Annotated in this window: 110 protein-coding genes, 3 tRNA genes and 2 pseudogenes (2 of these 115 only partly in view); 51 read left to right on the plus strand and 64 right to left on the minus strand. The window is 63.5% G+C overall.

What is annotated here, in order from left to right; all coding sequences use genetic code 11:
- The 4 genes from rplI to rpsF all read right to left on the minus strand — a co-directional run.
- On the minus strand, positions 1-149 hold the beginning of the coding sequence (gene rplI / locus J2S96_RS06405; protein WP_059388834.1) for a 50S ribosomal protein L9. 304 nt of this gene lie to the left of the window's left edge; only the first 149 of its 453 coding nucleotides appear in the window; it begins with the start codon at positions 147-149; its stop codon lies off the left edge, out of view.
- Between the two features lie 17 nt (positions 150-166).
- Positions 167-406, minus strand: a complete 240-nt coding sequence (gene rpsR / locus J2S96_RS06410) for a 30S ribosomal protein S18 (protein WP_003800144.1) — start codon at positions 404-406, stop codon at positions 167-169.
- Between the two features lie 125 nt (positions 407-531).
- Entirely contained in the window at positions 532-1,107 is a 576-nt protein-coding gene (locus J2S96_RS06415) for a single-stranded DNA-binding protein (protein ID WP_306861043.1), read from the minus strand.
- Between the two features lie 55 nt (positions 1,108-1,162).
- The gene (gene rpsF / locus J2S96_RS06420; protein WP_013602900.1) at positions 1,163-1,468 is read right to left on the minus strand and encodes a 30S ribosomal protein S6; all 306 of its coding nucleotides are present in this window, start codon (positions 1,466-1,468) and stop codon (positions 1,163-1,165) included.
- Positions 1,469-1,728: 260 nt separating this feature from the next.
- Between rpsF and J2S96_RS06425 the strand changes: the two genes are divergently transcribed.
- Both J2S96_RS06425 and J2S96_RS06430 read left to right on the plus strand, forming a co-directional pair.
- A complete protein-coding gene (locus J2S96_RS06425) occupies positions 1,729-2,067 on the plus strand; it encodes a YnfA family protein (protein WP_306861046.1) in 339 nt (112 codons plus the stop codon).
- A gap of 139 nt (positions 2,068-2,206) precedes the next feature.
- Positions 2,207-2,590, plus strand: a complete 384-nt coding sequence (locus tag J2S96_RS06430; protein WP_306861048.1) for a DUF1345 domain-containing protein — start codon at positions 2,207-2,209, stop codon at positions 2,588-2,590.
- A 1-nt stretch (position 2,591) separates the two neighbouring features.
- On the opposite strand, the gene J2S96_RS06435 is transcribed toward J2S96_RS06430, so the two are convergent.
- The 6 genes from J2S96_RS06435 to J2S96_RS06460 all read right to left on the minus strand — a co-directional run bounded on the left by J2S96_RS06435 (position 2,592) and on the right by J2S96_RS06460 (position 9,557).
- The gene (locus J2S96_RS06435) at positions 2,592-3,893 is read right to left on the minus strand and encodes a M18 family aminopeptidase (RefSeq protein ID WP_306861050.1); all 1,302 of its coding nucleotides are present in this window, start codon (positions 3,891-3,893) and stop codon (positions 2,592-2,594) included.
- A 55-nt stretch (positions 3,894-3,948) separates the two neighbouring features.
- Entirely contained in the window at positions 3,949-4,644 is a 696-nt protein-coding gene (locus tag J2S96_RS06440) for a response regulator (RefSeq protein ID WP_306861052.1), read from the minus strand.
- Entirely contained in the window at positions 4,641-5,927 is a 1,287-nt protein-coding gene (locus J2S96_RS06445; protein ID WP_306861054.1) for a sensor histidine kinase, read from the minus strand. The genes J2S96_RS06440 and J2S96_RS06445 overlap by 4 nt, the downstream gene beginning before the upstream one ends.
- A 64-nt stretch (positions 5,928-5,991) precedes the next feature.
- On the minus strand, positions 5,992-6,882 hold the full coding sequence (locus J2S96_RS06450) for an ABC transporter permease (protein ID WP_306861056.1): 891 nt from the start codon (positions 6,880-6,882) through the stop codon (positions 5,992-5,994).
- Positions 6,879-7,874 carry an ABC transporter ATP-binding protein gene (locus J2S96_RS06455; protein ID WP_306861058.1) on the minus strand — a complete coding sequence of 332 codons (996 nt, stop codon included), beginning with the start codon at positions 7,872-7,874 and terminating at the stop codon, positions 6,879-6,881. Before J2S96_RS06455 ends, J2S96_RS06450 begins: the two co-directional genes overlap by 4 nt.
- Before the next feature lie 186 nt (positions 7,875-8,060).
- Positions 8,061-9,557 carry a bifunctional phosphatase PAP2/diacylglycerol kinase family protein gene (locus tag J2S96_RS06460; protein ID WP_306861060.1) on the minus strand — a complete coding sequence of 499 codons (1,497 nt, stop codon included), beginning with the start codon at positions 9,555-9,557 and terminating at the stop codon, positions 8,061-8,063.
- 160 nt (positions 9,558-9,717) lie between these two features.
- On the opposite strand from J2S96_RS06460, the gene J2S96_RS06465 reads away from it, so the two are divergent.
- The 4 genes from J2S96_RS06465 to J2S96_RS06480 are packed head-to-tail and all read left to right on the plus strand — an operon-like array spanning position 9,718 to position 13,704.
- Complete coding sequence (locus J2S96_RS06465; RefSeq protein ID WP_306861062.1) at positions 9,718-11,262, plus strand: efflux RND transporter periplasmic adaptor subunit; 1,545 nt, start codon at positions 9,718-9,720, stop codon at positions 11,260-11,262.
- 6 nt (positions 11,263-11,268) lie between these two features.
- The gene (locus J2S96_RS06470) at positions 11,269-11,997 is read left to right on the plus strand and encodes an ABC transporter ATP-binding protein (RefSeq protein ID WP_306861064.1); all 729 of its coding nucleotides are present in this window, start codon (positions 11,269-11,271) and stop codon (positions 11,995-11,997) included.
- A complete protein-coding gene (locus J2S96_RS06475) occupies positions 11,994-13,241 on the plus strand; it encodes an ABC transporter permease (protein WP_306861066.1) in 1,248 nt (415 codons plus the stop codon). The genes J2S96_RS06470 and J2S96_RS06475 overlap by 4 nt, the downstream gene beginning before the upstream one ends.
- Positions 13,242-13,296: 55 nt before the next feature.
- Entirely contained in the window at positions 13,297-13,704 is a 408-nt protein-coding gene (locus J2S96_RS06480; protein WP_306861068.1) for a hypothetical protein, read from the plus strand.
- A 54-nt stretch (positions 13,705-13,758) separates the two neighbouring features.
- Here the strand turns inward: J2S96_RS06480 and J2S96_RS06485 are convergent, their stop codons facing one another.
- The 8 genes from J2S96_RS06485 to J2S96_RS06520 form a co-directional block, all read right to left on the minus strand.
- Positions 13,759-14,883, minus strand: coding sequence for an MFS transporter (locus J2S96_RS06485; protein ID WP_370873030.1), 1,125 nt, complete (start codon positions 14,881-14,883; stop codon positions 13,759-13,761).
- A gap of 94 nt (positions 14,884-14,977) precedes the next feature.
- Positions 14,978-15,565: a TetR/AcrR family transcriptional regulator gene (locus J2S96_RS06490; protein ID WP_306861072.1), complete on the minus strand. Its 588-nt coding sequence runs from the start codon at positions 15,563-15,565 to the stop codon at positions 14,978-14,980.
- A gap of 2 nt (positions 15,566-15,567) precedes the next feature.
- A complete protein-coding gene (locus J2S96_RS06495; RefSeq protein WP_306861074.1) occupies positions 15,568-16,146 on the minus strand; it encodes a sugar O-acetyltransferase in 579 nt (192 codons plus the stop codon).
- A gap of 80 nt (positions 16,147-16,226) precedes the next feature.
- Positions 16,227-17,909 (minus strand): ABC-F family ATP-binding cassette domain-containing protein, encoded by a 1,683-nt coding sequence (locus J2S96_RS06500; RefSeq protein ID WP_306861076.1) that lies wholly within the window; start codon positions 17,907-17,909, stop codon positions 16,227-16,229.
- A 145-nt stretch (positions 17,910-18,054) separates the two neighbouring features.
- A complete protein-coding gene (locus tag J2S96_RS06505; protein ID WP_306861302.1) occupies positions 18,055-19,368 on the minus strand; it encodes an FAD-dependent oxidoreductase in 1,314 nt (437 codons plus the stop codon).
- A 168-nt stretch (positions 19,369-19,536) separates the two neighbouring features.
- Positions 19,537-21,522, minus strand: a complete 1,986-nt coding sequence (locus J2S96_RS06510; RefSeq protein WP_306861078.1) for a penicillin-binding transpeptidase domain-containing protein — start codon at positions 21,520-21,522, stop codon at positions 19,537-19,539.
- Between the two features lie 86 nt (positions 21,523-21,608).
- Positions 21,609-22,295, minus strand: a complete 687-nt coding sequence (locus J2S96_RS06515) for a response regulator (RefSeq protein ID WP_306861080.1) — start codon at positions 22,293-22,295, stop codon at positions 21,609-21,611.
- A complete protein-coding gene (locus J2S96_RS06520) occupies positions 22,292-23,635 on the minus strand; it encodes a sensor histidine kinase (protein ID WP_306861082.1) in 1,344 nt (447 codons plus the stop codon). Before J2S96_RS06520 ends, J2S96_RS06515 begins: the two co-directional genes overlap by 4 nt.
- A gap of 194 nt (positions 23,636-23,829) precedes the next feature.
- Here J2S96_RS06520 and J2S96_RS06525 point away from each other — a divergent pair, with 194 nt between their 5' ends.
- Both J2S96_RS06525 and J2S96_RS06530 read left to right on the plus strand, forming a co-directional pair.
- Positions 23,830-24,921 carry an ABC transporter permease gene (locus J2S96_RS06525; protein WP_306861084.1) on the plus strand — a complete coding sequence of 364 codons (1,092 nt, stop codon included), beginning with the start codon at positions 23,830-23,832 and terminating at the stop codon, positions 24,919-24,921.
- Between the two features lie 43 nt (positions 24,922-24,964).
- Positions 24,965-25,657 carry an ABC transporter ATP-binding protein gene (locus J2S96_RS06530; RefSeq protein WP_306861086.1) on the plus strand — a complete coding sequence of 231 codons (693 nt, stop codon included), beginning with the start codon at positions 24,965-24,967 and terminating at the stop codon, positions 25,655-25,657.
- Positions 25,658-25,686: 29 nt separating this feature from the next.
- Here J2S96_RS06530 and J2S96_RS06535 read toward each other — a convergent pair whose 3' ends face one another.
- Positions 25,687-26,079: a winged helix-turn-helix transcriptional regulator gene (locus J2S96_RS06535; RefSeq protein ID WP_306861088.1), complete on the minus strand. Its 393-nt coding sequence runs from the start codon at positions 26,077-26,079 to the stop codon at positions 25,687-25,689.
- An 82-nt stretch (positions 26,080-26,161) separates the two neighbouring features.
- On the opposite strand from J2S96_RS06535, the gene J2S96_RS06540 reads away from it, so the two are divergent.
- A complete protein-coding gene (locus J2S96_RS06540) occupies positions 26,162-26,767 on the plus strand; it encodes an NAD(P)-dependent oxidoreductase (protein WP_306861090.1) in 606 nt (201 codons plus the stop codon).
- A 136-nt stretch (positions 26,768-26,903) separates the two neighbouring features.
- Here J2S96_RS06540 and J2S96_RS06545 read toward each other — a convergent pair whose 3' ends face one another.
- From J2S96_RS06545 to J2S96_RS06565, 5 genes are all read right to left on the minus strand, one after another.
- Positions 26,904-28,349: a phytoene desaturase family protein gene (locus J2S96_RS06545; RefSeq protein WP_306861092.1), complete on the minus strand. Its 1,446-nt coding sequence runs from the start codon at positions 28,347-28,349 to the stop codon at positions 26,904-26,906.
- Positions 28,342-29,913 (minus strand): glycosyltransferase family 87 protein, encoded by a 1,572-nt coding sequence (locus J2S96_RS06550; protein ID WP_306861094.1) that lies wholly within the window; start codon positions 29,911-29,913, stop codon positions 28,342-28,344. The genes J2S96_RS06545 and J2S96_RS06550 overlap by 8 nt, the downstream gene beginning before the upstream one ends.
- 130 nt (positions 29,914-30,043) lie before the next feature.
- Positions 30,044-30,232, minus strand: coding sequence for a hypothetical protein (locus tag J2S96_RS06555; RefSeq protein ID WP_306861095.1), 189 nt, complete (start codon positions 30,230-30,232; stop codon positions 30,044-30,046).
- 551 nt (positions 30,233-30,783) lie between these two features.
- The gene (locus J2S96_RS06560) at positions 30,784-31,326 is read right to left on the minus strand and encodes a histidine phosphatase family protein (protein ID WP_078107119.1); all 543 of its coding nucleotides are present in this window, start codon (positions 31,324-31,326) and stop codon (positions 30,784-30,786) included.
- Positions 31,327-31,368: 42 nt separating this feature from the next.
- Positions 31,369-32,865 carry a CCA tRNA nucleotidyltransferase gene (locus tag J2S96_RS06565; RefSeq protein WP_306861097.1) on the minus strand — a complete coding sequence of 499 codons (1,497 nt, stop codon included), beginning with the start codon at positions 32,863-32,865 and terminating at the stop codon, positions 31,369-31,371.
- Positions 32,866-33,081: 216 nt separating this feature from the next.
- Between J2S96_RS06565 and J2S96_RS06570 the strand changes: the two genes are divergently transcribed.
- The 5 genes from J2S96_RS06570 (at position 33,082) to trxA (ending at position 39,059) form a co-directional block, all read left to right on the plus strand.
- Complete coding sequence (locus J2S96_RS06570; RefSeq protein WP_306861305.1) at positions 33,082-33,582, plus strand: NUDIX hydrolase; 501 nt, start codon at positions 33,082-33,084, stop codon at positions 33,580-33,582.
- A gap of 70 nt (positions 33,583-33,652) precedes the next feature.
- On the plus strand, positions 33,653-35,734 hold the full coding sequence (murJ, locus tag J2S96_RS06575; protein ID WP_306861099.1) for a murein biosynthesis integral membrane protein MurJ: 2,082 nt from the start codon (positions 33,653-33,655) through the stop codon (positions 35,732-35,734).
- Between the two features lie 142 nt (positions 35,735-35,876).
- Positions 35,877-37,535, plus strand: coding sequence for an ABC transporter substrate-binding protein (locus J2S96_RS06580; RefSeq protein ID WP_306861101.1), 1,659 nt, complete (start codon positions 35,877-35,879; stop codon positions 37,533-37,535).
- Between the two features lie 204 nt (positions 37,536-37,739).
- Positions 37,740-38,696: a thioredoxin-disulfide reductase gene (trxB, locus tag J2S96_RS06585; protein WP_306861103.1), complete on the plus strand. Its 957-nt coding sequence runs from the start codon at positions 37,740-37,742 to the stop codon at positions 38,694-38,696.
- Between the two features lie 36 nt (positions 38,697-38,732).
- Positions 38,733-39,059: a thioredoxin gene (gene trxA, locus J2S96_RS06590; RefSeq protein WP_078107075.1), complete on the plus strand. Its 327-nt coding sequence runs from the start codon at positions 38,733-38,735 to the stop codon at positions 39,057-39,059.
- Between the two features lie 5,122 nt (positions 39,060-44,181).
- Here the strand turns inward: trxA and J2S96_RS06595 are convergent.
- The 8 genes from J2S96_RS06595 to rpmH all read right to left on the minus strand — a co-directional run bounded on the left by J2S96_RS06595 (position 44,182) and on the right by rpmH (position 49,806).
- Positions 44,182-45,396: a ParB/RepB/Spo0J family partition protein gene (locus tag J2S96_RS06595; protein ID WP_306861106.1), complete on the minus strand. Its 1,215-nt coding sequence runs from the start codon at positions 45,394-45,396 to the stop codon at positions 44,182-44,184.
- Positions 45,397-45,463: 67 nt separating this feature from the next.
- On the minus strand, positions 45,464-46,519 hold the full coding sequence (locus J2S96_RS06600) for a ParA family protein (RefSeq protein ID WP_306861307.1): 1,056 nt from the start codon (positions 46,517-46,519) through the stop codon (positions 45,464-45,466).
- Positions 46,520-46,605: 86 nt separating this feature from the next.
- A complete protein-coding gene (rsmG, locus tag J2S96_RS06605; RefSeq protein ID WP_306861107.1) occupies positions 46,606-47,256 on the minus strand; it encodes a 16S rRNA (guanine(527)-N(7))-methyltransferase RsmG in 651 nt (216 codons plus the stop codon).
- A 6-nt stretch (positions 47,257-47,262) separates the two neighbouring features.
- Positions 47,263-47,841 (minus strand): Jag family protein, encoded by a 579-nt coding sequence (locus J2S96_RS06610; RefSeq protein WP_306861110.1) that lies wholly within the window; start codon positions 47,839-47,841, stop codon positions 47,263-47,265.
- The gene (gene yidC / locus J2S96_RS06615) at positions 47,841-48,812 is read right to left on the minus strand and encodes a membrane protein insertase YidC (protein ID WP_306861112.1); all 972 of its coding nucleotides are present in this window, start codon (positions 48,810-48,812) and stop codon (positions 47,841-47,843) included. Before yidC ends, J2S96_RS06610 begins: the two co-directional genes overlap by 1 nt.
- Before the next feature lie 17 nt (positions 48,813-48,829).
- Positions 48,830-49,228 carry a membrane protein insertion efficiency factor YidD gene (gene yidD, locus J2S96_RS06620; protein WP_370873015.1) on the minus strand — a complete coding sequence of 133 codons (399 nt, stop codon included), beginning with the start codon at positions 49,226-49,228 and terminating at the stop codon, positions 48,830-48,832.
- Complete coding sequence (rnpA, locus tag J2S96_RS06625; RefSeq protein ID WP_084784496.1) at positions 49,221-49,628, minus strand: ribonuclease P protein component; 408 nt, start codon at positions 49,626-49,628, stop codon at positions 49,221-49,223. Before rnpA ends, yidD begins: the two co-directional genes overlap by 8 nt.
- Before the next feature lie 40 nt (positions 49,629-49,668).
- Positions 49,669-49,806, minus strand: a complete 138-nt coding sequence (rpmH, locus tag J2S96_RS06630; RefSeq protein WP_011776797.1) for a 50S ribosomal protein L34 — start codon at positions 49,804-49,806, stop codon at positions 49,669-49,671.
- A 456-nt stretch (positions 49,807-50,262) separates the two neighbouring features.
- Between rpmH and dnaA the strand changes: the two genes are divergently transcribed.
- The 11 genes and pseudogenes from dnaA (at position 50,263) to J2S96_RS06685 (ending at position 62,564) form a co-directional block, all read left to right on the plus strand.
- A complete protein-coding gene (dnaA, locus tag J2S96_RS06635; RefSeq protein ID WP_306861115.1) occupies positions 50,263-51,684 on the plus strand; it encodes a chromosomal replication initiator protein DnaA in 1,422 nt (473 codons plus the stop codon).
- A 536-nt stretch (positions 51,685-52,220) separates the two neighbouring features.
- Positions 52,221-53,345 (plus strand): DNA polymerase III subunit beta, encoded by a 1,125-nt coding sequence (dnaN, locus tag J2S96_RS06640; protein WP_306861117.1) that lies wholly within the window; start codon positions 52,221-52,223, stop codon positions 53,343-53,345.
- A gap of 75 nt (positions 53,346-53,420) precedes the next feature.
- A pseudogene (gene gnd, locus J2S96_RS06645) lies at positions 53,421-54,329 on the plus strand (phosphogluconate dehydrogenase (NAD(+)-dependent, decarboxylating)); the annotation flags it as partial.
- A 23-nt stretch (positions 54,330-54,352) separates the two neighbouring features.
- The gene (gene recF, locus J2S96_RS06650; RefSeq protein ID WP_306861118.1) at positions 54,353-55,546 is read left to right on the plus strand and encodes a DNA replication/repair protein RecF; all 1,194 of its coding nucleotides are present in this window, start codon (positions 54,353-54,355) and stop codon (positions 55,544-55,546) included.
- Positions 55,533-56,087, plus strand: a complete 555-nt coding sequence (locus tag J2S96_RS06655) for a DUF721 domain-containing protein (protein WP_306861120.1) — start codon at positions 55,533-55,535, stop codon at positions 56,085-56,087. Before recF ends, J2S96_RS06655 begins: the two co-directional genes overlap by 14 nt.
- A 396-nt stretch (positions 56,088-56,483) precedes the next feature.
- Positions 56,484-58,559 (plus strand): DNA topoisomerase (ATP-hydrolyzing) subunit B, encoded by a 2,076-nt coding sequence (gene gyrB, locus J2S96_RS06660; protein WP_306861123.1) that lies wholly within the window; start codon positions 56,484-56,486, stop codon positions 58,557-58,559.
- 60 nt (positions 58,560-58,619) lie between these two features.
- A complete protein-coding gene (gene gyrA, locus J2S96_RS06665) occupies positions 58,620-61,361 on the plus strand; it encodes a DNA gyrase subunit A (protein WP_306861125.1) in 2,742 nt (913 codons plus the stop codon).
- Positions 61,358-62,056, plus strand: coding sequence for a DUF3566 domain-containing protein (locus tag J2S96_RS06670; protein WP_306861126.1), 699 nt, complete (start codon positions 61,358-61,360; stop codon positions 62,054-62,056). Before gyrA ends, J2S96_RS06670 begins: the two co-directional genes overlap by 4 nt.
- A 112-nt stretch (positions 62,057-62,168) precedes the next feature.
- Positions 62,169-62,242, plus strand: a tRNA-Ile gene (locus tag J2S96_RS06675).
- A gap of 57 nt (positions 62,243-62,299) precedes the next feature.
- Positions 62,300-62,416, plus strand: a complete 117-nt coding sequence (locus J2S96_RS06680; RefSeq protein ID WP_306861128.1) for a DLW-39 family protein — start codon at positions 62,300-62,302, stop codon at positions 62,414-62,416.
- 72 nt (positions 62,417-62,488) lie between these two features.
- A tRNA-Ala gene (locus J2S96_RS06685) sits at positions 62,489-62,564 on the plus strand.
- Positions 62,565-62,698: 134 nt separating this feature from the next.
- Here the strand turns inward: J2S96_RS06685 and J2S96_RS06690 are convergent.
- Positions 62,699-63,007 (minus strand): MarR family winged helix-turn-helix transcriptional regulator, encoded by a 309-nt coding sequence (locus tag J2S96_RS06690; protein ID WP_306861130.1) that lies wholly within the window; start codon positions 63,005-63,007, stop codon positions 62,699-62,701.
- Between the two features lie 59 nt (positions 63,008-63,066).
- Between J2S96_RS06690 and J2S96_RS06695 the strand changes: the two genes are divergently transcribed.
- From J2S96_RS06695 to J2S96_RS06705, 3 genes are read left to right on the plus strand one after another with little or no spacing between them, the layout of a single operon-like run.
- The gene (locus tag J2S96_RS06695) at positions 63,067-63,351 is read left to right on the plus strand and encodes a hypothetical protein (RefSeq protein ID WP_306861132.1); all 285 of its coding nucleotides are present in this window, start codon (positions 63,067-63,069) and stop codon (positions 63,349-63,351) included.
- Between the two features lie 8 nt (positions 63,352-63,359).
- Entirely contained in the window at positions 63,360-63,515 is a 156-nt protein-coding gene (locus tag J2S96_RS06700; RefSeq protein ID WP_306861134.1) for a hypothetical protein, read from the plus strand.
- Entirely contained in the window at positions 63,512-64,420 is a 909-nt protein-coding gene (locus J2S96_RS06705) for a DMT family transporter (protein WP_306861136.1), read from the plus strand. Before J2S96_RS06700 ends, J2S96_RS06705 begins: the two co-directional genes overlap by 4 nt.
- Before the next feature lie 6 nt (positions 64,421-64,426).
- Here J2S96_RS06705 and J2S96_RS06710 read toward each other — a convergent pair whose 3' ends face one another.
- Positions 64,427-65,311 (minus strand): glycosyltransferase, encoded by an 885-nt coding sequence (locus J2S96_RS06710; RefSeq protein WP_306861138.1) that lies wholly within the window; start codon positions 65,309-65,311, stop codon positions 64,427-64,429.
- Positions 65,312-65,433: 122 nt separating this feature from the next.
- Positions 65,434-66,429 carry a hypothetical protein gene (locus tag J2S96_RS06715; protein ID WP_306861140.1) on the minus strand — a complete coding sequence of 332 codons (996 nt, stop codon included), beginning with the start codon at positions 66,427-66,429 and terminating at the stop codon, positions 65,434-65,436.
- 153 nt (positions 66,430-66,582) lie between these two features.
- Between J2S96_RS06715 and J2S96_RS06720 the strand changes: the two genes are divergently transcribed.
- Positions 66,583-67,125 (plus strand): peptidylprolyl isomerase, encoded by a 543-nt coding sequence (locus J2S96_RS06720; protein WP_306861142.1) that lies wholly within the window; start codon positions 66,583-66,585, stop codon positions 67,123-67,125.
- Positions 67,126-67,146: 21 nt separating this feature from the next.
- Positions 67,147-68,016: a rhomboid family intramembrane serine protease gene (locus J2S96_RS06725; protein ID WP_306861144.1), complete on the plus strand. Its 870-nt coding sequence runs from the start codon at positions 67,147-67,149 to the stop codon at positions 68,014-68,016.
- Between the two features lie 16 nt (positions 68,017-68,032).
- On the opposite strand, the gene J2S96_RS06730 is transcribed toward J2S96_RS06725, so the two are convergent.
- The 11 genes from J2S96_RS06730 to J2S96_RS06780 form a co-directional block, all read right to left on the minus strand.
- The gene (locus J2S96_RS06730; RefSeq protein ID WP_306861145.1) at positions 68,033-68,503 is read right to left on the minus strand and encodes an SRPBCC family protein; all 471 of its coding nucleotides are present in this window, start codon (positions 68,501-68,503) and stop codon (positions 68,033-68,035) included.
- Entirely contained in the window at positions 68,478-68,933 is a 456-nt protein-coding gene (locus J2S96_RS06735) for an ArsR/SmtB family transcription factor (protein WP_306861147.1), read from the minus strand. Before J2S96_RS06735 ends, J2S96_RS06730 begins: the two co-directional genes overlap by 26 nt.
- Positions 68,934-69,447: 514 nt before the next feature.
- Positions 69,448-70,806 carry an FtsW/RodA/SpoVE family cell cycle protein gene (locus tag J2S96_RS06740; RefSeq protein ID WP_306861149.1) on the minus strand — a complete coding sequence of 453 codons (1,359 nt, stop codon included), beginning with the start codon at positions 70,804-70,806 and terminating at the stop codon, positions 69,448-69,450.
- 161 nt (positions 70,807-70,967) lie between these two features.
- The gene (locus J2S96_RS06745) at positions 70,968-72,038 is read right to left on the minus strand and encodes a cation diffusion facilitator family transporter (protein ID WP_306861151.1); all 1,071 of its coding nucleotides are present in this window, start codon (positions 72,036-72,038) and stop codon (positions 70,968-70,970) included.
- A complete protein-coding gene (locus J2S96_RS06750; protein WP_306861153.1) occupies positions 72,035-72,397 on the minus strand; it encodes an ArsR/SmtB family transcription factor in 363 nt (120 codons plus the stop codon). Before J2S96_RS06750 ends, J2S96_RS06745 begins: the two co-directional genes overlap by 4 nt.
- A gap of 303 nt (positions 72,398-72,700) precedes the next feature.
- Positions 72,701-73,303 carry a DNA-3-methyladenine glycosylase I gene (locus J2S96_RS06755; protein ID WP_306861155.1) on the minus strand — a complete coding sequence of 201 codons (603 nt, stop codon included), beginning with the start codon at positions 73,301-73,303 and terminating at the stop codon, positions 72,701-72,703.
- Between the two features lie 70 nt (positions 73,304-73,373).
- Entirely contained in the window at positions 73,374-74,069 is a 696-nt protein-coding gene (locus J2S96_RS06760) for an alpha-ketoglutarate-dependent dioxygenase AlkB family protein (RefSeq protein WP_306861157.1), read from the minus strand.
- Positions 74,066-74,686 carry a methylated-DNA--[protein]-cysteine S-methyltransferase gene (locus J2S96_RS06765; protein WP_306861159.1) on the minus strand — a complete coding sequence of 207 codons (621 nt, stop codon included), beginning with the start codon at positions 74,684-74,686 and terminating at the stop codon, positions 74,066-74,068. Before J2S96_RS06765 ends, J2S96_RS06760 begins: the two co-directional genes overlap by 4 nt.
- A complete protein-coding gene (locus tag J2S96_RS06770; RefSeq protein WP_306861161.1) occupies positions 74,683-75,189 on the minus strand; it encodes an RNA polymerase sigma factor in 507 nt (168 codons plus the stop codon). The genes J2S96_RS06765 and J2S96_RS06770 overlap by 4 nt, the downstream gene beginning before the upstream one ends.
- A complete protein-coding gene (locus tag J2S96_RS06775; RefSeq protein WP_306861163.1) occupies positions 75,189-75,698 on the minus strand; it encodes a methylated-DNA--[protein]-cysteine S-methyltransferase in 510 nt (169 codons plus the stop codon). The genes J2S96_RS06770 and J2S96_RS06775 overlap by 1 nt, the downstream gene beginning before the upstream one ends.
- Before the next feature lie 42 nt (positions 75,699-75,740).
- Positions 75,741-75,992 (minus strand): cell division protein CrgA, encoded by a 252-nt coding sequence (locus J2S96_RS06780; protein WP_306861165.1) that lies wholly within the window; start codon positions 75,990-75,992, stop codon positions 75,741-75,743.
- A 178-nt stretch (positions 75,993-76,170) separates the two neighbouring features.
- On the opposite strand from J2S96_RS06780, the gene J2S96_RS06785 reads away from it, so the two are divergent.
- The 3 genes from J2S96_RS06785 to J2S96_RS06795 are packed head-to-tail and all read left to right on the plus strand — an operon-like array spanning position 76,171 to position 77,832.
- Entirely contained in the window at positions 76,171-77,019 is an 849-nt protein-coding gene (locus J2S96_RS06785) for a class E sortase (protein WP_370873016.1), read from the plus strand.
- Between the two features lie 4 nt (positions 77,020-77,023).
- Entirely contained in the window at positions 77,024-77,194 is a 171-nt protein-coding gene (locus tag J2S96_RS06790) for a hypothetical protein (protein ID WP_306861167.1), read from the plus strand.
- A complete protein-coding gene (locus J2S96_RS06795) occupies positions 77,191-77,832 on the plus strand; it encodes an aminodeoxychorismate/anthranilate synthase component II (RefSeq protein WP_306861169.1) in 642 nt (213 codons plus the stop codon). The genes J2S96_RS06790 and J2S96_RS06795 overlap by 4 nt, the downstream gene beginning before the upstream one ends.
- Here J2S96_RS06795 and pknB read toward each other — a convergent pair.
- Genes pknB through J2S96_RS06830 form a run of 7 tightly spaced genes read right to left on the minus strand, consistent with a single transcriptional unit; the run spans position 77,829 to position 87,424 of the window.
- A complete protein-coding gene (pknB, locus tag J2S96_RS06800; RefSeq protein ID WP_370873017.1) occupies positions 77,829-79,811 on the minus strand; it encodes a Stk1 family PASTA domain-containing Ser/Thr kinase in 1,983 nt (660 codons plus the stop codon). The genes J2S96_RS06795 and pknB overlap by 4 nt on opposite strands.
- 6 nt (positions 79,812-79,817) lie before the next feature.
- On the minus strand, positions 79,818-81,617 hold the full coding sequence (locus J2S96_RS06805; RefSeq protein ID WP_306861172.1) for a protein kinase domain-containing protein: 1,800 nt from the start codon (positions 81,615-81,617) through the stop codon (positions 79,818-79,820).
- Positions 81,614-83,071 (minus strand): peptidoglycan D,D-transpeptidase FtsI family protein, encoded by a 1,458-nt coding sequence (locus J2S96_RS06810; protein WP_306861174.1) that lies wholly within the window; start codon positions 83,069-83,071, stop codon positions 81,614-81,616. Before J2S96_RS06810 ends, J2S96_RS06805 begins: the two co-directional genes overlap by 4 nt.
- Positions 83,068-84,435, minus strand: a complete 1,368-nt coding sequence (locus tag J2S96_RS06815) for an FtsW/RodA/SpoVE family cell cycle protein (RefSeq protein WP_306861176.1) — start codon at positions 84,433-84,435, stop codon at positions 83,068-83,070. Before J2S96_RS06815 ends, J2S96_RS06810 begins: the two co-directional genes overlap by 4 nt.
- On the minus strand, positions 84,432-86,189 hold the full coding sequence (locus J2S96_RS06820; RefSeq protein ID WP_306861178.1) for a PP2C family protein-serine/threonine phosphatase: 1,758 nt from the start codon (positions 86,187-86,189) through the stop codon (positions 84,432-84,434). Before J2S96_RS06820 ends, J2S96_RS06815 begins: the two co-directional genes overlap by 4 nt.
- A 3-nt stretch (positions 86,190-86,192) precedes the next feature.
- Positions 86,193-86,675 carry an FHA domain-containing protein FhaB/FipA gene (locus tag J2S96_RS06825; RefSeq protein WP_306861313.1) on the minus strand — a complete coding sequence of 161 codons (483 nt, stop codon included), beginning with the start codon at positions 86,673-86,675 and terminating at the stop codon, positions 86,193-86,195.
- A 5-nt stretch (positions 86,676-86,680) separates the two neighbouring features.
- Entirely contained in the window at positions 86,681-87,424 is a 744-nt protein-coding gene (locus J2S96_RS06830) for an FhaA domain-containing protein (protein ID WP_306861180.1), read from the minus strand.
- A 362-nt stretch (positions 87,425-87,786) separates the two neighbouring features.
- Between J2S96_RS06830 and J2S96_RS06835 the strand changes: the two genes are divergently transcribed.
- Positions 87,787-87,869 (plus strand) — tRNA-Leu (locus J2S96_RS06835).
- A 73-nt stretch (positions 87,870-87,942) separates the two neighbouring features.
- On the opposite strand, the gene J2S96_RS06840 is transcribed toward J2S96_RS06835, so the two are convergent.
- Positions 87,943-88,629 (minus strand): TetR/AcrR family transcriptional regulator, encoded by a 687-nt coding sequence (locus J2S96_RS06840; protein ID WP_306861182.1) that lies wholly within the window; start codon positions 88,627-88,629, stop codon positions 87,943-87,945.
- Between the two features lie 139 nt (positions 88,630-88,768).
- Between J2S96_RS06840 and J2S96_RS06845 the strand changes: the two genes are divergently transcribed.
- Positions 88,769-90,160, plus strand: a complete 1,392-nt coding sequence (locus tag J2S96_RS06845) for a flavin monoamine oxidase family protein (RefSeq protein ID WP_306861184.1) — start codon at positions 88,769-88,771, stop codon at positions 90,158-90,160.
- Positions 90,161-90,248: 88 nt separating this feature from the next.
- On the opposite strand, the gene J2S96_RS06850 is transcribed toward J2S96_RS06845, so the two are convergent.
- Positions 90,249-90,866 (minus strand): hypothetical protein, encoded by a 618-nt coding sequence (locus J2S96_RS06850; RefSeq protein ID WP_306861185.1) that lies wholly within the window; start codon positions 90,864-90,866, stop codon positions 90,249-90,251.
- Between the two features lie 158 nt (positions 90,867-91,024).
- Complete coding sequence (locus J2S96_RS06855) at positions 91,025-91,474, minus strand: DUF5997 family protein (protein ID WP_306861186.1); 450 nt, start codon at positions 91,472-91,474, stop codon at positions 91,025-91,027.
- 133 nt (positions 91,475-91,607) lie between these two features.
- Here J2S96_RS06855 and J2S96_RS06860 point away from each other — a divergent pair, with 133 nt between their 5' ends.
- Genes J2S96_RS06860 through J2S96_RS06875 form a run of 4 tightly spaced genes read left to right on the plus strand, consistent with a single transcriptional unit; the run spans position 91,608 to position 94,909 of the window.
- Positions 91,608-92,411: an ABC transporter permease gene (locus J2S96_RS06860; protein ID WP_306861187.1), complete on the plus strand. Its 804-nt coding sequence runs from the start codon at positions 91,608-91,610 to the stop codon at positions 92,409-92,411.
- Positions 92,408-93,472 carry a sulfate/molybdate ABC transporter ATP-binding protein gene (locus tag J2S96_RS06865; RefSeq protein ID WP_306861188.1) on the plus strand — a complete coding sequence of 355 codons (1,065 nt, stop codon included), beginning with the start codon at positions 92,408-92,410 and terminating at the stop codon, positions 93,470-93,472. The genes J2S96_RS06860 and J2S96_RS06865 overlap by 4 nt, the downstream gene beginning before the upstream one ends.
- A 48-nt stretch (positions 93,473-93,520) precedes the next feature.
- Positions 93,521-94,276 carry a LysR family transcriptional regulator substrate-binding protein gene (locus tag J2S96_RS06870; RefSeq protein ID WP_306861190.1) on the plus strand — a complete coding sequence of 252 codons (756 nt, stop codon included), beginning with the start codon at positions 93,521-93,523 and terminating at the stop codon, positions 94,274-94,276.
- Positions 94,277-94,279: 3 nt separating this feature from the next.
- Positions 94,280-94,909 (plus strand): LacI family DNA-binding transcriptional regulator, encoded by a 630-nt coding sequence (locus tag J2S96_RS06875; protein WP_306861192.1) that lies wholly within the window; start codon positions 94,280-94,282, stop codon positions 94,907-94,909.
- A 20-nt stretch (positions 94,910-94,929) separates the two neighbouring features.
- Here J2S96_RS06875 and J2S96_RS06880 read toward each other — a convergent pair whose 3' ends face one another.
- Positions 94,930-96,033, minus strand: a complete 1,104-nt coding sequence (locus J2S96_RS06880; RefSeq protein WP_306861194.1) for a GTP pyrophosphokinase — start codon at positions 96,031-96,033, stop codon at positions 94,930-94,932.
- A gap of 153 nt (positions 96,034-96,186) precedes the next feature.
- Between J2S96_RS06880 and J2S96_RS06885 the strand changes: the two genes are divergently transcribed.
- The 4 genes from J2S96_RS06885 (at position 96,187) to J2S96_RS06900 (ending at position 99,418) form a co-directional block, all read left to right on the plus strand.
- The gene (locus J2S96_RS06885) at positions 96,187-96,999 is read left to right on the plus strand and encodes an alpha/beta hydrolase (protein ID WP_306861196.1); all 813 of its coding nucleotides are present in this window, start codon (positions 96,187-96,189) and stop codon (positions 96,997-96,999) included.
- Between the two features lie 69 nt (positions 97,000-97,068).
- Positions 97,069-98,043 carry a carbohydrate kinase family protein gene (locus tag J2S96_RS06890; RefSeq protein ID WP_306861198.1) on the plus strand — a complete coding sequence of 325 codons (975 nt, stop codon included), beginning with the start codon at positions 97,069-97,071 and terminating at the stop codon, positions 98,041-98,043.
- Complete coding sequence (locus J2S96_RS06895) at positions 98,040-98,564, plus strand: YbhB/YbcL family Raf kinase inhibitor-like protein (protein WP_306861200.1); 525 nt, start codon at positions 98,040-98,042, stop codon at positions 98,562-98,564. Before J2S96_RS06890 ends, J2S96_RS06895 begins: the two co-directional genes overlap by 4 nt.
- Before the next feature lie 44 nt (positions 98,565-98,608).
- Complete coding sequence (locus J2S96_RS06900) at positions 98,609-99,418, plus strand: HAD family hydrolase (RefSeq protein WP_306861202.1); 810 nt, start codon at positions 98,609-98,611, stop codon at positions 99,416-99,418.
- 29 nt (positions 99,419-99,447) lie between these two features.
- On the opposite strand, the gene J2S96_RS06905 is transcribed toward J2S96_RS06900, so the two are convergent.
- Entirely contained in the window at positions 99,448-100,752 is a 1,305-nt protein-coding gene (locus J2S96_RS06905; RefSeq protein WP_306861204.1) for a helix-turn-helix transcriptional regulator, read from the minus strand.
- Between the two features lie 137 nt (positions 100,753-100,889).
- Between J2S96_RS06905 and hxlB the strand changes: the two genes are divergently transcribed.
- The 4 genes from hxlB (at position 100,890) to J2S96_RS06925 (ending at position 103,452) form a co-directional block, all read left to right on the plus strand.
- Positions 100,890-101,525 (plus strand): 6-phospho-3-hexuloisomerase, encoded by a 636-nt coding sequence (gene hxlB, locus J2S96_RS06910; protein ID WP_306861206.1) that lies wholly within the window; start codon positions 100,890-100,892, stop codon positions 101,523-101,525.
- Between the two features lie 48 nt (positions 101,526-101,573).
- On the plus strand, positions 101,574-102,197 hold the full coding sequence (hxlA, locus tag J2S96_RS06915; protein ID WP_306861208.1) for a 3-hexulose-6-phosphate synthase: 624 nt from the start codon (positions 101,574-101,576) through the stop codon (positions 102,195-102,197).
- 183 nt (positions 102,198-102,380) lie between these two features.
- Positions 102,381-102,629 (plus strand): hypothetical protein, encoded by a 249-nt coding sequence (locus J2S96_RS06920; RefSeq protein ID WP_306861209.1) that lies wholly within the window; start codon positions 102,381-102,383, stop codon positions 102,627-102,629.
- Positions 102,630-102,666: 37 nt separating this feature from the next.
- Complete coding sequence (locus J2S96_RS06925) at positions 102,667-103,452, plus strand: glycerophosphodiester phosphodiesterase family protein (protein WP_306861211.1); 786 nt, start codon at positions 102,667-102,669, stop codon at positions 103,450-103,452.
- Here the strand turns inward: J2S96_RS06925 and J2S96_RS06930 are convergent.
- A complete protein-coding gene (locus J2S96_RS06930) occupies positions 103,394-104,683 on the minus strand; it encodes an RNA polymerase sigma factor (protein WP_306861213.1) in 1,290 nt (429 codons plus the stop codon). The two genes, J2S96_RS06925 and J2S96_RS06930, sit on opposite strands and share 59 nt — an antisense overlap.
- A gap of 7 nt (positions 104,684-104,690) precedes the next feature.
- Positions 104,691-105,041: a YciI family protein gene (locus tag J2S96_RS06935; RefSeq protein ID WP_306861215.1), complete on the minus strand. Its 351-nt coding sequence runs from the start codon at positions 105,039-105,041 to the stop codon at positions 104,691-104,693.
- Positions 105,042-105,173: 132 nt separating this feature from the next.
- Between J2S96_RS06935 and J2S96_RS06940 the strand changes: the two genes are divergently transcribed.
- Positions 105,174-106,316 (plus strand): glycerate kinase, encoded by a 1,143-nt coding sequence (locus J2S96_RS06940; RefSeq protein WP_306861217.1) that lies wholly within the window; start codon positions 105,174-105,176, stop codon positions 106,314-106,316.
- A 208-nt stretch (positions 106,317-106,524) separates the two neighbouring features.
- On the opposite strand, the pseudogene J2S96_RS06945 reads toward J2S96_RS06940, so the two are convergent.
- Positions 106,525-107,879 (minus strand): annotated as a pseudogene (locus J2S96_RS06945) (uracil-xanthine permease family protein).
- Positions 107,880-108,064: 185 nt separating this feature from the next.
- On the opposite strand from J2S96_RS06945, the gene J2S96_RS06950 reads away from it, so the two are divergent.
- Both J2S96_RS06950 and J2S96_RS06955 read left to right on the plus strand, forming a co-directional pair.
- Positions 108,065-108,670: a malonic semialdehyde reductase gene (locus tag J2S96_RS06950; RefSeq protein ID WP_306861219.1), complete on the plus strand. Its 606-nt coding sequence runs from the start codon at positions 108,065-108,067 to the stop codon at positions 108,668-108,670.
- A 281-nt stretch (positions 108,671-108,951) separates the two neighbouring features.
- On the plus strand, positions 108,952-109,452 hold the full coding sequence (locus tag J2S96_RS06955) for a 2'-5' RNA ligase family protein (RefSeq protein WP_306861221.1): 501 nt from the start codon (positions 108,952-108,954) through the stop codon (positions 109,450-109,452).
- Between the two features lie 7 nt (positions 109,453-109,459).
- On the opposite strand, the gene pgm is transcribed toward J2S96_RS06955, so the two are convergent.
- A complete protein-coding gene (gene pgm / locus J2S96_RS06960; RefSeq protein WP_306861223.1) occupies positions 109,460-111,118 on the minus strand; it encodes a phosphoglucomutase (alpha-D-glucose-1,6-bisphosphate-dependent) in 1,659 nt (552 codons plus the stop codon).
- 210 nt (positions 111,119-111,328) lie between these two features.
- Between pgm and J2S96_RS06965 the strand changes: the two genes are divergently transcribed.
- Complete coding sequence (locus J2S96_RS06965; RefSeq protein WP_306861225.1) at positions 111,329-111,919, plus strand: DUF4190 domain-containing protein; 591 nt, start codon at positions 111,329-111,331, stop codon at positions 111,917-111,919.
- Positions 111,920-112,000: 81 nt separating this feature from the next.
- Here J2S96_RS06965 and J2S96_RS06970 read toward each other — a convergent pair whose 3' ends face one another.
- Positions 112,001-113,479, minus strand: a complete 1,479-nt coding sequence (locus J2S96_RS06970; protein ID WP_370873032.1) for a peptide MFS transporter — start codon at positions 113,477-113,479, stop codon at positions 112,001-112,003.
- A gap of 50 nt (positions 113,480-113,529) precedes the next feature.
- On the minus strand, positions 113,530-113,667 hold the 3' end of the coding sequence (locus tag J2S96_RS06975) for an amidase (RefSeq protein ID WP_306861229.1). The gene runs 1,320 nt beyond the window's last position; only the last 138 of its 1,458 coding nucleotides appear in the window; its start codon lies off the right edge, out of view; its stop codon occupies positions 113,530-113,532.

The raw sequence follows: 113,667 nt of genomic DNA on the forward strand, positions 1-113,667 counted from the left end.
GATTCAACCTGCTTCTCGCCACCCTTGGTCCAGGTCAGAGCGAAGCCGCGGGGCAGCAGGAAGTTACGTGCGTAACCGTCCTTGACCTCGACAACATCGCCAGCAGCACCGAGACCGGTTACTTCGTGGGTCAGAATGAGCTTTGCCATGTTAGTTAATCCCTTCCTTAGCCGCGGCCAGCGCCGGAGTAAGGCAGCAGAGCAACTTCGCGGGCGTTCTTGATTGCCTGGGCGATTTTGCGCTGTTCCTGCACCGTGACGCCAGTGACGCGACGGGCGCGGATCTTTCCGCGGTCGGAGATGAACTTGCGCAGCAATGCTACGTCCTTGTAGTCGATGACGGTGATGTCAGCGGCCTTCAAGGGGTTGGACTTTGGTTTGGGCTTACGGAGTTCAGCCTTAGCCATCGTGGAGCTCCTTTTCTATGGAGCCCGTGGAATGGATCCACGGGATGGTGGTGCTCGACGGCGGTCGCCACCCGGGTGCCTCGCGGCACGTCCGGCGGGTTCCGGCGTCGAACTTTTATGAGTATTTAGAAGGGAGGTTCGGAATCCGGGCCGTTGCCCCATCCACCCGCATTGCTGACGCCCGGGGTAGCCCAGGGGTCTTCCTGCGGTGCGGACTGGCCGCCGCCCCACGATCCGCCGGAGTTGCCGCCCTGGTTTGCACCAGCGCCGCCACCTCCGAAGCCACCGCTGTTGTTGCCGCCGCCGAAGCCGCCCTGACCACCCTGACCGCCGGAGCGCTGGGTGCGGTTGACCTTGGCGTTGGCGTAACGCAGGCTCGGGCCGATTTCATCGACTTCGAGCTCGATAACGGTGCGCTTCTCGCCTTCCTTGGTTTCGTAGGAACGGCTCTTCAGGCGGCCGGAAACGATCACACGCATGCCCTTGGTAAGGGATTCGGCGACGTTTTCAGCTGCTTCGCGCCATACCGATGCGCGGAGGAACAGGGTTTCCCCGTCCTTCCATTCATTGGACTGACGGTCGAAGGTCCGGGGAGTAGAAGCGATGGTGAAGTTCGCTACTGCCGAACCTGACGGCGTGAACCGCAGTTCGGGGTCATTGGTGAGATTACCGATGACCGTAATAGTGGTTTCGCCTGCCATCTACTGCCTCCTTGTTCGTTCCTGCGGGGTAAAGAATGAAATGCCGGGAGCTGAATTACTCAGCAACGACCTTCTGCTCTTCGGGGCGGGTGATCTTGGTGCGCATGATGGTCTCGTTGAGACTCAGCTGGCGGTCAAGTTCCTTGGCGGTTTCCGGCTTGGCGGTGAAGTTCACCACGGCGTAGATACCTTCGGACTTCTTCTTGATTTCGTACGCGAGGCGACGGCGGCCCCAGATGTCAACCTTTTCGATGGTTCCACCATCGTTGGTGATGACATTGAGGAACTTCTGAAGCGACGGCTCTACGGTACGCTCTTCGACCTCGGGGTCGATGATTACCATCAATTCGTAAGGACGCATATGTGAACCCACCTCCTTTGGGCTAAGCGGTTACGGCATTTCCGTAACAGGAGGTTCATTTGCGATGAACAGCGCTGACGACCTCTTCCAGAAGCGGAAGGAGGGCGCAGCACAGACTTCAATATCTTAGTCCATTTCCCGGGTCTAAGCCTATTCGGCGTGTCCACAAGGCGGAATGGGCAGCGCAGCGTATGTGGATAACCCGGGTATGCGGGCAACCCGCGTGGAACCAGCGCGCCGGACTCGGGCAGACTGAGCCCATGACCATCTTCAAGTCCATCGCCCTCTTTGTCCTCGCGGCCATCGCCGAGATCGGCGGCGCGTGGCTCGTATGGCAATCTGTCAAGGAAGCCAAGCCCTGGTGGTGGGCAGGCCTTGGGATCGTGGCCTTGGGCATCTACGGGTTCGTGGCTGCGTTCCAGCCGGACGCGCATTTCGGCCGCGTTCTCGCCGCTTACGGCGGCGTGTTCATCGCCGGATCCTTGGCCTGGGGAATGCTCCTTGACGGATTCCGGCCGGACCGCTGGGACATCATCGGAGCCATGATCTGCCTGCTCGGGGTCGCGGTGATCATGTTCGCTCCGCGGTCGGCGACCTGACGGCAGGCCGGCTCGGCCTCGTGTGATGATCGGTCTATGAACGGAGTCGCTGCCGCGGTGGCGACCGGATATGGGGTGAGTGGATCTACGCACCCGCCGCGGGCTGGGCAGTGGCCGCGGCGGTCTACAACGTCTTCGTGTGGACCGTCATCACTCCGATGGAAGCCGATCAAACGGCCGGCCACGCCAGGGAAGAAGATCCACGCCGCTTGCCCTGCTGGCCCTCGTCGGAGCGGTGGCGTCGTGGCTCCTGGTACACACGCTCTTCACCTTGTGCTACGCCGAGGTGTACTACACGGAGGAGCCGCCCCGTGGAATCGAATTCAACCAAAAGGAACCGCCGCAGTACACGGATTTCGCCTACATGGCATTCAGCCTCGGAATGACCTACCAGGTCTCGGACACGTCGATCACCACCAGGGCAATGCGGTCTGCCGCCTTGCGGCACAGCCTGCTCGCCTATGTTTTCGGCGTCGGGATCCTGGCAACCACCATCAACCTCGTGGTGAGCCTCGCATCCTGAACTAGATTGCCGTGCGGAAGAACAACTCCGCCACCGCGGCCAGGTGGTGCGGGTCCTCAACGCCGCACAGCTCGCGTGCCGAGTGCATCGAGAGAAGGGGCACTCCGACGTCGACCGTCCGGATCCCCAGTCGGGTAGCCGTCAGCGGGCCGATGGTTGAGCCGCAAGGGACGTCGTTGTTGGAGACGAACTCCTGGTAGGGGATGGCCGCCTCGCCGCACAGTCGTGCCCAGAATGCCGCGCCGGTGGCGTCAGTGGCGTAGCGCTGGTTGGCGTTGATCTTGAGGAGCGGTCCGCCGTTGAGGATGGGCCGGTTGGCGGGATCGTGCCGTTCGGGGTAGTTGGGGTGGACGGCGTGGCCGGCATCCGCGGAAACACAGAACGACGCCGACAACGCTTGGCGCCGTTCACTCGCTGTGGCGCCGAGTCCGTCGGAGATCCGGGTGAGGATGTCCTCGAGGATGGGTCCGCAGGCACCGGAGCGTGAGGCAGAGCCGATTTCTTCGTGGTCGAAGGCGGCCAGGACCGCGATGGGGCCGCCGGCCGGAGCACCCACGGCCGCATGCGCAATGAGCGCCGCGAGCCCCGCGTGGGTTGAAGAGAGGTTGTCGAGCCGTCCTGAAGCGAAGAGCTCGCCCCTGGCACCGAACTGCTCAGGAGCCTGGGTGTCCGCGACGACGATGTCGTAGCCGCCGATGTGTGCTGGATCCACGGAAGCCCCGGCAACGGACTCCGCCAGTATTGCCAGGACATCCGCGGAATCGGGATCACCCAGGCCGAACACGGGGTTCATGTGCTGTTGCTTGTCGAGCGTGAGGCCGTCGTTGACGGCCCGGTCCAGGTGGATGGCCAATTGCGGAAAGCGCAGGAGCGGTCCGGTTGCGGTGAGGTGCTCGGTGCCGTCCAGCATTACGAGCCGGCCCGCGAGTCGAAGCTCACGGTCCAGCCAGGAGTTCAGGAGGGGACCGCCGTACACCTCCACGCCGGCCTGGAGCCATCCGAACTTGCCTGTGGTCGGTTTGGGCTTGAGTTTGAAGGACGGAGAGTCAGTGTGGGCGCCGAGGATGTTGAATCCCGTGGTCGGAGTTACGCCTTGGGGCGTCACCCAGGCGATGAGGGCGCCATCCCGGACCACATAGAAGCTGCCCGCGCCGCCTTCCCATGGCTGAAGTTCATCCAGGGCAGTGAAACCGGCCGCATCGAGCCGGCGAGCTGCCTCGTGGACGGCGTGGAAGCTCGACGGCGAGGCGGTCACATACGCGCCAAGGTCCTGGATGTGTTCTGCAGCGGAGTTCGAAGGCATGGCTCCGAGTCTAGCCCTGGCCTCCGACGACGCCTGCGAGGCAGTACCCGCGTTACTAGTAATCCGGGTTGCTCGGGACCACGAGTCCGGTTTCGTAGGCGTAGACCACCACTTGGACCCTGTCGCGCAAGTGCAGCTTGGTGAGGATCCGCCGGACGTGGGTCTTGACCGTGGCCTCCGAGAGAAAGAACTTGTGGGCGATTTCGGCATTGGACAGGCCTCCGGCGATAGCCTCGAGCATCTCGGTCTCGCGAGGCGTCAACTCTTCGAGCAGCGGATCGCGCTGCTGGGCTGCGGCCTGGCCGGGCACGCGGCCTCCGCGGACGTAGGTCTCCAGGAGCCGCTGGGTAACCCTCGGAGCCACCACTGCATCGCCGCTGGCCACAAGCCGGACGCCCTGGACCAACTCGGCGGGCGCAACATCCTTCAGCAGGAAGGCCGAGGCCCCTGCCTGCAGGCCGGAAAAGGCATATTCATCAAGGTCGAAAGTAGTCAGGATGATGATCCTGGCGCTGGAGTCCGAGGCCGTGATCCGCCGTGTGGCTTCGATTCCGTCCATCGCGGGCATCCGGACATCCATGAGAACCACGTCCGGTTCCAGCTCCCCGACCTTCCGCACGGCTTCGGCACCGTCGGAAGCTTCACCCACCACTTCGAAGTCTTCTTCGCCTTCCAGGATGAGCCGGAAGCCCATGCGCAGCAGGGGCTGGTCGTCCACCAGCAGGACCCTGGTGGGAGTGCCGTCCGTCATGATTTCCCCTTGTCGCCATTCCATTTCAGCTCCGCATGGACACGCCACCCGCCGTGGATCCAGGGCCCGGCATCCACGGTTCCAGCATAAATTCCCGCACGCTCACGCATCCCCGCGATACCCTGGCCCGTTCCCAAGGCCGCCTCCTCGGTTCCCGGGTCCAGGGACCCCCGGCCGTCGTCGAGCACTTCAACGGTGACCGAGTCGCCTTCGCGCACGATCCGCACATCGACGTGGCTCAACGAGCGCCCGTACCTGAGCACGTTGGTCAGGGATTCCTGCACGATCCGGTAGATGGTGAGCTGGAACGCCGGGTCTTCGGGCAGGGCCGGTCCGGTGTGCGAATAGTGCAACGGGAGCCCCGCCGTCCGGAATCCGTCCAAAAGCTTGCTCAGGTCGTGCCCGGAAACCAACGGCTCCAAAGGCGCCGAGCGGACGGAATCCACCCGCAACACGCCGAGCACGCGGCGCATGTCGGCCAGAGCAGCCCTGCCGGTGCGGGAAAGTTCGCCGAGCACCTCACCTGCGCGCTGCGGATCCTTCTTGACCACGACGGCGGCTCCGTCCGAGAGGCTGATCATGACCGTTAGCGAGTGGGCTACGACGTCGTGCATCTCCCGGGCGATCCGGTTGCGTTCGGTGACGGAACCCAGGCGGGCCGTGCGGGCAGCCCAGGCCCTGATTTCGTTCTCATGCTCTCGCCGCTGCCGCACCGAGATGCCGATGCCGGTGGCGATCAGGTTGGACAACATGATGCTGGCAGCCGCAGCGATGTTGCTGATGAGGTGGAAATTCTCCGGAAGCGGCTCACCGTTGGCAGGTGCCGCCGGTGCAGTCCACATGAAGAGATAGACAAGCGTCAGCGGCAGGCTCGCCGCGCCGAAGACAGTCAACGCAAAGGTCCGGGTCCTCGCCACGGCCACCGCATACAGCGCGAACCACAATCCCGCAGAGACGTTCGAACCCCAGGGATTCAACAGCGTCACCGCCACTTCGAGGACCGCAACGGCCGCCGTGACACTGAGCGGATTGCGGCGTCGAAGGAAGAGGACTCCGGCAATGGCAATGAGCAGTACGGCGGCGAGCCACTTGCCATCCAGGATGGAGCCGATGAACGTGGGCAAGGCCAACAGCGAATAGCACAGCACGACCACCGCGTCCATGACGCGCGGGTGCTCAAAAAGATAGCGGCGGATCCTGCCACGGCGGCGCAGCGTGATTTCAGCAAAGGACGCCTCGGCCACGTGGGCCGACGCGTCCTTTGCCGGCAACTCTTCACTCATGGCTTGAGCCTAGTGGCCTTGCCTGGAGTGGGCGTCCCTGGAACCGAATCCAAACGATCGCGAATCAGACGTCGCGCTTCTTGAGTGCAATGAGGGCCGGAACCATGAACAAGATGACGTAGCCAAGGAACACGAGGCCGCCCGCCCACGGATCCAGGGTGCCGTCTACGTGGCCGATCGACAAGAAGCGGCCACCGGCCTCACTGGGCAGGTACTGCGGGACGTACTTCCAAAATTCTCCCGGTGCCAAGCTGAGGAACTGCCCTGCGAACGGGAGGACGAACATGATGCCCACCAGGACGGTAATACCGCCCGCCGAGTTCTTCAGCAGCGTTCCGAGCGAGAGTCCGATCAGCGCGACGCCCGCGACGTACAGGCCGCCGGTGAAGACGCTGTAGAGGACACCATCCGTGTTCCAGCCGAGGTCAAGGCCGAAGTTGGCAAACATGGGCGAAGCCAAAAGGAAGGTCACGGTGCCGGCGACAACCGAAAGGACGTAGGACACCACAACCAGGACCACGGCTTTGGCACCGAAGGTGGAGAGCCGCCCCGGTGCCGCGTTCATGGTTGACCGGATCATGCCGGTGGCGTACTCGGAGGCAATGAAGAGTACGGCCAGGGAACCCAGGACGAGGATGCCGATGTTGAGTCCGGCGTTCGGCAGGTTGTAGAGGCTGAACCCCGAACCCGGCGGGAAGGAGTCGACGGCTTGCTGGACCGATTCCTTGTGGCCCTGCCGGCCGACTTCGACCATCTGGTTGATGAAGTTCCAGCGGACCAGGGCGGACAAGAGGCCGATGCCGACAATGGCCACGAAGGTCAGGACCAACAGGAGCTTGGTGCTCATGAGGGTCCGGAACTTGATGGCCTCGGAGTTCAGCACCCGGAGGAAAGTGACGCCACCGGTCCCGGCTGACGGGGTCGCATGTTTCGTGCTGATGGTTGGCGTGCTCATGACTGGATCCCTTCCATGGTGGCAGCGGATGTGGCGCCGACGGCGGGGCTTCCGTTCAGGGGCCCGCCCGGCGCTGCCGGTCCACCGGTGATGTGCGAGTGGTATTCCACCTCGTCCTTGGTCAGCTGGAAGTAGGCCTCTTCCAGCGAGGAGGTCAGCGGAGTGAGCTCGTAAACCAGCACCCGGTTGTCGAGGGCCAGCTCGGCGATGCGGAGCGGCTCGACCCCGTACACTTCGAGGGTTTCACGCTCGTTCTGCTCCACCCGGACACCGTCGCGGGCCAACAACTCGGACAAGCGCGTGGTCTCCGCGGTACGGACCAAAGTGCGCTTGCGGGACTGGCTCTCGATCAGCGCTTCCACCGTGGTGTCGGCAATGATCCTGCCGCGACCGATCACAATCAGGTGGTCCGCGGTCTGGGCCATCTCGGACATGAGGTGGCTGGAAATGAAGATCGTCTTGCCTTGGCTTGCCAGGTAGCGTGCGAGGTTCCTGACCCACTGGACACCCTCGGGATCCAGGCCGTTGACCGGTTCGTCGAGGATGAGCGTCTGGGGATCGCCCAGGAGCGCATTGGCGATGCCAAGCCGCTGGCCCATGCCCAGGGAGAACCCTCCGGCCTTCTTCTTGGCGACCGCGGTGAGGCCGGTCATCTCGATGACTTCCGCAACGCGCGAGTTCGGAATCCCATGGGTTGCGGCCATGGCGCGCAGGTGGTTGTAGGCGCTGCGGCTGGTGTGCACCGCCTTGGCATCGAGCAGCGCTCCGACTTGGTGGAGCGGGGCTTTGTGCTGGGAGTAATGCCGGCCGTTGACGATGACGTCTCCGGACGTCGGACGGTCAAGACCCATGATCATGCGCATGGTGGTGGACTTGCCGGCGCCGTTCGGGCCAAGGAAGCCCGTGACTTTCCCGGGCTGTACGGTGAAGCTGATTCCGTCCACGGCTGTCTTTGCGCCGTAGACCTTCCTCAAGCCTGTTGCCTCAATCATGGAAGCGTTCCCTCCGCTTGCTGCAGCTAGGTGGTGACTGTAGCTACAACGCTAGTCACCGACCCAGCAGAATTCGCCGGTCTCAGGGATGATTCAGGGGCCGCTCAGGGTAGTCCCTATGGATGATGCCGGCTGGTGCTTTCAACATGCACGGCTCCTCAACATTAGGAAAGCACTAGGAATGCACTAGGAAAGCGGCGAATACACCCGCAGCGCCCGGCGTTTCACGGTGAACTGCGCGTTCCGCACACCGGGCAACGGCTCGCCGTCGACCGCTATGACCAACGGTTCGCCGGACCCCTCGATGCTGAGTTCCGCCGCCTCCGCGAAGTGGGTCACCTTGGACGTACCCACCGTTCCGGTGAGGACCGCCCACAGCAGCCGCAACCGCGCAAAAGGCTCATCGGCAGTGACCATGCGGATGTCAAGCACCCCGTCGTCAAGAACGGGACGCATCAACGGCGCCAGATCGCGCGGGTAGTAGCGGCCACGGCCCAGGTAGAGGATCCACAACTTGTGGGGGACACCGTCGATCCGGAGGGTGGTGGGCCTTGCCGCGGCGAACGTGCGCAGGCCTGCGACGAGTCCAGCGAGGGGCTTCCCTAGGGCGGGCTGCAGCCGTTCGCGCCTCCGCACCAGGTTGGGATAGACACCCACGCTCGCCGTATTGAGCATCATGAGCTCTGTTGTCCCGGCCTGGCCGTCGATGCCGCGGGCCGCGCTCACATGCCCCAGGTCCGTCCATGCTGCCGTTCCCGTTTTGGCGGCTTTGAGTGCCCCTTCGAGGGATCGGGCGTCCACGTCGCGTGCGAAATGGTTGAGCGTTCCGCCCGGGAGCACCAGCAACGGCAAAGAGTGCTCGACGGCGGCGGCCGCCGCGGCGCCGACGGTTCCGTCACCGCCCCACACCCCCAAGGCCTTTGTCCCGGGCCGAGTTGCTGCGGCCCGGATTTCGGCAACCACATCGTCGCCGTCCGAAATCAGGCTTATATGCGAATTGGGGAATATTTCCCGGAGTTGCGTCTCGGTCTCGGGCGAGTAGGAACCGCCAAGGGCATTGACCGCAATACTGAGCCCCTCGCCGTCGCCGACTGCAGGCGCTTCCGCCGCAGAACGGTCCGTGGCCGGAATTGGAGGCCGGGCGGGCCACCATCTTCGCGTCAAGAGGGCCGCTCCGGCTCCTATCGCCGAGCCAAGCACCACGTCCGAGGGCCAGTGGGCGCCGGTATGAATCCGGGAGTACGCCACGCCAGCCGCAACGGGAGCCAAGGCTACGCCAAGTCGGGGATCCACCAGCGCGACGCCAAGCGTGAACGCCACGGCAGAAGCCGAATGACCCGAAGGCATGGAGGAACTTGTGGGCTGCGGATTGACAAAGCGGAAAGCCGGAAGCAGTTCGGGCAATGGCCGGGTCCGCGGAAGAAGCGTCTTGAATCCCAGGTTGGTGACGGCCGAGGCAACACCGAGGGCCAGGAGTCCGTGGATCGCCGCATTGCGGGGCTTGCCCGGAAATGCCGCGCAGACGCCTGCCACCGCGAACCAGAGCTTGCCCTTGGTTGCGGCCCTCGAGAGGCTTTTCAAGACGTCGTCATGCCGGCCTTCGGGCCACCGCGAGACCAGGCGGACGGCCGCCCGATCCAGTCGCCCTATCCGGCGCGACCCCCATTGCAGCGTGCTTCGCATCCCACCAGACTACCGGCGAGGGGGTTAGGATGTGGGGATGGCGGGGATCATTTACCCGCCTCGGGCACGGAGCAAGCGACCCGCAGGGCAGGGTGTCGCGTAGGGTAAACCATCAGGAAGCTCTCGGCATGCTCCAAGGCAACGACCATAGTCTTCGGGCATGCTCTCAAAGCCTCAACTCATCAACAGCGGCATCGGGGTGGCCGTAGTCGGCATTGCCGCCGGTGCCTTCTTCGTGTTGAACGGCGCGCCGCAAACCGCCTCCGACACCACCGCACGCACCGTCGCGGTCAGCACAGCGGACCTCACCGCGGTGTCCACCGCCAGCGGTAACGTTTCGCCCGCAAGCACCACGGTCATCAATGCACAGAACTGCACGGGGCCCATCGCCACGGTCTCCGCGGTGACCGGTCAGCAGGTCACCGCCGGGCAAGTGCTGGTCACCATTGATCCGACGAACGCCCAGAACGCCCTGGCAGTGGCACAGGCCCAGCTGGATTCCGCCGCGGCTCAGGCAAACCAACAGCAGGCCTCAGCCAGCAACCAGGTAGCATCTGCGAGCCAGAGCCTGGCCAATGCCCAACAGACGGCCGACTTGGACGCGAGCCAGCAAGCCAGTGCCGTGGCCGCCGCGCAAACAGCAGTAAACAACGACAACGCAGCTGTCTCTTCTGCGCAGGCCACCGCCACTGCCCAGCCGAAAAACCAGGCAGCCCAGTCCGCCCTCACCGCGGCGCAGGCTCAGCTGGCGAAGGACAACCAAGCGCTGACCCAGGCAGCCAACCAGCAAGCCAGCTCGACCCTCAAGGACAAAGAGCAACTTGCGTCGGCCGCAACCGCCCTCAATTCCGCCCAAAACGGTGGCGGCGCCACGTCCAACACGACATCTGCCCAGATCGCCGTTGACACCGCGACGAAGAACCTTGCGTCCTGCTCCCTCGCCGCCCCGGTTTCGGGTACGGTGACCGCCGTGAACGCGGTTGTCGGAGGCAACGCCGGGAGCAGCTCCAGCTCATCCGCTTCCGGATCCGCGGGTTCCGGTTCCTCAGGAGCCTCCGGTTCCTCCAGCAGCGCTTCCACAAGCGCCGCGAGCACATCGTCTTCCGGTCTCATCACGATCAGCGACACGGCGCACCTGCAGGTCATCGCCAACTTCGCCGAATCGGACATTGCCGCCATGAAGACCGGCGACTCAGCCACCTTCACCTTCCCGGCACTCAAGACCGACCCCTCCGCGGCACCGGTCACCGGGACCATCACCGCGATTGCCCAGAACGCCACAACCACTAACAATGTGGTCAGCTACCCGGTGACGATCTCCATCAAGAACCCTCCGGCTGCCCTGCGACTCGGGCAGAGCGCCAACATCACGGTTACCACGGCCACCGCCAAGAACGCGCTGACCGTGCCGTCGCTGGCCATCACCACCACCGGAACCAAACAGACCGTCAACGTGATGAAGAACGGGACCGCGACGCCGGTGACCATCACCACCGGGATCACGGACAACGGCCGCACCCAGGTGCTCACCGGACTTAGCGCGGGCGATCAGATCGAACTCCCAGCCATCTCCTCCACCCTGGACACCACCGGCGGCACTGGACGGACCGGGACGGGCGGATTTGGCGGTACGGGTGGATTCGGTGGCGCAGGCGGTTCCGGCTTTACTGGCGGCACCGGTGGCAACCGCGGAAATGGCGGGTAAGAAACCGTGAACGACGCCGTCATCCAACTGGACTCCGTGAGCAAGATCTACGGCAAAGGGGAGGCCGAAGTACGGGCACTTGATTCCGTCAGCATCTCCATCGACCGGGGCGACTTCGTGGCCATCATCGGTGCCTCGGGCTCCGGAAAGTCCACCATGATGAACATCATCGGTTGCCTCGACGGCGCCACCCAGGGGACTTATCGCCTGGACGGCATCGATACCGGCACCTTGGACGAATTCCAGCTCGCCCAGATCCGCAACCGGAAAATCGGCTTCGTCTTCCAGAACTTCAACCTGATACCTCGCACGCGGGCAGTGGACAACGTCGCCATGCCGCTCGCTTACGCCAAAGTGCACCGCAAGGAACGGCGCGAGCGGGCCTTGGAAGTGCTCGGCTCAGTGGGTTTGGCCGAACGGGCCGACCACAAGCCTTCACAGCTCTCCGGTGGACAGCAGCAGCGCGTTGCCATCGCCCGCGCACTCGTGACAAACCCGGTGCTGCTGCTGGCCGACGAGCCTACGGGAGCCCTGGATACCAAGTCCTCGCACGAAATCCTGGATCTCTTCGAGTCGTTGCACGCCAACGGCCGGACCATCGTCATGATCACCCACGAGGCCGACGTCGCGGCGCGGGCCAACCGGGTTGTGCGGTTCCAGGACGGGCGCATCATTGAGGACCACCGGCTTCGGGACGTCCACGCCCACCCGGTAGCGACGGCGGTCCCGGCATGATGATCGCCGAATCCATTCGCTTCGCCCTGACAGGGGTGATGGCCAACAAGATGCGCTCCATCCTCACCACCCTGGGCATCCTGATCGGCATCGCCTCCGTCATCATCCTGCTGGCCGTCGGCGCCGGAACCTCCAACGCCATCAAATCCCAGATCGGCAAACTGGGAACCAACGTGCTCACGGTGAGCCGCCAGACGACGGCGGGCGGCCGCGCCGCAGGCGGCGGACAAGCCGTCACAGGTCCACGGTCCCGTGGCACCAACCTCACGCTCCAGGACATGGCCGCGCTGACTGACCCCGTCATGGCCCCCGACGTCGCCGCAACGGCGCCGGTGGTCACGGCACAGAACGTCACGGGCACCTACCAGGACGCAACCCACGCGGTCGCAACATTCGTGGGGACCACGCCGTCGTACTTTTCCATTTCGAACGACACGCTCGCCGCAGGGTCCTACTTCAGCGAAGGTGACGCCAGCAACGGTACCGCCGTGGCCGTGATCGGAAACACCGTGGCGCAGGACCTCGTGGGGAGCTCGGTCACCTCGGCGGTGGGGCAGACAATCGCCCTCAACGGCCAGAACTTCGTGGTCTCCGGCGTCCTGGCTCAAAAGGGCTCCTCGGGCCTCAACGATCCGGATGACATTGTGGTGATCCCCTACAGTGCAGCCCAGGACAAGTTCACCGGATATTCGCCGTCCCTCGCATCCATCAGCGTCCAAGCGAAGTCAGCGGACGTGATGAACCAGGCCCAGAACGAGGTTCAGATGATCCTCGATGCCAGGCACAACGTCACCTCTGCAAACCGTGACTATCAAGTGCGGAACCAGGCGCAGATCCTCACTACGGCCACCAACACCACGGCCACGCTGACCGTCCTCCTGGGCGCCGTGGCCGGAATTTCGCTCCTGGTGGGCGGAATCGGCGTCATGAACATCATGCTTGTCACGGTCACGGAACGTACCCGCGAAATCGGTATCCGCAAGGCGATCGGAGCCTCGCGGGGCAGCATCGTGAGCCAGTTCCTGATCGAATCGCTCATCATTTCGCTTATCGGCGGGGTTCTGGGCATTGCCGCCGGCTACATCGGCAGCGCCTTTCCCCTGCTCGGAACCCAACCCGAAGTCCAGTGGTGGACCGTGTGGCTGTCCTTCCTGGTATCAGCCGCGATCGGCTTGATTTTCGGAATCTACCCGGCCAACAAAGCCGCGAAACTCCGGCCGATCGACGCCCTGCGGTACGAATAGCCGCCACAGTCCTACTCCCAGCACTTAAAAGAAACAGCCAACAGGAGATCGATAAATGTCCTATTCAGCACCGGAGCCCGGCCCCATGAACCAGCCGGAGCCCCAGCAGCCCTACACCCAATACCCCAACGCGGGACAGCCGACCGCGGTTCTCCAGGCCACCGGCCAGGAACCCCCCGCGCAGGGTTGGGGCCAGCCCCAGGCCTCGGAGCCGTTCGTGCCCAAGAAGCGTTTCCAGATGGGTCGACTGACGCAGATCCTCCTCGCCATCCTGCTGGTTGCCGTCGGGTTCTTTGCCGGCGTCGGCGTCACGAAGGCAATGGACGCGGGACAGACCCGTCCTGGCCGTGGCCAGTTCCAGAACTTCAACGGCGGCCAAGGCCGGAACCGGCAGAGCGGCGCTCCCAGCAACGGAGCGTCGCCGACTGCAATTCCGTCGGCGCCCGCCACGTCAGCTCCGTAGGCCTTTTGGTCACCGACTGGCTCGCAGTTGTCGCTTTGAGGCGACGGCTGCGGGTCAGTTCTCTTTAACGAGCGGCTTCGCGGCGCCGGCCAACCACAAGGCAATCAGGATCGGAACGCCTATGGCCAGCAAAGCCATGTGGATTCCGGTGTGGTCGCCCAAGTAGCCGAGGAGCGGAGGACCGGCGAGGAACGCGATGTAGCCGATTGTGGAGACTACCGAGACCCGTGCGGCAGCGTGCTTCGGGTCGTCGGCGGCGGCGGACATGCCCATCGGGAACGCCAAGGCAGCGCCGATACCCCACAGCGCGGCACCCGCCCCGGCAAGGATGAGGCTTCCCGCGAAGACGAAGAGTGCCAGCCCCACGGCAGCGGCAGCCATGCTTGCCCGAAGCACCGCAACCCGCCCGAAGCGGTCGATCGCGCGGCCGCCAAAAAACCGCATTAGGGTCATCGCGGCCACGAACAGCGCGAACAAGAGGGCGCCGGTCGATTCGGAAGCATCCAGGCCGTCCACCGTCGCCTTGGCGATCCAGTCGTTTCCGGCGCCTTCCGTGAGGGTCGCGCCGAGCACCACCACGCCGATCAACAGAGTGCGTGAGTCCCGCCAGGCCGAGGGACCGTTGACAGACGGCGCGCCGCCGTCGGGCACTGCCGTTGCGGATTCATGGGGCATGAAGTAACGCGGCGCGATCAGCATCAACACCACCACGACGCCGGCGATCACCAGCAGGTGCTCCGGCAGCCCGACCCCGATCTCCGAAAGCCACGCGCCGATCAAGGCGCCCACAAAGGCGCCGCCGCTGAAGGCCGCGTGGAACTGCGGCATGATGGTTCGCCCGAGCCGGTGTTCGACGTGGGCCCCCTCGATGTTCTGGGACACATCCCATAAACCGATCCCCACGCCGAAGAAGAACAGCGCCAAGGCGGTCCCCGCGACGGTACCGGCCATGAGCGAGAAGGCGACGGCAGTGCCTGCGACGGCAACGAGCATTCCGGCGGAACGAATGGTGTGCGCCGTACCGATCCTGCCGACCACCCAGCCCGCGGAAGGCAGCGCCACAAGGGACCCGACGGCGGTGCACAGCAACAGGGTGCCCATCTGCCCCGAGCCGAGGCTCAAGGCCTCCATCACGGCAGGAATGCGGGCTGCCCAACTGGCAAAGACCAGACCGTTCATGCCGAAGACCAGGAAAGTGGCGATTGCGGCGCCGTTCACGTTTTGGACGGTTTTGGTGCTGGTGGTCTTACGGTCACAACTTCCACAGAGATATTCACGTCGGGTTCGGTTCTTTGGTTTCCCGAGCGAGGTGGGCTTCGCTCGGGGTGGTAATGCGGGCAACGGCCTCGACGGCGATAGCCCGGTCATGCGGTTCGATGTCAAGGGCGGCGTGGATGAAGAGTCCCTCGATCAAGGCATCGAGCATCCTGCAGGTCTCGGGGTCGAAATGCAACCCCAGGGCCCTCCTGCTCCGGGCCATCCAGTCCCGCGTGATCCGGCGGAACACCGGCTTCCTGGCGGCGAGCGTATAGAGCTCGTGCGTCAGGACCAGGTCCCGCTGGGAATCCAGCAAGTCGAGGTGGATCAAGTCCACCACAGCCTGCCGGGCGCCGTCGACGTCCGCCGCTTCACCGAACTGCTGGTCGAAGCGGTCGGCGATCGAGTTTGCGAAACGCCTGAACGCCTCCGTCAGGAGCTCGTCCATGCTGACGAAGTGGTACGTCATCGAGCCCAGCGGAACTCCCGCGTGCTCGGCGATCTTGCGGTGCGAAGCGCCCGCAACGCCTTGGGTCGCGATCACGTCCAGGGCGGCGTCGATGATCCTATCCCTGCGTTCCGGATCAAAACGCCTGGAGGCCATGGTCAAATCTCCCGGATAACGCGGGCCGGATTCCCTACGGCAAGCGAGTTGGCGGGAATGTCCTTGGTCACCACGGCGCCCGCACCAATCACCGAGTTGTCCCCGATGCTCACTCCCGGAAGGACGATCGCTCCGCCGCCGAGCCAGACGTTGTCTCCGATGGTGATAGGTTCTGCCGCCTCCAGCCGGTCCCGGCGAGGCTGCGGTTCCACGGGATGGGTCGGCGTGAGGAGCTGGACGTTAGGCCCGATCTGGCAATCTTCCCCAATAGTGATCGGGGCAACGTCCAGGGCGGTCAGGTTGTAGTTAATGAAGGTCCGCGCGCCCACTGTGAGGTAGGTGCCGTAGTCAACGTAGAGCGGCGGCTTGATGTGGGCTTCATCGCCGAGGCTTCCCAGGAGCTCTTCGAGGATGGGCCGTGCGGCGTCCGGATCCTCGACGTAGGCGGCGGCGTACTTCGACTGGAGGACGACAGCTCGCTGCGATTCCTTGGCACTTTCGGGATCGTCGGAAATATAGAGGTCACCTGCGAGCATTCGTTCACGGTTCGTGCGGGGGTCGCCTGCGAAGTAATCGGCCATGCGTACGATCGTACACATCGTTGCGTCCGCACGGAAGTCGACCGCACGCGGGCGCCGTGGAACCCCACTAAGGGCCAGATTTAGCGCGCCCGCTCCACCCGGGACTCGTCCCAGACCGGCTCGGCGGATTCGTAGACCTTGCCGTCGGAACCGAAGACCAGGAAGCGGTCGAACGACTTGGCGCACCAGCGATCGTGCGTGACAGCCAGGACGGTACCTTCGAACGCGTCGATTGCACGCTCCAGGGCTTCGCCCGAGTGGAGGTCCAGGTTGTCCGTGGGTTCGTCCAGGAGCAGGAGCGTGGCACCTGACAGCTGGAGGAGCAGGATCTGGAAGCGGGCTTGCTGCCCTCCGGAGAGCGACTCGTACTTCTGCTCGGCGGAGCCCACCAGCCCGTAGGAGTCAAGCGCGCCGGAGGCGGCCTCGCGGCCCAGCCCGGAACGGTGTTCGTCGCCTCGGTGGAGGATGTCCAGGAGCGTCCGACCAAGGAGGTCCGGACGGGAATGGGTCTGCGCGAAGAATCCCGGACGGATCCTGGCACCCAGTTTCACGGTTCCTTCGTGCGGGACTTCAGCGATCTCGACGTCGGACACCGGCAGGTGCTCACGCTCGGGATCCGTGCCGCCGGCTGCCAAGAGCCGCAGGAAGTGGCTCTTGCCCGAGCCGTTGGAACCGAGGACGCCCACGCGGTCGCCGAACCAGATCTCGGTGGAGAACGGCCTCATGAGGCCCGTGAGTTCAAGCTTTTCAGCCACCACGGCACGTTTGGCTGTCCTGCCTCCCTTGAGGCGCATGTGCACGTTCTGCTCCAGCGGCAGCGCCTCGGGCGGACCGGCTTCCAGGAACTTGGCGAGGCGGGTCTGCGCGGCCTGGTACTTGTTGGCCATGTCCGAGCGGAACGCGGCCTTGGTCTTGTACATGTTCACGAGTTCCTTGAGCTTCAGGTGCTCCTCGTCCCAGCGCTTGCGCAGTTCCTCGAACCGCGCGTTGCGGTCGATACGCGCATCCACATAGGTGCCGAATCCGCCGCCGTGGACCCAGGCGCCGGCACCGTTGATGCCGGGCTCGAGCGTCACGATGCGGCCCGCGGCGTTGTTGAGCAGCTCGCGGTCGTGGCTGATGAAGAAGACCGTCTTCTTGGATTCGTTGAGTTTGCTTTCGAGCCAGCGCTTCCCGGGAACGTCTAGGTAGTTATCCGGTTCGTCCAGGAGCAGCAGCTGGTCCGGGCCGGAGAAGAGCGCCTCAAGCACCAGCCGCTTTTGCTCGCCGCCCGAAAGGCTCGACGCCGGGCGGTGCTGCGCGCGGTCAAACGGGATGCCCAGTGCGGCCATGCAGACCTCGTCCCACACGGTCTCGACGTCGTACCCTCCGGCGTCTCCCCAGTCCACGATCGCTTGCGCGTACTGCATCTGGGTGGGCTCGTCGTCGTGCTCCATCATGGCGAGCTCCGCCTCGTCGACTGCCTTGGCAGCCGCGGCGAGGGCCGGCGGCGCCGCTGAAACGAGCAGGTCACGAACGGTTGATTCATCGCGGACCTGGCCGACGAACTGGCGCATGATGCCCATGGTGCCGGAACGGCCCACCACTCCTTCGTCGGGCGTGAGGTCGCCGGCGATGATCTTGAACAGGGTGGTCTTGCCGGTTCCATTGGGCCCGATCAGGGCTGTTTTGCTGCCGTCCGGGACCTTGAAGGTCACGCCGTTGAGCAGCTGGGTGCCGTCGGAGAGGAAGTAGTCGATGCCTGAAACGTCAATATGGGCCACCGCCCAATCTTCCCACGGACCACGTGGGACTCCTCAGTTGCCCGTTTCGCCCGGCAAGACCGGCCGTTCGCCGGTAACGGCGCCAGTGAGGTAGCGCTGGATTGTTGGCCCCGGCGCTTGGACGACGACGGCGTGCGACCCCGGCTCATGCCGGTTTCCGGGTCGCGGCGGTTTTCCGGCGGGCAAAGTCCGGGGCGTGCTCCGGCCGGGGGCCGAAGGCGATCATGAGGGCCGGAAGTTTCCGGAACCAGGGCACGTGGCGTGCGATGAAGACCAGCGGACCCGGCGGTCCCGCCAACTGGCCTTTAACTGCGGGGCTGAAGACCGCCTTCTGGATGAGGAGCTGCATATTCTGGATCACCACCGTGGGGAACCAGCGCCGCTTCTGCACTGAAGCGAGCTCGGCCTCGCCGAGGGTGCCCTGAAGCAAGGGGCGGGCGATACGCTGGGCCGCGGCGACAGCGTCCTGGATGGCCAGGTTGATCCCTACGCCACCTGCGGGGGACATGGCGTGGGCGGCGTCGCCGATGAGGAGGAGGCCTGGTTTGTGCCACGGCTTGATCCGGTTGAGCTTCACATCAAGCAAATGGACATCGTCCATGGATCCGATTTCGTCCACGCGGTCCGCCAGGTCCGGGCGGATGCGGGCCACGCGGGCACGGAAACTCTCCACCCCTTCGGCACGTATTTGCGGATCCTTGCCCTTCTCCGCGATGTAGGCGATCTGGTAGAAGTCCTTGCGGGTCAGGCTGAGGAGCACATCGGAGCCAGAGAATCGGGGCATGATCGAGGCCAGCCGCTCCTGTTCGTCCGCGCGCCTGGAGAGCCTGAACCACCATGTGTCGAACGGCACGGGGAACTCCCGGGGGATAAGCCCTGCTTTATGCCGGATCACCGAACTGCGGCCGTCGCATGCCACTGTCAGCGTCGCGCGAAGCTCTCCCGTGCCGGTTTCGACGCCGGACGCGGCGTCCCAGGTGCGGTACGCCACCCCGGCGACCTTCCCGCCGTCGTCGTACAGCAGATCAGTGGCCTCGGTGTTCATCCGGATCGTGAACTGCGGCTCTTCCCGTGCGGCATCCACCAGGAAATTCAGGAGGTCCCACTGCGGAACCATGGCTACGTAATCGTAGGGTGGCTTGAGGCGATCGAAGTCGATCAGGGTCACCTCATTGCCGCCCGTGGGGAGCTTGAAATTGCCGAGTTTGCTTTGGGGCAGCGCGCGGAATCCCTCGCCGAGGCCGAGCTCATCCAAGAGCCGGATGGTGGAGGGGTGGACGGTATCGCCGCGGAAATCGCGAAGGAAGTCGGCATGCTTTTCGAGGACGGTGACCTCGAGGCCGGCCCGGGCCAGAAGGAGTCCGAGCATCACCCCGGCGGGACCCCCGCCCACGACGACGCAAGTGGTGCTTTCGAACTGGTCCATGGCCACCCCCAAGGATTCCCGCAAAGAATTCATCAAGCGTTGAATTAATTGTGCATCCGCCCGGATGGCCTGTCCAGAGGGTTTCCAGGTGCCGCCGGCGTCATCGACGCCCGCTCACGTATCTCCCGTTTTCCAACGACGCCCGCTCACATATAGCGCCTAAATGCCCGATCCTCCTGCGAGCGTCCTCCGGCGCGGCCGTCAGCCGGCCGCGGTCAGGAACGACTTGAGCAGGGGGCCGCTGGTTGTTGCTCCGAGGCCGCCGTCTTCAACGAACACTGCCACAGCCAGGTCTCCGTGCACCGCAACGATCCAGGCGTGCGTCTTGGGCGGGTTGTCGTTTCCGAATTCGGCCGTCCCGGTCTTGGCGCCCACCGGAGCACCCGGCACCGAGGCAAGGAAACCGGCGTGGCCGGAGGTCACCACGGCCCTCATCATGTCATTCAGCGCGGCCGCCTCCGCCGGGGTAACCGGCTTGTCGGGCTGCGAAGCGAGGGGGGACGCGGCAGGAGACGCGGACGACGACGGCGAGCCGGACGCCGTCGGAGTGGCACCCGCGGAGGGGGAGACCGAGCCCTGGTTCAGGACGAGCTGGGGCGAAACCGGCGCGCCGTGGGCCACGGAGGCGGCCATAACGGCCGCCGCCAGCGGAGAAAGCAGCACCTTGCCTTGGCCAATCATCGAAGCAGCGTGCTCGGTGCCGTCAGCGTTTCCGGGGATGGAGCCTAGGAAGGCGTCGGTCCCCAACTTGGGGGTTTGGACGGCCAATCCCAAGGAATGTGCCGCAGATTCGAGCTGGGCTTGGCTGACCTTGTCCCGTGAACTGATGAAGGCCGTGTTGCACGAATGGGCAAATGCGTCACGCAAAGTAACGGAGCCGAGCGACGACGCCGGATAGCCTTCGGCATTCTTGAAGGTCCGACCGTCCACGGTGATTGTCGGCGTGCAGTCAACTTTGGAATCCGGCGTCATCCCATTGCGGATCAAGGCGAGCGAGTCGACGATCTTGAACGTGGAGCCCGGCGCGTACTGGCCCAGCATTGCCGTGTTGTAGCCGTTGCTTCCGGGGCCGGAGGCCGCTGCGAGGACGGCGCCGGTGGAAGGGCGGAGCGCCACGATTGCCGAAGCCGGGCCAACGCCCGCCAGGGTGTCTTCAGCGAGTTGCTGCAAGCGCGGATCCAACGTGGTCTTCAGGGGATCGCCGGGCTTCGTGTCGACGGAAAAAAGGACCCGGCGGGGATCCGGTTTGGCTGCCTTGAGCTGGTCGTCGGTCATGCCTGGTGGCCGGACCTTGATGGAGACTCCATCCTGGCCACGGAGCTGGGCGTCGTACTGTTCCTCCAGGCCGCCGGTCCCGACGACGTCCCCCGCTTTGAGGGCCCCTCCGGCCTTTTGGATCTGTTCGGCGCTTGCCTCAGCCACGCTGCCCAACACTGCTCGGGCAAAAGTGCGCGTGGGCGCCAAAGGCAGGGAATCAGGAATGGCGCGGGCACCGGGAATCGCAGCAATCTGCTGGTCCGTGATCGGCCGGCCGTCCTGACGCAGGGTTATGGCGCTGACAAAAGCCTGCGGACCCGATGCCTGGACCTGTTTCACGTATGCGGCTTCGTCCACGCCGACAACTTGTGCGAGTTTCGCGGCCGAAGCAGCAGGATCCGCGGATCCGATCGTGGTTTTGTCGATGCCGACGTAGACCACGGGACGGTAGCTGATCAATTTGGCGTCCCCGGCGCCCAGGATTTCAGCCCTGGCCGGGGGAGTGATCGCTTTGTCGAGGACTTCGCCTTCCTTCAGGTCCGGCTCCAAGAGGGTCGTCGCCCATTGGACGGCCCATTTGTCGCCCGATTTCTTCAGCGCTGCCTGGGAGGTGTACTTCCACTCCGCGGTCCCGATCTTCCACGTGAAGTTGAGCGGGAAGGTCGCTTTGTCGCCGTCGAGCTTCACCGCGCCGCTTTCAACGGAAGGCTTGGCCGGATCGAGGGCCGCAAACACCGCCTTGAGCTGCTCGTTTGCCGCTGCGGCATCTTTGCCGTCCACGGCAAGCGATCCGACGTCGAGCGCTGCCAGAGACGAGGCGAGTTGCTTGGCCGCGCCCTCCGCCCCGGAGCGGCCGTCATCACAAGCAGACAGCGAGCCGGCAATCATCAGGGCGGTAAGCGCCAGGACAATATTCTTAGTTTTCCCCATTTGCACGATTATGCCTTCTTGAACCGACAGGAATGATCCAAAGCACACCACGTTGCGCTTTTGTGATGGTCCAGGTTTGTGATGGTTCAGGCTCGCGCCGGGCCGCGCGGATCCTCGGGGCTCCGGATGATCCGGCGTTGGGTCGCCACCGCGATGGCCGCGGTCCTGTTGTCGACGCCGAGCTTGCCGTAGATATGCACCAAATGTGTCTTGACCGTGGCCTCGGAAATGAAGAGTTGCCTCGCCATGGCCCGGTTGCTCATGCCGGTGGCAAGGAGCTCGACGAGCTGGACTTCACGGGCACTCAAGGCGTTCACCGGATTGCGGATCCTGCCCATGAGCCGCGCCGCGACCTCGGGTGCAAGGGCCGTCTGGCCCGCTGCCGCGGACACCACGGCCTCGCGGATTTGTTCCGGCGGCGCATCCTTGAGCATGTATCCGCTGGCTCCGGCTTCCACCGCGGCGAGGATGTCGGCGTCGTTGTCGTATGTGGTCAGGATCAGGACCGGCGGCGGGGGAGTCCCTGCTTCACCGGCTTTGATCTTGCCGGTGGCCGTGACGCCGTCCATCCCCGAGCCCATTTGCAAGTCCATGAGAACCACGTCCACGGGTTCGCCGAGAGTGTGGAGCTTCGACAGTTCCGCCAATGCGGCCCCGCCGTCGGCCGCTTCCGCCACGACGTGGACTCCTTCCAAGTCGCCCAACATGGCCCGAAGCCCTGCGCGGACCACGGGATGATCGTCAACAAGCAAGACCCGGATGTTTTTGGTCATGAGGCCGCTTCCGGAACGGGGTTGCCCGCACCCAGGGGCAGCCGGACCGCCACCACCGTTCCCTCCCCGGGAGCCGACTCGACGTCGAGGCTTCCATCAAGGGCCGCGAGCCGCTCGCGGAGGCTTTTGAGCCCGACGCCGGTTCCGTCACCGCGGCTTGCCGCGGCAGCGGCCGCTGCGGGATCGAAGCCCGCGCCGTCGTCGAACACGTCCATGGTCACTTCGGCGTCCAGAAACGACAAGGTGACGACGGCGGTGCCCGCGTGGGCGTGCGCCCACACGTTCGCCAGGGAAGACTGCGCCGCCCGCAACAAGGTGGTCCGATAAGGATTGGGCAGCGGGCGCGGCGTGCCCTGGAGCTCGAAGCGGCAGCGCAATGTGGCTCCGCGTGCGGCTGCCTCGGCTTCGGTCTTGCTGCATAGGCGCCGCAGGGTGTCTGCCAAGCTGGACTCGTCCAGCTCCGGAGAGCCGAGCCCGCGCACAAAATTGCGGGCCTCCGCGAGGTTGCTGGCCGCTGTCTCCCGGACGGTCCGAAGGCGGTCACGGGCCGCTACGTCGTCACCGGCGTCGAGGGCATTCTCCGCCGAGCGCCCCATCAGGACGATGCTCGAGAATCCCTGCGCCAGGGTGTCGTGGATTTCGCGGGCGAGTCTTTCACGCTCAGCCAGCACGCCGGCGTCGTGCTGGCTGCGCGCCAGCTCGGCCCGGGTGCGGCGCAATTCCTCGGCGGCGAGGCGTTGGTTCTCTGCTTCGACGTAGAGCGCCCGATACGCCAGGCCTGTGACAACTGCGAAGGCCGCCCCGAAGACGGGCCCGAGGACCATGGCGAGTTGCAGGGCGTCCGCCCCGGCACCACGATTATGGAACCACATTGCCGCGACCAGGAGTGCGGTGCTTGCAGCTATCGCTGGGAGAGCGGTGCGTCGGGGCAAGATGTGCAGTTGCAGGAAGAACAGCGGGAAAGCCATCCAAGCGAAGTCCGGACTGATGAGCATGAGCAGCAGCCACAGGAAACCTACGACGGCGAGCCACCAGCGCGCGTATGGCTTCGGATCGAAACGCCCGGAATTGGCGGCATGTCGCTTTTCAAGAACCGTCCCCAAGAGATAGACGGCCGCCAGTAGCAGCGCCAGGCCGAGGCCTGCCCCGGTGGTGAAAGGCGAAAGGCCCGCGACAGCAAGCCTCACCACCGCCACCAATAAGAGCACCGCGAATCCCACGTGCAAGCTCACGCGCAGGACCCGCAGAATCACCGCGGAGCCACTCGGCTGATGCGCGTCACCGTGCTGGGCCTGCGGCGCAGGCTTTGCGGTGGCTTGCGGCAAATCGTCTCCCTGCATGCTCTCCAGCCTAGCCTCGGCCGCCGGCATTTTTGCCCTAGTTCCGCGCCATCCGGGCCCAATCAACCAAACGGATGATCCGCGGGTCAACCAAGGCGATCGGAGGAGTCCATCCACCGCCCGATGATTGGCGGGCCGCCTGCCCGGAGAGTTGAAACAGGACCAGAAGATCGCCTCCGAACCAAAGGAATTCCATGTTTCTCGCCGTGCGCGACATCCGCTTCGCCAAGGGCCGTTTCGCCCTCATGGGAAGCGTCGTCGCCCTCATCACGCTCCTCCTCGTTATGCTCTCCGGGCTTACCGCGGGCCTCGGCAACCAGTCGACCTCAGCCATCGCGAGCCTTCCGGCGCAGCAAATCGCCTTCGGCGCACCGGCTGGAGGCGAGGCGAAGGCCTCTTATACGGAATCGGAAGTCTCCAACCAGCAGCTCGAAGCGTGGCGGAACCGGCCGGGTGTTGCATCCACCGAAGCCCTGGGTATCGCCCAGACTCGGTTCCAGTCGCTCGATTCCGCCAATAATCCGGCAGGCACCGCCAACGTCGCGGTCTTCGGGGCCGACGGCGGCATTTCGCCGGTAGCGGTTACGGAAGGCGACGTGGTGGTCGGGGATTCCCTCGCGAAGGAACTGTCGCTCAGTACCGGGAGCCGCGTGTCGGTGGGCGGCACCGCACTGACGGTCTCCGCCATTACCCAGGACCAGTGGTACTCGCACACCGGAGTCGTCTGGACCACCCGGGCAACATGGCAGAAGATCGCCCATTTTCCCGCTGGGGAATCGATTGGCACGGTCCTCGCGGTGAGCTACGACCCCGGAGCTTCCGTGGACCTCGATGCGGCCAATGCGTTGGCCGGCACCGTCAGCGCAACCCCGAGTGGTTCGTTCCAGGCCCTCGGTTCCTACAAAAGCGAAAACGGCTCCCTGATGCTGATGCAGGCTTTCCTCTACGGGATCTCTGCGCTTGTCATCGTCGCTTTCCTGACCGTCTGGACTGTCCAGCGCACACGCGACATCGCGGTGCTCAAGGCCATGGGTGCCTCGTCCGGCTACGTGGTGCGGGACGCGCTCGTCCAAGCAGGCATCGTCTTGCTTGCCGGGGCGGGACTGGGCGGCGGCCTTGGCATTCTTGGCGGTTTCTTCGCTGCCAAGGCGGCCCCGTTCCTCGTGACTGGGCTGACTACGCTCGTCCCGATTGCCGGCATCGTACTTCTTGGACTGGGCGGCGCGGCGCTGGCCGTACGAAGCATCACCAAGGTGGATCCGCTTATCGCCCTCGGCGGCAACTAGTCCCGTCCGTCCCTGCAGAAAATATTCAGTGAAAGGCATATTCATGAATCCCGTACTCAACCTCGTCAAGGTCAGCCTGGAATACCCGGACGGCGACTCCACCCTCAGGGCCTTGGACGCGGTGGATCTCCGGGTGGAGGCCGGGGAATTTTTCTCCCTCGTGGGTCCGTCCGGCTCCGGGAAGTCCTCGCTTCTGGCCGTGGCGGCAACATTGGTCCGGCCGGGGTCCGGGCTCGTCGTCATCGACGGCGTCGATGCCACCGGACTCAAGGGTGCCGGACTCACCTCGCTGCGCCGGGAAAAGGTGGGCATCATCTTCCAGCAACCCAATCTCCTGCCTTCACTGACCGCCGTCGAGCAACTGATCCTCGCTGATCATCTCCGCGGGAAGCCGGCGGCCAAGGCACGCAAGCGTGCCACGGAACTGCTCGACGTCGTCGGGCTCGGGCCTTCGCTCAACAAGCGCCCGCACCAACTTTCCGGAGGCCAGCGTCAGCGCGTGAATATCGCAAGGGCGCTCATGGGCCGGCCCCGGGTGCTGCTCGTCGACGAACCGACGGCGGCGCTGGACCACGAGCGCAGTGAATCGATCGTCCGGCTACTGCGTCGGGTCACGGAAGAGTTCTCGACGGCGACCGTCATGGTCACGCACGACACCGAGTTCCTGCCGCTCACCGACTCCGTCGCAACCATGCGGGACGGACGCCTCGATGTGGCATGCAGCCCGCAACCGTAGGGTCGCCCAACTGACTCGCAGCCGTTGGGTCAGTCCCCCATGACAGCCTCGTCCTGGGCGTCGTCGTAGGCGTCGCGGGCCTTGAGGATGCTGGGGACATGGTCCTCCGCCCAAAGACGCAAGAGCGTCAAGGGTTCCAGCAAGGACGCTCCAAGCTCGGTCAGTTCGTAGTCGACGCGCGGCGGCACTTGCGCGTGGACAGTGCGGGTAATAAGGCCGTCACGCTCGAGGGTGCGAAGGGTCTGGGTCAGCACCTTGGGGGTCACTACGTGGACCATCTTGCGAAGCTCGGAGAAGCGGATGGGGCCATCCGCGAGCACCTGCACCACCAACGAGGCCCATTTGTCGCCGATGCGCTGGAAGATCACCCGGGACGGGCAATCAGGGTCAAGCACATTCGCTGGCAGGCTGCTGGTATCCATGAGGTAACTAAGTTCCTTTGAAGCTATCAGTATCAATTAGATACTGTTTCCGTACTGCAAGGATAGCAACCCAAGGAGAGCCATGAAAATCGCAGTTTACGGCGCAACCGGCATGGTCGGAAGCCAGATCGTCAACGAATCCCTCACCCGCGGCCACGAGGTCACTGCCATCTCCCGCAAGGGTTCCGAGGTTGCCGGGGCGAAGGCCCTCGCCGCCGATCAAGCTGATGGCCAGAGCTTCGCGAAGATCGCCAAAGAGCACGACGCCGTCATCCTCGCCACCGGCCCCAGCCGCACCGGCGGAGATCACGGTGAATGGCTTGCGGCAATGGACACCGCCTACAGCAACGCAGAAGGCACGCGCCTCTTGATCGTCGGTGGTGCAGGCACACTGGAGATCGACGGCGTCCGCCTCCTCGATTCGCCGGACTTCCCCGAGGCCTACAAGGCCGAAGCAACCACTGCGGCCGCAGCCTTCGCCGCCGTCAAGGAAGCTCCCGAGAGCCTCGACTGGACCGTGCTCGCACCCGCGCCCGTCATCCAGCCAGGTGAGCGCACAGGAAAATACACCACGGCCAACGACACCCCGGCGGGCGGCACCATCTCCACCCAGGACTACGCTGTGGCCATGCTCGACGAGATCGAAACCCCGGCCCACCGCCGCGCGCGCTTCACCGCAGCGAACTAACCCAACCCCGGCTCACCTACAGCAGCCCATCCACCAACCCCCGGTCACCTACAGCGGCCCATTCGGGATTTTTCCGCCATAGGTGACCGGGCGTCCGGGAAACTCGGCCCATAGGTGACCGGGCGTCCGGGGGGATTTACGCGCCGAGGCCAAGCTCGGGTACGCGCAGTCCGAATATGTCCTTTAAGGCATATTTAGCAGCGTGGTACCCAGGCATTCCTGTCACTCCGGGCCCTGGGGGAGTGGACGAGGAGCACAGGTAGACGCCCGGCAAGGGGGTCCGCCACGGTACCGGCGAGAGCACGGGACGCTGCACCAGACCCCGAACGTCCATGATCCCCGCGCTGAAGTCGCCACCGGAATAGTTCGCGTTATAGTCGGCCAAGCCTGCCGCGGTGGTCGTCTTCCAAGCAACCACCACATCGCGGAAACCTGGCGCAAATTCCTCGATCCGGGAGATGACTGCCTCGGCCATGTCCACGGTTGATCCTTTGGGCACGTGGCAATACGACCAGAGAATGTGCCGCCCCGCCGGAGCGCGCCCGGGATCCACAATGGATGGTTGGGCCACAAGGACGTACGGCTTCCGGGGATGCCGGCCCGCAGCTACGAGGTTCTCGGCCTCGGCCAGGTCGGCCCGCGTGCCACCCACGTGTACTGTCCCGGCGTTCGCCAGCCCTGGAGCTGCCCAGGGCACCGGACTGGACAGGATGAAATCCACCTTGCATGCCGCATTCCCGAAACGGAATGTTTCCAGCGATCGCCTGTAGCGCCCTGGAAGCGCCGTACCCGCCATGCGCAGCAGTGCCGGGGGCGCGACGTCGAGCAGGATCGCCTTCGCAGGACGCAGTTCCTCCAAGGAATCGATCCGCACGCCGGTCTCAACCAGTCCACCGTGGTCTTCGATATCCCGGACCATGGCATCCGCGATGGCCACGGAACCCCCCACCGGCATGGGCCACCCGCCGGCATGGGCCAGCGCACCCAAAAGGAGTCCGGCCCCCGCGGCAGCGAGCGAGGGAAGCGGCGCCACAGCGTGCGCAGCGGCACCCGTCAAGAGTGCGGGAGCCGCATCCCCTGAGAAGCGCTGGTTCCACCACGGCGAGCCCTGCTCCAGAGTTGCCAGGCCGAGCCGTAGCGCGGCGACCGGATTGGCCGGCATCCGCAACAAATGGTTCTGCGTCACGTCCAGCACTCCGCCCAGCTGCTCCACCAAGGGTCCCATCAAGCGGGTAAATGCGGCCCCGTCGGCCCCAAGTTCAAAGGAGGTGCGCTCCAGCGAGCGATACGCGAGGGCGGCCCTCCCGCCGTCCAGCGGAGTTCCGTACTGGACCTCCGGCAGGCGCAACTCCACGCGGCGCTCAAGTTCAAAATTCCGGAAGAAACGCGAGGCCAGCGCCATCGGATGAACCGCTGAACAGACGTCGTAGACATGCCCGGGTTCCAACAGTTCAGCCGTCCGCGTTCCTCCGCCGAACGTCTCGGCAGCCTCGTACACCCGCACAGCCAGGCCCGCGCGGGCCATCACCACCGCTGCGGCCAAGCCGTTCGGCCCGGAGCCGACGACGGCGACCTCAGCCATCGCGTTCAGCCTCGCCATGCGAGGAGGACACTGAGTCGTGGGAAGTTTCGGAAGTCCCGCCACCGTCCTGGAAGCCGAGCCCGGACCGCTCCTCCAAGGACTTCAAGGGGCGCCGACGCCAGGGCAGCACCGATGCCGCAGGTCTCTTAAGGTCAACCCGGAACCAATCCTTGGCGCCATTGAACACGCCACCGTGGGGGTCATCCACACCCTGGACCCTAAGCGGATCCAGTTGCGGCTCCCAGATGTCCCACGCAACCCTCACCATCAAATATGCCGTTGCCACCATATGTAGCATCACAGCCATGACGTAGTACGGCATGTCGATGTTATTCTGGGCCGCCCCGCCACTGCTGATCTGGGCTAAATACATCCAGGTGGCAGCCCAATGCAATGCCTCAGCGGCCTGCCAGAGCAGGAAATCGCGCCAACGGGGCCTGGCCAAAGCCAGCAATGGCACAAGCCAGAGCACATATTGGGGCGAATAGACCTTATTGCTCAGAATGAAGGCCGCCACGATCAGGAACGTCAGCTGGGCCAGCCGCGGACGCCGCGGGGCTGTCAATGCCAATGCAGCAATCACAACGCATGCAAGGAGGAGCATGTCCATCGCCAAGGCATTGATGGCTCCGGGGCTAAGTTGGACCAGTTGAAGGCGCTCGGCAACAAGGTTGTAAGCAAACCACAAGGAGCTGTACCCGGCGGGGCGGTCCTGGGTGAAGTCGAAAAAATATCGCCAGCCGGCTGGGTTCACGACGGCGATCGGGGCGTTGACCGCCAGCCACGCTCCCGCGGCTGACAGGGTTGTCACAAAGAAGGCCCGCGGCCGGCCGCTACGTACCGCCAGTAGGAAAAGGGCACCCAGTATGAGCGCCGGGTAGAGCTTGGTGGCCGTACCCAAACCGATGAACAGCCCAGCTATGACGGGACGTTCCTTCGCAAAGAAGTACATCCCCACCGCAAGCATGGCCACGGCCCACATGTCCCAATTGATGACTCCGGCCAGCACCATCCCGGGCGCCACGGCCACCATGGCCGCGTCCCACGGGCGGTGCCGGTTAATGCGTGCGGTGGCCAGAACCACCACTATCCACATGGCCGCAATGAGGGCGGCATTCACATCGAAGTAGCCCAGGGTCCGTTCCGGGCTGGCACCGTGCCCGGGTACGAGCCATGCGGTGACACCCGCGATCAGCCCCGTGATCACGGGGTATTCGAAGAGGGCCTTCTGGTCGAAGAGCGGAAACACGCCATCCGCAAGGCCCCGGCTGTTGAAAAGTTCAGGGAAATCCGAGTAGCAGGTGGCATAAAACTGTTCGGGGGTGTGCCAGCCGTTGACACGGCAGTAGCCCTTGATCAGGATCGAGGTGATTGCGGCAGCGATCGTGAGGATGATCAGGACCCGTTCAACGGTGAAGAATCCCGGCGAAATGGATCCGGGGGAGGACCGTCGTCCGAGGGGACCGCCGATCAACTCGGTGAAGTTCCCGAGCAGGGAATCACTACGGCTGGGAACCACAAAGCGCGCACGCTTTTGCTGGATGTGCGGCTCTGTCTCCTGCATGAATCGAGCTTACCTTCCCCCTAAGCCGCGGCATTAAAAGGCGGAAGCCCACGCATAGCCGCGTGGGCTTCCGAGGCGAACGGTCCGATGTGTGCCATCAGTCCCTCCTGAATTGCAGTGGTGGAGACACTCAGCGGATGATGCCCATTTGGTGCAGGACGACGTAGACGTCTTCCCGGCGCTGGTCCAGCAGCTGTCCGTTGAAGAGGGTCTTGTCTTTGACAACGGGTTTGCTGTTGAAGACCATCAGGTCTTTGAGGCGCTTGGCCAAGGGTTCACCTCCTTTCGCCGTTGAAGAGAATTGCCGGAATTCAGGCATGACAATTAATCCTGCTGATTCCCATGGAAAAATCAGCGGAATTAGGCGCGTGAATGCCTGGCAATGAGGGCTGGATTAAGCGGGTTTCTCGAATGACCTAGACGGCACCGGGGACGAATTTCCGGCGTGTGGCATCCAGGGGCAGACGTCCCCAACAAGAAGCTGGTTCCGAACTATGAGGAAACTGCGCACCACGTCAATCGCGTGATACCGCTCAATGGCGGGGCCGATTCCGAGCCTGATTGCACCTCGAACTTCCCCCGAATAATCAGGGGAGGATGTACATCAGGGGAAATTAGGCCGCAAAACGGCGTCGAACACCGAAGGCCGGGGTGCCAGCGACAGTCATCTTCCATCCGCTAGTCAAAGTAATCATTTTCCCAACCTCCTTTTCTGCGTGGCGACATAGCCTGCTTTGGCACTATCCCAGCTGTCTCACTGGGTAGCGCACGCCTCAATCCCGGCGGATCGCTCTGGGATCAAAAATAAAGGTACACCATGAATTGCGTTGTTGACCAGCAAAATACAAACAATTTAGAAATTATTTCTACTTACAGTCCCCAGCGAAGAATGGCGGGAGTTCGTTTGTCCCATCCCAAGGTGCAGACTTTGGCTGTTCCGAGGACAAAGTGGCGTCCTTCACGGGCGTCCAATTCAAGCCAACGGGCCGTGAGGATGCGGGAAAAATGGCCGTGGGCGACAATCAGGACGTTGTCCATTCCGGATTCGAGAACGCGGGCAATGATCTTGTCGGCTCGGGCTGCCACGGAGTCGAGCGTCTCGCCGTTGGGAACGCCATCGGTCCAGATCAGGTAGTCCGGGTTGTCCTTGCGGATGAGGTCCGAGCTGATGCCTTCGTAGTCGCCGTAGTTCCACTCCACAGCCAGCGGTTCGTGGACGGCGTCGGGGAAGCCCGCCAACTCCGCGGTGCGCCGGGCTCGGCGCAGCGGTGATGTCAGGACCAGGTCGAAGTCGATGCCTTCCAGTATCTTGCGCGCTTCCACCGCCTGCTGCTCGCCCTCGACCGTCAAGGGAAGGTCCGTCAAACCGGTGTATTGCCCACTCTTGGACCATTCGGTCTCCCCGTGACGCATGATCCAGAGCTGTGGGCGCGAAAGCTTGGATACTGGGTTCACTTAGGACTCCTCTGGTTCGGCGGTGCCAGCTTTGGCATCGACGGCTGATTCCGATGAAAGTTCGACGGCGGACTCGGGTTGACCGCTCCACCACGCCAGGAGCTTGGACTCGGCCTCCTCTTGGGAGAGCGGGCCGTGTTCCATTCGCTGCTCGAGGAGGAACTTGTAGGCGCGGCCAACCACGGGGCCCGGTTTGAGTCCCAGCAAAGCCATGATCTGCGCTCCGTCCAAGTCCGGCCGGATGGCATTGAGGGATTCCTGTTCGGCCAGGACTTCAATCCGTTGCTCAAGGTCATCGTAGGCAAAGGAGAGCCGCTCGGCCTTGCGTTGGTTACGTGTGGTGACGTCGGATCGCGTCAGTCGGTGCAGGCGCTCCAGCAGGGGCCCGGCGTCTGTCACGTAGCGTCGGACTGCGGAATCGGTCCAGCCCGCCTCTCCGTATCCGTAGAAACGCATGTGGAGCTCCACAAGCCGCGCCACGGCCTTGACCGTGTCGTTGTCGAAGCGCAGCGCCTTCATGCGTTTTGCGGTCAGCTTGGATCCCACCATGTCGTGGTGGCGGAAGCTCACCGCCCCGCCAGGTTCGAAACGGCGCGTAGCCGGCTTCCCGACGTCGTGCATTAGCGCGGCGAAGCGCAACACAAAGTCCGGACCCGGCACCGGGCCGTCCGGACCCGTCTCGAGCGACGCGGCCTGCTCCAGGACCTGCAAGGAGTGCTGGTAGACGTCCTTGTGGCGGTGGTGCTCATCGGCTTCAAGGCGCAGCGCAGAGACCTCGGGGAGGACGAATTCCGCCAGTCCGGTATCCACGAGAAGGTCGATGCCCGCGCGTGGGTGCGCTCCGTTAATGAGCTTGACGAGCTCATCACGCACGCGTTCGGCGGAAATGATCTTGATCCGCTCGGCCATCCCGGACATGGCGAGTCGGACGTCGTCGTGCACTGAAACGCCAAGCTGCGCGGCGAAGCGGGCAGCGCGCATCATGCGAAGGGGGTCGTCGGAGAATGACGATTCGGGTGCGCCGGGCGTGGCGAGGACCGAGGCATGGAGATCGCGGACCCCGCCGAACGGATCCACGAGCTCCAGGGAGGGCAGCCGGAGCGCCATCGCGTTGATGGTGAAGTCGCGGCGCAGGAGGTCCTCCAGCAGCGAGGAACCGAAGGCCACGGCGGGCTTCCGGGAATCGGCGTCGTACGCCTCGGCGCGGTACGTCGTGATCTCGATCTGGAAGCCGGACTTCTTCATCCCGATCGTTCCAAAGGCGCGGCCGATTTCCCAGAAATTGTCGGCCCACCTCTTGATGACGGAAAGGGTCTGGTCCGGAGTGGCGTCGGTGGTGAAATCAAGGTCTGGCGAGACACGGCCCAGGAAGAGGTCCCGCACCGGGCCGCCAACCAGCGACAGTTCGAATCCAGCGTCCACGAACCGCTGGCCGAGGTCCAGGACTACTGGATCCATCTGGAAATTAACTGAAGAACTGTCCAATACTTGCGCCATAGTTCCTTAAGCTTGTCAGATTTCGCCGCGCCATCCCACCGGATCCTTGTCATGGCGCTGACGTTGCGTGGCGAATGCACCGGGATTGCTGCCGAACGCCATCCGCACGTCACCGTGTGTCCATGTCCCGGTCATCACCAACGGGCAAGAGTCGTTAGAGTGGACTTCATGGCCAACCCGATCCCGAGTGCTCCTGGCAGGAGGACGAACGCACCATTGCCGTCGGCAATCGGTGCCCACGTCGCGCCCGCTCCGCACCCGGCCCAGGCGGCCCTTCCGACCGTGGAGGAAGTCTCCGCCGGCGGCGTCGTAGTAGACACGTCCGACGGCGAACTGAGGGTTGCGATCATCGCCCGCCTTAATAGGGGTGGCCGGCTCGAGTGGTGCCTGCCGAAGGGGCACCCGGAGGGCAGGGAAAACAACGAGGAAGCGGCCGTCCGCGAGATTGCCGAAGAGACCGGAATCGAAGGCAAGGTCCTCGCTCCCCTCGGCAGCATCGACTACTGGTTCACGGTGAGCGGGCACCGCGTTCACAAGACCGTGCACCATTTCCTCCTGCGCGCCACGGGCGGGGACCTGACCATCGAGAACGATCCCGACCAAGAGGCCATCGATGCCGCTTGGGTCCCGCTCCGGGAATTGGCCCGAAAGTTGTCCTTTCCCAATGAGCGGCGCATCGCCGATCTTGCCCGCGAAGTCCTGCCCGAACACCTCTAACCCGGCCGTTCCTCCTGTCTGACGCCGCTTTGACGCAACAGGCCGCCCGGCTCATGGGACGATAAAGACAATGTCTGCCGCCAAAACAACCCAGTCAGCCCCATCCGGAGAAACCCGTTCCAGCGCCGTCATGGCCGCCGGGACGCTCGTTTCACGGTTCCTCGGCTTTGCCAAAACCTGGATGCTTGGCGCCGCGCTGGGCCTGGGATCGACGGTCAACGACACATTCATCAATGCGAACAACCTGCCGAACCTGATCTTCCTTCTCGTTGCCGGTGGCGTTTTCAACGCCGTGCTGGTCCCGCAGATCATCAAAGCCAGCAAGGGTCCGGACCGCGGTGCGGATTACATCAGCCGGCTCCTGACCCTGGCCGTGCTGGTCCTCTTGACCCTGACGGCCCTGGTCACGTTGGCCGCGCCGATCGTTATCGACCTCACCACCCAGGGCTACTCGCCCCAGCAGAAATCGCTGGCCGTAGCCTTCGCGTTCTATTGCCTGCCGCAGATCTTCTTCTACGGCTTGTATGCCCTGCTCACACAGGTCCTCAACGCGAACGGAGCCTTCGGCCCCGCGATGTGGGCGCCGATCCTGAACAACGTGGTGGCCATCGCCGGACTGGGCATGTTCATCTGGATCCTCGGCGCCAACAACACCAACCCCCACACCTTGGACAATTGGGGGCCTTTCCAGACCTTCCTGATCGCGGGCTTCTCCACCATCGGCGTGCTTGCGCAGACCGCCATCCTCCTTGTCCCGGTGTTCCGCCTCCGGCTCGGGCTCCGGCCCCGCTTCGGCTGGCGTGGCGTGGGACTGGGCCAGGCGGCAAAACTGAGCGTCTGGACGCTCCTGACTGCCGCCGTCGGGCAGCTCGCATTCCTTTACGTGATGAGGATCGCCACGATTCCCGGCTCCGAACGGCTCCGTCTGGAGCACGCGCAAGACCCGGCGGCCGCCACCCTCCCCGGTAACGCCGTATTGGAAGTCGCCAGCCAGCTGTACCTGCTGCCCCACTCGATCATTGCGCTGTCGCTCGCCACGGTGCTCTTCAACCGCATGGCACACGCCTCACAGGCCGGAAACAAGGCCGAACTGCGCGAAGCCCTTTCGCACGGGCTGCGGACCATGGCCGTCGCCACTGTCTTCGGGGCCCTGGCCCTGTTCGCCCTCGCCGGGCCGCTGGGCATGTTCTTCTCCGGCGGGAAGCCCCAGGACGGCGTCATGCTCGCCCAGACGCTGACGATCCTCGCCCTGAGCACGCCGTTCATGAGCGCCAACTTCATGATGTCCCGCGTCTTCTACGCGAACGAAGACGCCCGGACCCCTTTCTACATCCAGCTCATGCTTGCCCTGGTCAACGTTGTGGGCGCGTTCATCATCCAGTTCCTGCCGGTGGGCAAGATCATTTTCGCGATCGCCGTCCTGTATACGCTCGGCAACATCCTTTCGGTGGTCATCAGCGTCTGGTTCCTGCGACGCCTCCTCGGCCATTTGGACGGCCCCCGTATCGCAAACTCGTACATCCGCATGGGCTACGCCGCATTGGGCTCCGCGATCGCCGGCGCCGTAGCCCTGTGGCTCCTGGGCAGCTATCAAGCCGACGGCTTTGCCTGGAGCAGCAGGCCTGCCGCTTTGGTGACGGTGGTCGTCGTCGGGCCCGTCATGCTGCTTGCGTATCTGTTCCTGCTGCGCATCCTCCACGTCAGCGAGCTGCGCGATTTGCTCGGGCCGGTCCTCGGCCGGCTCGGCCGGGGCGTTCCAATCGCGAAAGCATCGTCGGCCAACGAAGAGCAGCACCCGACGCCGGGACGCGCCACAGTGTCCGACGACACCGGGCTCATTCCGCGCATTTCGGGCGAGTTCGACGCCGCATCCTTCCGCGCTGGTCCCGCTGTGCAAACCGTGCCTTCCAGGGACGTGGGAAATCACGGTCAGGATCCTCACCACCTTGCCGATCCGGGCATGGCGGACGGGAACGGCAAAGTGGACGCCTGGTCCGATGTCGAGAAGTCCTATTTGCCCGACGAAGACCTTCCCAGCACCGCACAAGGAGGCGCAGGCCGCCCAGGCATTCCGCTGCCCGGGCGCCGCACCTATCAGGGAACGCTGGGAAATAATCCCTATTTCCGTGGTGGGCCCCGCCGCAAAAGGTGACGCATCCTCGCAAACCGGGAGCCGGAACGGCCCAATCAGCTAGGATCAGAAACTAATACAGGTAGTTGCAGACCACGGGTCACCCGGCTGGCCGGATCCCGTATTCAGGACCCGCAGCTCCCGGACAGTATAGGAGGAACCCGTGTCCCACCCGATCGATGTCGGATCAGTGCTTGGCGGCCGCTACAAAGTCACAGCCACCGTGTTGACTTCGCACGACCAAGATCTGGTGCTCGACGGCGTGGACCAGGTCCTCAACAGACCTGTCAGCATCCTCGTGGCCGGCCCCGGGAACGCTGAGCAGGTCGCCAAGAGCGCCCGCGAGGTAGCCACCGGCGAACGACCCGGGCATGTCCAGATCCTCGACCTCGGCGTCAGCGACAGCACCACATACCTCATCACCAACCACAGCAGCGCTCCTGACCTGCTGGACCTCGTGGTGGCCACCAACCCGCCCTACGTTGAACCGTTCTTCACGGACACGCTGGGCAGCGAGATCTTCGGCCAGGCCCGCTCCCACGAGCCCGAGACGTACGACGGGCTGTACGAGGACGACGAGCACGACGCAGAGTACATCAATTACGACGACGTCGAACCGAACCCCGCCGGCAATTCGCGGCCGGCTGCCGCGGCACCCGCGGACGGGCACCGCCCGGTGGTTCCGCCCATGCCTGCCAGCCGGCCGGCGTCGGCCCCGTGGGGCATTGGTTCCCGCATCGCTGCTGCGGCAGCGGGAGCAGGGGCGGCGGCCGCGGCCGCTGTAAAGGGTACCGGCCGGTCAAACAGCGACAACGCCGAGGCCGCGCCTTCCGCGGGGCCCGCTTCCGCTTCGACCGCCGAATCGAACCGGACCGCCGATTCGAACCGGACCGCACCCCAGGACATCCAAGCCGCGCCCGCCACGCAGGCTGTTCCAGCGCCCACCACTCCGGCGCCTACCTCCGCGAACCCCGCTCAGGAATCGAAAGTCTCCCTCTGGTCCGAAGACGACTACGGCTTCGTTAACGACGGCGGCGGCTCCCGGGGTGCGGACACTTCCCGCGATGCGGCCGCCGCTACCGGCGGATACAGCCGCGGTGCGTCGAGCTTCCCGTCGACAGCGCGCCAGCGTGCGGAACCCTTCGACGAGGACGAGTACTACGACGAGGAGCCGGTCCGTGAGCCCCGTTCTTTCCGTTGGCTCGTAGGCGGGGTTCTTGCCGCCGTCTTGATCGTAGGTTTGATCCTGGCTGTCACCAACCTTGGCAACCTCATCCCCGGCGGGTCTCCCGCAGCCAAACAGTCCGCCACGGCGTCTCAATCAGTACCCGCACAGCCGAGTAGCAGTGCCTCGGCAGCAGCCCCGGCCCCAGCACCGCCGGTCATTGATGGAGTCACCCGCATGGGTGATTTCGAGTTCGCCGCGACCTACGACAAAGACTTGGTCAAGACCTACGACGGCAATGCCGCGAGCTACTGGTCGGACATGGAGTTCGCCACTGCCGACTGGGGTGGACTTGCAGCTGATGGAGTTTCGCTGCTCGTCAAGCTCAAAGGACCGTCACAAGTTTCGTCGGTCACTTTGAGCCAGTTGGGTGCTTCCGGTGGAAACATCAGCGTTTACACCAACGATCGGCCCGCTTTGGACGGCGCCAAGTTGGTAGGCACCAACAGCTTCACCTCACCGGAGCTCACCATGCCCCTCAGCTCGCCTGTGACGGCCCAGTACGTGATTATCTCCATCAAGTCCTTGCCCAAACTGACCGCGCCCAAGACGCGCTACGGGTTCGGCCTGCGCCTTGCGGAGATAAAGGTCCAGTAGCCGACGGCGGCAGGCGGCCTTTTGGCCGCACGTGACCGTTTCGGGGGCTTGCGCAGGCGGCCTGCGCTGCCAGAAGGTACCCTGAGTGGTGGTGGATATTAGGGTCCCCGGCAACATCGGAATATTCCGCGCCGCCATAGGGTTGTGCCATGTGGCCGGCCGCAAGGATCCGGTGCATCGACTAAGGAAGAGGTTCACGCAACAGTGAGCAACGCAGAAAACACCGCGTCCAACGTACGTGATGTCATCATCGTAGGCTCCGGGCCTGCCGGTTACACGGCGGCCGTCTACACGGCACGCGCCAACATGAACCCGCTGCTCATCGCCGGTTCCGTGACTGCCGGCGGCGAACTGATGAACACAACAGACGTCGAGAACTACCCTGGTTTCCCTGAGGGCGTCATGGGACCTGATCTCATGGAGAACTTCGAGAAGCAAGCGGCACGCTTTGGGACGGAAATCCAGTTCGAGGATGTCACCGAACTGGACCTCGACGGCGACATCAAGTCCGTGACCATCGGCACGGGGGAGACGTTCAAGGCGCGCGCGATCATTCTGTCCACCGGTTCCGCATACCGCGAGCTCGGCCTCGAGAATGAAAAGCGTCTTTCCGGCCACGGCGTGAGCTGGTGCGCAACCTGTGACGGTTTCTTCTTCAAAGACCAGGACATCGCAGTGATCGGCGGCGGTGACTCCGCCATGGAGGAAGCCCTCTTCCTCACCAAGTTCGCCAAGTCCGTCACCGTGGTACACCGCCGCGACACCCTCAAGGCTTCCAAGATCATGGGTGACCGAGCCCAGGCCCACGAGAAGATCAAATTCGTGTGGAACACCGCCGTAGAGGACGTCATCGGCGCGGACAAAGTGACAGGCCTGAAGCTGAATAACCTTGTCGACGGCACGGAATCTGAACTCGCCGTAACCGGCGTTTTCGTGGCCATCGGCAACGACCCCCGCACGGAACTCGTGAAGGGGAAACTGGATCTCGCTCCTGAGGGCACCATCGCCGTCGAAGGCCGAAGCTCCAAGACCAGCGTCAAGGGCGTTTTCGCCGCCGGCGACGTCGTGGACCCCACCTACCGCCAGGCCATCACGGCAGCCGGTTCCGGTTGTGTCGCAGCCTTGGACGTCGAGCACTACCTTGCAGACCTGCACGCCTGACCGGCACAGCAGCCATCCATTCGAAGGGAAAGAATTATGAGCAACGCTAAAAACGTTACCGACGCCAGTTTCAGCACCGACGTCCTGGCCGCTGAAAAGCCGGTCATTGTGGACTTCTGGGCAGAGTGGTGCGGCCCGTGCCGCAAGTTGGGTCCGATCCTCGACGAGATCTCGGTTGAGTATGGAGACAAGGTGGATGTCGTCAAGCTGAATGTCGATGACAACCCGGCCATCGCAGCGGAGTACGGCATCACGTCTATCCCCGCCGTCTACCTCTTCAGCGGGGGAGAAGTGAAGAGCACAGTCATCGGCGCCAAGCCGAAGCAGTTCTTCGAAAAGGAATTTGAATCCGTCCTGTCCTAGGACGTCCGGCGCGCTTGTAAAGGCGCCCGCTGATTCAGCCGGTGGTTCTCGCGATTGAGCGAGGGCCGCCGGCTTTTTCTTGTCCTCGGGTATGGGCGTATGCATCGTGGTGTTCGCTCTACGTCACTTCAAGGCTTCATTTTCCGGTTTGTGAACCCCTTCCGTTTTCGATACGGGCACTTCTTTTGGTGAACTGGCTGTATCGACATGAGCTTCTCGCGCACAGGGGGATGGGCGAAGGGTAGGGAGATTTGAGCATATTCCTGACCTTGGCTGCAGCTCTTCTTCGACGCGTGGGCTTCCTTTGAATGTCCAAGGCGGAGGAGTCGACAGGGCCGTTTCACGTGAAACGGAATCGGCAATCCGGCGAAGGTAAGCGATACCTACGCCGTGAAGATGCTCCGGTCTAGCCACTTCTTTTGCTTGGGCCTAGGCGCGCACATCGTTTCACGTGAAACATGCCTATTCTTCTCAAATCCCAAAGCACTCCGTTGGTTTTCGGGGCACGCGAATGATCCCACGCCCGCTGGCACCATAAGGATTTCTGCGGGACGGCTGGAAACGCCCGGCGTTGCCTGAGTCGCTACGCCCAGCCGTCTTGCCAGTCAGCGCAGAAACCCACTGAACATTTCCTGAAGTCCACGTTTATTGCTCTGCGCGCCCCGCTAGGGGTCCTGGCCTCGTCCCATGAACGACTCGCGGGTTTGACGCGTAGGAACCGCGGCCGATGAGTGTTTCACGTGAAACGGCGTGGTAACACTCCGCATTGGCACCCAATTCCCGACGCCGACTCAGTACGGCACCATCTCCGACGCCAAACGCGACAGATTGCGCTCCGGCAGGCCAAAGCAGGGCAAGCTGCGCGCGGCGTCGATCGCTGCGGATACCCACCTTCCGGAATTGGAGTGCCTAGTTCAACCTTCTTGTCTCGCTCCAGGGTCGTTGTCCTTCGGTCTCGTTCCAGTCGTCTCATTCCCACCAGCTCACGGACACAGGTGGATTCGCTTCCCGGTCGACCCTGCGGTTGCCTTCTGGAGGGTGGCCGAAAACAACATTTTCGGCTCAAGACTGGCGGCGCAGAAAATTCGGGCGTCGCTGAGCGAATCCGACCGATTTAAGTTGTACCCTACGCAAACGGTTTGTTGTCATCAATCGATCCCGGCTGTCACCCCTACAGACCCGTGTGCAGCCGACGCCTGATCGTCTATTCATCAGCAACCCATAGGGCCAAGAAGGCTTCCTCGGCTGGCAGTCGTTATTGCCAACGGATCTTAATGCGCGGGACCAGGCTCCTCACCTGCCTCATCCCTTGGACTCCTCAAGGCCTACGCGGACTGAAGCTGCGGAATTTCCGCGTCTGGCCCCTTCCGGGCGGATCAAAGTAACCGCCAGCAAGAAGCCACGTCGTCACCCGAAACAAGCACCTTCAGGACGACTGGCACTACTGAAGCCCGCGACCAGTCCTCATGTGCTCGAGCAGCACTACATCCGTTCGTTGAACGACTGCCTTCAGACTGGCTGGAAAAATCAAGGCTCGGGGCGGATATTCCAAATTCGAACACCGCCACAAGGACGGATCCGAGTATGCGCCGCTCGTACCAGAATCAGCACGACGCCAGACTTCCAGATCTCTCGAGATTGAGAGCACTCACCGCACATTCCCATCGAAGTATTATCGGGGGGGAGGTCGCCCGTCTTTCTCACCCGGCTGGCCTCCCATCAAGCCGACCATCCCTGACGAACCATCACTTCACGCCACCGCTCACCGGCGGCCAATCAACCAGAGACGGAGAAGCATGAGCAACACGTTGGTTCCGAAAAGCACTCTCCAACGATGGAGGAGAGCGCGGGGACCAGAAAGTACTCTTGGCCCCTGCGTGTAACGGATTTCGGGATTGACAAGGTCCCCGGACCTTCCAGGCTTTCCGGGAGGCTGGGCATCCTCCACACGTGCAGAGACGATTGCCTGTCCTGGGACCTCGCAGCGGCCGAGTATTTGGATGCGTTGACGTCGTTTGGCTATCGCGATGGCCAGATGCCCGCTAGGCCCGGTACGCCCTTAGTTCGCCCAGAGATACCTCGGCAGAGTCCCCGTAGACCTCTTTATTCTCATCGGCCGCTTCCATATCAGGCCGGTACTTGCGGCTCCTTTCGTATCAGCAGTATCTGCGACTCCTGAGTCGCGCACTCAAGAACCCGACCTCAAACACGGGCCCCGGACATAGCCACTGTTTCACGTGAAACACGCGCGGCACCATGTCTCTCAAGCTGTTGATTCCATGCCCGGGAGGGAAGAGAAACCCGAGCGTGGACCGTCGGCAAGCTAGCGCCAAGACACAAAGTGAGCGGTCTTTCCACAGCCGCTCAATCTCGGTGACCAAGAATATCCACCGACGACCCTAAAGTTATACACAAAGTTATCCACAGCAATATCCACCGCGGCAGAAGCTACCTCAAGATGCTTCGCTGACTTCGATACGGGACTCGCGAAATTGGACGCAGCAAGCCAATCGGACGGTACGCGGCAGATAGATTCCTCCCAGCTCGAAAAGTCGCCAAAATGCCCGGAAAAGGGCCGAAATCGGGCGAAATTGGGACAAAACGGGCCCTCTCACAGCGGTTGGTTCTGTTTCACGTGAAACAGAACCAACGACCCACCCACGCGCCGCGCAGGCAGAAGCGCCGGCCTCCTGGAAAACGGTTCGGTCCGGTCAGCGACCCCCAGCACCCGGCCGACTTATCAGCACAGTTATCCACAGGGATATCCACTGCCACTCTCAGACTTTTCAACAGCCGTTCGCACAGGGCTACAGGGGACGATCGCGGAAAATCCCAAGTAACTCTCTTCCTCCTCCGCGCTCCAGCTGACCCGCCACGTCCTTGAGGCTTCAGCTACTTCCAAGTCGAAAACCACCGAAGCGTTCCGGTCAGCTTCCGGGAAGGAGCGGCACCTAACAATTGATTTCTCGGCGAGTGATTCGACACCACAGACGGCACGGTGTCCTTAGGTCTCCGGCGGCAGGGAAGTGTCCTGACGCAGCAATTGATGGCCACAGCCACCTTACTCCGGCGATCCAGCGAACCGCTTCTCCGAGCCTGCCCGACCATGCAGTAGCCACGCCGATCCTGGCGTACCCGGCTGCACCGTTGATAGGAATCGCGAACCCCATCGCTTTCAGACTTTCGCCAACAAGGCGCTCCTCGAATCACTCACAACGACCAGCAGTCGGAGAGTGGCCTCGGCGGGAGTGTGACCACGCCGCAGAAAATCGTCCACCCCCAGCCGATGGGGGAAGCGGCTAACTGAATCTTAGGGAGTCAACGTTCCTCGTAGTTCGTAGTCAATACCAGCTTGCGGACCCCGCCCCGAGGTGATCGACGCGCTCATCAACTCCTAATTGCGGCGCCGAAAACTGCGACCAGCAAGAGCCGGACAGATTCCGCTGGGGGAAACCAGCGGTCACAGCCGGGGGAGCCTACGTCCGATCCGGGAGTCGTCAGGGGAACCAAGCACGCCGGCTCTCTTGTGGGCCTACAACCCGACGCCGTCGTCCTGGTGCGCCTACCACGCGACCCCGGCGCGCTGGAGCCCAGCAACTCCACCGTGGAGGTCCTGCCACCGATACAGAGAGCGTAAGGGAACACGTGCCGCGTCACCTATCCCGAATTCGGCGAGAGGGGGAAGAAAAACTCCAAGGCAGGCCTAGATCACGTGCGGAGTCATCAGCGTTCGACGAAAACCCACAGCAATTGAATCCGCACGCGGTAAGCGCGCTTGAGGCATTCCAGGTCGTGCAACATCAACCGGGCCGGAGCTCAGCATCCCCGTCACCCGACACTGCCAGGTGACGGGGAGACCCACAAGCGGGCGTTCTCATCCGGGTCTTCAGCTTTGCCTATTCCCGCTTGCAAGAGTCCAGATCAACACCCAACCTCCTACGCGGCCGCCCGTGCGTCACCGAGAACGTGCCGAGCGACGCTCAGCGGGAACCACGACCAGAACAGCTATTGGCAGCCTTCCCACATGCAACGAGCAATTGGGGGACAAAGCCCGGTGGACCCTGCATTCTCAGAACGCACGCACGCCAATCGGGGCGGCTTCCAGCCATACCGCGCAGCGAACTGCACGTGACACTAGACATTCTTTGTGCCCCGTCCAGAACGAAACCCTGAGCATCCATCACCTCGTGAAGGGTGAAGGGACGCATAAGAACCACTGGTCTAGGAACTTGGACCGACTCACAGCGCCGCAAGCACGTTCATTCCTTCAGTAGTGCGAGTTGACTATCAATTGATGGCGCGGGCACCAGTGATATGGCGCAGGCCGTCACCGCAAGGCTGTCGTTTCACGTGAAACATCGTAATGCTACTTCCCAATTCGGTGCGCTGTTGCTCGATCGGCGCATTTACCGCAGCTCACAACACCTGGATCCCCGGGGGACTCGGCTAAGACGATCAGCTGTGCGGCGCGCCTCGTAAGCAAACACTTCCACACGTTGACCGCAATTTCCGTACCTTACGTCGGTACAGAAAATCTCCAACGCGGAGCTCGCGATAAGGTCCAAACCGGCCTTGGCGGTAGGGACCCGTGCGGCCAGCGGACTCATCGACCTTACCAATGTTGGGTTCAACGTATCCGGGAGGATCGGGGTTTCCGACGATCCTAGACATCAAGGCAAATAAACACATGTTTCACGTGAAACCCAGAAGTCCTAGCTTCCAACGTCATGGTAGTCCGTTAGGACCGCGCGAATGTAACCCGAAGCCGCCGCCGTCAGATGCATCATCACGATCGCCTCAGCAGCCACCGGACAGTTTCACGTGAAACACCTCAGGCACCTCGGGCTACATCGATGCCGCCAAGATCCAGGATCTCGTTGAGTTGGAACGGGCTCCAACCCGCCTCTAGAAAAACCACCGCCATCGTGAAGCCGAACAGCGACCCAGGCGACCGCACTCGAGTCAACCTCCGTTTTCCCGACTCACGAAGCTGAAGGCTTGACGGTCTGGCGTACTAGGCAGGCGACAACCAACGGGAATAAGGCGAGCCCTAATCCGCCGCCACATAGAAAAGGAGCCCGCTTCGTGAGAAGCGGACTCCTTTTCCGTAGAAATCGAACGATTAGCCTTCGTCACTTGGCGACAAAACGTCCATGATCCGGTTCAAATCCTCGACGCTTGCGAATTCGATGCTGACCCGACCCTTTCGGGCACCGAGTGTGATCTTTACGTTGGTGTCCAAACGATCAGAAAGAGACGACGCCAAGTAGTCAAGGCGTTCATGGCGCGCATTGGGGCGCGGGATGCTGTTCTTGGGCGGCACCGTCGGATCCTGATACAAAGCCACAGCTTCCTCAGTGGCTCGCACGGACATTCCTTCGGCAACAATCTTCTGCGCAAGACGTTCCATCGCCGCCGCGTCAGGGAGAGCGAGCAACGCGCGGGCGTGGCCGGCCGAGAGTACGCTGGCTGCGACGCGCCGCTGAACGAGGGGCGGAAGCTTGAGCAGGCGGAGAGTGTTGGACACCTGCGGGCGCGAACGTCCGATCCGATCAGCCAGCTGCTCGTGGGTGGTGCCGAAGTCCTCCAGGAGCTGCTGGTAGGCGGCTGCTTCTTCCAAGGGGTTCAGCTGGCTGCGGTGCAGGTTTTCCAGCAGGGCATCGCGCAGGAGGTCGTCATCATTGGTATCGCGCACAATCGCCGGGATAGTTTCGAGCCCGGCGGCCTGCACGGCCCTCCAACGCCGCTCACCCATGACAAGCTCGTACGGTTCTCCACCCTTTTCGGTTGAAGTACGTACAACAATTGGCTGGAGAACGCCTATTTCCTTGACGGAGTGGACCAGCTCGGCCATGTCGTCTTCATCGAAGACACTGCGCGGTTGTTTGCGGTTGGGATGAATGTCCCCGACGGGGATTTCGGCGAAGCGGGCCCCAGGAACCTCGACTAGTTGAACCTCAGACGATTCCGCGGGAAGCGGCTCGGAAAGGACGTCGCCCGAAGAAGCTTCCGCACTAGCCTTGGCCGGCTTTGAAACGGTTCGGCCTGCAACTGCCGGATCCTCGCTGTCGGTGGTCTTCGCAGCAGGCGACTTCCCAGCGGGACTCTTTGCCGCCGTCGTGCTCTTTGACGAAGAGCCACGCGATGGGGCGCTCTTCGCCACCTCGGGCTCAGGCAGTTCAGGAGTATTCACCGGCTCCGGCGTCTTGCGTGCCTCAGGGAAGAAGAGGTCCACAGGTCGAGACGTCGGAGCGCCGTTGCCCGAAGCGCCAGCCGAAGCGGAGCTGGGAATGAGAGCCCCAAGACCCCTACCCAGGCCTCGTCGCTTTTCGCTCATTAGTATGTCCCTCCGGTGGAATGGCAAGAATAGAGCCCGCCAAGGATATTGCAGTGATTAAGGAAGTCTAGCGCTCGGCGATTTCCGCGGCGGCTTCCATGTAGGACAACGCGCCGCTGGATGACGGATCGTAGGTCATCACCGTCTGTTGATAGCTCGGGGCCTCCGAGATGCGCACCGAACGTGGCACCACGGCGCCGAGAACCTGATTCGGGAAATGTTGACGGACTTCGGAAGCCACCTGCGCGGCGAGATTCGTGCGGCCATCGTACATGGTGAGAAGAATGGTGGAGACGACCAGTTCAGCATTGAGGTGCTTCTGGATCATTTCGATGTTCTTGAGGAGCTGGCTCAGGCCTTCCAGTGCGTAGTACTCGCACTGGATTGGGATGAGTACCTCGCTGGCGGCGCAGAAGGCGTTGACAGTCAGCAGTCCGAGGCTGGGCGGGCAGTCAATGAAGATGAAGTCCAAGCGACCTTCACCGTTCTTCGCACGTTCCTTCGAATACACATCGATTGCGCGGCGCAGGCGCTGCTCGCGTGCAACGAGGGAAACCAGCTCGATTTCAGCCCCTGCCAGATGAATGGTCGCCGGCGCGCAGATGAGATTGGGAATATCAGGGCAAGGAGCCACAACGTCGCCCAGCGGGAGGTCGTTGATTAGCACGTCGTAAATGCTGTCGACGTCGGCGTGGTGTTCGATACCGAGGGCCGTGGATGCATTTCCCTGGGGATCGATGTCGATCACCAGGACATTGAGCCCAGCCGAAGCCAAGGCGGCAGCAATATTGACCGTCGTGGTGGTCTTTCCTACGCCGCCCTTTTGATTGGACACCGTGAAGATACGGGTCTTCTCCGGCTTGGGAAGCTCGCGTCCCACCAGCCGTTCGCGACGCCGTGTCTCATGGGCGAGCTGGCGCGCAATGGGGCTGGAATCGTCGATGGAATCGATGACGTTGTCGTTTCCGCCGATCAGTGTTTCACGTGAAACAGCAGCGTTTGCAACCGAATTAGTGCGCATCAGCGCAGATTCGAAAGACGTCGATGGTGCAGCCATGGCCCGGGCCGACCCCAAGGAAATAAATGGCGGGATCCGCTGGGTGGAGGTTTCGCCACTGCCCACTGTCACACTCTCACTCTCATTCGGCTCTAGCTGCCGTTCTCTAGCTTAACCGCTCAGTTGCGGACACGCGGGACACAGCGCCGAAGCTAAGCGATCTTCCGCTGTTTGTTAACGACGATCCGCACCACTGTGGTGGGTTCCTCCAAGAGCTCCTGCCCGCAAACCAGCACGGACGTCTCCACGCCGCCGAGCCTGCGGATCACTTTCGCGGCTTGCTCAATTTCCTCGGCAGCGCTGCGGCCTTTGATCGCCACGACTTCACCTTTGCCGTTAAGCAGGGGAATGGTCAGGCCAGCGAGCTTGGACAGCGCAGAGACGGCCCTCGCTGTGACGACGTCCGCGTCGACCATACCCACCGCGAGCTCCGCCCGGGTGCGCATGACGGTGACATTGCCCAGTCCGAGATCGTCCACAACTTCCTGAAGCCAAATGACGCGTCGTTCCAGCGGCTCGATCAGCGTGAGTTCGAGATCGGGACGTGCAATTGCCAAGCACAAGCCGGGAAGCCCGGCACCGGAACCAACGTCGGCAACATGGCTTCCATGCGCGATTGCAGACTCGATGACGGCGCAATTGAGGACATGCCGGCTCCACAGGCGGGGAACCTCGCGCGGACCAATAAGCCCGCGCTCGGTTCCCGACGTCGCCAAATGTTCAACGTACCGTTGGGCGAGGCCAAGCCGGTCACCGAAAATCTTCTCTGCCGCCTGCAGTTCGGCCGCCGTGATGTCAACCATGATCCGTTAGTCGGCCGAAACTACGATGTGGCGGCCGGCGCCTTCGCCGTCGGACTCGGAGACAAAGCCGAGGTCCGCAACCGCGTCGTGCACAATCTTTCGTTCGTAGGCGCTCATAGGCTCAAGTGCCACCGGGGCGCCGGTCTCCTTGACCTTCGCCACCGCGTCTTCGGCAATCTGCTGCAGGTCGCCTGCACGTTCCTTGCGGTAACCGTTGATATCGAGCACCAGGCGGGAGCGGTTCTCGGTCGCCGACAGCACGGAGAGGCGAGCCAGTTCCTGAAGGGCTTCGAGCACTTCGCCGTCGCGGCCTACGAGGCTCTCAAGCCCTTCGGAGTCCTCTTCGGCCGCGATGGAGATGTAGGTCCGGCCGTTGCGGATCTCAATGTCGATGTCGCCGTCGATGTCGGCAATGTCGAGGAGTTCCTCAAGATAGTCTGCGGCGACGTCGCCCTCTTCCTCGAGGCGGCTCACGGAGGTGCTCTTGCCGGCAGCGGTGCCCTCTTCGGACGTTTCTACTGCGGCTTCTGCCAGTTCCTCGGCCGAGGCAGCGGCCGTTGCCTCTTCGGTGCTTTCAACAGACATTACTTCTTCTTCCTGTTCTTACGTTGTGGCTGGATGCGCTGCTGTGCCTTGACCTCGACGGCGGCCACCTCGGCAGCGACGTCTGCGTCCTTCTTACCTCCAAGAAGGGAGTGCGCCGGCAAGCCCTTGGCGGCACGACGCTCGGCAAGTGCCCTCGCGGCGGGGGAACCCGGCGTCGGCATGCGGCGGATGACAAAGAACTGCTGGCCCATGGTCCACAGGTTGGTGGTGGTCCAGTAGATGAGCACACCAATCGGGAAGTTGATGCCACCTACACCGAAGACGAGCGGCAGGATGTACAGCATCATCTTCTGCTGGCGCATGAACGGGCTGGCCATCGCCTCGTCGGACATGTTCTTGGCCATGATCTGCTTCTGCGTGATGAACTGCGACGCCGTCATGGCGAGGATCATCACGATGGACAGCACCCACACGACGGTCTGATCGCCGCCACCGCCGCCGTGAAGCAGCGAAGCCGAGAGAGGGGCGCCGAAGATGCTCGACGCATCGAACTGCACTACCTGCTCATGGCTCAAAGCACCGATGCCGTTGCCGCTTTCCTTCGCAGCACTGATACCGGAAAGCACCTGGAACAGCGCGAAGAAGAACGGCATCTGGATCAGCATGGGCAAACAAGCGGAGAACGGGTTGGTGCCGTGCTTCTTGTACAGCGCCATCTGTTCCTGCGCCATCGCCTGGCGGGAAAGCTGGTCCGTCTTGCCCTTGTACTTCGCCTGCATTTTCTTCAGGTCCGGCTGAAGGAGCTGCATGCCTCGCTGTGCCTTGATTTGCTTGACGAAGACAGGGATCAGGGCGGCGCGGATCACCAGCACCAGGCCGATGATGGACAGCGTCCAGGTCCAGCCGTTCTCCGGTGGCAGGCCGATGAAACTCAGCCCGTCGTGGAACCCCAGCATGATCGCGGAAACTAGCCACTTGAACGGGGCCAGAATTGTTCCAAAGATGTCCATACGTTTTCCCTATTTCCTCAGGCCGCTGTGCGGCGACCGTCTTCATCAGACCACACAGCCAGGAACTGGTCCGGGTTGTTCAGTACAACAATCGTGGGCGTCTGGCCTTCGGGCCAATGACGATGTCCGGCGGGGACGTGGTCCACACCGCCGGCGTTCCAGGGGTGGCAACGCGCAAGGCGCCGCACCGCGAGCCAACTTCCCTTGACGGCACCATGTACCGTCACCGCTTCGAGGGCATAAGCCGAGCAGGATGGAAAGAACCGGCACACCTGGCCGTACAAGGGAGAGATGATACTGCGGTACGTCTTCAGCAAGATGATGAGGACATTGCGCGGCAGCTCCCACAGAAATGTTCCGAGGATCCTCGGAGCGACTCTAAAGAAGCGGACGACGGCGGAGCTCAGCTCATGCACGCGGTGTCCCTTCCGTTGTGGTGCCCTGGGTGGGCGAAACAACCCGCGGAGAGGATCCGCCGAGCCGTTTCGTGGTTGCCGCCAAGGCGGCGTTGTAATCCGTCAGCAGCTGGTCCCAGCTCGCCGTCGCAGCCGCGGGCAACGCCCTGACGACAACAGCAAGACCTGTGCCATGCCTTTTCAAAGACAAAGCACCTGCTTCTCTCAGTCTCCTCTTAACGAGGTTCCTGGTCACAGCGTTCCCGACTGCCTTGGAAACGATGAAGCCGATGCGGCTCGGTTCTCCGGCACCGATAGGTGCCGTATATAACACTAAGTTCCGGCGTCCATTGCGGACGCCGGAACGTACAGTTGTTGAAAAGTCGGTAGAAGTCCGCAGACGGTTACGGGTGGCTAGCACCTATTGACTCGCTTGGAAGGCTGACCGACGAGTCAGTTATTTAGGCCGACAGTTCGACGCGGCCCTTGCCACGACGGGCGGCCAGAATGGCGCGGCCGGCACGGGTGCGCATACGAAGGCGGAAGCCGTGCTTCTTGGCCCGACGGCGGTTATTCGGCTGAAAAGTCCGCTTGCTCACGTTAGTTACTCCAGTGGATCAAAGGTGCGCCCACCCGATCAAAAGGGGAAGAACTGGCCGACGCTAAGTTTATTGAGTATCCGCTGCCGCCCACCGCCGGTTTACCGGAAGTGCAGGTGGCCAAAAAGCGGACACATAGGACTTCACAACGTTAGGGCAAAAAGACCCGCAAGGTCAAACCGGGATCCGCCGTGCCCGCCACCCCCAACTGTGGGAAAGTACACCCGTCAGCCTGTGGATGAAGTGGCTCACAGGCCCCGTTTCAGAACCACAACGGTGTAATTATCCACAAGCTTGTTCCCAGCTATCTTCTGGAGTTTCCATCCCCTAGAGTGTCTCAGTAGCCGATTATCCACGGACTGTGCATAACCCTGTGGATTCGGTTTGGAATCCACTCATGGTTTGGACCTTCGGCTGCCGCAATCCAGGCAAGCAAGCACTCGAGGGATCCAATTGATGACGGTAGACGAAGCCAACCACGCCAACACGGTCGGGAGTTCATGGCGGCGGGTGCTGAGCCTGCTGGAACAAGACGATCGGGTCACGCCCCGGCAGCGCGGTTTCGTTATCCTTGCGCAGGCGCAAGGCCTGATCGGTTCCACCCTCTTGGTGGCCGTACCCAACGAACTGACCCGCGAGGTACTGCAGACGCAAGTCAAGGACGCTCTCGATGACGCCCTCCGCAGCGTCTTTTCCGACGACATCCGGTGCGCGATCGACGTTGACACGGATCTGGTGCCCATCCACGAAGAGCCTGCCCCCGCCGTCGAGCTCTCTTCCGTGAACGACCTGGCCGTGGAACAGAAGCCACAGCCCACTCCGCCCAGCACATCGCACGAATTCGGCAGGCTCAACCCGAAGTACGTCTTTGACACCTTCGTGATCGGTTCGTCCAACCGCTTCGCCCACGCTGCCGCCGTCGCGGTCGCGGAAGCACCGGCCAAGGCATACAACCCCCTGTTCATCTACGGTGACTCCGGGCTCGGCAAAACGCACCTCCTCCACGCGATCGGCCACTATGCCCGCAGGCTCTACAGCGGCATCAGGGTTCGCTACGTGAATTCCGAAGAGTTCACGAACGACTTCATCAACTCCATCCGCGACGACGAGGGCGCCAGCTTCAAGACCACGTACCGCAACGTCGACGTGCTCCTGATTGACGACATCCAATTCCTGGCCGGCAAGGACCGGACGCTCGAGGAGTTCTTCCACACCTTCAACGCCCTGCACAACAACAACAAGCAGGTGGTCATCACCTCCGACCTTCCGCCCAAGCAGCTGGCCGGGTTCGAGGACCGTATGAAGTCCCGTTTCGAATGGGGCCTTCTGACCGACATCCAGCCGCCGGAACTCGAAACCCGCATTGCGATCCTCCGCAAGAAGGCCCAGAACGAGGGATTGTCCGCTCCCGACGACGCTCTGGAGTACATCGCCTCAAAGATCTCCAGCAACATCCGCGAACTCGAAGGCGCGCTGATCCGCGTCACAGCATTCGCCAGCCTCAACCGCCAGCCCGTCGATGTGGCCCTTGCCGAAATGGTCCTGAAGGACCTCATCACCGACGACGGCGCCCAGGAGATCACGGCGGACCAGATCCTGAAGCAGACGGCGGAGTACTTCAAGCTCAGCATGGAAGAGCTGTGCAGCAAATCCCGTACGCGCACCTTGGTGACCGCGCGGCAGATCGCCATGTACCTGTGCCGTGAACTCACGGACATGTCGCTGCCCAAGATCGGCCAGGAGCTTGGCGGCCGTGACCACACCACGGTGATCCATGCGGACCGCAAGATTCGCGAACTGATGGCCGAGCGCCGTGTGATCTACAACCAGGTGACCGAGCTGACGAACCGCATCAAACAGCAGCAGCGCGATTCCTGACCCACTCCCTCGGCGCCACTACATACCTTAATTAACAGGCACATGTGGATAAGCCTGTGGATACTTAAGGGGACAAGCGCGGTTAATGGGCTTAAAACCCTTAAGCCGTCTGTGGATCGTTAAAAACGGGGCTGGGGGTTATCCACGTCCACACCCTGTTTAAAACCCCTGCCACCCACATACCGTGAACAGGGCTTAACCGCGGAACCGCGGGTCCAGGGGCGGTTATCCACAGTTTCCACAGGGGTTATTAACACTACTAATCCCAAAAAATTGAAATCCCTCAAATAACAATCTCCTTCCGCCGACCCCGCGGCGCAGCCGGTGGCTGCCTCGAACCACCGGCCCGCAGGCCGGGGATGGGTTAATGCCCACAGTTCCGGCTAAGCTGTCTGCATCGCGTCCATCCTTGGCGCTGCTTTGTAGTTCGCTCACTGCGGACCACGCAGCTTTCGGGTTCCGGGCGCCGGATTTCGGGGCTCCTGGGGAGTTTCCGGTGGAACACTGGCAGCAGCAATGAAAGGCGGCACCCTTCCGTGAAGTTCAGAGTCGAGCGGGATGTCCTGGCAGAAGCCGTCACATGGACAGCCCGGTCCTTGTCTCCGCGGCCGCCCGTCCCGGTACTTTCAGGTCTCCTGCTCAAGGCAGAAGCCGGTACCGTGAGCCTTTCGAGCTTTGACTACGAGACTTCCGCCCGTCTCGAGATTCCAGCTGACATCACCACCGAGGGAACCATCCTGGTTTCGGGACGACTCCTGGCCGATATCTGCCGCAGCCTCCCCTCGGCACCTGTCGACATCGAAACCGATGGCAGCAAAGTCACCCTCACCTGCCGTCGAAGCAGCTTCCATCTCGCAACGATGCCGGAATCCGAGTACCCGCCGCTTCCAGCCCTGCCCGCCATCAGCGGAACCTTGCCCGGGGACGCCTTTTCCCAGGCCGTTTCGCAGGTCATCATCGCGGCAAGCAGGGATGACACCCTCCCGATCCTTACCGGTGTCCGAATGGAGATCGAGGATGACATGATCACTCTCCTCGCGACGGACCGCTACCGGCTCGCCATGCGGGAGGTACCGTGGAAGCCCGTTACGCCGGGAATTTCCACGAGTGCCCTGGTGAAATCCAAGACCCTCAATGAGGTGGCCAAGACGCTCGGCGGCAGCGGAGACATCCATCTCGCCCTCGCTGATGACGATAGCCGCCTGATCGGCTTCGAAAGCGGCGGCCGGACCACCACTTCCCTGCTCGTCGACGGCGATTACCCCAAGATCCGCTCGTTGTTCCCGGATTCGACGCCGATCCACGCAACGGTTCAGACGCAGGAACTGGTTGAAGCAGTCCGCCGTGTGTCCCTGGTCGCCGAACGAAACACGCCGGTTCGCCTGGCGTTCACGCAGGGCCAATTGAACCTCGACGCCGGCACAGGCGAAGATGCACAGGCATCCGAGGAACTTGAAGCCCAGCTCAGCGGCGAAGACATCACGGTGGCCTTCAACCCGCACTACCTCGTGGAAGGCCTGAGCGTGATCGAAACCAAGTTCGTGCGCTTCTCCTTCACCACGGCACCCAAGCCGGCCATGATCACCGCCCAGGTTGATGCCGACGGCGATGACAAGGGCGACTACCGCTACCTCGTAATGCCCGTCCGCCTCCCCAACTAGGGAACCCCCCGGCGGCGTAGGCCCAATGACCGTCACCCTCGCAAATGCGAGCCAGTCGGCTCACCATCAAAACAACCAACGCAGAAAAGAGTTCACACCGTGCACATCGGACTAATCGGCCTTGGAAAAATGGGTTTCAACATGCGCGAACGCCTGCGGAAAGGCGGAATCGAGGTCACAGGCTTTGACCGTAACCAGGACATTGCCGACGTCGCATCCATTGACGAACTGATTGCCGCCCTTCCGACGCCGCGCCTCGTGTGGGTCATGGTTCCCTCCGGCGAGATCACTGATGCCGTGATCAGCGAACTGGGCGAGAAGCTCTCTGCCGGAGACATGGTGATCGACGGCGGCAACTCACGCTTCACCGAAGACCAGAAACATGCCGCTTTCCTGGACTCCAAGGACATCCGATTTGCCGATTGCGGTGTGTCGGGCGGTGTCTGGGGCCTGCAGAATGGCTACGGGCTCATGGCAGGCGGCGCGGACGAAGACATCGAACTTGCCATGCCGGTATTCGACGCCCTCCGTCCCGAGGGTGACCGTGCCGACAGCTTCGTCCACGTGGGCGGCGTGGGAGCAGGCCACTACGCCAAGATGGTTCACAACGGCATCGAATACGGTCTGATGCAGGCCTATGCCGAAGGCTACGAACTGCTCGCGGCCAAGGACATCATCAAGGACCTTCCCGGCACCTTCCGTGCCTGGCAAAAGGGCACGGTTGTCCGCTCCTGGCTCCTGGACCTCATGGTCAAAGCCTTGGACGAGGACCCGGGCCTGGCCTCCATCGGGGACTACGTCGAAGACTCCGGCGAAGGCCGCTGGACCGTCGAAGAAGCCATTGCCAACGCGATCCCCGCGCCGGCAATCACCGCTGCGCTCTTCGCCCGCTTCTCCTCCCGCGAAGACACCTCACCGGCCATGAAAATGGTGTCTGCATTGCGCAACCAGTTCGGCGGACACGCCACCCGTCCGGCCAAATAGGCCCCGGCCGACCAGCAGTACGCGTGTACCTCGAACATCTTTCGCTGACCGATTTCCGCAGCTACGCGCAGGTTGACCTCAAGCTCGGCCCCGGTGCCACGGTCCTGGTCGGATCCAACGGCATTGGCAAGACGAACCTCATGGAAGCCATTGGATACCTGGCCACCCTGAGCTCACACCGCGTCAGTACGGATGGGCCCCTCCTGCGCTTCGGCACGGACCGGGCCCTGATCCGGGCGAAGCTCGTCCGTGGGGAACAATCGACCGTGGTCGAGCTTGAAATCAATGCCGGCCGTGCCAACCGCGGCCGGATCAACCGCGGAAATCCTGTACGCGCCCGCGACATCCTGGGCATTTGCCAGACGGTGCTCTTCGCACCTGAGGACCTTGCCTTGGTCAAGGGCGATCCGTCCAATCGCCGTCGTTTCCTTGACGAACTGCTGGTCAGCCTCATGCCGGTGCACGCGGCGACCCGGAGCGACTACGACCGCGTGCTCAAACAACGCAACGCCTTGTTGAAATCGGCCCGCACCGGGAAATTCACCTCGGGCCACGAGGCAACCCTTGATGTTTGGGACCAGCACATGGCACGGGCAGGCGCGGAGCTCCTGCATGCGCGGCTGGAACTCGTCGAACGGCTGCGTCCGCACCTCAAGAGGGCTTACGGGCAACTCACGGATGGATCCAAGGAAGCAGGTGTGCTCTACCGCTCCACCATCCAGGGCGGCCTGGACGACGACGGCGGTCCCGCCGAGGGTCCCGCTGAAAGTTCAGAGGGGGTTGAGGACCTCCGCTCGCTGTCCGTGGAAAAGCTCACTGAGCGCTACATCCAGGCCTTCGCTGCCTCGCGCCGCAAGGAGTTGGAACGCGGTATTTCCCTGGTAGGACCCCACCGCGACGAACTGGAACTGGTTCTCGGCCAGGCTCCGGCCAAGGGCTATGCCTCCCATGGTGAAACATGGTCCATGTGCCTGTCCCTGCGCCTGGCCTCGTACTACGTCATGCTCGATGACACCCGTACCGGCGGTTCCGCCCCGATCCTCATTCTCGACGACGTGTTCGCTGAACTTGACGTGCAGCGCAGGCGTAAACTGGCTGCAATAGTGGCCGGCGCCGAGCAGGTTTTGGTGACGGCCGCCGTCGACGCCGACATTCCCGAGGAACTGGCGGGGCGACGGGTGAAGGTTGTGCCCGGAGGCATAGATGGAGAAGGATAGCCCCGGTGGACGGCAGCCGGGCAGGGACCCTGACGAGATTGACGCTGCCCAATCAGCCCTGAACCGGATGCGTGAAGCGGCTGCCGCGCGGGGCGAAATCCGCCGCGCTGCTCCGCGGAGCGGCACCGCTCCCCAACGCAAGGGCGTCCGCGACACCCGCGGATTCAGCCAATTCCACGGCACCGGCAGGGATCCGCTTGGCTTGGGGAAAGTCGTCGGAAGGCTCGTGGCCGAACGGGGTTGGACCTCTCCAGTGGCAGTCGGTTCCGTGATGGCCGAGTGGGACGCCTTGGTGGGGCCGGAGATTTCAGCGCACTGCACTCCCGAGAGCTTCGCCGACACCACACTCCATGTCCGATGCGATTCCACCGCGTGGGCAACCCAGCTCAGGCTCCTGAGCACGAGCCTTTTGGACATGTTCCGAAGGGAACTCGGAGACGGAGTGGTGACCTCCATTCAGGTGCTCGCGCCCACTGCACCGAGCTGGCGCAAGGGCGGCCGGAGCGTCAATGGGAGGGGACCCCGGGATACCTACGGGTAACTTCCTCAACACCCTCGTCAGCCTGTTTGCTTGAGCGGCGCACAGGGGCGAGAAACCTCCCCGGACCGTATAGCTCCCTAGAGGGTGCCGTTTTGGCAGCTTGCAGATGGGGCCAGCGGCCTCCCAGAGCTACTTTCCCGAGCATAAGGGCCGGGTTTTGCAAGGAACTGCGCTTAGTCACGATAGAATCGGGATAGACAACTGGGCGCCGGTGAACGTGAATTGGCTCCGCTGGACAGTACTTGTAAAGCGGATCCGCCAATCACGACGTAGCCGGCGTTAGCAGTGACGTCCCTGTTGGCGGCTGCCGTATCCCTGTGGTGTGTCCTGACGGACGTGCTTCCGTGGTGCGGTGACGGCTGGCGACCATCGAACACGGAGGAGTCGAAAGCGCCTGTGGCTAACGACAATGCAGAGACCTTGGCAGAAGATCCCGCGAAGGAGAACGCCCATAAGCCTGACACACCCTCGGGGTCCAAGGAGTATGGTGCAAGCGACATCACGGTGCTTGAGGGCCTCGAAGCGGTGCGCAAGCGCCCGGGTATGTACATTGGGTCCACAGGCCCGCGCGGCCTCCACCACTTGGTATACGAAGTGGTGGACAACTCGGTGGACGAGGCGCTTGCGGGGTACTGCAGCCACATTGAGGTGACTCTCCAGGCCGACGGCGGCGTCAAGGTCGTTGACGACGGCCGCGGCATCCCGGTGGATCTGCACCCCACGGAAAAGAAGCCGACCGTGGAAGTTGTCATGACCATCCTGCACGCAGGCGGCAAGTTCGGCGGCGGCGGCTATGCGGTGTCAGGTGGCCTCCACGGCGTCGGCATTTCCGTCGTCAATGCGCTTTCGCGCAGGGTAGATACCGAGGTGCGCCGCCAAGGCTACGTTTGGCGGATGAGTTTCGCCGACGGCGGCAAGCCGCAGGGCGGGCTTGTCAGGGGCGAAGCCACGGACCAGACCGGAACGTCCCAGACGTTCTACCCGGATGGCACCATCTTCGAGACCACCGATTTCGATTTCGAGACCCTCCGCGCACGCTTCCAGCAGATGGCCTTCCTCAACAAAGGACTGCGCATCACCCTCACGGACGAGCGTCCTGTCGCAGGGGCCAGCGACGATGACCTGGATCTCGACGCCGTTGCTACCGAAGGCGAAGTGGCGGCTGAACACCGCACGGTCGTTTACCAATACAACGACGGTCTGCTCGACTACGTGAAGCACCTGAACTCGAACAAGAAGGTGGAAGTCGTCCACGAGGACGTCATCGCCTTCGAAACCGAAGACACGGAGCGGCACATCGCCGCCGAGGTCGCGATGCAGTGGACCACGGCCTATTCCGAGAGCGTCCACACCTACGCCAACACGATCAACACCCATGAGGGCGGCACCCACGAAGAAGGCTTCCGTGCCGCGATGACGTCGCTCATCAACCGCTACGCGCGCGAGAAGAGCATCATCAAGGAAAAAGATGACAACCTCACCGGTGACGACATCCGGGAGGGCCTCACCGCTGTCATATCGGTGAAGCTGTCCGAGCCCCAGTTCGAGGGCCAGACCAAGACCAAACTGGGCAACTCGGAGGTCAAAGGCTTCGTTCAGCGCGTGGTCACGGACCAGCTTGGCGACTGGTTGGAGCGCAATCCGGGCCCGGCCCGCGATGTCATCCGCAAGGCTGTCCAGGCTGCCCAAGCCCGGATGGCTGCCCGTAAGGCCCGCGACAATGCTCGTCGCAAAAGCCCCCTGGAATCTTTCGGCATGCCGGGCAAGCTGTCGGACTGCTCCTCGAAGGATCCGGCCCGCTGCGAGGTCTACCTCGTGGAGGGTGACTCCGCCGGCGGTTCGGCCAAGCGTGGCCGTAACCCCGAGACCCAGGCCATCCTGCCGCTGCGCGGCAAGATCCTCAACGTAGAGCGCGCACGCCTGGACAAGGCCCTCGGCAACAATGAAGTCCAGTCCATGATCACGGCGTTCGGCACTGGCATCGGCGAGGACTTTGATATCTCCAAGCTGCGATACCACAAGATCGTCCTGATGGCCGATGCCGACGTGGACGGCCAGCACATCACCACGCTGCTGATGACGCTGCTGTTCCGCTACATGCGTCCGCTGATCGAGAACGGCTATGTGTACCTGGCCCAGCCGCCGCTGTACCGCATCAAGTGGTCGAACGCCCCGCACGACTACGTCTACAGCGACCGCGAACGTGACGCCAAGCTGGCCGCGGGCCAGGCCGCCGGCCGCAGGATCCCGAAGGACAACGGCATCCAGCGGTACAAGGGCCTTGGCGAAATGGACTACACCGAGCTCTGGGACACCACCATGGACCCGGAGCACCGTACGCTCCTGCAAGTCACCATGGACGATGCCTTGGCGGCGGACCAGACCTTCTCCGTACTGATGGGTGAGGACGTGGAATCGCGGCGGAACTTCATTCAGCAGAACGCCAAGGACGTCAGGTTCCTGGATATCTAGAGACGCAAGCCCTAGGAATATTCCAGAACTGACATATACCTGAAACGGAAATCATAGACTATGAGTGAAGAAACACCAGAGGTTCCTGCCGAGTCGGCCGGTATTCCGGAACCCGTACTTGAGGGCGATTTGCTGACCGACCGCGTGGACCAGGTGGACCTGCAGACGGAAATGCAGCGGTCCTACTTGGACTATGCCATGGCCGTCATCGTTGGCCGTGCGCTTCCGGACGTCCGCGACGGGCTGAAGCCTGTCCACCGCCGGGTGCTCTACGCGATGTTCGACGGCGGGTACCGCCCGGACCGCTCCTTCAACAAATGCGCCCGTGTGGTGGGCGAGGTCATGGGCCAGTACCACCCGCATGGTGACACCGCGATCTACGACGCCCTGGTCCGCCTCATCCAGGACTGGACGATGCGCTACCCGCTGGCGCTGGGCCAGGGTAACTTCGGTTCCCCGGGCAATGACGGCGCTGCGGCCCCGCGATACACCGAAACCAAGATGGCCCAGCTGGCCATGGAAATGGTCAGGGACATCGACGAGGAAACCGTCGACTTCCAGGACAACTACGACGGCAAGAACCAGGAACCCACCATCCTGCCGGCGCGTTTCCCCAACCTGTTGGTCAACGGCTCCTCCGGCATCGCCGTCGGCATGGCCACCAATATCCCGCCGCACAACCTCCGCGAAGTCGCCGATGGCGTGCAGTGGTACCTGGCCAACCCGACGGCCAGCCGTGAGGAGCTGCTCGAGGCATTGCTCGTGCGCATCAAAGGTCCCGATTTCCCGACCGGCGCGACCATCCTCGGCCACAAGGGCATCGAGGACGCCTATCGGACGGGCCGCGGCTCCATCACCATGCGCGCCGTGGTGAACGTCGAGGAACTCCAGGGCCGCACATGCCTGGTGGTCACCGAACTGCCGTACCAGGCCAACCCGGACAACCTTGCCATCAAGATCGCCGAGCTGGTCAAGGACGGCAAGATCCAGGGCATCGCGGACCTCCGCGACGAGACGTCCGGCCGTACCGGACAGCGGCTCGTGATCGTGCTCAAGCGCGACGCCGTGGCCAAGGTGGTGCTCAACAACCTCTACAAGCACACCCAGCTGCAGGACAATTTCGGTGCCAACATGCTGGCGATCGTCGACGGCGTGCCCCGCACGCTGAGCTTGGACGCCTTCGTCCGCCACTGGGTGGCCCACCAGATGAGCGTCATTGTCCGGCGGACCCGCTACCGCCTGCGCAAGGCCGAAGAAGAGGCGCACATCCTGCGCGCGCTTCTCAAGGCGCTTGACATGCTGGACGAGGTCATCGCACTCATCCGAGCCTCCAACACCACCGAGGCCGCCCGTGATGGCTTGATGGGGTTGCTGGACATCGATGAGCTCCAGGCCCGCGCCATCCTCGACATGCAGCTCCGCCGGCTCGCCGCGTTGGAAAGGCAGAAGATCCAGGACAGGCACTCGGAGCTGGAAGCCATGATCACGGAGTTCAACGCGATCCTGTCATCCGAGCAGCGCCAGCGCGACATCATCAGCGAGGAACTTGCCGAGATCGTGGCCAAGCATGGCGATGATCGCCGGACCCACATCCTCATGGGCTTCGACGGCGACATGTCGATGGAAGACCTCATCCCCGAGGAAGAAGTGGTGGTCACCATCACCCGCGGCGGATACGTCAAGCGCACCCGCAGCGACAATTACCGTTCGCAGCAGCGTGGCGGCAAGGGCGTCAAGGGTGCCCAGCTCCGCGGCGACGATGTCGTGGAGCACTTCTTCGTCACAACCACGCACCACTGGTTGCTGTTCTTCACCAACCTGGGCCGCGTGTACCGGGCCAAGGCGTACGAGCTTGCCGAGGCCGGCCGTGACGCCAAGGGACAGCACGTGGCAAACCTGTTGGCCTTCCAGCCGGACGAACACATCGCTCAAGTCCTTGACTTGCGCGACTACGAGCAGGCCCCGTACCTGGTGCTCGCTACCAAGAACGGCCTTGTGAAGAAGACGCGCCTGGAGGACTACGACACCAACCGCACCGCCGGCGTGATCGCCATCAACCTGCGGGATGAGGATGAGCTTGTCTCGGCGCAGCTTGTGTCCGAAACAGACGATCTCCTCCTGGTTTCCCGCAAAGGCCAGTCGATCCGCTTCACGGCCACCGACGAGGCACTGCGGCCCATGGGGCGCGCCACCTCGGGTGTGACCGGCATGAAGTTCCGCGAAGACGACGAACTTCTTGCGGCGGATGTCGTAAAGGATGGCTCGTTCGTCTTTGTGGTGACCGAAGGCGGATACGCCAAGCGCACCGCCGTCGAAGAATACCGGCTCCAGGGCCGTGGCGGCCTGGGCATCAAGGTAGCCAAGCTTCAAGAGGAACGAGGCGACCTTGTCGGCGCCCTGATCGTCAACGAAGAAGACGAAGTCCTCGTGGTCATGGAGGGTGGCAAGATTGTCCGCTCCGCCGTGGCCGGTGTTCCCGCCAAGGGCCGAGACACCATGGGCGTCATCTTCGCGAAGCCTGACAAGAACGACCGCATCATCGAGGTGGCCCGCAACAGCGAACGCGGCCTTGATGCCGAGGAGTCCGACGACGAACAGGGCGAGGGCACGGACGACGCCTCAACCGTCACCAGCGTCGAAAATCCCCTCGAAGGAACGTCCCGGGCAGACGATGACGTAACGTTGGCTGCAAACAGCGGCGCCGATCAGGTGACCGCGACGGCCGAATCGGGATCGGCCGCAGGATCCGGTAATGGGTCCGGCGTCGAGCTGAACGAAGACAATACCGGAGGTAACGAGTGAGCAATTCGGACTCATATCCCAAGCCGAGTACGGGTGTCCCTGGAGGATTGCGGCAGCCGTCGGCTACTCCGCGGGTAGACGCACCGGCCCGCCCCCAGCAGCGCCCTGCGGCGTCCGCTTCGGGTGCGGCAGGAACCGGCGCGGAAAAGGTCCCCGGCCAGCGCCCGGCGGTTCCTGGCCAGCGCCCGGCGGTCCCGGGCCAGCGTCCCGCAGGAACAGCACAGCGCCCGGCAGGGCAGCGTCCCGCGGTGCCAGGCCAGAGGCCCGTGCAAGGACAACAGCGACCGGCCACGGGCGCTCCCGGGCTCGTGAAGCCGGCACCCAAGGCGAAGGTCCGCCGCGCACGCCTGCTCGTCAGCAAGGTTGATCCCTGGTCTGTCCTGAAGATGGCGTTCCTGCTGTCGGTTGCCTTGGGCATCGTGACAGTGATTGCCGCCGTCGTTCTTTGGACCGTTCTGGACCTCACCGGCATTTTCAACCAGGTGGACAGCCTTCTGGGCACCCTCGCAGGCTCGGAAAGCGGTGGCTTCGAACTCAAGAAAGTTGCATCGCTTGGGCAGGTGGCCTCGTTCGCCACCATCATCGCCGTCGTCAATGTTGTCCTGCTGACGGCTCTGTCCATGCTGAGTGCCGTGCTTTATAACATTGCGGCAACACTTGTGGGCGGCATTGGTGTGACCCTCACCGACGACTAGCCCAAACGCTCGGTAATTGAGGAAACTGCTGGAAAACAGTGGTGGAAATACCTCGATTTGAGATCGGGCCGGGATGTGCTGTAAAGTCATGTCTCGGCCCGAAGAGGTATCGGGGCGTATAGCTCAGGCGGTTAGAGCGCTTCGCTGATAACGAAGAGGTCCCAGGTTCAAGTCCTGGTACGCCCACGGAACCTGCACAGGTTTTGCTAAAGGTTCGGGAAGCCGAACCGGAACGGGGTGCATGTGAAGAAGTTGCTGGTAGTTGCAGCTGCGATCGCAGGCGTCCTGCTCTATAAAAAGGTGCAGGAATCCGAAGCCCGGAAAACAGTCTGGAGCAAGGCAACCGACAAGGTTGACTAGCTAGGACGCTCGGTCTGGAGGTGGTAAAAACCATCGACGGAACTGGGGTAGTATGGATGGGTTGCTTCTTATGGGGGCATGGCGCAATTGGTAGCGCACCTGCTTTGCAAGCAGGGGGTTCGGGGTTCGAGTCCCCGTGCCTCCACCATAGGAAATAATGAAAGAGCCAGGCGGCTAGACCGCTTGGCTCTTTTGTTTTCGACGCGGAAAATTCTCTGCGCGGCGCTGGTGGACCACCGACGCGCGAATTCCGGTGTCGACAGGGAATTCTCGCGTCGGTAGCTAATTTCCGCGTCCTTGCTCCCACACGGAGGTCAGTGCCCGCAGGGGATCCACCAAGGCCTCGACAGCCCAAGCAGGGGCTTCGGCGAGTAGGGCATCCTCGAAGGCGAGCTGGGCGGGAATCACCTCATCCACGAGCGCTGCGCCGGTGTCTGTGAGGATGAGAAGGGACGAGCGTCCGTCGGCCGGGTTGGCCGTCCGGCTCAGCAGTCTTAGAGCCTGGAGGGCGTTCAGCCGCATGGTGATCGCGCAGCGCGGAAAGCACGTCCAGCTCGCCGCGGGTGAGCCCGTAGTCGGCGAGGAAGGCATCGCTGGCTTCGAGGATGAGGCGGGAAGCGCGCAGCACGCGATGGATCACCCCGAGGCTGGTGAAGTTCAGGTCCGGGCGCAGCCGGGCCTCGGTGCCCGCAGCCGCCCTCGCCGCGGCCGGCGCGGCCGTCTTCGCGCTGCTGCTCGCCCTCCCGGATCGCACCGCCCGCGGCGGCGACGGCGGCGACGGCGGTGACCACGTGAGGTATCGGCTGTCGTGGCGCGACCTGCGCCCGTCCGAGCCGGTGGGCCGCCACGCCGCCCGCTATCTGCTCGGTATCGCCGCCACAGGCCTCGTCGTCGCGACCAGCGGTATCGGCCATCCCTACTGGACCTTCTGCTAGGCAATCTCATGCTGCCAGCCTCGATCGGCACCCTCCTGACTCAGCGCGCCCTCGAGACCGTCATTGGGCTCACCATCGCCCTAGCCGCCACTGTCATCACCCACGAAAGGCGCACTCCTAGAGGCGAACCTGCCCTCAGCCACCCCACTAAGGTTGGAATGTGAACTTCATTGTTGCAGCTTTGGGTGTGCTCGGCGTCGCCTCATCCGGGCCCCTCATCGCCGGAACCCTTGGAGCCACCTCAGTCACGGCACTTGCTATCGCTTTCTGGCGCAACGCAATCGGCGCCGTCGTCATGGCCTCGCCGGTCTTGGTCCGGGAGCCCCGCCAGTTTCGTAAGATCACCCGCCACGAGTTCACCTGGTCGGCGATAGCGGCAGTGGCGCTTGCCTTCCACTTCGCTTGCTTCATCACCGCGCTGCAGCTTACGTCAGTAGCGGCCGCCACCGCCTTGGTATGCCTGCAGTCAGCGTGGATCGCCGTTTTCCAGCTCCTGCGCGGCACAAGGCACCGTTGGCCGGTCTTGGTGGGCCTGGGTATCGCGCTGGGCGGCGTCGCCGCCATCACGGGCTTTGACATGGGTACCGCCCCGAAAGCCCTCCTCGGTGACATCCTGGCCCTCGCCGGTGGCGCCCTGGCAGGTCTGTATACCTTGGCCGGCGGCAAAGCCCGCCAGAGCATGAGCACCGGAACGTACACGACGCTGTGCTACGGCATCTGCGCGGCCATCATCGCCGTCCTGGCCCTTACCGGCGGCCAGCCGCTTGTAGGATTCGACGCCGGTGGCTGGCTCGGGATTGTGGCCATCACAGTATGCGCACAACTGGTGGGCCACACCGCCTTCAACCATCTCCTGGCCACCGTGAGCCCGCTGCTGGTGTCCATGATCATCCTGCTGGAGATTCCGGGCGCAGCCCTTCTTGCTGCTGTCTTCCTGCACGAGACCCTGCCTGCCGGTACCTACGCGGGACTTGCCCTGATCCTGGTTGGACTCGCCGTCGTCGTGGGCGGTCAGCGGCGCGGCAAGGACGACGCCGACGGCAAGATCGCCGAGCTCGGTACCGACTGAGCTGCGCTACAGTCCGCCGCGGCGGACGCCTTGGCTTGCATTGGCCGTATGGATGGCCCGGAGCAGCTTGGCCGGGAAGTAGACCGAGAAGAACACCACCATGGGTGCCTTCAGGGCCATCTTCTTGACGTTGTGGGCCTTGTAGGTGCGGTCGAAGCGGGTCACGTAGTACCGGTAGTCCCGCGGAGAGTCCTCGAGCCTGCGGGCAGACATCCCCGAGACCATCTGCGGCCAGTACTGGACCCGGAGATCGTGCTCCGCGAGGTGCAGGGAAAGATCGATGTCCTCATGCATCTCATCCTTCTCATCCAGGCAGGTCTCGCCGCGGATTGTTTCCCAGGCGGATCGGCGAAGCGCCATGTTGGATCCAAAAAGGAAGTGGTATTGGTGCTTCGCAAGGCGGAGCATGAGCTGGCGCATCTTGTCGTCGGCTTTGAGCCCGAACCTGCGCATGGGCATGTCGTAGTACACCACGGGACCTGTGGCCGCCTGCACCGAGGGATCGGCGAACGCCTTTTGGACCTGCTCCACCCAGTCAGGTTCCACAACGGAGTCGGCATCGATCCGGCCGAGGATATCCGACGTTGCGCAATCAAGGCCGAAGTTGCGGGTGGGGATGAGTCCCTGAGCCTTGTCCTGGCTTAGCAGGATGATGGGACTCTCCGGGTATTCCTGCTGCATCTGGTGCACCATCTGCGCAGTGCGGTCCGTGGACATGTTGTTCACGACGATGATCTCGTCGGCAGGTACGGACTGGTAGACGGCCGCGACCAGGCATTGCCGTATGACGCTTTCCTCGTTGTACGCCGGAATGATGATCGAAACGCTCGGCTTCACGGGCGCGACGGCTGCGTTGGTTGCTGCATCTAGGAAAGATCTATCGGCTGGCATCCCCACAAATCTAACATCAGGCCGGTGTCACTTGAGGAAGTCCCGGGTGACAAGTGGCCAAACAATTGAAGGGATCCCGGCGAACCGGAATCCCTTCAATGCGGAGCGAATATGGCTATTGCCTAGGCTTCGTGCTTGCCTGCTTCGTCCGTGGCTTTCTGGTCCTCGGCCACCTCGTCCTTGGCTTCTGCATCCTTATGCAGGCTGGCGGCGATGTTCTTCACCGCGGTCTGGGCGTCAGTCGCCACCTTCCCTGCCGTGTCCGTGGCGTCCTCGACGGCGTGCTTTGCCTTCTCGGCTGCGGCTTCGGCTTTGTCAGCTACCTTAAGCTTCACGTCGTCAACCTTGTCAGCTACCTTGGTGGCTGCCTCGTTCGCCTTGTGTGCGGCTTTTTCGGCAGCTTCTGCGGCCGGCACCGGTGAGGGCGTTACCGGGGACGGAGTCTTCCAGGGGTCCTCCACCGGGCGGCTGGCCCGCCACGCGGCGACGCCGGCCGCGGCAGCCGCTGCTATGACCGTGAAGATCAGGAAGCCCCGCTTTTTGGGCTTCCGGGTCGTGGCCAGTTCTTTCGAGACCGTCTTGGATGCTTCCTCGGCCGCGGCTTTCAGTTGGGCCGCTGTGGCTTGTGCCTGCTCCTGCAGGTTATGCACCACTCCCGAGTCCACCAGCTTCTGCGCCACGGCATCTACCTGCGCAGGGGCGTTTTCGAGGGCCTGATGGACAACCACGGAGGCTTGCCCGAGCTGCTCCGAGAGCTTGGGCAGGTAATCCTCTACAACCCTGTCCCGGGCGTGGCTAAGGGCCGGGGTGGCTTTGTTAAGGGCTTCCTGGATCTTGGGGGAGGCTTCCTCGACGACGTCGTGGATCTTCGGCGCGAGGTTCGCCAAGCCTTCCTGGAGCTTCGGTGTGACGGTCGCAACGCCATCAGCGAGGTTGTACGCGGCTGACTTCAGGCCCTCCTGAAGCTTCGGCGAAGCGGTGTCGATCCCGTGCTGGATGCGGGGAACCGCCCAGTTCACGGCTGCCTCGACGCGGGGTGTGGCCCAGTCCTTGGCATTTTCGACACCATTCGTAACGGTGTGTTCAAGTTCGCGGGCAATCCGGTCCGATTTCTTCACAACTACCTCCCGATCGACATGCTCGTTTGTTGCTAGCCTACGTCGCTTGTTCCGCACCGGCTATTCATCCGGAGGATTCATGGAAGATTTCACCGAGCGCGGAACCGTCTTCCTGGCTGCCTCGGCGTTGACCCTGCATGGAAGAATGGCCATATGACCAACGCAACCGCACAAGCAACTTTCCACACGAGCCTCGGTGACATCGTGGTTAACCTCTTCGGCAACCACGCGCCCAAGACGGTCGCCAACTTCGTTGGCCTGGCCACGGGCGAAAAGGCCTGGACGCACCCGGAGACCGGCGAAGACAAGACCGGTACCCCGCTGTACAACGGCACCATTTTCCACCGCATCATCAAAGACTTCATGATCCAGGGCGGCGATCCCCTCGGCCGCGGCATCGGCGGACCGGGCTACAAGTTCGACGACGAGATCCACCCGGAACTGAACTTCAACGCCCCTTACAAGCTGGCTATGGCCAACGCCGGCATTCAGATGGGAAAGGGCACCAACGGTTCCCAGTTCTTCATCACCACGGTTAACACCGACTGGCTTTTCGGCAAGCACTCCATCTTCGGTGAGGTTGCCGACGAAGAGTCCAAGAAGGTTGTAGACGCCATTGAGGCTGTCCGCACCGGCATGGGAGACCGCCCTGTTGAAGACGTCGTCATCAACAGCATTGACATCGTCCAGCTCTGACCACCGGAGTCTGAGCAGCATATGAGTTACGGAATCCCGGCGGCAGAGCCGTCAGCAGACATCCCGGTGTGCCCCAGGCACCCGGACAGGCCTTCCTACGTGCGGTGCCAGCGTTGCGGGCGCCCCGCGTGCCCCGAATGCCAGCGGGCGGCCGCCGTCGGGTTCCAATGCGTTGACTGCGTCAACGAAATGAGGCGTTCGACGCCGGCAGCGCGTTCCGCGTATGGCGGCGCCATTGCGAGCGGACGTCCTTTGGCGACATACATACTTATCGGGCTGTGCGCCCTGGTGTATGTGCTGCAATGGCTGATTCCCGGCGGTGTCGTGGAGAGTCAGCTTGCTTTTGCGTCCGCCTATGCTTTCCCCGAGTACGGGGCCTTCGAGCCCTGGCGAATGCTGACGAGTGCGTTTGTCCACTCACAGGGCTTCGTTCTGCACATCGTACTCAACATGTACATGCTCTGGATCTTTGGCCAGGTGCTGGAGCCCGTTCTTGGACGCATCCGCTTCCTCGCCGTTTACTTGTTGTCCGCCGTTGGCGGCTCTGTCGGTTTCCTCCTGCTGACCCCTGTCTTCCCTGTAACCGCAGTTGAAGGTGCGTCAGGTGCGATCTTCGGTCTCTTCGGCGCCTTGCTGGTGATTCAAAGCCGGCGCCGCGGAGACACCCGTCAGTTGTGGATCCTTATTCTCATCAACGGTGTGATTGGCTTTGTTGTCCCGGGAATTGCCTGGCAGGCCCACTTGGGCGGCCTCATCACGGGCGGCCTGTGTGCCGCCGTGATCGCATTTGCTCCGCGTGGACCGCGCCAGGCGCTGTTGCAGGCGGCCGGCATGGCCCTGGTGGCCGGAGTCCTGGTCCTGGCTGCCGTCCTTCGGGCCACTGCGGGCTGACAGCCCCTACGCTTCATCACCGCAGGAGCTCCTCCAAGCGGTCCATCGATTCCTTGATGCCCGCGTCCATGCCGCTGGCCAATGCCATGTCCCGGGCCTCCACCGAGGGAAACACGGAATGCTGCACTACGCGTGTGCGGCCCCCGAGGTCTTCGAACCTGGTGGTATCCAACGTGACCTGTCCCGGGGCTCCGTCGAATTCGAAGGTCTGGATGATCCGCAATGGCTCCTGGACTTCGTGGAAGACCCCTCGGAAGCCGAACTCGTTGCCTTGGCCGTCCAAATGTGTGTAGCGGTAGCTGCCGCCTGTCCGGGCGTCATAGGACTCCAGACGCATTTCCAGGCGCCGCGGGCCCAACCATTTGACGACGAGTTCGGGATCCGTGAAAGCCTGGAACACCCGCGCCGGCGTTGCATCGAAGTCCCGGCTCGTGTCGATGAACGGCGTGCCCGCCGTAACGTCAATGGTGGTTGTGTTGGTGTTCATTGTTCTTCTCCTTTTCCTGATTGTTCTCTTGGGCTGTGCCGCCCCTTTCGACCGGATCTGCCGTGTTTCCGTCGGCATACGGGGACTTGCCGGCCAATAGTTCGTCCAGGCGGGCGAAACGTTCCTCGGCTTGAAGACGGTAGTTCTCGATCCACTCGGCCAAGGGCCCTAGCGCTGTCGTGTTCAAGTGGCATGGGCGGCGCTGTGCTTCCCTGCTCCTCGTGATGAGCCCTGCGCCTTCGAGCACTTGGAGATGCTTGGAGATGGCTTGAAGGGTCATAGTGAACGGCTGGGCGATCTCATTGACGGTGGCATCACCCAGGGCCAACCGCGCGAGGATCTTCCGGCGCACAGGATCAGCGAGGGCCATGAATGCCCGGTTGAGCTGGTCCTCCGGATCCAGTACCGCTGCGCCAATCGTGTCCGGCATGCGTCTCCCCCTGCTAGTCCATGCTCAAGCAAAGCTCTCCACAGTACTCAAGCAATTGGTTTATCAACTAGTTCTTTGAATAACTTCAGCCTAAAACTGTGCATTGAGCCCGTCAAGATCCCCTGAATACGTTTTCCACAAGGGTTATCCACAGTGTGCGTAACTTACAAGGGTGTAGTTCGGTGGTAAACCGACTTCCTCCCCCGAGATATCGGGGGTTGTGCATTGTTCTGGGGATTAGCGTCCACACCTGTGGATAACTTTTGCCCACGTGTTTGTGGGTATGTGGACAAGGAGTGGATTTTGCGGGGATATGTGGACAACCTCACCGCTGGGACTCGCGAGGGCCCGGTATCAACAGGGTTATCAACATTGTTAATAACTCACATCGCTGTAGTTCGGTATCGTTCCTGGCCCGTGAGGCCCGCGGTTCCGGGAGTATTCCCCTTTGTAGGCACAGGTTTTCCCCAACTGTGGATAACTTGTGGGTAGCTGCCTGTTGTTAAGTGCGTAACTACGAGACCGGAACGTGTTCGGTCTGGGAGGCGACGGTTTGGGGCCTGCGGGCCGCGTCACTGATCCGCAACAGCAGGGCGACGATGATCCAGTTGGCAAGGAGGGACGATCCGCCCGCGGAGAGAAACGGCGTCGTCAGTCCAGTGAGGGGAATGAGCCGGGTGACGCCGCCGATAATGATGAAGCATTGAAGAGCCATGGAGAAGGCCAGACCACAGGCAAGGAGCTTCCCGAAGGCATCGCGAATGCCCAGGGCGGCCCTGAATCCCCTCGTGAAAAGGAGCAAATAGAGGAGGACGATCGCGAACAGCCCGATCAGGCCGAGTTCTTCACCAAGGGAGGCGATGATCATGTCGCTGTTCGCGAAAGGCACAAGGTCCGGGCTTCCGAGTCCGAGGCCCTTTCCGATCAGGCCGCCGTCGGCCATTCCGAACAGGCCCTGGACAATCTGGGCGCTACCTCCGGGAAAGCGGGTGAAGACCTGGGGATCGAAGGCGTTGATCCATGCGTCGATGCGCAAGCCGACATGGGAAAAGATCTTTGCTGCGGCGTACCCGCCCAGAAGCATGAGCACGACGCCGAGGACGAGCCAGCTGGCCCGGCTCGTGGCCACGTAGATCATCACAATGAACAGGCCGAACAACAATATCGACATGCCGAGGTCGTGCTGGAAGACCAGTACGCCAACACTCGCGGCCCAAGCAGTGATCATCGGCCCCGTGTCCTTGATCCTGGGAAACTGCAGTCGCCCGAATTTCCTGCCGGCCAACAAGATCAAGTCCCGGTTGGAGGACAGGTAGCCGGCAAAGAAGACGGCGAGCGTAATCTTCACGATCTCGCCGGGCTGGAACTGCAGGGACCCAAGGCGTATCCAGACATTCGCGCCGTTGATGTCTCCGGCGGAAATGCCAGGGACGAGGGGAAGGATGAGGAGGACGGCGCTGACCGCGAGTGCAATGAAGGTGTACCGGCGCAAGAGCCGGTGATCCTTCAAGAACCACAGCACCGCGGCCGCGACCAGGATGGAGACGACGGTCCACGTCAGCTGATTGGTCCCCGCATTGGTGCCGTTTGACGTATCCAGGCGTCGGATCATGGCGATGCCGAGGCCGTTCAGCGCCACCACAATCGGGAGGATCACCGGATCCGCATACTTCGCCTTGAACCGCAGGACAACGTGGAAGATCGCGGCCAGCGCCGTCAAGGCAATCGACTGGAGCCAGAATCCGCTGTCTAGGGCTTGTTTCTTGTCCACGCTGGTCATTGCAAGGGCGCCGATTCCGACGCCAAGTGCCAGTACCAACAGCACCATCTCCACGTTTCGGCGAGGCTTCGCCGGAATCGCTTGCTGGCTCATGGGCATCTTCTTTCGTGGATCTCGGGGCGGCCGGGCGGGTCCGGTCCAGTGGACCGAGATCGGGTCAGTGGCTCGACATAAGGTTCAGTGGCTCAACATAACGTTCAGTGGGCCATCATAGCCGCAGCAGCTGGGCGCCGGTCGGGAACAAACCCGGTCGATCAGCGGCCGGCCTCAGTAACGGGCTGTATCACCATGTCGTCGAGCTTTGGGAGCGCATGTTCAAGCCGGTGCCTGGCCTCCTTGGCCGTTTCTTCCACTGCCGACAAGGGCGCATTGGCGACCACGATGGTGGTGGCGCCCTGCAGGCGATGGCCCACCCAGCGCAGTTGCAGGCGCGGCACGGAAAGTACCCCGGGTGTCATTTCCAATGCTGCCTGGGCGCTGTCCAATAGTTCGGGCTCTATGCCGTCCATCAGTCGTCGTCCGATGCTCCGTACCGTGCCCCAGAGCAGGACGATGATGGCCGCCGAGATCAACAGGCCGACAATCGGATCCGCCAAGGGGAAGCCGAGCATCACGCCGCCGGCTCCAAGCACCACGGCGAGGGAGGTGAATCCGTCAATGCGCGCATGCACGCCGTCGGCCACCAGTGCAGCAGAGCCGATCTGCCGGCCGACCCTGATCCTGTAGACGGCTACGATTTCATTGCCCGCGAAGCCTATGAGACCGGCCGCAAGCACCCACCACAGGTTGTAGAGGGGCTGCGGGTGGAGCAGGCGATCAATGGATTGCCACGCGGCAACCACTGCCGAAAGCGCGACCACGCCGACAATGAACAGCCCGGCAAGGTCTTCCGCCCTGCCGTATCCATAGCTGTAGCGCCTAGTCGCCGCACGACGCCCCAAAATGAAGGCAATCCACAGTGGTATTGCGGTGAGTGCATCCGAGAAGTTGTGGATGGTGTCGGCCAGCAACGCGACGGACCCGCTGACGAGGACCACCAGGAACTGCAGGACGGTGGTGCCTAGGAGTATGAAAAGACTGATCTTCAGTGCCCGGACCCCCTGTGTGCTGGACTCGAGCGCATCGTCGATTGAATCGGCGGCATCGTGGGTGTGCGGGACAAAAAGCTCATACAGCCAGCCCTTGAGACCCTTGTGGTGCTCGTGGGAGTGTCCGTCGTGGTCGTGGTCGTGGTCGTGGTCGTGGTCGTGGTCGTGTCCGTCGTGGTCATGGTCATGCTCATGTACGTGGTGTTCGTGATGACCAAGCTGCTGGTGACCGCTCATGCCGATTCCTGTTCTGCGCGGTGGTGGGCAGGAGTACCGCCCAAGGCGTGTTCTGCTTGGAATATCGCATCCGCGACCAGCTGGCGTGCATGCTCGTTCTCCAGCCGGTACATGACCCTGGTTCCGTCCTGCCGCGTGGAAACCATTCTCGCCAAGCGCATTTTGGCAAGGTGCTGCGAGACCGCAGCCGGCGACTTCCCCACGCGCTCCGCCAGCGCCCCAACGGCCATTTCGCCGTCCCGGAGCGCCAGGACGATCCGGACCCTCGTGGCATCGGCCAGCATCGCGAACACTTCGACAGCCAATTCAACGTATTGGCTGTCGACTCCCAATGAGCAGGCCTTACTATCTGCATTCATATGCAGATTCTTTCACACTTTCCGGCCAGACCCGTGTCGAGGACTCGGGACTTGCTCCGGGGAGTCGTTCTGAGCAATGCACGGGAGGGCCCGAATGAAGTTCTCAACGCTTTCGCGGTGAACTCTCAGTGAACCCGTGAGTACAATCCACAGGGTTGTGCACATTGGGCAAAACCACAGGCCACGGGCGTGAAGGCCGGGCCATCACCCGAATGTCGCGGGTCCAGACCTCAGATGCATGGATGTCCACATGAATTGTCCACAGCTGTGGATAAAGTTACGCACTTCTGTGGAAAGAAGGCATCACTGCCAGACTCCGGAGCTTCCCCGCCGATGGCTGTCCAGCAAATGCGTATCGATCATGCCGATCGCCTCCATCAACGCATACATGGTGGTGGGGCCCACGAAAGCGAAACCCTTCTTACGCAGGGCCTTGGACAGGGCAATCGACTCCGGCGATTGGGTGGCTACGTCAGCAAAGGTCCGAGGCTCGGGCGTCGACTCCGGTTGGAACGACCACACGAAATCCACCAACCCGCCCTCGCTCCGCAAGGCTATGGTGGCCTTGGCATTGGTGATGGCTGCACGGATCTTGAGGCGGTTGCGCACAATCCCCGGATCCTGCATCAGCCGGTCGACGTCAGCCTCCGTGAAAACCGCGACCCTTTCAGGGTGGAAGTCCAGGAAAGCGGACCGGAACCCCTCGCGCTTGCGCAGGATGGTTGCCCAGGACAAGCCCGCCTGGAATCCCTCGAGGCTGATGCGCTCATAAAGGCCCTGTTCGTCCCGCACCGGCATGCCCCACTCGTGGTCGTAGTACTCGCGCATGAGCGGGTCGACGGATGCCCATGGCGGCCGCGCCAGGCCGTCGTCGCCAATGATGGTGCCGTTCTCGGACGGGGTCATGCGTTTTCCTCCACAGGAAGCCGGGCAGAAACTCTTGTTGACATTGTGCTGTTGACATTGTGCCTAAGCACTACGACATTCCCGTGACCCGCATCGTGATGTTGATCCGTCCTCTCGACAGCCCGCAGCCTTCAGGAGCAGTTCCGGGGAGTACTTTGGTGATGCCGTGGTAGGCAAAACGGGATGCTCCCCCGAACACGAAGAGGTCTCCTGAGGAGAGTTCGACGTCGGCATACGGCTTGTTCCGCGTCTCCACGTTTCCGAAGCGGAAGACGCAACTGTCTCCGATGCTGAGCGAGACCACAGGGGCCCGGGACTTTTCGTCCTTGTCCTGGTGCATCCCCATCTTTGCGGCCTCGTCATAGAAATTCACCAGCGCAGCGTCCGGCGTGTAGCCGGCGGCTTCGGCGGTGTCGCCGTATGCCTCGAGCAATCCCTTGCGGCCCAAGCGAACCATCCAGTCAGGAAAGTCGAGAACCCGCCGCCCATTGACGTCAAAGGCCTCGCGTGTGTATTTATAGGGCTGCCAGTGCCAGCCGAGGCAGACCGTCCGGACGGACATCGGGTGCCCTCCGGGCAGCACCGCGGCACGCAAAGGGACGGGACCCCGCGTCCACTCATCGAAACGGGCCACTATCCACTGCTGCTGCTCAAGGCTCAGCCAGCCCGGAACATGCACGGCGCCGGGCGCGATCTCCCGTGGCCCGGCGTCGGGCGCGTCCGGCAACTCAAGGGGAAACAGTGGCTCCGTCCACCCGGCGCTCATGCTGCCTCGAGAGCCAACAAAGCGCGTTTGGCTTCGGTGCCGCCGAGGTAGCTGCCAAACGATCCGTCGGATTTCACTACCCGGTGGCATGGAACAATCACCGGCAACGGATTGGTGGCACAGGCCGTGCCGACGGCGCGCACGGCCCGCGGACTTCCGGTCGCCAACGCCACTTGCGCGTAGCTTTCAGTGTGGCCGTAGGGGATTTGCGGCAAGTGTTCCAAGACGCTGAGGCGGAAGCCGCGCGAAAGGCTGAAATCAAGGGGCAGCTCGAACCGGTGCCGCACGCCGGCGAAGTACTCGTCCAGCTCGCGCGCCGCGGGAGCGAGGCGGTTCGGGGAGAAGAGGATGCGAGGACTGAGCCTTTCCGCGAGCAGCTGCAGCACGGCGTCGTGGTCTTCCTTTTCGAAGGCCACCCGCACCATCCCGCGCTCCGTGGCCGCCAGCAGCAGTTTGCCGATCGGGGAATCCACGGTTCGGTAGGCAATATCGAGGGCGTGCTGTTCAGCGGCCGCCGCTGCGAGGCGGTCATGGAGCCGCTGGATGGCGCCCGGTTCAACGGAATCGAAGGGTGCGAGCAGTTCGGAGACATCCGCTTCGTGATGGTGGATGGTCATGGGGTTTCTCCTTTCACGTAGCTCAGGGAGCCACCGGCGAGAATGGTACGCAGGGCCTTGACGCCGTCGGTTCCCGCTCGACGAGCGGCATCAGGCGTTCCGCCGAGAAGCCCGGCTACATCCTTGTAAGGGAGTCCTGCGAGGTAGTGGTATGCCACCGCCTGGCGCTGCTTCGGCGGAAGCTGCCCGACGGCGTCGAGCACCTCCCGGTGACCGTCTCCGGGGATGCCGAATCCGGACGGTCGAACAGGCAGTTCATCCACGGGAACCGGCTGGCGGTCCTTGGCGCGGACGATGTCGATGGCTTTGCGGTGGGCAATGGTGACCAGCCAAGCCTGCACGTTGGCGCCGACCGGAAGTCCGGGGTAGGCCTTCAGCGCGGAGAGGAATGTTTCGGACCAGCCGTCTTCCGCATCATGGGCGCCGAGGACCGCGCGGCACACGCGCAGGACTGTAGGTCCATGCTCCCGGACTACCAGCTCGAACGGCTTCTTCGGCTCCATTAGAAGAGCTTGCTTTCCTTCGCCGCCGCCGGTTCCTCGAGTTCCAGGAGGAACCGTTTGTTGTCCAAGCCGCCGGCGTATCCGGTGAGTTTCCCGTCGCGCCCCACAACTCGATGGCACGGGATGATGATGCTCAAGGGATTGCGGCCGACCGCTGAACCAACGGCCTGGGAAAGGTTGCGATCGCCCAGTTCAGTGGCCAAGTCCCCGTAGCTGACGGTATTTCCATACGGAATCTGTTCCAGCCTGGCCCAGACCCGCTGCTGGAACGGATTCCCTGAAGCCTTGAAAGGGACACCGAACACCGTTCGCTCGCCTGCCAGGTACTCGCCGAGTTCAACGGCAGCCTGCTGGAACAAGGAATCCCCGGCTGGGACCGCTCCACCGAAGAACTCCGGAGGCGGCATATGCCAATGTCCCTCGAAGAAGATGCCGGTCAGCAGCTCATCCCGGGCAGTCAGCGTGAGCTGACCCAAGGGGGAGGCAATGGTGGTGTGCCTGTTCGTCATGTCTAGTAGACGCTACAGGCAGCCAAAATGTGAGGTCGCCGCTCAGGAGCGCCAGCGCGTGGTCATGAGGAAGCCGACGATCGCGATGCCGAAACCCGCCACGATGTTCCAGGAGGCCCACGCCGGCACGGGAAGCTGGCCGCTGGTGATGTAGAACGTGATGATCCACAGCAAGCCAATGATCATGAGGCCGAACATGACCGCCTTGTACCAGACGGGGTTCGGCTTGTACTGCTGCGTGGTGGCCGCTTCGGTGGGGCGGGCGGCCCTCTTGCGGGGCTTGGACTCGGGCACGGATCCTCCTTGGCCGGCTGAATGAAAGGCCGAGCACGGGCTTGATATCCTGCAGGAAGGAAAATTCCAGCGGTCAACGCGCACGCGGCAATTCCGGGGTTCGTTCTAGCAGACAAGTCTAGCCGGATTTCGGGGACTGCCCGTCGTCGGGCATCCGCGCCTGTGAAGAGGAGATCCAGTGGCGCAGCAGCAGACGCAGCAAGCCGCTGCCGTGCCGGACGACGGCGCAGGAAACGGCCCCGGCCCCGGAGGATACAGGCCGCGCTCGGCGAGAAACGCGGGACGGGCCAGGGCGGGCATCGTGCGCACGATCGTCCTGGTCGTAGGCGAGCTACTCCTCACCGCGGGAGTCATCCTCTTGCTCTTCGTGGCGTGGGAGCTGTGGTGGACCAATGTCGAAGCCGACGCCAAGCAAAGCCAGGCCGTCCAGGGTTTTGCCAAGAGCCTTGCGGGACCTGTGGCACCTGTTGCCCCAGCAAACCCGGCTGCGCCGCCCAACTATGGGAAGCCCGTGGTTGCCCAGGCCCCCGAGCACGGCGGCATGATAGGCATCATGTACATTCCTCGATTCGGCCCGGACTATTCCCGGCCCATCATCGAGGGAACCGGTTCCGACATCCTGGACACGCTGGGCCTGGGCCACTACGGAACCACCAGCATGCCTGGAGCCCCGGGCAACTTCGCCGTGGCGGGACACCGCCAGACCCATGGTGCTGTTCTGGACAACATCCATCTCCTGGTACCGGGCGACAAAATATATGTGCAGACCAAAGACGGCTACTACACGTACGTTTTCCGCAACAACCAAATCGTGCTGCCCTCGCGGACGGACGTCCTTCTTCCGGTCCCCACACAGCCCGGCGCTACGCCTACGGAAAGCTACCTGACCATGACCAGCTGCAATCCGCGCTTCGGTTCCGAAGAACGGATCATCGCGTACTCAACGCTGGAAAGCTGGCAACCGGCCTCCGCCGGCCCGCCGCAGGACATAGCCAAGCAAGTCGCACAGACGCGCGGAAAGAGCTAAGCCCATGTACGGATGGATCTTCCGCCACCTCCCCGGACCCCTGTGGGTGCGCATCCTGACATCAGTTGCCCTCGTGGCATGTGCGCTTGTCCTGATGGTCCAGTTCCTCTTTCCCTGGATGTCACAGTTCACCACCCTCACCGACTCAACGATTGGTTCAGCACAGCAGCCATGAGCACAACAAAAATCCTCGTCGTGGACAATTACGACAGCTTCGTCTACACCCTGGTCGGCTATCTGCAGGAACTCGGTGCGGAGACCACCGTGGTCCGCAACGACGACGTCACCCTCGCCGAAGCGATTGAGCTGGCGGACGCGCGCGACGGCGTACTGATCTCTCCCGGTCCCGGCACTCCTGCCGAAGCCGGCGTCTGTATTGAGCTGATCAAATGGTGCGGGGAGAACAACAAGCCGATGTTCGGGGTATGCCTCGGGCACCAGGCCCTGGCAGAGGCCTACGGCGGGACCGTCACGCACGCCCCCGAGTTGATGCACGGGAAGACATCACCTGTGCAGCATGAAGGCAAGAGTGTTTTCGCCGGGCTCCCCTCGCCGGTGACCGCAACCCGTTACCACTCCCTCGCGGCTGTCCGGGAAAGCATCCCCGATGTCCTGGAAATCACCGCCGAAACGGCCGGCGGCGTCGTCATGGGCCTGCAGCACCGCACGGCGCCGCTCTGCGGCGTGCAGTTCCACCCGGAATCGGTGCTCACCGAAGGTGGCTACCTCATGCTCGGCAACTGGCTCGAGTCACTCGGGATGTCCGGGGCGGCCGCCCGTGCGGCCACCCTGAGCCCCCTGATCCAGCGCTAGCCGCCTAATCCGCCGAAGCCGGATCCGCCGCCGCCCCGGGTCTCACTGGGAGACGGCGTCGGAGTCGGCGTGGGCGTCGGACTGGGAGACGGGGCGGGAGCCTTTGCGACAGTGACGCTGATGGTCTTGCCCTGCTCCACAAGGGAATTGAAAGCGTCGCCCTGGCTCGTCACCTTACCGGGGGTCACCTGCGAGTTTTCCTGTTCGGTGACCGCGATGGCGAGGCCGTTTGCTTTGAGCAGCGCTTCGGCATCGGGCTCGCTCAAGCCCACGAGTTGAGGCACGGCTACCTTGCCCGTGGACACTACCAGGTCAACGGTGCTGCCCACGCCGACTACGGCCCCGGACGCCGGCTTGGTGCTGATGACGGAGCCTGCGGGAACCGTTGCACTATTGGCCAAGGTGCTTGACCCACCCACGAGCCCAGCCTGGCGCAGGAGGTCGCGGGCCGCGGCTTCGGTGAGGCCGCTCAGGCCTGCCGGGACAGTCGCCGAGACGGGCCCATCTGAGACCTTGAGCATGACTTGAGATTTGGGCGCCACTTCGGAACCCCCGCCAGGGTCGGTGCTGACCACCGTCCCCTTGGGAACCTTGTCATCCCGGACATGGGTGGACTCCGGGCTGAGGTTGGCGCCATACAGCATCTGCAGTGCCACTGCCTCGCTCATGCCGGCCACCTGCGGTACCGCGACCAGCGGCGGCGGGGCCGGCTTCTGGTTCACCGTGCTGTACACCCAGAATGCGCCGCCGGCCAACACCAGCAGTACAAGAACAACCACCACCGCGGTCCACGCGCGGCGGCGGGACTTCTGCCGGGCGGTCCGCTCCCGCTCAGGGACGAAACCAAGCGGCATGGCGTCGTCGTTGGCTGCTTCGGATTCCGGTTCGTCGGACGGCAGGGCCAGCATGTCCTGGTCGCCCGCGTACTGGCCGTTGCCCGGCCTTCCGGCCAGGGTGGTGTCGAGGAAGTCAGCGCCCGTCAGGCCGCGCGCCAAATCACCTTCCGAAATCTGTTGCGTCAATGGCAGGACGTCATGGACGTCCGTGGGTGCTCCTGCGGCGGATGCCGGGACTGCCACGCCGTTCTTGGCCGCACGCAAGGCACGGCGGAAAGCGGCGGCATCCTGGAAACGATCGGCGCGATTCTTCTGCAGGCCCTTGGCCAGGACACTGTCCAGTGCCTCCGATACGGCCGGGTTGAAGGTGCTGGCGGGCTCCGGGGTCTCGCGGACGTGCTGGTAAGCCACCGAGACGGGACTGTCTCCCGTGAACGGGGGGCGGGACGTAAGCATTTCAAACAGAAGGCACGCCGCCGAGTACAGATCGCTGCGGGCATCCACGGTCTCGCCGAGGGCCTGCTCGGGCGAGAGGTACTGGGCAGTACCAACCACGGCCTGCGTCTGGGTCATGGTTGCCGCGGAATCGGCCATCGCCCGGGCGATTCCGAAGTCCATGACCTTTACGTCGTTCGACTCCCCGGTCACCATGACGTTGGCCGGTTTGATGTCCCGATGGACGATCCCGGCCTTGTGGCTGTACTCCAGTGCGGCCAGGACGCCCAGGGTGAACTCGATGGCTTGATCGATGTCCAGTTCCTTGGCGCGGATCAGGTCGCGCACAGTCCGGCCGGACACGTATTCCATGACGATGTACGGGACCCGGACATCATCGCCCGGGCCACCGGACACGGTGTACTCGCCCGTGTCGTAGATGGCCACGATCGAGGAGTGGTTCAGGGCAGCCACCGCCTGTGCCTCCCGCTTGAAGCGGGCATGGAACTGCGGATCGCGGGCAAGATCGGCGCGGAGCAGCTTCACGGCCACGGTTCGTCCGAGCACTGTGTCAATGCCCTTGTAGACATCGGCCATGCCACCACGGCCGAGCAAATCACCGAGTTCGTACCGCCCGTTGAGGACGCGCTGGGATGTCATTGGGGTGCTGTCCTCTCTGTGGGCGGGGGTGGAGCGTCCGGTTGGCATGGTGTCCTACGGGGTGGTCTTAGGAGAAGCAGACGGGCTCGCGTTCGCCTTGGACAGGTGATAGGTCACGACGGACCCGGCGGGTACAGACTGCCCGGCAGCGGGATCGGAACTGACGAACGTTCCCGGTGCCTGGCCGGTTGCTCCGTCAACGGGAGCCCCGGTGACCCAGCGCAGGCCCGCACCCTCGATGGCGGCTTGTACTTGCGACTCGGTGGCTCCCTTTCCGATGGTCGGCACCGTAACCATCTGCGGTCCCTTGGAGTAGGTGACTGTGATGGTCGAACCCTTGGCTACCGGACCGGAAGGATTGATGTCGGTGACGGTCCCAGGCGAAGACGGATCGAAGACCTGGACGCCGTTGACCACCAGGCCGAGTGCATTGAGGTCCGAACGCACCTTGCTGAACGGCTGTCCCTTGTACTGGTCCGGGATCAAGTCGATGGTCTCGGGGGTGGGCGTCGGAGTGGCCGAGGTCTCCGTGGGGCTCGGAGTTGCCGAGGTTGGCGGTGCGCTTGAGACCTGGGCCGGAGGAGTGGTTGTGGCCGGTGCCGGGCTGCTGGGGGAGAACAGCCCGGACTGGGTCAGGATCGCCCCAACCAAGGCGAGAAGCACGAGCGCGATCAACGCAATGAGCGGCCACGTCCAAGGGCTGCGCTTCCGCCGTTGTGGCTCCTCCTGGTACTCCTCTTCCTCATGGATGTACTGGTTGTGCTCGTCGGCCTGGTCCAAACTGCGTTCGGCGGCCAAGGCATTGGCGCGGGCCAGGGCGTTCCCACCTTCGGCAGCAGCGCCTACCGCCGCTGCACCCGCTGCGGCGGCGCCGACCACCGGGAGCGCCGACGTCGACGTCGAACGTGCTTCCCTGCCGTACGGCGAGGCGACAATGCCGGTGGGTGCGGTCGCGATGTTGGTTGGCGCAGTGATGGGGCCCGTTGCTGCCTCGAAGAGCAACATTCCCGGTACAGCGCGGTGAGCCGCGGCAATATCGCCTGCGCGGATCGCTTCTGCGCCCTCAGCCAGCTTGATGGCATCCGCAGGACGGTTCTTCGGATCCTTGGCGAGCATCGACATGAGCAGCGCGCGTACCGGAGTGGGCAGGCTTTCCGGCAGCGGAGGCGGAGCGTCGTTGACCTGGGCCAGCGCGATGGCGATCTGGGATTCGCCGGAGAACGGACGATGCCCCGTCAGGCACTCATAGCCAATAACCCCGAGGGAATATATGTCCGAGGCGCCCGTGGCGGTCTGGCCCGTGGCCTGCTCCGGAGCCAGGTACTGGGCCGTACCCATGACCTGGCCGGTCTGCGTGAGCGGGACCTGGTCAGCCAAGCGCGCGATGCCGAAGTCGGTGACCTTCACACGGAAGTCAGGCGTGATCAGGAGGTTGCCCGGTTTGATGTCCCGGTGCACCAGGCCCTGGGCATGCGCGGGGGCGAGGGCCCGGGCGGTCTGGGAAATGATGGACAGGGTGCGGTCCGGCGAAAGGACCTGTTCGTGTTCCAGGATGCTGCTCAACGGTTGACCGGGAACCAATTCCATGACTAAGTAGGCCGAGCCGTCTTCCTCGCCGTAATCGAAGACGTTGGCGATCCCCACGTGGTTAAGCAACGCGGTGTGGCGGGCCTCGGCTCGGAACCGCTGGAGGAAGCCGGGGTCACCCGTGTATTCCTCTTTAAGTACCTTGATGGCGACGATCCGGCCAAGGATTTGGTCTTTGGCCCTCCAGACCTCTCCCATGCCGCCAATCGCAATGCGACTGGTCAGCTGGAACCTGCCGCCGAGGGTGATTCCTGACGTAGGCCTCACTTATTCAACACCGCCTCAAAAATCTTCTTTGCGTTCGGACTGGTTAGCTTTGCGCCGGTAGACACATCGACGCCTTCCATGACAATGGTGACGGCTACCTGCGGGTCGTTGGCCGGGGCAAACCCGGTGAACCACGAGTTGTTCAAGCCTGAGTCGCCGAGTTGCGCCGTGCCGGTCTTGCCGGCCACTTGGATCCCCGGTACCGCGGCACCGCTCGCGATGCCCTGGGATACGACGTCGCTCATCCACTGCGTGATCTGGCTGGCGATATCGGGCGTGGTGGATGTACGCAGCGCCTCGGGCTTGGGCTCATTGATGACACGCAGGTCAGGCGCCCGGACGGTCTTGATGAGGTTCGGCTTCATCTGGACGCCCTTATTGGCAATAGCCGCAGTCATCATCGCGATTTGGAGCGGAGTGGCCCTTACGTCACGCTGTCCGACGGCGGACTGGGCCAGTGCTGCCTGGTCCAGATCCTTGGGGAAGACACTGACCGCGGACTGAAGCTTGAGCTGGTCCCCGAAATCCTGCCCGAAGCCAAACTTGCTGGCCTGGTCCGCGATGGCCTTCTGGCCCAGGTCCAGGGCGATGCTGGCGAAGGGCGTGTTGCACGACTGCTCCAAGGCGAAAGCGAAATCGGCAGTGTTGCGGGTTGAGCAGTTGCCGCCGGCATAGTTGGGCAGCGAGGCGCTCGAACCGGGCAACGGCAGGCTCTCCGGGTTCGGCAAGACACTGTCCTTGTTGTACTTGCCGGAGTTCAAGGCGGCGGCTGTATCGACGAGCTTGAACACGGAACCGGGCGCCAACAGCTGACCAGTGGGTCCGCTCACGGACTGGTTGAGGTTGATGCCGGGGACCTGGTTGATTTGGTCGTAGGCGGCCTTTTCCTTGGCCGGATCGTGCGTGGCAATGAGGTTCGGATCATAGGACGGCTTGGAGACCATCGCGATGATGGCGCCCGTTTTCGGGTTGGTGACGACAATCGAGCCGCGCTGCCCGTCAGGAATGAGGTCGTAGGCGAGCTTCTGGATCACGGGATCGAGGGTCAATTCCACCGAAGCGCCCTTCGGCTGGCTGCCGAGGAAAATCTGGCTCACACGGTCCAGGAAGAGTTGGTCCGAGCTGCCGGCCAGCTCATCCCGGAGCTGCTGCTCAAGCCCGGTGGAGCCATAGGTCCTGGAGAAGTAGCCTGTGATCCCGGCGTAGAGCTCCGGCTGGGGATACCTGCGTTGGTACTTACAGGTTTCGTCCCCGGGAACAGACTCGGCAATCGGCTTGCCGGCCACGATGATGGCACCGCGGTCGTTGCAGTAGTTCGCCAAAACGGCGCGCTGGTTCCACGGATTGTCATTGAGGTCGTTGGCGCCGATGACCTGGACGTAGCTGATCGCGCCAAAAAGCAGGGCGAACATGGCAACAGCGGCCATCCACGAATTGCGTATGGAATGGTTCAAGAGGTCTGCACCGCCTCCGTGGGGGCATGGGTAATGGGCGTAGTGTCCACCGGGCCGCGCGCGGTGTTCGAAATCGTGAGCAGCAAGCCCACGATGATCCAGTTGGCAAGCAAGGAGGAACCGCCCGCCGCAAGGAAGGGAGTGGTGAGCCCCGTCAGCGGGATCAGCCTGGTGACACCGCCGATCACAACAAAGCACTGCAAGGCTATGGCAAAGGACAGGCCACAAGCCAAGAGCTTGCCGAACGCGTCCCGCGCGCCAAGAGCCGCGCGGAACCCGCGGGTGAAGAGCAACATGTAGAGCATCACGACGGCAAACAGGCCGATCAGTCCCAGTTCCTCACCGATGAGGGCTACGATCATGTCGCTGTTCGCGAACGGCACCAAATCCGGCCGGCCTTGTCCGAGGCCCGTGCCTCCAAGGCCGCCGTTGGCCATGCCGAAGAGGCCTTGGACGATCTGCCCGCTGCCGCCCGGGGACCGGTCGAAGACCTCCGGGGTGAAGGCGTTCCACCAGCTGTCCAGGCGGAACGCGACGTGCGAGAAGAACCTGGACGCCAGGAATCCTCCGCCAAGGATCAATGCGGCGCCGATGACCACCCAGCTGATCCGGCTGGTTGCCACGTAGATGATGACGATGAACAAGCCGAAGAAAAGGACCGAGGTGCCGAGGTCCCGCTGAAAGACAAGGATGCCGATGCTCACGAGCCAGGCCGTGATCATGGGGCCAAGGTCCTTGAAGCGCGGCAATTGCATCGGCCCGATTTTGCGGCCGGCAAGGAGGATGAGGTCCCGGTTGGAGGAAAGATAACCTGCGAAGAAAATGGCGAGGGTGATCTTGGCGATTTCGCCGGGCTGGAAAGTCATGGGGCCGAGCCGGACCCAGACGCTGGCGCCCAGCACCTCGCCCGCCGAGATACCGGGAACGAGCGGCAGCACAAGGAGAAATGCGCTGGCCGCGAGTGAGATAAACGTAAAGCGGCGAAGCAGGCGGTGGTCCTTCAGGAACCAGACCACGACGATTGCCACGGCCATGGCCAAAAGGGTCCAGCGCAGCTGGTTGTTACCCGTGTCCTCGCCCGGCTGGTCCATGCGATGGATAAAGGCCAATCCCAAGCCGTTGAGGGCAACGACGATCGGAAGCATGATCGGATCGGCATATTTCGCGCGGAACCTGAGGATCATGTGGAAAGCGAATGCGGCGACGACCAAAAGGCTCGACTGGAACCAGAAATCGCGATCGAAAGCGGACGCGCTGTTGAGGCCGACCATGGCGCTGGCGCCGATTCCTACAGCAAGTGCGAGGACCAGCAGGACGAGCTCGACGTTGCGGCGCGGCATGGGTGTGGCTATGGCCGGAATCATGGGGACACCGCGCACGAAGGGACCGGCGTGGACGTTGGTGACGATGTTGGCCGGTTTGAAGTACTCGGACTTGCCGCAGGTGTGGGGCTTGCCGTGGTGCTGCCACTTGCCGTCGGCCTGCCACTTGCCGTCGGCCTGGCCGTGCCCGTGGGGCAATTGGCCGGCAGCCCGGTGGTGCCGTTCTCCTGGAGGCTTTTCACAATCTGCTGCGCATCGGCGAGGTCCCGTGCCGGGACGGTCTGGCGAACCGTTTGTTGTGTGTATTCAGGCAAAGAGTCCATGCGGATATTCGTCGTGGCCTCGACTTTCGAGAGCTGGAACGGGCCAAGGCTCTGCGAAATGCCGTTGAAAATTGCGACGTGCTGGTTGAATTCACCGACGTAGTAGCGTGTCTGGGTCCACGCATAACCGAGCCACAGCCCGGCGATCACGAGAATGGCCAAGACCGCGGCAATAGCCGGTGTCAACCAGCGCCGCTTCGGGGCAACGAGCGCCTGTGAATCCTGTCGGTCCTGTTCAGCCTTGTGTGTCAGCACGGTGGCAGCGCGGCGTGCAACGCTGCGTCCGGCTACGGTGGGGATCGAACCCGTCTCGGCCGCGGTTGCGGCTGCACCCACCAGTTCGTGCGGACGGCTTGAAAGCTCTTCGCGGAGGATCTCCGCCGACAAGTGCTCGCCGAGGTGCGGGTCTGTCGCCGTCGGGGGCTCAGTGGCCACGCCCGGTTTTGCGGAATCCGCCGCGCCGGGAGCCTGCATGACGGCGGCGGCGGACTCTACTGCGGCGGCGGGGGCCCCGGCGTCGGACGTTGTTTCCCGGGGCGTTGCGCTTGCTGCTGCGGGACTTTTGTCGCCTTGTTCTGTGGCCGGGGCCTTCGCATCGCCGCCGTGCCCGTCCTTGCCCGGGGCCGCCCGTGCCGCCTCGGGCGTTTTCGCTTGGGTTGGCGCTTCCGGGACGACGTCGACGGCGGCCGTGCTGAGGTTGTCGCCGGTCTCTTCCACGATTTCCAACAGCACTACGGTGACGTTGTCCGGAGCGCCGTTGGCGAGCGTGAGCTCAATGAGGAGCTCGGCGCATTCGGCAAGATCCTTCGTTTCGCGGACTACTTGCTCCACAACGGCGCCTTGGACGTAGTTCAGGCCATCGGAACAGAGGAGCCAGCGTTCGCCTGGTTCGACGTCGAGTTCGTTCAGGTCCAGCTCGGGGCTGGCGTCCACATCACCAAGAACGCGCATGAGGACGTTCTTGTGCGGGTGTGTTTCGGCTTCCTCCGGGCGCAGCCGGCCTTCGTCGATCAGCCTCTGGACAAAAGTATGGTCCACGCTGATCTGCTCGAATTTTCCATTGCGCAGGCGGTAGGCGCGGGAATCGCCGATGTGGGCAAAGTGCAGTCTCCTGCCTTCGAGCAGCAGGGCGGTGACGGTCGTGCCCATGCCTGCGAGCTTCGGGTCTACGTGGACCAGCTCGGAGAGGAGGGAATTGGCGGTCTGGATTTCGTCCGCCAGGACTGTTTCCGCGCCGTCCGGGTAGGAATCATGATCGAGGTGGATCATGTCCAGCACGGTGGATGCTGACGCGACGTCCCCACCCGCATGGCCGCCCATGCCGTCCGCGACGACGGCAAGATACCGGCCGGCATACGCGGAGTCGTCGTTCTTCGAGCGGACACGCCCGACGTCGGACCGCGCCGCGTAGCGCATGATCAGGGGGAGTTCCGGAGGCATTGGCTTGCCATCGGAAGGCTGGGGGGAAGCCATGGGCTACGCCCTCAATTCGATGACCGTCTTGCCGATCCTCACGGGGACGCCAAGCTCCACCGGCAGGGCGCGGGTCAATTGCTGATCGGCGAGGTAGGTGCCGTTGGTGGAGCCTAGATCTTCGATGAACCATCGGCTGCCTTGGGGGAACAAGCGCGCGTGCCTGCCCGAAGCATAATCATCCTCGAGGACCAGCGTGGCCTCTTGGGCGCGGCCCAGCAGAATAGGGCTCGCGGCCAATGGAACCGTTGTCCCTTTGAGCGGACCCTCGACGACGACGAGCTGGTGCGCCTGCTGCTTCACGGGCTGGGGTGGCGCCGGGGCGAGTTCCGGATGCTTGCGCAATTCGCGGGCTGTCGGAGTTCCCATTGCTGCTTTGCGGCCGATCACGAGATCGCGACGCATGGTCGAGACGATGCTGAAGATCAGTATCCACAGCAACAGGAGGAAGCCGAAGCGGAGTGCTGTGATTGTCAGTTCGCTGATGTCGCTCACGGGCGCCCACCGGAGGACTGGGGGAGAAGTCTGAAGATGATCTTGGTCCGTCCCATAGTGATGGTGGATCCGTCAGTAAGTTCCACGCTGCCGTCCACTTTGTGGCCGTTGACGTAGCTGCCGTTGGTCGAACCGAGGTCGACGGCGCGGATGGTTCCTTCCGCCGTCTGGATTTCCAGGTGCTTACGCGAGACGCCGGTATCGTCCACCAGGATGTCGGCCTCGGATGACCTGCCCAGCACGATGGAAGGCGCGTTGAGGGAATAGCGTTGTCCGCCTATGTCCAGGACAGGTTGGAGCCGTGTGGGTTCGCGGCTTGGCGCCGCGGGGACAACGGGCCGCGGAGCTGCAGGCGCGGCAGTCCCGTTGGATCTCTCAGTGCTGGATGTGATTTCGAAGTGGCCTTCGCGCTGGGCTTCGTCGTGACGGAAGGAGATCCGCACCGGGCCCTGGAGAATGTAACCCTGGCTGCGTACGTGTTGGATGACGACGTCGCACAATTCTTCGGCCAGGGGCGTTCCCCACTCTTGCGCCCGCGCGAAGTCTTCATTGCTCAAGAGGACATCGAAGACGTTGGGAGCCAAAGTACGGCCGGCCGAGAGAGTGATGGACTTGTTGTCCAGCTCGCGGCGAAGCTTGCTGGCTATCTCCACGGGCTCCACCCGTGCCCGCGAACCGGTGGAGAAGACGCCGCGGACGGCCTTTTCGAGGCCGCGTTCAACCCTGTCAAGCAAGCCCATGGTCCTTCTCCTTTCGTTTCGTTGACCCTGCGGTATCAGTAGCCAAGACGGATCCCTGCAGTGGTTCAAGCGCACGCAGGGAGCCTGTCTTCAACCCCGATACTACTGGGCAAGACTGGGAATGGCCTTAATCCACAACGCCTGGAACGCCGGAAAAGTTCGCCGCATTGCGTCATTTCGGGAGCTCCCTCGCGTCATTTCCGCATCATGTGAGGGCTGAAAATACGTGGCGTCCAAGGGTTTTTGCGGGCCGGTCCTTGGTCGATTGGCGTTTTCAACGGGATGTCCGTTATGCTTGATCTCGCTGCTTTCGCAGGGGTCAGGCCGGGGAAACCTGGTACAGACCTGGCGAAAGAAGTTGCGCGCGAGTGGCGGAACGGCAGACGCGCTGGCTTCAGGTGCCAGTATCCGAAAGGGTGTGGGGGTTCAAATCCCCCCTCGCGCACGCAATTGAAAGGAACCCCGGTCTTCGGACCGGGGTTCCTTTTGTTTAACTCCCCGGGTTGCACCCTTAGCTGTTAACTCCCGGGTTGCTCCCGTAGCGCTCCGAGCCCCGTGATGAGCGCATCCAAGCCCATGGTGAATGCAAGATCGGACGGATAGTTGTTCCGCTCGGGTCCCAAGCTGCGGACCGCCGAGGTGAAGTGCGGCGTGGAGTCTGCCAAGCGGCCGGAATCGAAAATGTCCGCCGGAGCGTTCGCGTCGAAGGCGGCGCCGAAAATATAGGCTTCCAGGGCCACGATGCTCGGGATGATCTGCTTTTCCGGGAAGCCCGCACGGAGGAATCCCTCGGTAACGGCTTCGTACATGGCGAGCGTCTGTGGGGCGTCCGTCACGGGAAGAACCGCGATGACAGAGATCAGCGGGGTGTGCCGTGCGAAGATGCCGCGGTAGGAATAGGCCCATTGCCGGACAGCCTCCTCCCAGGGGAGGGTGCTGAAGCCGCCGAAGTCGACCTTGGACATCAGATCCTCTTCCACGAGCTTGAGGACGTCGTCCTTGGAAGATACGTGGTTGTAAAGGGCCGACGGAGCCACACCCAGGGAGCGCGCGAGTGCGGCCATGGTCAGGCCGTCGTACCCCTTTTTGCTGATCAGTTCCAGCGCCGCTGCAGTGATGCCGTCCTGGTCCAGGATCGCCGCCATTGGCCGACCTGCCCTGCGACGCGCCTTGGTCTCGCCGGGAACGGGGGTGGGTTCGGGCATCGCGGACCTTTCTGGAGGCTGTGTCAAAGCATTATTCCATTTGGGTCTTCACAGCCGGGACCAAGCCAGCTACAGTTGAGATAAATGAACGTCATTCATTTATTGGTCAGCCAACGGGGGCGGCCACAGAAAGGACATCATGTTGAATCTTGATCGCGACGTCGTCATTGTCGGTGCCGGTCCGTCGGGGCTGACGGCCGCGCGCGAATTGAAAAAGTCCGGGCTCAGCGTTGCCGTGCTTGAAGCACGCGACCGCGTCGGCGGCCGCACATGGACCGACACCATTGACGGAGCCATGCTCGAAATCGGTGGACAATGGGTGTCCCCGGACCAGACCGCCCTCATCGAACTCCTGGACGAACTGGGCTTGAAGACGTACTCGCGCTACCGCGACGGCGAATCTGTGTACCTCGGGCCGGACGGCAGCCGCATCCGCTACACCGGCGCTTCCTTCCCGGTAAGCGAAACGACTGCCGCCGAGATGGACAAGCTGACAGCAATCCTGGACGGCCTCGCCGCCGAGATCGGCCCGGAGGAGCCCTGGGCCCACCCCAAGGCCCGCGAGCTGGACACCGTGTCCTTCCACCACTGGCTGCGCCAGAACTCCACGGACGAGGAAGCCTGCAACAACATCGGCCTCTTCATCGCCGGCGGCATGCTGACCAAGCCAGCCCACGCATTCTCGGCGCTGCAGGCGGTGCTGATGGCAGCGTCGGCGGGTTCCTTCTCCAACCTGACGGACGAAGACTTTATCCTGGACAAGCGGGTGGTCGGCGGCATGCAACAGGTCTCCCTGCTGATCGCCGCGGAACTGGGTGCGGACGTCGTCCTTAACAGCCCGGTCCGCACCATCAATTGGGAGCCGGCCGGCGAAGGCCACCGGGTCGCCGTTGAATCCGAGCGCGCAACAGTCAACGCACGATTCGTGATCATGGCCGTCCCGCCGAACCTCTACTCCCGTGTCTCCTACAACCCGCCCCTGCCGCGCCGCCAGCACCAGATGCACCAGCATCAGTCCCTGGGCCTTGTCATTAAGGTCCACGCCGTCTACAGCACGCCGTTCTGGCGTGAAGACGGCCTGTCCGGCACCGGCTTCGGGGCTGACGCCTTGGTCCAGGAGGTGTACGACAACACCAACTACGGAGACACCCGCGGGACCTTGGTGGGCTTCATCTCGGACGAAAAGGCAGACGCCGTCTTCGAGCTCAGCGCCGAGGACCGCAAGAAGAAGGTCCTTGAGTCGATTGCGAGCTTCCTGGGCGACAAGGCGCTGGATGCCGAGGTCTACTACGAATCCGATTGGGGTTCGGAGGAGTGGACCCGCGGGGCCTACGCGGCCAGCTACGACCTGGGCGGTTTGCACCGCTACGGCAAGGACCAGCGCGCCAACGTCGGGCCCATTTACTGGTCCTCCTCCGATTTGGCTGCGGAAGGCTACCAGCACGTGGATGGCGCAGTCCGGATGGGCCAGGAAACAGCCGCCAGGATCGTCAGCGCCCACAACCGCTTAGCTGCGGTACCGGTGGCCTAGGAACGGGTACTAAATCCACACGTGAGGTCTCGACTCTTTCACCGGCTGAAAGGGGCGAGACCTCACTTATGGAATCCCGGCGACAGGCCTACTGGGCAGAAACGCCCGCAGCGGCTTCGGCTTCGGCCATCGCAACATCCAATCGTTCGACGGCGCGGGCATAGTCGGTCCCCGCGCTGAGGCGGCAGCGTTGCGCCTCCTGCAGCGCGCGGACCAGGGCGGCGGTTTGCGGAACGTTGACGTCGCTCATCCCGGGAAAGTCAATGCCCTTGGCGGGATCCAGTTCATACCCTTGCCATCGAGCGAGGAGGACGTCATGACGGGCTGCCGCTTCCGTGAAACCGCTGCGGTCTTGACGCTTCTGCTCCAGTTTCCGGCCGACAGCAAACGCGGCAACAGCGGCACCGACACCGAGGAAGAGCATCAAGAGTCCGACGGCGGGCGAGGCCAGCGCGGGGATGACCACCGCGGGGACAATCACCACGAGTCCGGCGAAGATGTTCCAGAAGGTGGCGTCGGGCTCATTGACCAGGTCACGATCACGTTGGCCGAGCGGCCCTTGCAAGGCGACGCCGCCGCCGTCGGAGGTTCCGTGGATGACCGTTTTCCGGACAGCGTTGACCGTGAGGGCCACCGCGCACATGAGCAAAACCGCCCACAGCCCGATCTCCCAGACAGTCAGCTGGATTCCAGTTGTGGCGGGCAATCGGACCACCTCCACGCGAATGCGCACCCTTCAAATTCAGTATGCGCCGAGGGAGGCGTGGAGGCGAGGGCCCGATTTGGGCGTGAGCTGGGCGTGAACGCAGGAAGGCAGCCACCCTGGACATGGGTGGCTGCCTTCCGCGGAAGTCCGGTGGGAGCCTAGGCGTGGTCCCGCTTGGATGCCTTGGGTGCGTCCCGCTTGGCAGTGGCGTTCGCCTTGGCGTCCTTCGCCGCCTGCTTCTTGGCTGCCTCTTCCCTGATGCGCTTTGCCTCGGAGCGTACGGCTGCGTGCGTGGCGCGTTCGACGACGAGCCACTGCGGGGGAGCGGCCAGCAGTTCGGTGATCTCCGCCGTCGTCAGGGGCTCGGTGATTCCGCCGCGGGCGAGGCCGCTGATGGAGATATTCAGCTTCTGTGCCACCACGGGACGCGGGTGCGGACCCGTGCGGCGGAGCTCGGCGAGCCACTCCGGGGCGTTGGCCTGGAGCTCGGCGAAATCGGCGCGGGTGATTTCCGAATCCTGGAACTCCTGGGGTGTTGCAGGCAGGTAGATGCCAAGTTTCTTGGCAACGGTGGCCGGCTTCATGGACTGGGAGTTTGCAGAGGTCATGGTTCAAGGGTATCCGCCACCGCAGGGAAGTGGCACAGCCGCTGTTCTAGGATGAATCCATGCAGCACATACGAGTCGCCGGGGCCGCCCGCAAAGTCCTGGTGACGCAAGCCCTGCCGCACCGTAAGCGTTGATGAACTTCAGCGGGATTCCACGGTGGGTCTATGGCCTTGCGGTTGTGGGAGGCCTGTTCGTCCTGTTGCCCCTGGCGGCGATGGTCGCAAAGGTCAACTGGGCGCAGTTCATCCCGCTGGTGACCTCTGATTCCTCGCTGACGGCCCTGGGACTCAGCCTCCGTACTTCTGCCGCGAGCACCGCGCTCTGCATTGTCCTGGGCATCCCCTTGGCGCTTGTCCTTGCCCGACGGCCCTTCCGCGGCCAGCGGCTCCTCCGTGCCTTTGTCCTCCTGCCCTTGGTGCTTCCGCCGGTGGTGGGCGGCATTGCACTGCTCTACACCTTCGGGCGCCAAGGCCTTCTGGGTAAAAGCCTCGAAATCGCGGGCATCCAGATCGCCTTTTCAACGACGGCGGTGGTCCTGGCCCAGACCTTTGTTGCCTTGCCGTTCCTGGTGGTCAGCCTCGAAGGCGCCTTGCGGACGGCCGGCAATCGCTACGAAGCGGTTGCCGCGACGCTCGGCGCCCGCCCCACCACCATCCTTCGGCGCGTGACCGTACCGATGGTCCTTCCCGGGCTCGCCTCCGGGGCGGTGCTGTCCTTTGCCCGCAGCCTGGGTGAGTTCGGGGCCACGCTGACTTTCGCAGGGAGCTTGCAAGGCGTCACCCGGACATTGCCCTTGGAAATCTACCTGCAACGCGAGACCGACGCGGACGCCGCAGTAGCCCTTTCGCTGGTGCTCGTAGCGGTGGCGGTGATCGTGGTGGGCCTCTCTTACCGGCGTCCGCACCGCGCCGACATTCCCGCGGAGGCGGCGGCATGAGTTTCCACATCGACGCCACTGTCCGCGCCCGCAACCTGGACGTGTCATTGAGCATCGGGCAAGCGGAGACCGTGGCGATCCTCGGACCCAACGGGGCCGGCAAGTCGACGCTCCTTTCCGTCGCGGCGGGACTCTTGCGGCCCGATGCCGGCTCAGCCCGGCTAGGGGATCAGCTTCTCTTCAACATGGACGGCGGCAGCCGGGTATGGACCCCTCCGCACCTTCGCAATACAGCACTGTTGGCCCAGGAACCTTTGCTTTTCCCGCATCTGAGTGTCCTGGACAACGTGGCTTTCGGCCCGCGCAGCGCAGGCGCTTCACGGACGGAATCACGCGGAATTGCCCGGCACTGGCTGGGCGAAGTCGACGTCGTGGAGTTTGCCGGGCGGAAGCCCGGGCACTTGTCCGGGGGACAAGCCCAGCGTGTGGCGGTGGCCCGGGCCCTGGCAGCCAGCCCCGAGTTGCTGCTCCTCGACGAGCCGATGTCCGCGCTGGACATCCACGCCGCCCCGCACTTGCGCCGACTCCTCAAACGCGTCCTGTCCGGGCGCCGCGCCCTGATCATTACCCACGACGTCCTGGATGCCCTCATGCTCGCGGACCGCGTCATCGTCATGGAAAAGGGCAGGATCGTGGAGGAAGGCCCCACCCGTGAGGTGTTCCGGCGTCCGCGAAGCCAATTCGCCGCAGCCCTGGCCGGCGTGAACCTCATGTCGGGCACCGTTACGCAGGATGGACTCAGGACCTTGGCCACCCCCGAGCTTCCCGGCCTGCACGTCGCGGGACACCTTGATGACGAAGCGGAACCGGGGCGGCCCGGCGTCGCCGCCTTCCCGCCGTCGGCCGTTTCCATCTTCCTGGACGCGGCGCACGGCAGCCCGCGCAACTCCTTCCCCGTGGCCATCACGGATCTCGAACCGCATGGGGACTACATCCGGGTCCGGGCCGGCGATCTGGCAGCGGACATCACGCCCTCCGCGTCGGCCGAGCTGGGACTGGAGCCCGGCTCCCGCGCCTACTTCGTGGTCAAGGCCACGGCGGTCCAGGTCTACGCGGCGTAACGTGGGCAGGCGCTGCGTTGGCTACCGCCAGCGCGGTACTGTGAACTGGTGCCATCCGATCAAGAATCCCCGCCCGCCGTCGGCACACCCGACGGTTCGGACGCTGAAACCAGCGGCCCCCGAGGGCTCACTTTCGCCTACGTCGCCGGCGTGACGCCCGGGAAATGGATCCGGCGCTGGGAAGAGCGCATGCCCGACGTTCCACTGCACTCGTTCATGTCCGACGACGGCGCGCAGTTGGGGGTTCTGCGCGATGGTTCCGCGGATCTCAGCTTTGTGCGCTTGCCGGTGGATCGCGATGGATTACACGTCATCCCGCTCTACGAAGAGCAGCCGGTGGTGGTGGCCCCGAAGCGTCACGAAATCTCGGTATTCGAAGAGGTGGCGCTGGAGGATCTCGCTGAGGAGAACTTCCTGGATGTCGCCGGGATGGGCGGACCGGAGATGGCCATGCAGGTGGTGGCCTCGGGAGCCGGCCTGGTGATCCTGCCGATGTCCGTGGCCCGGCACTTCAATGTCAAGGACACGGTAGCGCGTCGCCTGACCGGTGCCGAAGGTACGCAGATTGCCCTTGCGTGGCCGAGCGACTCCAGGAGCGAGGTCATCGAGGAATTCATTGGCATTGTCCGTGGCCGGACTGCCCAGAGTTCGCGGCAGCCTTCAGCACAGAAGGAGAAGCCCAAGAAGGCACCCAAACCGGACCGGCGGGGCACCGGCGCCAAGAAGCCCGCGGTCGCCCAGCGCTATGCGCCGAACCCGGACAAGGGCCGGGGCAAAGGCTCCCGCAAGAAGGGAAAGCGCTAGGCCATGGGACTTGGAGCGAAGCCGACCATCCGGGACGTCGCCAAGAGCGCCGGCGTTTCCCTCACTACGGTGTCCTATGTTTTGTCAGGGCGCCTCGGTGGCACCACCCGCATCAGCGAAGCGACACAAGAGCGTGTCCAGGCCGCAGCCAAGGAACTTGGTTACGTACCTAATCAGGCGGCCCGCGGAATGCGTCGCGGCAAGACCGACCTCGTGGCGATTGCCATTGGCGACCTGGAATGGCCGTGGGACAGGGCTTTGGCCACGGCTGCGGCACGCATATTGCCCCAGCACGGCTACCAGCCCGTGATCCTGATCGGCGACGGGTGGCGGCGGTTCATGCTCTCGGGCGGGGCCGACGGCGCCATCATCGGGGCTCTTCCGCCAGGCACCCTTCTTGACCTCACGGTGGGCGAGCTGGCCCGGCGTGGAGTGGCCCAAGTGGTCATTTCCGACACGATGCAGCCCGCCGGCTTCGATGTCCTGGCACCCGGAACCGCGGGAGGGACCCCGGAACCGGAAGCCCTCGAAGGCGCCGTCACACTGCTTCTGGACCGGCTCGCAGGCCGCACGATCGGCGCGGGAACCACGAAGGCCGCGCCTTGGGAATTCGCGCCTAAGGAATTCAAGTAGCTGCCCGGGTGTCAGGCACCTTAGCTTTTGGTCAGGCGGTACCGCTCGATCTGCTTGAGACGCCGCTGGAGGCTGTCCCGCCGGGGGTGGGGGACGACGTCGGGCGCCTCAGCGGTGAGGTCGATGTGTTCAGTGCCGTACTGCCACAGCAGGAGGTCATCCAGGAGGCGGTCCGGTCCAGGGGAGTAGCGGTGGTCCAGGGCTTTGCGGACCTCGGTAATCCGGTTGGCGCTGAGGAGCCCTGCGAGTTCCACGGTCTTGTTCAGTCCGTGGGCCGCAAGAAGCTCCGCAGCCCAACCCCAGTCGTCATCAACTTTACGGTCGACATGCGGAAGCAGCGTCCGCCAGACGTCCCGCACACGGTTGGGCGTCAAGGGCAGGGAACCTTCACCGTCGAGATCCCAGTAGCCGCGGACCTCCTCATAGCGTTCGTGGAGATCGGCGAAGGCGCTCTCCACGGTTTCCAGCATTGCCGCCGTTGCGGTGAACTGGCGGTCGAAATGCGGAGTCCAAGCGCGCGGATCCTCGGCTTTGAATCGGATGTCGTGTTCGATCTCGCTCCAGGCGTGGGCAAAGACCGTACGGATCTGGCATTCGAAGAAGTAGCTGCCATTGGGCGGGATGTCCGGATTGAAGACCTGCTGGTACGCCTTCACGGACTCGTTCTGGATGGTGCGCAGGATGAGGTGGCGGCTCGAATATCCGTAGGTGCCTGACTCGATGGAGCCGATGTCCTTCTCAAGGTCGCCGCGGCAATCGAAAAGCTGGCGTTGGCGCTTGATCAGGTTGGCAACGGCGGCATTCTCGGCCGGAAGCTTGGTGATGACCCGCAGGCCCACCATGTCGTTCAGGGTCCGGAATGGGTCCGGGAACTTGAGCACCCGCGGTCCGCCCTCCAGGGGCACCTCGGTCCGTGAGATCTTCTCCCGGAAGGATTCGACCGTCTTGGTGCGTCCTGTGACGAAGAGGGGCACGGACTCGCTGTTCTTGAGCATGTCCCGCAGGGTCAAGAGGACGTCGCGGGTCACGAGTTTCAGGGCGGGCCGGACGCGTTCGTAGAGCTCCACATTCGCTTGGACCGATTCGCGCAGCTGAGGATCCAAGCTGTCCCAATTGCTAGCCATGCCTCCAGCTTACGGCGGAGCGCCGACAGTGAAGCGGAGCCGGTCCGGGCCACACGCCGTCTGGCGCTCCTTTGACCGTATCGGGTCGGAAACCGCGACGGCTCCCGTCCCGCGGCGCTCCTCCGCGATAGGCTCGGCACAAAGGAGGACACGATGAAGCGGCACAAGTACTACTACGGCCAGCACTCCAGCCAATGGGGCGAGCTGTTCGTACCAGACAATTCGCTACAGTCACACCGCAGCCGGCCCGACGGCGTGGTGGTGGTGATCCACGGAGGCTATTGGCGCTCCCAGTACGGCGCGGAACTCGGTGAGCCGATTGCCAGGGACCTCGCTGCGCATGGAATAGCCGCCTGGAACCTGGAGTACCGGAGGGCAGGAAACGGTGGCGGCTGGCCGCACACGTTCGAGGATGTCCTCGATGGGATCGATTACCTGGGCGAGATTGCCGGCAAGCATGAGCTCAATCTGAACAAAGTGGTGGCGCTGGGACACTCCGCCGGCGGCCATCTCGCGGTCTGGGCAGCCGGGCGGGAAAAGCTCTCCAAGATTGGCGCTCCGGACGCCGACCGGCAGCTCCATCGGCATGACAACGGAGCGGCAGTGCGGCTGACCAGCGTCGTGAGCCAATCGGGTCTGCTCAACCTGGCGGACGCCGAGCGGCTCAATCTGAGCAACGGCGCCGTCGACAACCTCATGGGCGGCGATTCGGTGAGATTCCCCAAGCGGCATATCTATGCGGACCCCATGAACTCAGTCCCTCTTGACGTCCCGGTCTTCGCCGTACACGCTGCATCGGACGAGGATGTGCCGTGCAGCCAGTCCGAGGCCTATGTTGCCGCATCCACCGCTTCCGGGGGAGCGGCGCAGCTCCTCAAGGTGCCCGGCGACCATTTCGACCTGATCGACCCCCGGGCAGTTGCCTACAAGAAGTGCCGGGAGTTGGTACAGCGGCTGCTGGTGTGACGGATTGCGGACAAATTCACCAGCTGTCATCGCGAGACGCGCACCACATCCGCGTGGCAGAGTGGTCCCATGCTGACAGTCATAGGTGAAGCGCTGGTTGATGTCGTCCAGCGTTCTTCGGGAGTCGACGCCCACGTGGGCGGCAGTCCGCTCAACGTCGCCGTGGGCCTGGCCAGGCTGGACCACGCGGTCCAGTTCATTGGCCGCTTCGGCAAGGACGCCTATGGAGAATCGATCGCGGCCCATCTGCGCTCGAGTTCCGTTATGGTTCCGCTGCCGCCGGACGAGGGTCCCACCAGCGTGGCCACCGCGCTGATCGACGACGACGGCGCTGCCAGCTACGCCTTCGACCTCGCCTGGGACCTTCCCGGACTCGCCGCGCGCTTGCCCTTCATGCTCCAGGGGACCTACCTCCTGCACACGGGTTCCATTGCCACTATGTTGGAGCCTGGCGCAACCGAGGTCCTTGCCGCCGTCGAGCATGCCCATCCGAACGCGACTATCAGCTTCGATCCCAACTGCCGGCCCAGCATCATCAAGGATCGCGACTATGCCCGCAAGCAGGTGGAGCGTTTCGTGGCCCTTGCCGACGTGGTCAAGGCATCGGATGAGGACCTCGAGTGGCTCTATCCAGGCGTCGATGTCTTGGAATCGGCCCGCCGCTGGCTGCGCTTGGGCGGCAGCGCGGGTCCCGCCGTCGTGGTGGTCACTCGGGGCGTGGACGGCCCATGGGGCGTCACGGCCGCTGGTGAAGCCCAGGTGGATGCCCCGAAGGTAGAGGTGGCGGATACGGTTGGCGCCGGAGATTCCTTCATGGCGGCGCTGCTCTCGGGGATCGTTGACCACGGATTGGCAGGTGCCCAAAACAGGGATGAGTTGCGTGCCATGCCCACCGAAGTGCTCGAGGGGATCCTCAGCCATGCGGCGCGCGCCGCGGCAATCACGGTCTCCCGGCCGGGCGCGAATCCGCCGACCCGCGCCGAACTCAACGCCCTGGGCGTCCCGGAGACCGGAGCAAGCATCGAAATCGAGAGGCAGCCATGAGCTACGCCGACCTTCCACAAGTCCCTTCGTTCGATGTCACCAGCGCTTCGCTGAAGGACGGTGACGCACTCAGCAGCGCCCAGGCCAGCAAGCGCTTTGGCGTGGCGGGCGGGAAGGACGAATCCCCGCAACTGGACTGGAGCGGAGCCCCGGCAGGTACCAAGGGCTACGCCATCACCGTCTTCGATCCCGATGCCCCCAGGGCCGGCGGCTTCTGGCACTGGGCCGTAGTGAACATCCCCGCCCGTACGAATTCCTTGCCTGCAGGCGCCGGCGTTGAGGGCGGCTCGCACTTGCCAGCCGGTGCGATTCAGCTCAAGAACGACGCCGGGTTCCCCGGTTATCTGGGTGCCGCGCCTCCGCCCGGGCACGGCCCGCACCGGTACATTGTTGCCGTGCACGCCGTCGACGTCGAAGAACTGGGCCTCGACGCGGGTGCCTCCACGGAAGCGCTCGTCCGCAAGCTGGCCGCGCACACCTTGGGCCGCGCCGTCATCACGGGCCACTTCGAGAGGCACTAGCTTTGGGGCGCGGTCGAGGGGCTGCCCCCACGTAGACTGACATGATGCGGCTCGTAGCAAGTGACATTGACGGCACCATCCTTGGGCACGACGGCAAGATCAGCAGCCGCACCATCCGCGCTTTCCATGCTTGCCGTGACGCGGGCATCGATGTGGTGTTCGTGACTGGGCGCCCGCCGCGCTGGCTCTACCCCCTCCGCGAGCAGATCGGCCACAGCGGCATCGTGATTTGCTCCAACGGGGCCGTGGTCTGGGACCTTGAAGCGGAGAAGCTGATTTCGGCCAATGCGCTGGGCATGGAATCTGTGCTCGAAGCCCGCCGGATCATCAAGCAGCTCCAGCCCGACGCCTTGTTCGCAGCCGAAACACTGACGGGATTCCACCTCGAGCCGGGGTTCATCGAGAACGAGACCAGTGAGCTTCTGGCCGAGTTCACACCCGCTTGGCTGGACGAAACGCTGACCGCGGACGACGCCGTCGTGAAGTTCCTTGCCGTGACCCGCAGCGGCACCCCGGACGATTTCCTCGCGGAGGTGCAGCCCGCCGTCGCGCATCTCGTGGAGACGACCCACTCGGCGCCGAGGACCGCACTCCTGGAAATGTCAGCCCCCGGTATCAACAAGGCCGTCACCCTCGCTGAATATGCGGCGTCCCGCGGGATCGACGCCGCGGATGTGGTGGCTTTCGGTGACATGCCCAACGACGTCGAGATGCTGCGCTGGGCGGGCGACGGCTACGCGATGGCCAGCGGCCACCCTCAGGCGATCAGCGCCGCCGGCCAGCAAGCACCCCATTTCGACGACGACGGTGTGGCCCAGATCCTCGAAGCAAAGCTGGCAGCCCTGCGCGTCTAGCCAGCCCTGTACCGGGCCGCTCGCGGGAACTAGCCCTGAGCCCGCAGCCCGTGGCTGTGGGCCAAGGCAATGGCCTCTGTTCGTGAATTGACGCCGAGTTTCCTGAAAATATTCCTGATATGGAATTTAACGGTGTTTTCGCTGATGTGGAGCTTGGCGGAGATGGCTCGGTTGCGCTGTCCGGCCGCCAACAGTTGAAGCACTTCCATTTCGCGCTCGGCCAGGCCCCAGCCACCGACATCGCCCACGGGGGCTGACGGCGGGTCCAATGGCAGCACCACTTGGACGTCGGCGCCCCAGCCTGCCATGACTTCGACGTTCATCCGGCCGTCCAGAGCTGCCACCCTGGCGTTGAGCCGGGCAATGTTGGGCGAATCCGCAGACAGTTCGCCGAGGCCGTCGTCGCGCACGTTGACGAGGAGGTTCACGCCGTCGCAATCCCATTGCACCCGGACACGGCGCACCTGCGGCTGCTCCACGATGGCAAGCACCAGACCCCGTACGAGCGCCCGGGCGGCGTGGGCGACTTCGCCGGGCAACGCGCGGCCGTTTACTGGTGGCTCGATGAACTGGACGTCGAGCCCGCTGAAGTGCATGAGTGGCCGCAAGTCCTCACGCAGGCGCTCGAACGCTGTGGCGACAGGTTCTTCGACGAGGTCCGTGGTGCGGTCGCTGAGCGTCCGTAGGTTGACGAGCGAGGTCGCGGCGAGATCGGTGACGGCTTTGCGCGCCGTGGCGTCGTCGAGGGTGCTTGACCGCAACGCCGCGAGCAACGTCTCCAGGGTGGTGGAGTGCCGGTCCACGAGTTCGGCCGTGACGCGGAGGCGCTCCGCCGATGCGGCCCGGGATTCCAAGAGGTACGACGGCGGCGCGTCCGCCACTTTTTCCTGGATGCGGCGGGCCGTGAGCCCCCACAGGTACTCAAGCATCCGTAGCGAGGACTCGCGCGCCGCCGGTTCCGAGGGTAGGGCGGGTTCGGTGAGCGTAAGGAGGGCGTTGGTCTCGGATGTCAGTGCAAGGACATGCCGCTGCGCTCCGGCGATTGTCGCCTCTCCCTGCCACGGTTGGCTTTCCGTGACCCTGGCCCGCAACTGGTCCAGTTCGGGAATGGAAACCCGGCTGATGACGGCTTCCAACCCGGCCTTCTTCTGTGGGCGTCCGGTGCAATCCTCGGTGAAGATGACCAGGGCGCTGCTGCCGACGTACGGCAGGCTCGCTTCACGAAGCCGCTCGGCGATGCTCATGAGGGGAGCGTCGACCAACGCTGCGACGGACTTCAGCAGGTTCCACGTGTCGGTTTGCGTGCTGCTTAGGGCGCCGGTGGGGGATGTCATCCCGCCACCTTAGCGCCTCCTCCTTTAGCCAGCTACCCAAACGGGTGGCAAAGACTGCCCATGATCGTCGTTACCCCTACCCGTTGAAAGCCGGACGATTGATTTACGTCGAAGTTTTCCACGAAGAGGAGCAAGACATGGCCATTACCGCGGATGCCGTTCAAGCCAAGTCCGGCAGCGGCCACGTCAATGGCCCCGGCGCCGATGATGTTGCCGGGAACCTGGCACTCGTCGGTAGCGAGATCGCGGAAACGGCCGCAGAAGTGGACCCCGGACAGCTGTCGCGCCTGGCGGGCGAGATCCTGGCCGCAGGGCAATCCGATGGTGGGCGCATCTTCGTTGCCGGAGCCGGCCGCAGCGGACTGGTGCTACGGATGGCCGCGATGCGGCTGATGCACCTCGGTTTCGATGTCCACATCGCGGGGGACACCACGACGCCGGCCATCCGCTCGGGCGATCTCCTCCTTGTCGCTTCGGGCTCGGGGACGACCTCCGGAGTGGTGCGCGCGGCAGGGACGGCCGCCAAAGCCGGCGCCAGAATCGCCGTCTACACCACCAACGCGAGGTCCCCCCTCGCGGAACTTGCCGACGTCGTCGTCATCATCCCGGCCGTCCAGAAAACGGATCATGGCTCCACTTTGTCCCGTCAGTACTCCGGGAGCCTGTTCGAGCAGGTGCTGTTCCTCGTCGCAGAAGCAGTTTTCCAGACGCTCTGGGACAACGACGCCACGCCCGCCGAGGAACTTTGGCTACGTCACGCAAACCTCGAATAGTCCGAATTACATCCTTCCGGTCAAAAACAACAACGAAAAGAGAACCCCTTGAAACTGCAAGTCGCCATCGACGTCCTCACCACCGAAGCCGCGCTCGACATCGCCGGCAAGGTCGCGGAATACGTTGACATCATCGAACTCGGCACCCCGCTCGTGAAGAGCGAAGGACTTTCCGCGATCACTGCCATGAAAACGGCCCACCCGGAGAAGATTGTCTTCGCCGACCTCAAGACCATGGACGCAGGCGAGCTCGAAGCCGACATCGCATTCAAGGCCGGCGCGGACCTGGTTTCCGTCTTGGGCGGTGCCGACGACTCCACCATTGCCGGCGCCGTCAAGGCGGCCAAGGCCCACAACAAGGGCATCGTGGTGGACTTGATCGGCGTCGAGGACAAGGTTTCCCGTGCAAAGGAAGCCCGTGCCATCGGAGCCAAGTTCATCGAGTTCCACGCCGGCCTGGATGAGCAGGCAAAGCCGGGCTACAAGCTGGACGTCCTGCTGAGCGCCGGCGAGGAAGCCCGCGTACCGTTCTCTGTTGCCGGAGGCGTGAACCTGTCCACGATCGGCGCCGTGCAGCGCGCGGGCGCGGACGTCGCCGTCGTCGGGGGCTCCATCTATGGTGCGGACGACCCCGCCCTGGCCGCGAAGGAACTCCGCGCCGCGATCATCTAACGCCCACTTTCCAGCCGGGCGGTCCCAAGAGCCTCGCAGCAAACGCCGTTTTCAGGCCCTTCGGCGACAACAATTGCGGGCTAACTGGGACCGCTCACTCATTACACAGGTTCAGTCCAACTGTTGTTCAACTTCCCTCCATAGGCTTTTGCCATCGTCGGGATTGAGCAGCAGGGGGACATAATGGCCAAAAGGAAGACAACCGGGTGGATCGACACCCCGGTTCGCCGTGCAGAGCCGGCGGAGCATTGGAAGCAGTTGCGGCGCGGCGACCGAGTACGCGTTACGCTGGCGCCCGGGTTCGAGAACCCCGGCCAAATCGACGCCGTTTCCGGGGACCACAGCGTGGTCTGGGTAAATCTCGACGGCGGCCGTGGCCGCACGCTGGTGCACTGCGGCGACGGCGTGGAGATCGTCCCGCAGGAATCCTGACGGGCCGCGGGCGGCGCGGCAGGGTTACGCTACCGGTGTGAGTTCGCACTTGCCTTTCTTCCGCCGCCCGGACGGACGGTCAGCGCCGCTTGCCTTCGCGCACCGCGGATTTTCACTGGACGGCCTTGAAAATTCGGCCGCGGCGTTCCGGGCCGCGCTCGAGCTTGGCTACACGCACCTTGAAACCGATGCGCGCACCAGCGCCGACGGAGTTGTGCTCCTTTTCCACGACGACACCTTGGACCGCGTCACGGATGCCCATGGCCCGGTATCCAAAGTCGGCGCCGCCGAGATTGCCAAAGCCCGGATCGGCGGTCGCGAAGCCATTCCCCACTTGGCAGACCTCCTGACGGAATTCCCCGGGGCGCGGCTGAACATCGACGTCAAGGACTGGCATACCGTCAAGGCCCTCGCAGCGGTCATCGATCAACTCGACGCCCACGACCGCGTGTTGATCGCGAGCTTCTCCGACCGACGCCGTCGGGCGGTCCTGCGCCTGCTTGGCCGGCGCACGGCGTCGTCGGCCGGAATCGCCTGCATCGCTGCATTCACGCTTCTGGGACCGCTCCTTCCCGACGGCTGGCTGCGGAGGATCGTGCACGACGTCGATGCACTCCAGGTGCCGGCACGATACGGACCCTTGAGGGTCGTGACACCGGGGTTCCTTAGGCGCGCGCATCGGCTCGGGCTGCAGGTTCACGTCTGGACGGTCAACGACTCCGCCGAAATGGCCATGCTGCTCGACATGGGCGTGGACGGCCTCGTCACCGACCGGGCTGATCGTCTGAAGTCTGTGCTTCAGGCCCGGGGCCAGTGGTGGTGAGCGCCCGGATGCGCCCCTCCAGGAAGTCTCGCTCGGCGTTGTTATTCGTACGCTCTCGCGCTGCCCGGTAGGCGGTGGCAGCTTCTTCAGCGCGTCCCAGTCGCCGGAGCAGATCCGCCCGCACGGCGTGGAACAGATAGTAGTTGCCCAATTCAAGGGCGTCGACGGCGGCAAGCCCAGCCGCGGGACCTTCCACCTCGGCGAGGGCAACCGCCCGGTTCAAGGCGACCACCGGGGTCGGCTCCATAGCCAGAAGCTGCCCGTACAGCGCCAGGATCTGATGCCAATCGGTATCCGCAGCTTTTGCAGCGTCGCCGTGAACCGCGTTGATGGCAGCTTGGAGTTGGTACGGTCCGGGCTGGTTCCTCTTCAAGCATTGCCGCACCAACACTTGCCCCTCCGCGATTTCGTTCCTGTCCCAGAGGCTGCGGTCCTGGTCCGCGAGGAGCACCAGGCCGCCGTCGGAAGCTGTCCGGGCCGCGCGGCGGGCATCGAGGAGAAGCATGAGGGCCAGGAGCCCTTGGGCCTCGGGTTCATCAGGCATGAGTTCCGTGGTGAGCCTGCCCAGTCGTAAAGCCTCGTGGCAGAGGTCTTCGCGCACCAGCCCGGAGCCCGAGCTCGCTGCGTAACCTTCGTTGAAGATCAGATAGACCACGGCCAGCACGGATTTCAACCTTTCGGGCAGCTCGGCCCCGCTTGGTACCCGGTAGGGGATGTTGGCGTCGCGGATCTTGCCTTTCGCCCGGACGAGGCGCTGGGCCATGGTGGGCTCGGGGACGAGGAAAGCGTGGGCGATTTCGGCGGTCCCGAGCCCGCCCAGGAGCTTGAGTGTCAGGGCCACCTGTGCCGCCCTGTTGAGTGCGGGGTGGCAGCAGGTGAAGATCAGCCGGAGCCGCTCGTCTTCCACGGCGTCCGCCTCGATTCCTTCGGGTCCATTGGCGTGATCGCCGCCATGTTGATCGCCATGCAGGAGTACGGCCTGGGCGAGTTTCTCCCTGCCGGAGGCATCGCGACGGATCCGGTCGATGGCCCGGTTGCGGGCGGTGGTGATGATCCAGCCCGCGGGGCTCGGCGGCAGCCCGGCGTCGGGCCAACGCACAACGGCTTCGGTGAAGGCATCCTGGACCGCATCTTCGGCCGCCTCGATGCTGCCCAAAACGCGGACCAGGACGGCCACGGAGCGTCCATACTCTTCGCGGAATATTTCTCCGATTTCCGAAATATGGACCATTGGGCGGCTAGTCCCGGTACCCCGCGAACGGCCGGACCTCGATAGGAAGCGTGGTGGCTTGGGCGGCTTTGCGTCCCCAGCCAAGTGCCGCGTCCAGGTCCGAGGCTTCGATCACCCAAAGGCCGCCCACGTGTTCCTTGGCCTCGGTGAAGGGGCCGTCCGTGGTGAGTACTACGCCGTCGTTCACACGCACAACCGTGGAGGTGCTGGCGGGATGCAGCCCACCCGTGAAAACCCAGGCGCCGGCGTCGCGCATTTCCTGGTTCAGGACGTCAAGGTCCGCCATGATTTTGTTGAGGACTTCGGGTTCCGGGACGGGGCCGTCGGGCTGGTAGATGCTGAGCAGATAGCGTGGCATGACTGTTCCTCCTTGGGATGTGGCGCCGGCTCCTTGCCCGCGTCTCACCCTCTACACGAACGGCGTGGGCTGTTTTCGACATCTCCGCACGCGAATCTGCGAAAAGCTTAGCCCCGCTGGCAGGATGGGGGCATGCGCATCCTGATTGCCCCGGACAAGTTCAAAGGTTCCCTCACCGCAGCCGAAGCAGCCTCGGCGATGGCCGAAGGGGCATTGCGCGTGTATCCGGATGCCGTGGTGACCCAGTTTCCCATCGCGGACGGTGGCGAAGGAACACTGGAAGCAGCCGTGGCGGCCGGCTACGAAGAGCGGATCAATGCCGTCGTCGGCCCAATTCTCAGGCCCGTGGGCGCGGCGTGGGCCATCCGGCAAAACGCTTTCGGGGGAGCGACTGCGGTGATCGAAACTGCGCAAGCGTCCGGCCTGGCACACATGGAGCCCACCCCGGAAAACGCCCTGCGCGCCCACAGCTACGGTTGCGGCCAGCTCATCGCCGCGGCCCTCGACGCCGGAGCTACCGAGATTGTGCTCGGCGTGGGCGGCTCCGCGATGTCGGACGGCGGCAGCGGCGCCCTGCGTGCCCTCGGACTGAAGCCCTTGGATGTTGCCGGAAACGTTGTTCCGCTCGGCGGCGGCTCGCTCGCCGACGTTGTGTCCCTCGACGTCTCCGGGCTCGATCCACGCCTGACCGCTGTGAGGTTACGGATCGCCGTCGACGTCCAGAATCCCCTCTTTGGCAGCGACGGTGCCGCGCATGTTTTCGGCCCGCAAAAGGGTGCGGACGAGGACGCGGTGGAACTGCTCGACGCCGGCCTGCGCAACTGGGCGTCGCTCCTTCGGGAAGCGACGGGCCAGGATGTCAACGTTCCCGGCGCCGGCGCGGCCGGAGGATTCCCGGCGTCGTTCCTGGCTTTCACCCAGGCGACGCTGGAAGGCGGGTTTGCCCTCGTTGCGGGACTCACTGGGCTTCCTGAACAGCTGGGCGGCGCGGACCTGGTGATCACCGGCGAAGGGTCCATGGACTCGCAATCGCTGACCGGCAAGGCGCCCATCGCCTTGGCCGATTCGGCTCACGGGCAAGGCATTCCGGTGATTGTGGTGGCCGGCAGGATCCTGGTGACCCCCGAGGAACTCGCCGGCCACGGCGTGGTTGCCGCGGCGCAGCTGCTTGATGTCGCGCAGCGTCGGGATGGCGTGCCCGACCCCGCCGACGCCGTGGCGAACGCCGCCAAGTACCTCGCGTGGGCTACGAGCCAGGTGCTTGAAGGGGCCTGAGCTCCACTGCTCCAGGGGACATGCCCCCCGCTGGGTGCGAGGAGTGGACATAGTGCGAATATGTCCACTCCTGACTGCTCAGAGGGGGCATGCTCTGTGTCCGCGGATGGCTGCCGCGCAGGTGGTAGAGAGAGCATGCTCTGCCTTGGCCACGAGGAACGGACATAACAGCGATATGTCCGTTCCTTAAACCCAAGAGGGGGCATGCTCAGGGCTTTTTCTTCCCGGCCCGCTTCGCCGCCGCGTTCATCGCAGCCTTCGCGGCCGGAGGGAGTCCGGCGGTTTCCACCTCCGGTTCGGCAACCGTCCCGCGCCAACGGGCCAGGCCCTTCATGCCGTGATACACCGCCAGGGCAGCCGCCGAACCCAGCGCGATGCCCGTGAACTTCAGTTCACCGATCGTCCAGGTGTAATCCGCGATCCCGATAATCAGTGCGACGGCGGCCGTGGTCAGGTTGATCGGGTTCGAGAAGTTGACCTTGTTCTGCACCCAGATCTTCACGCCCAGGACGCCGATCATGCCGTAGAGCATGGTCGCGGCACCGCCCAGCACGCCCGCGGGAACGGTGGCAATCAGTTCGCCGAACTTCGGGGAGAAACTCAGGATGATGGCGAAGGTTCCGGCAACCCAGTAGGCCGCCGTCGAGTAGACCTTCGTGGCTGCCATCACGCCGATGTTCTCGGCATACGTCGTGGTGCCCGAGCCGCCGCCGAGTCCGGCGAGAACCGTCGCGACGCCGTCGGCCATCAACGCGCGGCCGGACACGTCATCGAGGTTGCGTCCAGTCATCGCTGCCACGGACTTCACGTGTCCTACGTTCTCGGCCACGAGCACCAACACGACCGGGACGAACAAGCCCACGACGCCGAGGTGGAACTCCGGAGCCTGGAAATGCGGGAGTCCGATCCACGAGGCCGAGTCCATCTTGGAGTAGTCCACTTCGCCGCGCGTCATGGCGGTGAGGTAGCCCACCACCACGCCCACCAGGATGCTCAGCGCCCCAGAATGCCGCGGAAGAGGACGCTCACCAGGATGATCGTCACCAGTGTCACGAGGGCGGTCACCGGGGCCTTGTCGAAGTTCGCTTTTGCCGCCGGCGCCAAGTTCAGTCCGATCAGGGCAACGATGGCGCCGGTGACAATAGGCGGCATTGTCCGGTTGATCCACTCAGCGCCGAACTTTTGCACCACTGCGCCGACAAGCGCCAGTACGACGCCGGCAAGCACCACTCCGCCCAGCGCGCCCGGAATGCCGAACTGCTGCTGGGACGCCAGGATGGGGGCAATGAAGGCAAAGCTCGAACCAAGGTAGCTCGGCACGCGGCCCTTGGTAATGACCAGGAACAACAGGGTGCCGATGCCGGAAAAGAGCAGTGTGGTGCCCGGCGGCATGCCGGTGATGATGGGTACCAGGAAGGTGGCTCCGAACATCGCGACGACGTGCTGCATACCGACGCCGATGGTCAGCGGCCACGCCAGCCGTTCCTCGGGTGCCACCACGGTTCCGGGCCGGATCGACTTGCCGTCGCCGTGCAGCTTCCATTTGGTTCCGAGCATGCTCATCTACGGGAGCCTTCCCTGAAAGTTGTGATTGTCCGGGTGCAACCTTACCGCCCGGGAGGCCTGCCGATTCCGCTGTGTGGAACATCACGTGGATAGCGGGAAGACGCGACGGGAAGTTGAAGTTGCAACCATGGAAAGCATAAGCGCCCGGCCCCATGGCTGCGGGCACAGCGAAAGGTACGCGAATGACAATCGCCCACGAAGAAGCAGTGATTGACGCCGCAGCAGTCGACGCCATCTTTGCCGAAGCCCGCACCGCCAACTCTTTTGCCGGTGAGGTCTCCGATGAGCAAGCACAGGCGATCTACGAACTGACCAAGTTCGGCCCGACGGCGTTCAACTCGCAGCCCCTGCGCGTCACCTACGTCCGTTCGGACGAGGCCCGCGCCAAGCTGGTGGAAACCCTTTCTCCGGGCAACAAGGCCAAGACCGCCTCTGCTCCGTTGGTCGCCGTGCTCTCCTACGACACCGACTGGCACGGCCAGTGGGACAACTTCCTCCCGGGCTACAACGCCCCGAAGGCGATGTATGACGCCAACCCGGAGTTCGCTGCGATCACCGGCAACAACAATGCCCACCTGCAGGCCGGCTACTTCATCCTTGCGGTCCGCTCCCTCGGTTTCGCTGCAGGCCCCATGACGGGCGCAGACTTCGCAGCTATCGACGCCGCATTCTTCCCTGCCGGGGACCAGAAGAGCTTCCTGGTGGTCAACATCGGCCAGCCCGGTCCGGACGCCTTCGGCGAAGCCAAGCCGAAGTTCGCCTACGAAGACGTCGTCCGCACCGTCTAACGCTTCCGGCCCAGGTGACGCTCCCTCACTTCCGGCGACCCTTTCACTATCGCTCGCTCACCCTGGTGAGCGAGCGTTGGTGTTTAAGCCCGGATATGTGAGCGAGCGTTGGGGTTTAAGGCCCCGTATCTGACCGAGCGTCGGGGTTTAAGGCCCGGTATCTGACCGGGCGTCGGTCTCGATCGACGCTCGGTCACCTTTAGCGGTTTTTTCATCGACGCTCGGTCACCACTGCGGTAGGCGTCGCTGTGCGACGGGTGCCGCGGTGGCAAAATTTCCTTATGCGGAACCTGATTCTGGTGGCGTTCGTCGAAGCCGTTGCTGACGGGATGGTTTTTCCGCGTAGTGACTGGCCGCTGCACATCACCCTGTTGAGGTTCGACGTCGAGCCCTCCGATGGTGACGACGTCACCGTGCGCCTCAGCGAACTCGTTACGGCTCCCGCGATGGGCGCCTTAGGGGCGGACCTCACCGTAGGGCCCGACGCCGGATTCGGTCACCAAGGATCGATCCCGGTCAGCCTCGTGGAGCACCATCCCCTTTTGCAGGGTTTGCATGAGGAATTGTTCGACGCCGTGGCAAGCGTTGGCGGGCGTGTGGCAACCCCGCACTACGTCATGGAGCACTACCGTCCGCACATTTCGCATCACGACGGCAAGCGCCCCAAGCCGGGTGACGCCGTCGTGCTCAACCAGATCGCGCTCGTGGACATGGCGCCGGAAAGCAACCACACCATTCGCCGAATCCTCAAGCTGTGGCGCCTCCCGGCGGAGCCAAACTAGGCAGGGGCTACGAAATCACGCCGTCCACGAGGGCCTTGGCCTCTTCCTGGACCTGCTTGAGGTGGTCGGCACCTTTGAAGGACTCGGCGTAGATCTTGTAGACGTCTTCCGTTCCCGACGGGCGGGCCGCGAACCAGGCGTTCTCGGTGACCACCTTGAGGCCTCCGATTGAAGCGCCGTTGCCGGGCGCCTCGGTCAGCTTGGCAGTGATTTCCTCGCCCGCAAGCGTGGTGGCAGTGACGTCCGCGGCCGAGAGTTTGCCGAGCTTGGCCTTTTGCTCACGCGTGGCAGCGGCGTCGATCCGGGCGTAGACGGGCGCGCCGAATTGGTCCGTGAGGCCCTTGTACAGCTGGGACGGCGACTTGCCCGTGACTGCCGTGATCTCCGATGCCAGGAGGGCCAACAGGATGCCGTCCTTGTCGGTGGTCCAGACGCTTCCGTCGCGCTTGTTGAAGGAGGCGCCCGCGGATTCCTCGCCACCGAAGGCACCCTCGCCGGAGAGCAGGCCGGGAACGAACCATTTGAAGCCCACGGGAACTTCCACGAGTTTGCGGCCCAGTCCAGCAGCCACCCGGTCGATGATGGAGGAGGAGACGAGGGTCTTTCCGACCACTGACTCGGGGTTCCAACCGGTGCGGTTGCGGTACAGGTAGTCGATCGCGACGGCGAGGTAGTGGTTCGGGTTCATCAGCCCGCCGTCCGGCGTCACGATGCCGTGGCGGTCGGCGTCGGCGTCGTTTCCGGTGGCGACGTCGTAGGCGCTGCCCGCGGCACTGTCAGACATGCGCTTGATGAGTGAGGCCATGGCCGACGGTGAGGAGCAGTCCATGCGGATCTTCTCATCCCAGTCGAGGGTCATGAATGCCCACTGCGGGTCTACGGTCGGGTTGACCACGGTCAGGTTGAGTTGGTGACGCTCGCCGATCTCACCCCAGTAGTCCACGGATGCGCCACCCATGGGGTCCGCGCCAATACGGACGCCGGCGGTGCGGATCGCGTCGAGGTCAAGGACGGATGGGAGATCGTCCACGTAGCTGCTCAGGAAATCGAACTTGCCCGTGGCATCCGCTTTGAGGGCATCGTTCAGGGGAATCCGCTTGACGCCGCGCAGCCCGTTTTCCAGGAGTTCGTTGGCGCGGTTGGCGATCCAGCCGGTGGCATCCGTGTCGGCAGGGCCGCCGTGCGGGGGGTTGTACTTGAAACCGCCGTCGGCCGGAGGGTTGTGGCTCGGGGTGACGACGATGCCATCCGCCTGCGGCTGGCCGGGGCCGGCTTCGTTGTTGTACTTGAGGATTGCGTGGCTCAGGGCCGGGGTGGGCGTGTAGCCGTGGCGTGCGTCGATCAGTACGTTGACGCCATTGGCGGCAAGGACTTCAAGGGCGGAATTCTGTGCTGGTTCGCTCAGCCCGTGGGTGTCCTTTGCCAGGAAGAGTGGGCCCGTGATGCCCTGCCCGGCACGGTACTCCACAATCGCCTGGGTAATGGCGAGGATATGGCCTTCATTGAATGAGGCCTTGAGGCTGGACCCTCGGTGCCCGGAGGTGCCGAAGGCAACGCGTTGTGCGGGATCACTAAGATCCGGCGTCACGTCGTAGTACGCGTCGAGAAGAGCGGTGATGTCTACAAGGTCCTGGGGAAGGGCAACAGTGCCCGCACGACTAGCCATTGACCCAGCATGCCAGACCGTCCCGTGAGCTTGAAGAGAAAACCTGCTATTGCGGTGCCTGTGACTTCGTATTTCCGCTTGATTGACGAAGATTCACTGCCCGTTTACCGGAGTGCTGCATGGGCCGGAGCCGCTCGGACCCACTCTGCTTATGTGCGCCAGCGCTCGGCGGTAGGCTGGGCACAAAGAGACTCGCAAGGGGGATATTCCATGACCGACCAGCCAGCGAAACCCGGGAACACTCCCGAGGGCGGCGAACCGCCCAAGGGCAACGAGCCGCCGTCGTACATTCCGCCTGCACACGAACCCGGTGAGAACACGTACGGCGAGCAGCCGTTTGCCTCGCCGGCGGCGTCTGGCCCCTACGGCCAGTCCCAGCCGCGGGAAGCGTACGACCAGTCCCAGCCGCAGGCGCCCTATGCCCAGCAGCCTGCCGGCCCCTACGGACAGCCCCCTTCGCCGTACGGTCAACCTCCCCAGGCACCGCCGCCCGCATACGGCCAGCCCGCGAGCCCCTATGGCCAGCCGGCTTACTACGGCGTGGCTCCCGAGCCCAAGGGCCTGAGCATCGCGAGCATGTGCTGCGGGATCGCCGTTTTCGTGGGTCTTGGCTTCTTCGTCCTGCCGCAAATTGCCGCCGTGATCCTGGGCCACATGGGACTCAAGAAGGAGCCAGCCGGCAAGGGCATGGCCATCGCGGGCCTTGTCATGGGATACCTGGGCATTGTCGGCGTGATCATATTCTGGGTCCTCATCGCGATCTTTGCTGCGACCGCATCGCATTACAACAACACCTACTAGAAACGACGACGGCGGCCGGTGCGTTTGGCGGGAAACCCACCGAACTCATCGGCCGCCGTCGCGGTTTATGTCAGTTACGGACTAGCGCACGCCGCCCATCAATTTCTTGATGGCGGGCGAGCCGGCTGCCAGCGCGACAGCGATCACGACGGCTGTGCCGCCGACGCCCAGGAAGTAGGGCAGTTCGTTGTCGGGGTTGTACAGTCCGGCCAGGATGCCGGCCAGTGCGGTGCCGAGGGACACCGAGAGGAAGAACAAGGCCACCATCTGGGTGTGGAAGGCCTGGGGGGCCAGCTTGGTGCTCACGGACAGCCCGATGGGCGACAGGAACAACTCCGCCAGGGTGAAGAGGAACAGGATTCCCACGAGCGCAAGCAGCGGGGTCTTTGCACCGCCGGACAAGGGGATGAAGGCCAGGAATGCCAGGCCCATCACGAAGAGTCCGGCGGCAAACTTGATGGGGGAACCCGGCTGCTTCGGACCGAGTTTTGTCCAGAGAGCAGCCATGACGCCGGCGAAGACGATGATGAATACAGGGTTGATGGACTGTACCCACGCCGCCGGCATTTCCCAGCCGAAGAGGTTCCGGTCCAGTTTGTCCTCCGAGTACACGGCGATGAACGTGAACTGCTGCTGGAAGAGTGCCCAGAACGCTGCCGACGCGATGTACAACGGAATGAACGCGACTACACGTTTGCGCTCAAGGGGCGTGACTTTCTTGCTCCGGAAGATCAGCGTGAAATAGATGATCGAGGCGACAATCGCGGCGTAAGCCATGCTGCGGGCCAGGTTGCCGGGGTTCACCACGCCGGTCATGAGTAGCCCGGCGATCACGACGGCGATGCCGAAGAAGACGAGCCCGTAACGGCTCCGCTGTGCGGAGGGGAGGGGGTTGGGGACGCGGTGGGCTTCTTCCGGGAGCTTGTTGCGGCCGAGTGCGTAGATGACCAGGCCGATCGCCATGCCGATTGCGGCTGCGCCGAAGCCCCAGTGGAAGCCGTTGCTTTTCTGCAGCCAGCCGGTCACGAGGGGTCCAATGAGGGCACCGAGGTTGATGCCCATGTAGAAGATGGAGAAGCCGGCGTCACGGCGTTCGTCCTTCTCCCCATAGAGGGCGCCGACCAGCGCTGTTGCGTTTGCCTTGAGCCCGCCGGAGCCGATACCCACCAGCACCAGGCCTGCCACCAGGCCCGGGATCCCGGGCAGGAGTGCAAGCGCGATGTGGCCGGCCATGATCATGATGGCGGAACCGAACAGCACCCGTTCGGAGCCGAAAAGCCGGTCCGCCAACCATGCGCCCAAGATCGTGGAGAGGTAGACACCTCCGCCGTACGCGCCGACCAGTCCGGCGGCGAGCGATTTGTCGATCGAGAGTCCGCCATGGTCGGCGGTGAAGTACATGTAGTAGAGGAGGATGCCCTGCATTCCGTAGAAGGAGAATCGTTCCCACATTTCTACGGAGAAGAGGCTGGCCAGCATCTTTGGGTGGCCGAAAAATGACGAATCGCCTGTGTTTTTGGCAGGCGTCCGCGTGTCAAGAGTTGTGCTCATCTGATCCATGGTGACATTGACTGAGCGCATTGTCACATTTTTATAGGTGCCTCGGGCAACTATATTCCGGGGTGCGATACCGCTTTTTGCTGCAGCTCAAGCTGGCGTGCGAGCCGCAGGAGCAGCATCTCGGAGCCCGGCTTTCCGATGAGCTGGATGCCCATCGGGAGCCCCGCCCCAGGCGTCGGACCGGTCCA

It is taken from the genome of Arthrobacter bambusae (assembly GCF_030812595.1).
Taxonomy (GTDB): domain Bacteria; phylum Actinomycetota; class Actinomycetes; order Actinomycetales; family Micrococcaceae; genus Arthrobacter; species Arthrobacter bambusae_B.

Bases quoted from the DNA above. Each gene is read 5' to 3' on its own strand.
- J2S96_RS06760 (WP_306861157.1), bottom strand. From the start codon at position 74,069: ATGAGCGCCGGGTGGACGGAGCCACTGTTTCCCCTTGAGTTGCCGGAC.
- J2S96_RS06445 (WP_306861054.1), bottom strand. From the start codon at position 5,927: ATGAGTGAAGAGTTGCCGGCAAAGGACGCGTCGGCCCACGTGGCCGAG.
- J2S96_RS06425 (WP_306861046.1), top strand. From the start codon at position 1,729: ATGACCATCTTCAAGTCCATCGCCCTCTTTGTCCTCGCGGCCATCGCC.
- J2S96_RS06745 (WP_306861151.1), bottom strand. From the start codon at position 72,038: ATGAGCGGTCACCAGCAGCTTGGTCATCACGAACACCACGTACATGAG.
- J2S96_RS06415 (WP_306861043.1), bottom strand. From the start codon at position 1,107: ATGGCAGGCGAAACCACTATTACGGTCATCGGTAATCTCACCAATGAC.
- J2S96_RS06865 (WP_306861188.1), top strand. From the start codon at position 92,408: ATGAGTTTCCACATCGACGCCACTGTCCGCGCCCGCAACCTGGACGTG.
- J2S96_RS06815 (WP_306861176.1), bottom strand. From the start codon at position 84,435: ATGATTCCGGCCATAGCCACACCCATGCCGCGCCGCAACGTCGAGCTC.
- J2S96_RS06935 (WP_306861215.1), bottom strand. From the start codon at position 105,041: ATGCCACGCTATCTGCTCAGCATCTACCAGCCCGACGGCCCCGTCCCG.
- J2S96_RS06555 (WP_306861095.1), bottom strand. From the start codon at position 30,232: ATGCCTGAATTCCGGCAATTCTCTTCAACGGCGAAAGGAGGTGAACCC.
- J2S96_RS06930 (WP_306861213.1), bottom strand. From the start codon at position 104,683: ATGGTCCATATTTCGGAAATCGGAGAAATATTCCGCGAAGAGTATGGA.
- J2S96_RS06560 (WP_078107119.1), bottom strand. From the start codon at position 31,326: ATGCGTCACGGGGAGACCGAATGGTCCAAGAGTGGGCAATACACCGGT.
- murJ (WP_306861099.1), top strand. From the start codon at position 33,653: ATGTCTGCCGCCAAAACAACCCAGTCAGCCCCATCCGGAGAAACCCGT.
- J2S96_RS06730 (WP_306861145.1), bottom strand. From the start codon at position 68,503: ATGAACACCAACACAACCACCATTGACGTTACGGCGGGCACGCCGTTC.
- J2S96_RS06455 (WP_306861058.1), bottom strand. From the start codon at position 7,874: ATGATTGAGGCAACAGGCTTGAGGAAGGTCTACGGCGCAAAGACAGCC.
- J2S96_RS06525 (WP_306861084.1), top strand. From the start codon at position 23,830: ATGTTTCTCGCCGTGCGCGACATCCGCTTCGCCAAGGGCCGTTTCGCC.
- pgm (WP_306861223.1), bottom strand. From the start codon at position 111,118: ATGGCTAGTCGTGCGGGCACTGTTGCCCTTCCCCAGGACCTTGTAGAC.
- J2S96_RS06460 (WP_306861060.1), bottom strand. From the start codon at position 9,557: ATGCGAAGCACGCTGCAATGGGGGTCGCGCCGGATAGGGCGACTGGAT.
- J2S96_RS06790 (WP_306861167.1), top strand. From the start codon at position 77,024: ATGTACGGATGGATCTTCCGCCACCTCCCCGGACCCCTGTGGGTGCGC.
- J2S96_RS06520 (WP_306861082.1), bottom strand. From the start codon at position 23,635: ATGCAGGGAGACGATTTGCCGCAAGCCACCGCAAAGCCTGCGCCGCAG.
- J2S96_RS06610 (WP_306861110.1), bottom strand. From the start codon at position 47,841: ATGTCTGTTGAAAGCACCGAAGAGGCAACGGCCGCTGCCTCGGCCGAG.
- J2S96_RS06495 (WP_306861074.1), bottom strand. From the start codon at position 16,146: ATGGCCGATTACTTCGCAGGCGACCCCCGCACGAACCGTGAACGAATG.
- J2S96_RS06710 (WP_306861138.1), bottom strand. From the start codon at position 65,311: ATGCCAGCCGATAGATCTTTCCTAGATGCAGCAACCAACGCAGCCGTC.
- J2S96_RS06450 (WP_306861056.1), bottom strand. From the start codon at position 6,882: ATGAGCACGCCAACCATCAGCACGAAACATGCGACCCCGTCAGCCGGG.
- J2S96_RS06855 (WP_306861186.1), bottom strand. From the start codon at position 91,474: ATGACCTCTGCAAACTCCCAGTCCATGAAGCCGGCCACCGTTGCCAAG.
- J2S96_RS06890 (WP_306861198.1), top strand. From the start codon at position 97,069: ATGCTGACAGTCATAGGTGAAGCGCTGGTTGATGTCGTCCAGCGTTCT.
- J2S96_RS06955 (WP_306861221.1), top strand. From the start codon at position 108,952: ATGCGGAACCTGATTCTGGTGGCGTTCGTCGAAGCCGTTGCTGACGGG.
- J2S96_RS06795 (WP_306861169.1), top strand. From the start codon at position 77,191: ATGAGCACAACAAAAATCCTCGTCGTGGACAATTACGACAGCTTCGTC.
- J2S96_RS06540 (WP_306861090.1), top strand. From the start codon at position 26,162: ATGAAAATCGCAGTTTACGGCGCAACCGGCATGGTCGGAAGCCAGATC.
- J2S96_RS06535 (WP_306861088.1), bottom strand. From the start codon at position 26,079: ATGGATACCAGCAGCCTGCCAGCGAATGTGCTTGACCCTGATTGCCCG.
- J2S96_RS06845 (WP_306861184.1), top strand. From the start codon at position 88,769: ATGTTGAATCTTGATCGCGACGTCGTCATTGTCGGTGCCGGTCCGTCG.
- pknB (WP_370873017.1), bottom strand. From the start codon at position 79,811: ATGCCAACCGGACGCTCCACCCCCGCCCACAGAGAGGACAGCACCCCA.
- J2S96_RS06820 (WP_306861178.1), bottom strand. From the start codon at position 86,189: ATGGCTTCCCCCCAGCCTTCCGATGGCAAGCCAATGCCTCCGGAACTC.
- rpsF (WP_013602900.1), bottom strand. From the start codon at position 1,468: ATGCGTCCTTACGAATTGATGGTAATCATCGACCCCGAGGTCGAAGAG.
- J2S96_RS06770 (WP_306861161.1), bottom strand. From the start codon at position 75,189: ATGGAGCCGAAGAAGCCGTTCGAGCTGGTAGTCCGGGAGCATGGACCT.
- J2S96_RS06690 (WP_306861130.1), bottom strand. From the start codon at position 63,007: ATGCCTTCCTCGCCGACTACGGGCTCACCCGCGGCGAGCTGGACGTGC.
- J2S96_RS06885 (WP_306861196.1), top strand. From the start codon at position 96,187: ATGAAGCGGCACAAGTACTACTACGGCCAGCACTCCAGCCAATGGGGC.
- J2S96_RS06475 (WP_306861066.1), top strand. From the start codon at position 11,994: ATGATGATCGCCGAATCCATTCGCTTCGCCCTGACAGGGGTGATGGCC.
- J2S96_RS06775 (WP_306861163.1), bottom strand. From the start codon at position 75,698: ATGACGAACAGGCACACCACCATTGCCTCCCCCTTGGGTCAGCTCACG.
- rpsR (WP_003800144.1), bottom strand. From the start codon at position 406: ATGGCTAAGGCTGAACTCCGTAAGCCCAAACCAAAGTCCAACCCCTTG.
- J2S96_RS06875 (WP_306861192.1), top strand. From the start codon at position 94,280: ATGGGACTTGGAGCGAAGCCGACCATCCGGGACGTCGCCAAGAGCGCC.
- J2S96_RS06920 (WP_306861209.1), top strand. From the start codon at position 102,381: ATGGCCAAAAGGAAGACAACCGGGTGGATCGACACCCCGGTTCGCCGT.
- J2S96_RS06595 (WP_306861106.1), bottom strand. From the start codon at position 45,396: ATGAGCGAAAAGCGACGAGGCCTGGGTAGGGGTCTTGGGGCTCTCATT.
- J2S96_RS06720 (WP_306861142.1), top strand. From the start codon at position 66,583: ATGACCAACGCAACCGCACAAGCAACTTTCCACACGAGCCTCGGTGAC.
- J2S96_RS06700 (WP_306861134.1), top strand. From the start codon at position 63,360: ATGCTGCCAGCCTCGATCGGCACCCTCCTGACTCAGCGCGCCCTCGAG.
- yidC (WP_306861112.1), bottom strand. From the start codon at position 48,812: ATGGACATCTTTGGAACAATTCTGGCCCCGTTCAAGTGGCTAGTTTCC.
- J2S96_RS06565 (WP_306861097.1), bottom strand. From the start codon at position 32,865: ATGGCGCAAGTATTGGACAGTTCTTCAGTTAATTTCCAGATGGATCCA.
- J2S96_RS06755 (WP_306861155.1), bottom strand. From the start codon at position 73,303: ATGACCCCGTCCGAGAACGGCACCATCATTGGCGACGACGGCCTGGCG.
- J2S96_RS06490 (WP_306861072.1), bottom strand. From the start codon at position 15,565: ATGGCCTCCAGGCGTTTTGATCCGGAACGCAGGGATAGGATCATCGAC.
- J2S96_RS06485 (WP_370873030.1), bottom strand. From the start codon at position 14,883: ATGAACGGTCTGGTCTTTGCCAGTTGGGCAGCCCGCATTCCTGCCGTG.
- J2S96_RS06735 (WP_306861147.1), bottom strand. From the start codon at position 68,933: ATGCCGGACACGATTGGCGCAGCGGTACTGGATCCGGAGGACCAGCTC.
- rsmG (WP_306861107.1), bottom strand. From the start codon at position 47,256: ATGGTTGACATCACGGCGGCCGAACTGCAGGCGGCAGAGAAGATTTTC.
- J2S96_RS06545 (WP_306861092.1), bottom strand. From the start codon at position 28,349: ATGGCTGAGGTCGCCGTCGTCGGCTCCGGGCCGAACGGCTTGGCCGCA.
- J2S96_RS06510 (WP_306861078.1), bottom strand. From the start codon at position 21,522: ATGGGGAAAACTAAGAATATTGTCCTGGCGCTTACCGCCCTGATGATT.
- J2S96_RS06880 (WP_306861194.1), bottom strand. From the start codon at position 96,033: ATGGCTAGCAATTGGGACAGCTTGGATCCTCAGCTGCGCGAATCGGTC.
- J2S96_RS06530 (WP_306861086.1), top strand. From the start codon at position 24,965: ATGAATCCCGTACTCAACCTCGTCAAGGTCAGCCTGGAATACCCGGAC.
- gyrA (WP_306861125.1), top strand. From the start codon at position 58,620: ATGAGTGAAGAAACACCAGAGGTTCCTGCCGAGTCGGCCGGTATTCCG.
- J2S96_RS06655 (WP_306861120.1), top strand. From the start codon at position 55,533: ATGGAGAAGGATAGCCCCGGTGGACGGCAGCCGGGCAGGGACCCTGAC.
- J2S96_RS06965 (WP_306861225.1), top strand. From the start codon at position 111,329: ATGACCGACCAGCCAGCGAAACCCGGGAACACTCCCGAGGGCGGCGAA.
- J2S96_RS06505 (WP_306861302.1), bottom strand. From the start codon at position 19,368: ATGAATTCTTTGCGGGAATCCTTGGGGGTGGCCATGGACCAGTTCGAA.
- J2S96_RS06970 (WP_370873032.1), bottom strand. From the start codon at position 113,479: ATGGATCAGATGAGCACAACTCTTGACACGCGGACGCCTGCCAAAAAC.
- J2S96_RS06440 (WP_306861052.1), bottom strand. From the start codon at position 4,644: ATGACGGACGGCACTCCCACCAGGGTCCTGCTGGTGGACGACCAGCCC.
- J2S96_RS06435 (WP_306861050.1), bottom strand. From the start codon at position 3,893: ATGCCTTCGAACTCCGCTGCAGAACACATCCAGGACCTTGGCGCGTAT.
- J2S96_RS06905 (WP_306861204.1), bottom strand. From the start codon at position 100,752: ATGACATCCCCCACCGGCGCCCTAAGCAGCACGCAAACCGACACGTGG.
- J2S96_RS06950 (WP_306861219.1), top strand. From the start codon at position 108,065: ATGACAATCGCCCACGAAGAAGCAGTGATTGACGCCGCAGCAGTCGAC.
- J2S96_RS06895 (WP_306861200.1), top strand. From the start codon at position 98,040: ATGAGCTACGCCGACCTTCCACAAGTCCCTTCGTTCGATGTCACCAGC.
- J2S96_RS06725 (WP_306861144.1), top strand. From the start codon at position 67,147: ATGAGTTACGGAATCCCGGCGGCAGAGCCGTCAGCAGACATCCCGGTG.
- J2S96_RS06465 (WP_306861062.1), top strand. From the start codon at position 9,718: ATGCTCTCAAAGCCTCAACTCATCAACAGCGGCATCGGGGTGGCCGTA.
- trxA (WP_078107075.1), top strand. From the start codon at position 38,733: ATGAGCAACGCTAAAAACGTTACCGACGCCAGTTTCAGCACCGACGTC.
- J2S96_RS06740 (WP_306861149.1), bottom strand. From the start codon at position 70,806: ATGAGCCAGCAAGCGATTCCGGCGAAGCCTCGCCGAAACGTGGAGATG.
- hxlB (WP_306861206.1), top strand. From the start codon at position 100,890: ATGGCCATTACCGCGGATGCCGTTCAAGCCAAGTCCGGCAGCGGCCAC.
- J2S96_RS06750 (WP_306861153.1), bottom strand. From the start codon at position 72,397: ATGAATGCAGATAGTAAGGCCTGCTCATTGGGAGTCGACAGCCAATAC.
- J2S96_RS06765 (WP_306861159.1), bottom strand. From the start codon at position 74,686: ATGACCATCCACCATCACGAAGCGGATGTCTCCGAACTGCTCGCACCC.
- J2S96_RS06860 (WP_306861187.1), top strand. From the start codon at position 91,608: ATGAACTTCAGCGGGATTCCACGGTGGGTCTATGGCCTTGCGGTTGTG.
- J2S96_RS06830 (WP_306861180.1), bottom strand. From the start codon at position 87,424: ATGGGCTTGCTTGACAGGGTTGAACGCGGCCTCGAAAAGGCCGTCCGC.
- J2S96_RS06900 (WP_306861202.1), top strand. From the start codon at position 98,609: ATGCGGCTCGTAGCAAGTGACATTGACGGCACCATCCTTGGGCACGAC.
- J2S96_RS06515 (WP_306861080.1), bottom strand. From the start codon at position 22,295: ATGACCAAAAACATCCGGGTCTTGCTTGTTGACGATCATCCCGTGGTC.
- J2S96_RS06480 (WP_306861068.1), top strand. From the start codon at position 13,297: ATGTCCTATTCAGCACCGGAGCCCGGCCCCATGAACCAGCCGGAGCCC.
- J2S96_RS06940 (WP_306861217.1), top strand. From the start codon at position 105,174: ATGCGCATCCTGATTGCCCCGGACAAGTTCAAAGGTTCCCTCACCGCA.
- dnaA (WP_306861115.1), top strand. From the start codon at position 50,263: ATGACGGTAGACGAAGCCAACCACGCCAACACGGTCGGGAGTTCATGG.
- J2S96_RS06840 (WP_306861182.1), bottom strand. From the start codon at position 88,629: ATGCCCGAACCCACCCCCGTTCCCGGCGAGACCAAGGCGCGTCGCAGG.
- J2S96_RS06550 (WP_306861094.1), bottom strand. From the start codon at position 29,913: ATGCAGGAGACAGAGCCGCACATCCAGCAAAAGCGTGCGCGCTTTGTG.